Source organism: Xanthocytophaga flava (genome assembly GCF_030068545.1).
GTDB classification, from domain to species: domain Bacteria; phylum Bacteroidota; class Bacteroidia; order Cytophagales; family 172606-1; genus Xanthocytophaga; species Xanthocytophaga flava.
The window spans coordinates 288,356-403,698 of record NZ_JASJOR010000004.1 but is presented as its reverse complement, the minus strand read 5'-3'; the positions used below and the strand labels follow the sequence as shown (position 1 = coordinate 403,698).

General features: G+C 38.7%; 85 protein-coding genes (1 of these 85 cut by a window edge). 47 read left to right on the top strand and 38 right to left on the bottom strand.

Annotated features, from left to right (window positions below):
- The first annotated feature begins 375 nt into the window (after positions 1 to 375).
- Both QNI15_RS08810 and QNI15_RS08805 read left to right on the top strand, forming a co-directional pair.
- Entirely contained in the window at positions 376 to 1,587 is a 1,212-nt protein-coding gene (locus tag QNI15_RS08810) for a hybrid sensor histidine kinase/response regulator (RefSeq protein ID WP_314002344.1), read from the top strand.
- Entirely contained in the window at positions 1,584 to 5,222 is a 3,639-nt protein-coding gene (locus QNI15_RS08805; protein ID WP_314002342.1) for a PAS domain S-box protein, read from the top strand. The genes QNI15_RS08810 and QNI15_RS08805 overlap by 4 nt, the downstream gene beginning before the upstream one ends.
- Before the next feature lie 82 nt (positions 5,223 to 5,304).
- Here the strand turns inward: QNI15_RS08805 and QNI15_RS08800 are convergent, their stop codons facing one another.
- Positions 5,305 to 6,162: an alpha/beta hydrolase gene (locus QNI15_RS08800; RefSeq protein WP_314002340.1), complete on the bottom strand. Its 858-nt coding sequence runs from the start codon at positions 6,160 to 6,162 to the stop codon at positions 5,305 to 5,307.
- A gap of 191 nt (positions 6,163 to 6,353) precedes the next feature.
- Between QNI15_RS08800 and QNI15_RS08795 the strand changes: the two genes are divergently transcribed.
- On the top strand, positions 6,354 to 7,127 hold the full coding sequence (locus QNI15_RS08795) for a pentapeptide repeat-containing protein (protein ID WP_314031418.1): 774 nt from the start codon (positions 6,354 to 6,356) through the stop codon (positions 7,125 to 7,127).
- 170 nt (positions 7,128 to 7,297) lie between these two features.
- Here the strand turns inward: QNI15_RS08795 and QNI15_RS08790 are convergent, their stop codons facing one another.
- From QNI15_RS08790 to QNI15_RS08775, 4 genes are all read right to left on the bottom strand, one after another.
- Positions 7,298 to 8,161, bottom strand: a complete 864-nt coding sequence (locus tag QNI15_RS08790) for a hypothetical protein (RefSeq protein WP_314002336.1) — start codon at positions 8,159 to 8,161, stop codon at positions 7,298 to 7,300.
- A gap of 35 nt (positions 8,162 to 8,196) precedes the next feature.
- The gene (locus tag QNI15_RS08785) at positions 8,197 to 8,646 is read right to left on the bottom strand and encodes a hypothetical protein (protein WP_314031417.1); all 450 of its coding nucleotides are present in this window, start codon (positions 8,644 to 8,646) and stop codon (positions 8,197 to 8,199) included.
- A 136-nt stretch (positions 8,647 to 8,782) separates the two neighbouring features.
- Positions 8,783 to 10,210 (bottom strand): hypothetical protein, encoded by a 1,428-nt coding sequence (locus QNI15_RS08780; RefSeq protein ID WP_314002334.1) that lies wholly within the window; start codon positions 10,208 to 10,210, stop codon positions 8,783 to 8,785.
- Between the two features lie 95 nt (positions 10,211 to 10,305).
- Entirely contained in the window at positions 10,306 to 12,105 is a 1,800-nt protein-coding gene (locus QNI15_RS08775; protein WP_314002332.1) for a tetratricopeptide repeat protein, read from the bottom strand.
- Between the two features lie 410 nt (positions 12,106 to 12,515).
- Here QNI15_RS08775 and QNI15_RS08770 point away from each other — a divergent pair, with 410 nt between their 5' ends.
- The 7 genes from QNI15_RS08770 (at position 12,516) to QNI15_RS08740 (ending at position 15,894) form a co-directional block, all read left to right on the top strand.
- On the top strand, positions 12,516 to 12,959 hold the full coding sequence (locus QNI15_RS08770) for a response regulator (RefSeq protein WP_314002330.1): 444 nt from the start codon (positions 12,516 to 12,518) through the stop codon (positions 12,957 to 12,959).
- 62 nt (positions 12,960 to 13,021) lie between these two features.
- Complete coding sequence (locus QNI15_RS08765) at positions 13,022 to 13,564, top strand: heme NO-binding domain-containing protein (RefSeq protein ID WP_314002328.1); 543 nt, start codon at positions 13,022 to 13,024, stop codon at positions 13,562 to 13,564.
- Between the two features lie 77 nt (positions 13,565 to 13,641).
- Complete coding sequence (locus QNI15_RS08760; protein ID WP_314002326.1) at positions 13,642 to 14,052, top strand: globin domain-containing protein; 411 nt, start codon at positions 13,642 to 13,644, stop codon at positions 14,050 to 14,052.
- Between the two features lie 151 nt (positions 14,053 to 14,203).
- Positions 14,204 to 14,371 (top strand): hypothetical protein, encoded by a 168-nt coding sequence (locus tag QNI15_RS08755; protein ID WP_314002324.1) that lies wholly within the window; start codon positions 14,204 to 14,206, stop codon positions 14,369 to 14,371.
- A 65-nt stretch (positions 14,372 to 14,436) separates the two neighbouring features.
- Positions 14,437 to 14,571, top strand: coding sequence for a hypothetical protein (locus QNI15_RS08750; RefSeq protein ID WP_314002322.1), 135 nt, complete (start codon positions 14,437 to 14,439; stop codon positions 14,569 to 14,571).
- A 38-nt stretch (positions 14,572 to 14,609) separates the two neighbouring features.
- On the top strand, positions 14,610 to 15,176 hold the full coding sequence (locus tag QNI15_RS08745) for a hypothetical protein (protein ID WP_314002320.1): 567 nt from the start codon (positions 14,610 to 14,612) through the stop codon (positions 15,174 to 15,176).
- 286 nt (positions 15,177 to 15,462) lie between these two features.
- Complete coding sequence (locus tag QNI15_RS08740; RefSeq protein ID WP_314002318.1) at positions 15,463 to 15,894, top strand: acyl-CoA thioesterase; 432 nt, start codon at positions 15,463 to 15,465, stop codon at positions 15,892 to 15,894.
- Between the two features lie 76 nt (positions 15,895 to 15,970).
- On the opposite strand, the gene QNI15_RS08735 is transcribed toward QNI15_RS08740, so the two are convergent.
- Positions 15,971 to 17,008, bottom strand: a complete 1,038-nt coding sequence (locus tag QNI15_RS08735; RefSeq protein ID WP_313975918.1) for an aldo/keto reductase — start codon at positions 17,006 to 17,008, stop codon at positions 15,971 to 15,973.
- 65 nt (positions 17,009 to 17,073) lie between these two features.
- The gene (locus QNI15_RS08730) at positions 17,074 to 17,796 is read right to left on the bottom strand and encodes a 3-ketoacyl-ACP reductase (RefSeq protein WP_313975920.1); all 723 of its coding nucleotides are present in this window, start codon (positions 17,794 to 17,796) and stop codon (positions 17,074 to 17,076) included.
- Positions 17,797 to 18,173: 377 nt separating this feature from the next.
- Here QNI15_RS08730 and QNI15_RS08725 point away from each other — a divergent pair, with 377 nt between their 5' ends.
- From QNI15_RS08725 to QNI15_RS08695, 7 genes are all read left to right on the top strand, one after another.
- A complete protein-coding gene (locus QNI15_RS08725; RefSeq protein WP_314002316.1) occupies positions 18,174 to 19,814 on the top strand; it encodes a carboxylesterase/lipase family protein in 1,641 nt (546 codons plus the stop codon).
- Between the two features lie 93 nt (positions 19,815 to 19,907).
- Positions 19,908 to 21,548, top strand: a complete 1,641-nt coding sequence (locus QNI15_RS08720) for an alpha-L-rhamnosidase-related protein (RefSeq protein ID WP_314031416.1) — start codon at positions 19,908 to 19,910, stop codon at positions 21,546 to 21,548.
- A 429-nt stretch (positions 21,549 to 21,977) separates the two neighbouring features.
- The gene (locus tag QNI15_RS08715) at positions 21,978 to 23,369 is read left to right on the top strand and encodes a glycoside hydrolase family 88/105 protein (RefSeq protein ID WP_314031415.1); all 1,392 of its coding nucleotides are present in this window, start codon (positions 21,978 to 21,980) and stop codon (positions 23,367 to 23,369) included.
- 44 nt (positions 23,370 to 23,413) lie between these two features.
- Positions 23,414 to 23,848, top strand: coding sequence for a hypothetical protein (locus tag QNI15_RS08710; protein WP_314031413.1), 435 nt, complete (start codon positions 23,414 to 23,416; stop codon positions 23,846 to 23,848).
- A 44-nt stretch (positions 23,849 to 23,892) separates the two neighbouring features.
- On the top strand, positions 23,893 to 25,026 hold the full coding sequence (locus QNI15_RS08705; RefSeq protein WP_314031412.1) for a glycoside hydrolase family 88/105 protein: 1,134 nt from the start codon (positions 23,893 to 23,895) through the stop codon (positions 25,024 to 25,026).
- Between the two features lie 45 nt (positions 25,027 to 25,071).
- On the top strand, positions 25,072 to 27,945 hold the full coding sequence (locus QNI15_RS08700) for a glycosyl hydrolase (protein ID WP_314031411.1): 2,874 nt from the start codon (positions 25,072 to 25,074) through the stop codon (positions 27,943 to 27,945).
- A gap of 412 nt (positions 27,946 to 28,357) precedes the next feature.
- Positions 28,358 to 28,879, top strand: coding sequence for a hypothetical protein (locus tag QNI15_RS08695; RefSeq protein WP_314002305.1), 522 nt, complete (start codon positions 28,358 to 28,360; stop codon positions 28,877 to 28,879).
- Positions 28,880 to 29,121: 242 nt separating this feature from the next.
- Here the strand turns inward: QNI15_RS08695 and QNI15_RS08690 are convergent, their stop codons facing one another.
- The 3 genes from QNI15_RS08690 to QNI15_RS08680 form a co-directional block, all read right to left on the bottom strand.
- Entirely contained in the window at positions 29,122 to 29,649 is a 528-nt protein-coding gene (locus QNI15_RS08690) for a hypothetical protein (RefSeq protein WP_313990017.1), read from the bottom strand.
- A gap of 556 nt (positions 29,650 to 30,205) precedes the next feature.
- Positions 30,206 to 32,242 carry a DUF4932 domain-containing protein gene (locus QNI15_RS08685; protein WP_314031409.1) on the bottom strand — a complete coding sequence of 679 codons (2,037 nt, stop codon included), beginning with the start codon at positions 32,240 to 32,242 and terminating at the stop codon, positions 30,206 to 30,208.
- Positions 32,243 to 32,323: 81 nt separating this feature from the next.
- A complete protein-coding gene (locus QNI15_RS08680; RefSeq protein ID WP_314031408.1) occupies positions 32,324 to 33,430 on the bottom strand; it encodes a helix-turn-helix domain-containing protein in 1,107 nt (368 codons plus the stop codon).
- Positions 33,431 to 33,659: 229 nt separating this feature from the next.
- Here QNI15_RS08680 and QNI15_RS08675 point away from each other — a divergent pair, with 229 nt between their 5' ends.
- Entirely contained in the window at positions 33,660 to 35,804 is a 2,145-nt protein-coding gene (locus tag QNI15_RS08675) for a hypothetical protein (protein ID WP_314031407.1), read from the top strand.
- Positions 35,805 to 36,459: 655 nt separating this feature from the next.
- Here QNI15_RS08675 and QNI15_RS08670 read toward each other — a convergent pair.
- Positions 36,460 to 38,646, bottom strand: a complete 2,187-nt coding sequence (locus QNI15_RS08670; protein WP_314031406.1) for a TonB-dependent receptor plug domain-containing protein — start codon at positions 38,644 to 38,646, stop codon at positions 36,460 to 36,462.
- A gap of 292 nt (positions 38,647 to 38,938) precedes the next feature.
- On the opposite strand from QNI15_RS08670, the gene QNI15_RS08665 reads away from it, so the two are divergent.
- The 14 genes from QNI15_RS08665 to QNI15_RS08600 all read left to right on the top strand — a co-directional run bounded on the left by QNI15_RS08665 (position 38,939) and on the right by QNI15_RS08600 (position 63,749).
- Complete coding sequence (locus QNI15_RS08665; RefSeq protein ID WP_314031405.1) at positions 38,939 to 39,781, top strand: DUF3667 domain-containing protein; 843 nt, start codon at positions 38,939 to 38,941, stop codon at positions 39,779 to 39,781.
- A gap of 41 nt (positions 39,782 to 39,822) precedes the next feature.
- A complete protein-coding gene (locus tag QNI15_RS08660; RefSeq protein WP_314031403.1) occupies positions 39,823 to 40,422 on the top strand; it encodes a hypothetical protein in 600 nt (199 codons plus the stop codon).
- Between the two features lie 793 nt (positions 40,423 to 41,215).
- Positions 41,216 to 42,259, top strand: coding sequence for a LacI family DNA-binding transcriptional regulator (locus tag QNI15_RS08655; protein ID WP_314031402.1), 1,044 nt, complete (start codon positions 41,216 to 41,218; stop codon positions 42,257 to 42,259).
- A 133-nt stretch (positions 42,260 to 42,392) separates the two neighbouring features.
- Positions 42,393 to 45,422 (top strand): SusC/RagA family TonB-linked outer membrane protein, encoded by a 3,030-nt coding sequence (locus tag QNI15_RS08650; protein ID WP_314031401.1) that lies wholly within the window; start codon positions 42,393 to 42,395, stop codon positions 45,420 to 45,422.
- 32 nt (positions 45,423 to 45,454) lie between these two features.
- Complete coding sequence (locus tag QNI15_RS08645) at positions 45,455 to 47,074, top strand: RagB/SusD family nutrient uptake outer membrane protein (protein WP_314002285.1); 1,620 nt, start codon at positions 45,455 to 45,457, stop codon at positions 47,072 to 47,074.
- A gap of 157 nt (positions 47,075 to 47,231) precedes the next feature.
- Positions 47,232 to 48,110, top strand: a complete 879-nt coding sequence (locus QNI15_RS08640) for an inositol oxygenase family protein (RefSeq protein WP_314002282.1) — start codon at positions 47,232 to 47,234, stop codon at positions 48,108 to 48,110.
- 89 nt (positions 48,111 to 48,199) lie between these two features.
- A complete protein-coding gene (locus QNI15_RS08635; RefSeq protein ID WP_314002280.1) occupies positions 48,200 to 49,342 on the top strand; it encodes an acyltransferase family protein in 1,143 nt (380 codons plus the stop codon).
- A gap of 59 nt (positions 49,343 to 49,401) precedes the next feature.
- The gene (locus tag QNI15_RS08630) at positions 49,402 to 51,609 is read left to right on the top strand and encodes an alpha-N-acetylglucosaminidase (RefSeq protein ID WP_314031399.1); all 2,208 of its coding nucleotides are present in this window, start codon (positions 49,402 to 49,404) and stop codon (positions 51,607 to 51,609) included.
- A 38-nt stretch (positions 51,610 to 51,647) separates the two neighbouring features.
- Positions 51,648 to 53,165 (top strand): glycoside hydrolase family 28 protein, encoded by a 1,518-nt coding sequence (locus QNI15_RS08625; RefSeq protein ID WP_314031398.1) that lies wholly within the window; start codon positions 51,648 to 51,650, stop codon positions 53,163 to 53,165.
- Positions 53,166 to 53,245: 80 nt separating this feature from the next.
- Positions 53,246 to 54,193, top strand: a complete 948-nt coding sequence (locus QNI15_RS08620) for a purple acid phosphatase family protein (RefSeq protein ID WP_314031397.1) — start codon at positions 53,246 to 53,248, stop codon at positions 54,191 to 54,193.
- A gap of 51 nt (positions 54,194 to 54,244) precedes the next feature.
- Positions 54,245 to 55,786, top strand: a complete 1,542-nt coding sequence (locus QNI15_RS08615; protein ID WP_314031396.1) for a glycoside hydrolase family 28 protein — start codon at positions 54,245 to 54,247, stop codon at positions 55,784 to 55,786.
- Between the two features lie 720 nt (positions 55,787 to 56,506).
- Positions 56,507 to 57,319, top strand: a complete 813-nt coding sequence (locus tag QNI15_RS08610; RefSeq protein ID WP_313996733.1) for an alpha/beta fold hydrolase — start codon at positions 56,507 to 56,509, stop codon at positions 57,317 to 57,319.
- Positions 57,320 to 57,324: 5 nt separating this feature from the next.
- A complete protein-coding gene (locus QNI15_RS08605) occupies positions 57,325 to 61,824 on the top strand; it encodes a PAS domain S-box protein (RefSeq protein WP_314031395.1) in 4,500 nt (1,499 codons plus the stop codon).
- Positions 61,825 to 61,874: 50 nt separating this feature from the next.
- Positions 61,875 to 63,749, top strand: a complete 1,875-nt coding sequence (locus QNI15_RS08600; RefSeq protein WP_313996729.1) for a PAS domain S-box protein — start codon at positions 61,875 to 61,877, stop codon at positions 63,747 to 63,749.
- Positions 63,750 to 63,779: 30 nt separating this feature from the next.
- Here the strand turns inward: QNI15_RS08600 and QNI15_RS08595 are convergent, their stop codons facing one another.
- The 12 genes from QNI15_RS08595 to QNI15_RS08540 all read right to left on the bottom strand — a co-directional run bounded on the left by QNI15_RS08595 (position 63,780) and on the right by QNI15_RS08540 (position 72,484).
- Complete coding sequence (locus QNI15_RS08595; protein WP_314031394.1) at positions 63,780 to 64,625, bottom strand: DUF6089 family protein; 846 nt, start codon at positions 64,623 to 64,625, stop codon at positions 63,780 to 63,782.
- A gap of 320 nt (positions 64,626 to 64,945) precedes the next feature.
- Positions 64,946 to 65,935 (bottom strand): GSCFA domain-containing protein, encoded by a 990-nt coding sequence (locus QNI15_RS08590; RefSeq protein ID WP_313996725.1) that lies wholly within the window; start codon positions 65,933 to 65,935, stop codon positions 64,946 to 64,948.
- Positions 65,936 to 66,037: 102 nt separating this feature from the next.
- Positions 66,038 to 66,481: a 50S ribosomal protein L9 gene (rplI, locus tag QNI15_RS08585; protein WP_313996744.1), complete on the bottom strand. Its 444-nt coding sequence runs from the start codon at positions 66,479 to 66,481 to the stop codon at positions 66,038 to 66,040.
- A 95-nt stretch (positions 66,482 to 66,576) separates the two neighbouring features.
- Positions 66,577 to 66,828, bottom strand: a complete 252-nt coding sequence (gene rpsR, locus QNI15_RS08580; RefSeq protein ID WP_313975968.1) for a 30S ribosomal protein S18 — start codon at positions 66,826 to 66,828, stop codon at positions 66,577 to 66,579.
- A 3-nt stretch (positions 66,829 to 66,831) separates the two neighbouring features.
- Complete coding sequence (rpsF, locus tag QNI15_RS08575) at positions 66,832 to 67,215, bottom strand: 30S ribosomal protein S6 (RefSeq protein ID WP_313975970.1); 384 nt, start codon at positions 67,213 to 67,215, stop codon at positions 66,832 to 66,834.
- 198 nt (positions 67,216 to 67,413) lie between these two features.
- Positions 67,414 to 68,334 carry a hypothetical protein gene (locus QNI15_RS08570; RefSeq protein ID WP_313975971.1) on the bottom strand — a complete coding sequence of 307 codons (921 nt, stop codon included), beginning with the start codon at positions 68,332 to 68,334 and terminating at the stop codon, positions 67,414 to 67,416.
- A gap of 357 nt (positions 68,335 to 68,691) precedes the next feature.
- The gene (surE, locus tag QNI15_RS08565; protein WP_313996723.1) at positions 68,692 to 69,480 is read right to left on the bottom strand and encodes a 5'/3'-nucleotidase SurE; all 789 of its coding nucleotides are present in this window, start codon (positions 69,478 to 69,480) and stop codon (positions 68,692 to 68,694) included.
- A gap of 55 nt (positions 69,481 to 69,535) precedes the next feature.
- The gene (locus QNI15_RS08560; RefSeq protein ID WP_314031393.1) at positions 69,536 to 70,174 is read right to left on the bottom strand and encodes a hypothetical protein; all 639 of its coding nucleotides are present in this window, start codon (positions 70,172 to 70,174) and stop codon (positions 69,536 to 69,538) included.
- Between the two features lie 110 nt (positions 70,175 to 70,284).
- Positions 70,285 to 70,506 (bottom strand): hypothetical protein, encoded by a 222-nt coding sequence (locus QNI15_RS08555; RefSeq protein ID WP_313975975.1) that lies wholly within the window; start codon positions 70,504 to 70,506, stop codon positions 70,285 to 70,287.
- 148 nt (positions 70,507 to 70,654) lie between these two features.
- A complete protein-coding gene (locus QNI15_RS08550) occupies positions 70,655 to 71,071 on the bottom strand; it encodes a hypothetical protein (RefSeq protein WP_314031392.1) in 417 nt (138 codons plus the stop codon).
- 18 nt (positions 71,072 to 71,089) lie between these two features.
- Positions 71,090 to 71,854 carry a tetratricopeptide repeat protein gene (locus tag QNI15_RS08545; RefSeq protein WP_449358502.1) on the bottom strand — a complete coding sequence of 255 codons (765 nt, stop codon included), beginning with the start codon at positions 71,852 to 71,854 and terminating at the stop codon, positions 71,090 to 71,092.
- Positions 71,855 to 71,863: 9 nt separating this feature from the next.
- Positions 71,864 to 72,484, bottom strand: a complete 621-nt coding sequence (locus QNI15_RS08540) for an N-(5'-phosphoribosyl)anthranilate isomerase (RefSeq protein ID WP_314031390.1) — start codon at positions 72,482 to 72,484, stop codon at positions 71,864 to 71,866.
- Between the two features lie 304 nt (positions 72,485 to 72,788).
- On the opposite strand from QNI15_RS08540, the gene mnmA reads away from it, so the two are divergent.
- The 3 genes from mnmA (at position 72,789) to QNI15_RS08525 (ending at position 75,667) form a co-directional block, all read left to right on the top strand.
- Entirely contained in the window at positions 72,789 to 73,934 is a 1,146-nt protein-coding gene (gene mnmA, locus QNI15_RS08535) for a tRNA 2-thiouridine(34) synthase MnmA (RefSeq protein ID WP_314031389.1), read from the top strand.
- A 141-nt stretch (positions 73,935 to 74,075) separates the two neighbouring features.
- Positions 74,076 to 74,846 carry a J domain-containing protein gene (locus QNI15_RS08530; protein ID WP_313996711.1) on the top strand — a complete coding sequence of 257 codons (771 nt, stop codon included), beginning with the start codon at positions 74,076 to 74,078 and terminating at the stop codon, positions 74,844 to 74,846.
- 125 nt (positions 74,847 to 74,971) lie between these two features.
- Complete coding sequence (locus QNI15_RS08525; protein ID WP_313996709.1) at positions 74,972 to 75,667, top strand: hypothetical protein; 696 nt, start codon at positions 74,972 to 74,974, stop codon at positions 75,665 to 75,667.
- 83 nt (positions 75,668 to 75,750) lie between these two features.
- Here the strand turns inward: QNI15_RS08525 and QNI15_RS08520 are convergent, their stop codons facing one another.
- The 4 genes from QNI15_RS08520 to QNI15_RS08505 form a co-directional block, all read right to left on the bottom strand.
- Complete coding sequence (locus tag QNI15_RS08520; RefSeq protein ID WP_313996707.1) at positions 75,751 to 76,935, bottom strand: phosphoglycerate kinase; 1,185 nt, start codon at positions 76,933 to 76,935, stop codon at positions 75,751 to 75,753.
- A 211-nt stretch (positions 76,936 to 77,146) separates the two neighbouring features.
- The gene (locus QNI15_RS08515) at positions 77,147 to 78,106 is read right to left on the bottom strand and encodes an L-threonylcarbamoyladenylate synthase (RefSeq protein ID WP_314031469.1); all 960 of its coding nucleotides are present in this window, start codon (positions 78,104 to 78,106) and stop codon (positions 77,147 to 77,149) included.
- Between the two features lie 79 nt (positions 78,107 to 78,185).
- Positions 78,186 to 80,696, bottom strand: a complete 2,511-nt coding sequence (locus QNI15_RS08510) for a DUF5686 and carboxypeptidase-like regulatory domain-containing protein (RefSeq protein ID WP_314031387.1) — start codon at positions 80,694 to 80,696, stop codon at positions 78,186 to 78,188.
- A 208-nt stretch (positions 80,697 to 80,904) separates the two neighbouring features.
- On the bottom strand, positions 80,905 to 81,531 hold the full coding sequence (locus tag QNI15_RS08505) for a SanA/YdcF family protein (protein WP_313996703.1): 627 nt from the start codon (positions 81,529 to 81,531) through the stop codon (positions 80,905 to 80,907).
- A 525-nt stretch (positions 81,532 to 82,056) separates the two neighbouring features.
- On the opposite strand from QNI15_RS08505, the gene QNI15_RS08500 reads away from it, so the two are divergent.
- Positions 82,057 to 83,727 (top strand): family 43 glycosylhydrolase, encoded by a 1,671-nt coding sequence (locus QNI15_RS08500; protein WP_314031386.1) that lies wholly within the window; start codon positions 82,057 to 82,059, stop codon positions 83,725 to 83,727.
- Positions 83,728 to 83,815: 88 nt separating this feature from the next.
- On the opposite strand, the gene QNI15_RS08495 is transcribed toward QNI15_RS08500, so the two are convergent.
- On the bottom strand, positions 83,816 to 84,391 hold the full coding sequence (locus QNI15_RS08495; protein ID WP_313975994.1) for a DUF4142 domain-containing protein: 576 nt from the start codon (positions 84,389 to 84,391) through the stop codon (positions 83,816 to 83,818).
- Between the two features lie 476 nt (positions 84,392 to 84,867).
- Positions 84,868 to 86,571 (bottom strand): GMC family oxidoreductase, encoded by a 1,704-nt coding sequence (locus QNI15_RS08490; protein ID WP_314031384.1) that lies wholly within the window; start codon positions 86,569 to 86,571, stop codon positions 84,868 to 84,870.
- Between the two features lie 213 nt (positions 86,572 to 86,784).
- Between QNI15_RS08490 and QNI15_RS08485 the strand changes: the two genes are divergently transcribed.
- Genes QNI15_RS08485 through QNI15_RS08475 form a run of 3 tightly spaced genes read left to right on the top strand, consistent with a single transcriptional unit; the run spans position 86,785 to position 88,943 of the window.
- Complete coding sequence (locus QNI15_RS08485; RefSeq protein ID WP_313996697.1) at positions 86,785 to 87,369, top strand: hypothetical protein; 585 nt, start codon at positions 86,785 to 86,787, stop codon at positions 87,367 to 87,369.
- Between the two features lie 5 nt (positions 87,370 to 87,374).
- Positions 87,375 to 88,316 carry an outer membrane beta-barrel protein gene (locus QNI15_RS08480; RefSeq protein WP_314031383.1) on the top strand — a complete coding sequence of 314 codons (942 nt, stop codon included), beginning with the start codon at positions 87,375 to 87,377 and terminating at the stop codon, positions 88,314 to 88,316.
- Positions 88,317 to 88,328: 12 nt separating this feature from the next.
- Complete coding sequence (locus tag QNI15_RS08475; protein WP_314031382.1) at positions 88,329 to 88,943, top strand: hypothetical protein; 615 nt, start codon at positions 88,329 to 88,331, stop codon at positions 88,941 to 88,943.
- A gap of 68 nt (positions 88,944 to 89,011) precedes the next feature.
- Here QNI15_RS08475 and QNI15_RS08470 read toward each other — a convergent pair whose 3' ends face one another.
- From QNI15_RS08470 to QNI15_RS08435, 8 genes are all read right to left on the bottom strand, one after another.
- Positions 89,012 to 91,441, bottom strand: a complete 2,430-nt coding sequence (locus QNI15_RS08470) for an ABC transporter permease (RefSeq protein ID WP_314031381.1) — start codon at positions 91,439 to 91,441, stop codon at positions 89,012 to 89,014.
- A 61-nt stretch (positions 91,442 to 91,502) separates the two neighbouring features.
- Positions 91,503 to 93,947: an ABC transporter permease gene (locus QNI15_RS08465; RefSeq protein ID WP_313996689.1), complete on the bottom strand. Its 2,445-nt coding sequence runs from the start codon at positions 93,945 to 93,947 to the stop codon at positions 91,503 to 91,505.
- A gap of 54 nt (positions 93,948 to 94,001) precedes the next feature.
- Entirely contained in the window at positions 94,002 to 96,386 is a 2,385-nt protein-coding gene (locus QNI15_RS08460) for an ABC transporter permease (RefSeq protein ID WP_314031380.1), read from the bottom strand.
- A gap of 247 nt (positions 96,387 to 96,633) precedes the next feature.
- Complete coding sequence (locus QNI15_RS08455) at positions 96,634 to 99,081, bottom strand: ABC transporter permease (RefSeq protein WP_314031378.1); 2,448 nt, start codon at positions 99,079 to 99,081, stop codon at positions 96,634 to 96,636.
- A 131-nt stretch (positions 99,082 to 99,212) separates the two neighbouring features.
- Positions 99,213 to 101,594: an ABC transporter permease gene (locus QNI15_RS08450; protein WP_314031376.1), complete on the bottom strand. Its 2,382-nt coding sequence runs from the start codon at positions 101,592 to 101,594 to the stop codon at positions 99,213 to 99,215.
- A 280-nt stretch (positions 101,595 to 101,874) separates the two neighbouring features.
- Positions 101,875 to 102,699 carry an SDR family oxidoreductase gene (locus QNI15_RS08445; RefSeq protein ID WP_314031375.1) on the bottom strand — a complete coding sequence of 275 codons (825 nt, stop codon included), beginning with the start codon at positions 102,697 to 102,699 and terminating at the stop codon, positions 101,875 to 101,877.
- Positions 102,700 to 103,025: 326 nt separating this feature from the next.
- A complete protein-coding gene (locus QNI15_RS08440; protein ID WP_313976006.1) occupies positions 103,026 to 103,379 on the bottom strand; it encodes a hypothetical protein in 354 nt (117 codons plus the stop codon).
- 217 nt (positions 103,380 to 103,596) lie between these two features.
- Entirely contained in the window at positions 103,597 to 103,818 is a 222-nt protein-coding gene (locus tag QNI15_RS08435; RefSeq protein WP_314031374.1) for a hypothetical protein, read from the bottom strand.
- Between the two features lie 245 nt (positions 103,819 to 104,063).
- Here QNI15_RS08435 and QNI15_RS08430 point away from each other — a divergent pair, with 245 nt between their 5' ends.
- The 7 genes from QNI15_RS08430 to QNI15_RS08400 all read left to right on the top strand — a co-directional run bounded on the left by QNI15_RS08430 (position 104,064) and on the right by QNI15_RS08400 (position 114,488).
- A complete protein-coding gene (locus tag QNI15_RS08430) occupies positions 104,064 to 104,477 on the top strand; it encodes a hypothetical protein (RefSeq protein WP_313996677.1) in 414 nt (137 codons plus the stop codon).
- A 488-nt stretch (positions 104,478 to 104,965) separates the two neighbouring features.
- On the top strand, positions 104,966 to 105,601 hold the full coding sequence (locus QNI15_RS08425; RefSeq protein ID WP_313996675.1) for an RNA polymerase sigma factor: 636 nt from the start codon (positions 104,966 to 104,968) through the stop codon (positions 105,599 to 105,601).
- Positions 105,602 to 105,700: 99 nt separating this feature from the next.
- Complete coding sequence (locus QNI15_RS08420; protein ID WP_313996673.1) at positions 105,701 to 106,711, top strand: FecR family protein; 1,011 nt, start codon at positions 105,701 to 105,703, stop codon at positions 106,709 to 106,711.
- Between the two features lie 83 nt (positions 106,712 to 106,794).
- Complete coding sequence (locus QNI15_RS08415; protein WP_313996671.1) at positions 106,795 to 110,433, top strand: SusC/RagA family TonB-linked outer membrane protein; 3,639 nt, start codon at positions 106,795 to 106,797, stop codon at positions 110,431 to 110,433.
- 61 nt (positions 110,434 to 110,494) lie between these two features.
- Positions 110,495 to 112,318: a RagB/SusD family nutrient uptake outer membrane protein gene (locus tag QNI15_RS08410; RefSeq protein WP_313996669.1), complete on the top strand. Its 1,824-nt coding sequence runs from the start codon at positions 110,495 to 110,497 to the stop codon at positions 112,316 to 112,318.
- Positions 112,319 to 112,488: 170 nt separating this feature from the next.
- Positions 112,489 to 113,397, top strand: coding sequence for a class I SAM-dependent methyltransferase (locus tag QNI15_RS08405; protein WP_314031371.1), 909 nt, complete (start codon positions 112,489 to 112,491; stop codon positions 113,395 to 113,397).
- Between the two features lie 44 nt (positions 113,398 to 113,441).
- Positions 113,442 to 114,488 (top strand): tetratricopeptide repeat protein, encoded by a 1,047-nt coding sequence (locus tag QNI15_RS08400; protein WP_313996665.1) that lies wholly within the window; start codon positions 113,442 to 113,444, stop codon positions 114,486 to 114,488.
- 3 nt (positions 114,489 to 114,491) lie between these two features.
- Here QNI15_RS08400 and QNI15_RS08395 read toward each other — a convergent pair whose 3' ends face one another.
- Complete coding sequence (locus QNI15_RS08395) at positions 114,492 to 114,749, bottom strand: hypothetical protein (protein ID WP_313996663.1); 258 nt, start codon at positions 114,747 to 114,749, stop codon at positions 114,492 to 114,494.
- Positions 114,750 to 114,979: 230 nt separating this feature from the next.
- On the opposite strand from QNI15_RS08395, the gene QNI15_RS08390 reads away from it, so the two are divergent.
- A protein-coding gene (locus QNI15_RS08390) for a hypothetical protein (protein WP_314031370.1) crosses the window boundary here: on the top strand, positions 114,980 to 115,343 show its 5' portion. It continues 305 nt past the right edge of the window; only the first 364 of its 669 coding nucleotides appear in the window; it begins with the start codon at positions 114,980 to 114,982; its stop codon lies beyond the right edge, outside the window.

Below are 115,343 nucleotides of genomic sequence, written 5' to 3'. Positions count from 1 at the left end.
TATAGGTTTTGATCAGACTAGTGTTTTAAATTTATATAATAATTACATAATCGATGGTAAACTTACATACGAAAGGAGATTTACATTCTACAGGCGTGTAGGCATATATGGAAGTTGAAATCTTGTTTTTGTTCAAAAAAAGAAGAAAATGTTTTAATTATTGCATCTATGTTTCTAAGCCAGAAATTATAGCTATTGTATCTTATTGGCTTTTCTAGCTGTTTTTCCCCTTTCCTCTTTCCTTCTTACTATACTAATTGTTTGAGAATCATACCTGTGTTACGTATAAGTTTCTTTTCATTTATATATAGAGAGTGGATAAAGTAATTTTGTGGCAGGTCATTTCTTTTGTTGGTATTCCTCTGTTATTAAGCCATGACTTCATCTAATTCTTATACTGTCCTGTATGTGGACGACGAGCCAAACAATCTTTTAGCCTTTAAAAGTGCTTTCTTTCGCTATTATACTATTCTGACTGCCAATTCGGCCGCAGAAGCTCTCCAGTTATTGGCAGAACATCCGGTTCAGTTGATTGTAACAGATCAGCGAATGCCACAGATGAACGGACTGGAATTACTGAAAACTGTCAAAGAACAATATCCTGATATCATGCGAATGATAGTAACAGGTTACAGTGATTTGTCAGTTGTGATGAGTGCATTCAATGATGTGGGTATTTTCCATTATGTATTGAAACCCTGGAACAATCAGGAGTTGCGTATAATCATGGATAATGCATTGACAAAATATCGTCTTACTCTTGAAAATGAAAGACTTATTCAACAACTGACAGAGTCAAACACTCTTCTGGAAGTTAGAATACAGGAACGCACAAATGAACTTCTGGTAAAAAATCAGGAACTTAAACAACTAAACAAGTTAAAGGATAAGTTGTTTTCAATCATCTCCCATGATTTGCGTTCTCCTATTGCGTCGTTAATGGCATTTACGAAGCTATATATGGAGGAACAGAACTTTACTCCTGAAGAATTTGCAACTATTATTGGGCAAATGAACAATACATTGGGTGATCTTTCATCTATGTTGCACAATATGTTGAGCTGGTCACGGGAACAAATGAACCAGACACCTTCTGTGCTTTCTCATTTCTCTCTGCAGTCTACAATGGAAAGTCATTTGGCTGCCTATAAATTAAGTGCATCCCAGAAACAACTTTCCTTTCAGATTGACTGGCCTTTAGATCCGTTAGTAGTGTATGCAGATGCAGATCGGCTGAGTGTTGTTTTACGTAATCTTATTTCCAATGCTATTAAGTTTACCCCTGTAGATGGTGTAATTACAGTAAAGCTGGAAAATAACGATCATGAAGTAATTGTATCTGTTGAAGATACAGGTGTAGGAATATCACCTGAAAATATTCGTAAGCTCTTAGCAAGACAGGAACTGGTTTCCAGTCGGGGTACAGCCAATGAAAAAGGGACTGGATTAGGGCTAATGCTTTGTCAGGAATATCTGGCAGACCTGGGCAGCTCTCTTCATGTACAGAGTGAACTGAACAAAGGTACCCGCTTTAGTTTTGCACTTCCATTATCTCTTACCTCTCAACTTCAAACTGTAGCAGTGTGATTGGTCAGTTAGAACTTAGTCGCAATATTCGTTTGTCATTTTTTGTGGCAGCCGCAATGTTTGTTCTGGTTGCACTAATTAACATATGGGTAGTAGAGCGTAAAGTGCAAAACAGAATATGTGATCTCAATAGAGTAAGTCTGGTGTCTGGACAAAAATTGTATGTTCAGACAATTGCAAAGGATGCTTTGCTAATACAGGCGGCAACAGACCCGGTAACGCTGGAGAGACATATACTCCAGATACAGGAAGACGTTGGAGAATGGCAGTCCGTTAATAAGAAATTACAGAACCAAGATGTACATTCCAAACGTCTTGGTTTATTGCTTTCTGATCCTGTTAGTATAGAGGTATCGGAACTGTATCAAAAAGCTGAGCCACGTCGTAAAGCTATGATGAAGGCTGTGGCTCAGTTAGTAAGAACAACTCAAACATCAGGTACTAATTACAAAGCGGCAGTAAAGAAAAGTGTAAAGAATATTCTTAAACAAGAAGCCTATCTTCGTAGAGAATACGACCAGATTGGCTTACAAGCTATTAAAGATGCTGAGCATAACCTGTATAATCTGAAGAGATGGATTCTGCAAACTACTTTGGTTACGCTGGTCATTTTGCTGGCACTAGGTTTTTTGTTATTACGGCCATTAAAAAAGATTATTAATAATTTTCTTGCCTATCAGAAGACGCAGATTAAAAGGCTCCGTATTGCTTCTGAAGATTTATCACGAACCAATGCTTTTCAGAAGGCTATACTGGAAAGTGCTATTGTGTCTATTGTTGCCACAGACGAAGATGGTATTATTACACATGTAAATACTACTGCCGGAGCATGGTTGGGTTATTCATCTACTGATCTGATTGGGAAGTGTTCGCCCGATATTTTCCATGATTCGGATGAGTTAAAGCAACGAGCTGGTCAGTTGTCTGTCATATATGGTCGGGAGATCACACCTGGATATGAAGTGTTGATTGCTCCGTTAGAGTATAGTTCGTTTGATACTCGTGAATGGACTTATGTGCGTAAGGATGGCTCAACATTTCCGATCCTTCTGACGGTTTCTCCCATTCGAGATGAAGAAGGGGAAATAACCGGATATCTGGGTGTGGGCTCTGATATGACACAGAAACATAAGGTAGAAGAAAAACTTCGTAAAAGTGAAGAGTTCTATCGTTTGTTATCACAAAATGCGAAAGATGTTGTATGTCTTCATGAACCGGATGGCACGTACATTTATCTTTCTGATGCGATTGTGTCACTTACAGGGTATTTGCCAGATGAATTAGTGGGCAAACATCCGTTAATCGTTGTACATCCGGATGATCACGCACATATAGAAGAAGCCCGCCGAAAGTCAATGGATGATGGACAAGGTCGATTGATTCAGTATCGGTTTAAATGTAAAGACGGAAGCTATGTATGGGTAGAAACTCAGGTGAGTCTATTGAAGGATGAAGATGGAAATCTGGTTCATTTGCAATCCAGTACACGTGATATTAGCGCTCGGAAGAAATTTCAGGAGCAACTTGAACATAGTGAATACAATCTGCAGGAGGCACAGAGAGTGGCTCGTTTGGGTAGTTGGGAAATAGACCTTCGTACAGAGAGAACTTTGTGGTCTCTTGAAATGTACCGTTTACATGGTATGGAACCCCATTCGGTACTTCCCGAAATCAATAAATTTGTACATCTGATCTATCCTGATGACAGGAGACTGTTTTTGATCAACATTCATAGTGCCAGATCTCTGGGAAAAGAATTTGAGTGGGATCTACGGGTTGTACTTCCTGATGGATCTATTCGCTGGCTATATACAATAGTACGGGTGCGCAAAGATGAGACCGGAGCAGTTGTGAAACTATATGGCACAGCTATGGACATTACTGAGTCTAAACGAGCCAGAGAGGAGTTGTCTGAGTCCAATCGGTTGATCAATGCTTTATTTGATCATTCTCCATTGCCAATACAGGTTTTTGATAAGAATGGATTCTCGTTGCGTATGAATGAGGCACGTCGTTCTTTTCTTGGTTTACCTTCTGTAGGATATCGTGTTGGGCAATATAATGTGTTGACGGACGAAGTTTCTAAAGCGACAGGTTTAAAAGCATATTATGAAAGAGCCTACAATGGCGAAGTTGTAATGGTGAGGGATCAGTACATGGATTTGACAAATAAGTTTGGAGATGAATCCGACTTACGACGTGTTTATTATGATCATCTGATATTTCCATTGCAAAATAGTAATGGAGTGGTAGAAGCAGTTGTTTCATTTATTCAGGATATTACAGATAGAATTGATGCTAAACAAAAAGCTCAACATGCATTACGTTTTGTGGAGAGTGTAGCCAATGCTACTCCTGATTTCCTGTTTGTGGTAGATGTAGAACAACAAGCAGTAATCTATGCAAATTATGCTCTACAGACATTTTTGGGTGCAACAAATGAAGAGCTGCATGGTAAAGAAAAATCTTTACTGGAACAATCTGTTTTACCATTGGATCAGCCTCTGGTAAAACAATACCTGAAGGAATTTCCCACAGAAGGAACCCATAGTATAGAATTTCACCTCAGAAATATACAAAATGAATACCGACTGATTTGCACACATGGTGTCCCTTTTCAGTTTGACTCTGATGGTAAGGTAACACAAATTCTGATTAGTGCACAAGATATTACAGATCAGCGTGAATCAGATTTGAGATTGTGGCAAGCCTATCGGGAGCTAAAGGCCTCTGAAGAAGAACTTCGCTCTAATGGAGAAGAACTGCAGGCAATGAATGAAGCTATGGAAGAGACCATTGCAGAATTGCGTTCTACTCAAGCACAGTTGATACAATCTGAGAAAATGGCATCTTTGGGGCAGCTTACTGCCGGAATTGCGCATGAAATCAACAATCCAATCAACTTTGTATATGCAGGAGTTGATAATCTAAAGCAATCACTGTCTGAGATTTATCAAATCCTTGCCCACTATGAGCGTATTGAAGAGGTTCATAATACAGAGCAAATTACATGGGAACTGGCTGCGATGAAAGATATCAAGCAGTCGCTGTTTTATCAGGAGAACAAAGAAACTATTTGGTTAACACTTCAGTCAATAGAACAGGGTGCTTCACGTACAGCTGAAATTGTCAAAGGACTTCGTATGTTTTCCAGGCTGGATGAGGCAGAAAGTAAATTTGCCAATATTAATGAGTGTCTGGATAGTACATTGATCTTGCTGACCGGACAAACCAAGAACCGGATACAGGTAATACGGGAGTATGATAAAACATTACCTGAAATTGAATGCTATCCCGGACAGCTGAATCAGGTATTTATGAATCTACTCACTAATGCGATTCAGGCTATTGATGGCGTAGGCCTGATATGGGTTGAAACAAAAAATGAAGATGACACAATTATCATTTCTGTGCGAGATTCTGGTTTAGGTATGTCTGATGAAACCCGTAACAAGATATTTGATCCATTCTTTACTACTAAGCCAGTTGGACAAGGTACAGGATTAGGATTATCTATCACATATAGCATTATACAGAAACACCAGGGTATTGTTGAGGTAGAAAGTGAATTAGGTCATGGTACTACCTTCGTGGTACGTTTGCCCAAGGTAATGAAACTTCAGGAGGTCCATTAATCCAACATAAGACAAACAATAGTTCTAGAGCTCTTTACCTATAAAGGTAATAGTCTATCATCTGTTTTTTTATTCAGACGCTTTATGGAGTTTTTGTTCTGGTGGTAAAGGCCTGAAGCCCTTTGGTAAACGATAATATACCCACATCCATATGGTCCAAATGATTGTATATGTGGCTTTGGCATACCATCTTGTCTATTTTTTTCTTCTGAAGTACACTAGCTAATTCTTGTACAGGTTTGACATTCCAGACAGAGTCTTCCAACGCACCTGCACTCACGAAAATTTGTAGGCTATCATTGGGCGATCTGTTTTTTAACGCAGCAGGAAGTTTATTCAGATAGAAGTTATTATACCACAGCGTAGGACTTGCTGCAATAAAGGTCTGAAAGCTGTTGGACTTATTTTCTAGTTGATCCAATAAGCTATATAAAGTAAAGTAACCCCCAAATGAATGTCCCAGTAAGGAACGATTATTTTTTTGAGTTCTGAATGACGCATCAATTTTAGTCAGGAGTTCTTTGGTAAGAAACTCTTGAAATCGTTGCCCTCCACCTTCACTCTTGATTTCATCAGAAGTAAGTGGTTTAGGATAGAGATAATCTCGTATACGTAATGAATCCATCATTTTAAAAGAGCTATAACCAATACCCACCAGAATCATAGGATCAAGAAGTCCACCTAGTTCGTACTGATGCAGGGTAGATGCCATCATCGGGAAGTAAAAGTTTCCATCCAATAAATAAACAGTTGGATATCTTTTATCTGGATGAGATAGATACTCTAGTGGAAGCTGTACTTGAATATGAAAGGAGTCCCGAACAAATTCCGAATAATAAACAAACTGAGTTTTTTCTTCAGATTCGACCGATTGGGAAGGTTGAGTACATCTAGAGAATGTAGCAAGTATAAGTAGTAATATAGTAACCAGGATTTTCATTCGGGATGTGGTTTGTTGTGAATGAACAGGATTGTATAAACCACAATGCGTTAGTTGATTGGATGGTTGTCTGGCAAGGGAGAAAAATTTTGTACAAATAAAAAGCTCATGCAACCTGCCTTATTCAAACTGCATCTTATTGGTATTCTCTAAGACTATGTTGACTTTTTACATTTAACCTCTTTCAAACTATGAAGAAGCTACTTATTTTACTATTGACAGTATTGCCAACTTTTGCTTTTGCCCAAAAGAGCATAGACGCTCAGGAAATAATCACCAAAATTAATGAAGGCAAAGCCGTTAACTATGAAAATGTGACCATTACAGGTAAACTGGATCTGACACGATTGAAAAATATGGAATTGCAGACCAAAGGAATGCAAAAGTTTGTACCAGGAGATAACAAACATTATATCAGTACTGTAGAAGTACTTGTTACCTTTCGCAATTGCACATTTACAGGTGATGTGATAGGTTATTATTCAAATAATGAAGAACATGAATTGTATCAGGCAGACTTTACAGAAAATGTAGCATTTGAAAACTGTACATTTGAAGACGCAAGTGCTTTTAAATACTCTCATTTTGAAAAAGGTTTTTCTTTTGCTGGAAGTACTTTTAACCAATTAGCTCTGTTTAAATATACTAAGTTCGGACAATTTGCCAACTTTAGCCGGGCACAGTTTAAAAACGGATCAGATTTTAAATATGTAAAGTTTTCAGAAGGTGTTAGTTTTGAAAATGCTGTTTTTGAAAGAGATGCAGATTTTAAGTATACCTCTTTTTCTGAGAAAAGTAGTTTTCGTAATGCTCAGTTTAAGGGATTTGCCAATATGAAATACACTAAGTTTGATAAGGATACGGAATTAAGTGGTGCTGTATTTAATGGAGGAGAAGATTTTAAGTATGCCAAGATAGGAGGAGATTCTTTTCAAAAGACAATGCACTATGATAAAAAAGACTAAAAATACGATCATTCCTACCTTTATACAGACTCTGGTGGATAGTAGCCAGAGTCTGGTTTTGTGATACTCTGTTTCTGAAAATATTTTTCAGAAACAGACAAACAGGATGGATATAGTCCATCCTGTTACTTAGTAAGAGTGCACAAAATAGATACTATTTCAGAATTGAATTAATGCATATCTGCGTATGTTTTGTTTACGATCAGGTTTGCCAGTACAATGTGGTTGTTCTCATTGACCATATATACAATAAAAGGTTTGTCTCCAGTGGGAGTGATAAGAGTGAGATAGAAGGCAAATCCCTCACTGCCAAAAGCATCATGGGTCATGGTTACTGTTGAAGCTTTGCCTAAACCCTTGGCATTAGCAAAAAATGGCAGCATTTGTGTTTGAAATACTTTTTCAACCTGTTCCATACCTAACTGTTTCATAAAGTTAGGGCTAAACTGCTTGATAACTGATTGAGCATCTCCATGAATCAGCAACTCTACTATATGGTTTGCTGCCTGTTGATAGAGATGTGACTCTTTCTGCATCGTCAGATAATCAGACATAGATGCTTCCGTGTGACCATTAGTCGCTTGTTGGGCTGCTACCTGCTGGGCCAATGTATCATCATTTTCCAACGCCTGAATTACCTGCATTGTCCAGGTTTCCAGAAATGCAGCTTTCTGGTTGCTGTTATAACCTGTATTGTTTAATATCTTGGCTGCCTCCGGAACTTCTTTGTCAAAGTTTTCACCCAATACATAGGAGGTGATAACATAAGTTGCCAGATCTGCTTCATTGTCTAATCCATAATTTACTGCTTTTTTAAGAATAGAATCCATTACCCGATTCATTTCTGCTGTGGATACTTGTTTGGAGTCTTCAAAGGATTCATGCAGAAACTGTATCAGACGTGTTTTGAGTGAAGGTGTAATAAGCATTTTCGTAGAGGTTGATTTGTTTTTGTTGTATGCAATAGTGCTTTTCTGTGCAAGAGCAGATGTGTAAATAGTAATGAAAGCAAATAGGATAATGGCTGTTTTCATAGTTGTAACTGGGGGATAGTTGTAGTAGGAAAGAATCAGAGACTAAGTATAGAAAGCAATGACATTTCATGACGTGCTATCCATAATAAGACCAGATTGATAAATGTAATAAGTGCAAAGCCCAGATAGTACAATATAAAACCAGGATAGGTGGCTCCTGCTATTCCAGCTGTACCTACAAACATCCAAACCAGGATTACCAGCATAAATAATACACTGAAGCCAGCCAGAAAAGCTCGTGAATCTGTTGCCTGACGCATTCCCAGAATAAGATGGATAACAGAGAAGAATAGTACAGGCAGCCCTGACAAACAGATGAGCCCTATATAGGCAGCTCCGGCACCCGGACCACTCTCGCCTTTTTTGGTCATTTGCAATAGTTCTTCAAACCAGGCTACGTTGACCGCTCCGGTAAAAAGGTAGAAGAGAATATACCAGAGTGTCCACCATCCTCCTCCTAACAGAAATCGAAAAATTTGTGACATATGTAAATGGGTTGTTTCATTTTGATAGTCACAAAGGTAGAGGAGGGAAATGTAACTACCTGTTTTTGAGAGTATACAAGAGGTTGACACTCATCTATATACAGGTAGACAAAAGGTGTACAAACTGACCAATGGCTCAGTTTGGATTATTTTGCTCAGTGAAAATTTGTTGAAGTGTTGTGATTGTCTGATAAAATTCAGGGTTGTTGATTTTGTTTTGCCACGAAAGTTGTCCTGACGCAAGTAATTCTGTAAGGCCGGATTTTCCATTCAGACTCCATACAAACAACACATCCAGTGCTTTCTGGAAGAACCGCTCGTTATTACCTTTCAGGCATTCTACAATCCAGTTCCTTGCTGTCTGGCTATCGGGCATCCGGGTGAGAGAAGTCCATGCATAATCATGCCAGTAGGAGTCAATATTTTTCTCTTTCAGAATGTCCAGCAGAATAGTAACTGCATTCTCACTTTTATTTTCCTTCCAGAGTGCCATAAAGATAGCTTGCCGGTTTCGCAGTGATTCTGTAGACGCCCGATTCAGCAAAATAGCTTCTCCATTGGTGACGTTATGATAGGCAAGTGAACGCAACAGACTAGCTAGTAAGGTTTCGTTGGTCTCTTCTTGGAGTCGTTCTGTATACTTCTGTATCAACTCCTGCTTCCATTGTGCTTCATCTGCCTGAGTGGCATGGTATTCATCTCCAAATCCATCCAGATAGATATAATGAATCTGTCCGCCATTGTCCATGTACAGTTGTTTGGACCGCTCATTGGATATAGTAGGTTTAGTTGAGATGATGTTAGCAGAGGTATTGGTTACAGGTTTATTGTCAGGTTGAGTAAGACGATTGATTTCTGAAACGGCTTGCTGTCCTAGTTGTTTGGTCGCTAAATCCATACAGTTCAGACAATGTTCAAACGAAAAGAAACCCAGAAAGAGAAGCCCATCATGAAAATTCTGATCTCCATATTCTATACCATAATCACGGACAATAACAAACGAACTGGCATGATAATCACCTGACGTCCATTGTTTCGTATTGGCAATAACAGGGTACTCAAACAATTGGAAATGCTTATACGAAGCAATACTGCCCACCTGCATGAATGCATTACGGATGGTTGCGACAAGCAGTTTACGTGTATACAGATCTGGAATAGGCCATAAAGGGCCATAGAACCAAAAATCACTGATAAGTTGTGGTAAGAGTTGGTTAGGTTGTTTATATGATCCTGAAATGTCTCTATAATACAATCCTTCCGGACTGATAGTCAGCTCCCACTGTTTGATAGTAGTAGCTACTTGAGTTGTGTAGGTAAATGTTTGTGGGGTAATCCTGTTCAGCTCTATTTGTTTCCAGAAATCATATCGTATACGTGCTGTTTCGGATAAAGTATCATAATATTCTTCAGCAATAGGTATAATTTCTTTAAATAGTCTGTTTTGTGTTTCCAAAGGTTCTTCTCCCAATACGTTATAGGTCTCCAGAAAGGCTGATACTGCCCAGCTTTTCTTTGTTTTACCATTATTTTGATAAATAGTATCTCCTTCAAAATGTATCATAATGTATTGTAAATGGGATTGATTGTATCAGAAGTATGTGGCACTACTCTTTTGGAAAGATTAGTAAGATAGGTAGAGTGTAAACTACAATAAAGTTAGTATGATAAAAGATAGTCCGTCAGATTGGTTTCTTCTTCCAGTTCCAGCTTTTTACGTAACCGGTAGCGGGCTGTTTTCACACTTTCTGGTGAGATACCCAATACAGTGGCAGACTCTTTCAGATTCATATTCAGGCGTACCAGTGCACACAACTTCAATTCACCAGAGCTAAGTTCCGGATGGCTCTCTTTCAGTTTTGAAAAAAACTCATGATGTACCTGTTCAAAATACATTTTGAAATCATCCCAATCCTTGTCCAGGCTAAAACTGTAGTCGACCAGTTTCATCAGGCGACTATAAATAGACGAAGATTCATTTTTTGGTGCAGATTTTAATACTTCACTTACTGTTTCCCGAATCTCTTCCATGATACTATTTTTCTGAATCATATTCAGTGTGTGTGTGGTAAGCGATTTATTACGGAATTCCAGTTGTTCGAGCAGCTGTCCTTCCCGCAACTGACTATTGTTTAATTCTGCCTGTGCCAGAGCCTGCTGGGCTTTGTACAGTTCTTCATTTTTAACAAGCAGTTCTTTTTTCTTGCGAAGGTTACTCTGTTGCTGATAAAGTACCAGTAGGGCAATAACCAATAATGCTCCCATCCCCAACCCAATCAGATTACGGGTAGATTGAGCCAGCTCTTTTTCTTTTTGTAATAGATTAATCTCTATTTGTTTCTTCTCGTTTTCATAATTGACACGCAACTTGGTAAGCTGATTGCCGCTTTCCTGAGAGAATAGAGAGTCTTTGATATTTTCATATTGTTGCAGAAACCGAAATGCATTTTCATAGTTTTTGGTTTGAGCATATACCAGGGCCAAACCGGAACAGGAGTTTTGCAGATCCTGAATCATATTTTTGGTGCTGGATAACTGATACGCCTGCTGATAATGGCCTATAGCTTTTGTATACTGCTTCAATTGTGTATAGGCTGCGCCAAGTCCATTATGTGAAGAAGCAAGCAGGTTTTTTTTCTGATAGGTTGCATTTAACTCCAACGCTGTCTGATACTTCTGAAGAGCTGTTTCCGGGGAATTTTTCTTCAGATAGATTTTTCCCTGATTATTATGACAGATAATTTCTCCATTGGTGTCGTGTAGCTTTTCGAAGATAGCAAGGGCTTCCTGACTGCTTTTAAGTGCCTGGTCATATTGTTTCTGATTGAGATATACCTCTGATAGGTTGCTTAAAATTCCGGCTACAGCCTGTTGCCTGTTAATCTGTTTCCAGAGTGTCAGTGCTTGCTGAAAGAATGAGATCGCTTCTCCATTCTCCTGACGGTTTTTATAGATATTGCCAATATTATTGAGAATGCTCGCTTTGGTATCTTTGTCATCTACATCTTTGAGTAATTCCAGTCCCTGAAAGTACTTATCCAATGCCAACACATCATTGCCTTGCTGTTTATAAACCATCCCCAGGTTTACGATACTTTTAGCTTCTCCCTTCTGATCATGAATTGCCCTGTACAATTGTCTGGCTTTAGTAAAATAGATAATAGCTTCCTTGAACTCACTTTTTTGCCAGTGATAAACGCCAATGAGTTGTTGGCTTCGGGCTTGTCCTGGTTTATAGGATAGCTGATTGGATAATGTCAGAGCTTTTTCTATATAGGAAAGCATTCGTTCCGGATCTGTGCTCCAGTATTCATAGGCAAGTTCATTTAACAGCTTGATTTGTGATGTATCCTGTTTGGAAAGTTGAAGCAGATTTTCAAGACTGTCTTTTTTGCTGGTCTGTGCATTACTTGGCAGAGAAATAATGACTAACAAAAACAATAGCGCAGTGTGCCTCATATATAGACGAGGTATAGAAGGTTAGTGATACGTAACTAAAAAGTAGGTTAATGCTGGTTGGTAGATCTATCTGTAGATCATATAGAATAGGGTTTCGCAGATGGAATCAGGACTGTGATTGAGATAACATCTGATGGTTGGATGGTGTACAGGTTGTAGGTTCATTTTCTTTTGAGAATGGTTTCGTTTTATACTTTGACAGGCAAATAAAGACTCCAAATACCCATTGTTCACCTTTTGTATACCTGGTTTTGCTAGTTGTTCACTTGCTGTATACCCTTAATAATAGGTTGATCTTCAGGAGTGTGATATGTTTGCATTGTCAATATTGATACAGTTAATCATACTTTCTCTTAAAAGTAAACAACCATGCAACCATTTTCAATTATTACCCCAAATCCTTCATCCAGATGATCTTTAAAACGTATACTTCTTTCTGTCAGACTATTATGTTTATTGACGACAATCCGATTGATACTTTTATTCATACTCGGTTATTAAAGCTTTCTGAGTTTCAGGGAAAGCAGTTGGTATATGACAATTGTTTTGCTGCATTAGACTACCTAACCTGTAATCAATATGTAGGTGAGTTATTACCCGAACTGATTTTTGTGGATCTACACCTGCCATTGATGAGTGGACTTGAGTTTATTGAAAAAATAAAGGCTTTACCTGGACTGATAGAAAAGCAATGTCAGGTAGTAGTGCTGTCCAGCACCTATCCTGAACCAGAAATGGCGTTTCAAATGGAGAAATCTGGTGTATGGAAAATTCTGGAAAAACCATTACGACTCGAAGATCTGAAAAATATATATGAAGAAGTAGAAGGTATGCGGTATGCCATTGCTTCCTGAATTACTTCTATACCACCTTTTAGTTTAATCACATACAAAACAATTACCAGACACTCACTCAAATGCACGGAATCATTTTTAATCAGTTACAAAAATACCTTAGAGATCGATCAGGCCCTTCAGCATGGCTGGCTCTTCTGAATACACAAGGATTAGAAAAGAAGATCTATCTGCCAACCCAGATTTATCCGGACCAGGAACTAATCTCGCTGATTTCGGGGATTGCTGGCAATCAGCAAAAGTCGGTAGAGCAGATACTGGAAGATTTTGGGCAGTTTATCGTAGCAGATTTATTCAAAATATATAGTGGAATGATTCGTCCGGAATGGAGAACGCTGGATGTGTTGGAGCATACAGAAAATACCATGCATAAAGCGGTACGTCATAGTGATCGTAATGCTACACCTCCGGAGTTGCTTTGTACACGTGTAAACCAGCGGGAAGTAGTAATTGATTATTCTTCCCGGAGACACCTGAGCAGTCTGGGTGTGGGGATCATCAAGGGGATTAGTGCACACTATGGTGAAAAAACACTGATACAGGTGCGCCATTATCAGGCTGCCAATGGCGAGAAGGCTTGTAAAATTTCGGTGACACTGGTGTAAATCAGAGTTCCATAGTATAAGTTCAGAGAGGAGTGGGAGAAGCAAAATGTAACTATACGATTATTACTTATTGTACGATGATGACAGACAGGCAGATATTGATTATTAAAAATTCGTGGAGTGCTGTGATGGTACAATCACAGGAAGCGGGAGAACTGTTTTATCAGAAACTTTTTGAAGAAGCCCCCTTTCTGCATACATTTTTTCGGAATGATATAGAACTGCAAGCCCGGAAGTTTACCAGCATGATGACACTATTGGTGCGCAGCATTCAGTATAGTGATAAAGTGACACATGAGCTTGAGGAACTGGCTAAACGACATATACGATATGGGGCCAGACCAGAGCACTATGCCATTGTAGGTGATTCGCTAGTATGGATGATGAAGCAACGTCTGGAAGATAGATGGGATATGGAAACCGAACAGGCCTGGAAGGATATGTATCAACTGATAACAAGAACAATGATGTCAGTATATAATGCCTGATATACTTATTGAAAATGGTAAGACAACTATGAAACTATGTAATCTGTAAAGCAGAAGAGCTAGCAGATTACAAAAAAACAAACACGGAAAAACAAAGGCAGGAAACACCTGCATCCTACTTAATCTATTTTACAGCTTACTACTTACATCTATGTCAAACGTAAAAACATTAGTGGATGAATGGTCTGTCAGAGACCTGGAAGATAACTCTTCTTTAAAAATCGTGGTAGAAAGCTGCACAGAGCTGGGAAATAAGTCATTGCCTGAATTCAGGTCTACTGGCTGGGGCATATTCTCAACTATGAACCGCTGGCCGTAGAACGCTGGGCATATCAGGCTTCCAAAGCTGGTGTTACAGATTATTTACTGGAGGATCATTCGTGGATGGTGCATCAGGATCAGTATATTAAGAACTATCTGGTGATAGGCGATATACTGAAAGCACGTGTAGTTGTAAAAACCCGTAGTTCCAAACCTGTTATAAAAGAGTATGACCTTCCTTTTCAGCTGGAAGCATAAATAATAAAATCGAAACATAAACCATTTTTACCCTATCTATGAAAACTGGAGAATATTATTTGCAAGGTGCAATGGAAGTAGGTTCAGGCTTATGGATCAAGCCTGACTTCACATTTGAGTTTTTTTACAGTTATGGCATGATTGACAGAATAGCCAATGGCAAATGGGAACAAAAAGGAGGGCATTTGGTCCTAAATAATACGCCAAAGCCAGAGAAAGACTTTATACTGGTTAGTTCTTCTAAGAAAACACAAAAGCAACTGGTGATTCAGATTAGTGATCCCAATAAAATGGTAGTTCGCAGTGTGTATTGTCAATTACAGACTCGTTCGGGAATGGTACTGGAAGGAAGTAGTGATGCGCATGGGGTTATTGTATTTGATACAGCAGAACCTCTTAGTATAGCACTTATTCATGAGTTCTGGCCGGATCGTTATTCTGTTTTTGAGATAGCCAATCCGGAAGAAAACTATTTTGAGTTTACGATTGAACCCCGGATTGTTGATGTCGAATTTAGTGATCTGACCTTACAGATTGGCGATAATATGTTACAGGGACCACATCCCTTACTGAAAGGCCAAGAGTGGACATATGTAATGAGCTAGGTAGTGTAATGTAAACCAAGAAACATGTTTCCGGTAGTAATGAATACTCTCAGAAGGATTCCTCTGAGAGTATTTTATTTTTTAGCTATTTAGTTGGGGTATAGTTTGTTATAAAAACCAGAGAAAAGCATAGCATCAGGGTAGTAAGTGAACGAAATATCTGTTAATATTGGTTTTGGAAGATAGTAGTCGCGCATACTATCTCTGGCAAGGTCTCTGATACTTTTTATGTTTATTCATACGAATCTTTATTTGTTTACAAACTATTAACCGTCAGTTAGTTAACGTGGAAAATATTTTTAAGAGTAATGTGTTATGGTCGCAGATTGATGCGAACATGCATTTACGTCATTCTGCCTATGCTGATTTTGCAGCTCAGGCAAGGGTAGAGTTACTGAATCAATGTGGACTGGATTATAAAACATTTTCTTCTCTGAAAATTGGTCCCATTCTGTTCAGAGAAGAACTAATCTACTTCCGGGAAGTAGGTCTGAATGAATCCATTTCCATAGAGACTTTTGTCACAAAGTCCAATGCAGATATGTCCCGGTGGTCATTTACACAGCATATGTATCGTTCGGACGGAGTAAAAGCAGCCACTATACATGTAGATGGAGCCTGGATGGATGTAGTAAAACGAAAGTTAACCGTGTTGCCTGAAGAGTTTATACAAAGGTTGAGCGAATTGCCTAAAAGCGAAGATTTTCAGCAGGTATAAAGTTTTCTGGTTGGTGTTGGAAATAGAAAAGCCCTGACGATTTGTGTTGTCAGGGCTTTTGATTGCAATCGGTGATTTATTTTTTATAAAAGTCAGGTACAGGTCTGAGATACGGGAAATCACGCTGATGCCAGTAAGGATAAATCGGATCTCTGTCACTGGCAGCATCCAGCTTCTTCACTTGTTCAGTAGTCAGATTCCAGCCTACTGCACCAAAGTTCTGTTTGAGTTGTTCTTCATTTCTGGCTCCAATGATGATGTTGCTGATTGTTGGACGTTGCAACAACCAGTTCAGCGCTACCTGGGCTACAGTCTTCCCGGTTTCTTGAGCTACCTCATCCAGGGCATCCACAATTTTATACAATAGTTCTTCAGACGGAAGTGGACCCTGGTCACCACCCTGTGCTACCCGGCTATCGGCTGGTAGTGGATTGTTACGACGGTATTTACCACCTAACCGACCAAATGACAACGGGCTCCATACAATAGTCCCTACATTTTGATCCAAGCCCAATGGCAGGAGCTCCCATTCAAACTCACGGCTTAACAGCGAATAATGCGCCTGATGGGCTACATAGCGTGCCCATCCATAACGTTCAGAAATAGAAAGAGCTTTCATCAGTTGCCATCCGGAAAAGTTGGAACAGGCAATATATCTGATCTTACCACTTTGCACCAGAGTATTGAGAGCACTCAACGATTCTTCTATAGGCGTTGTATTGTCAAAGCCATGCAGATGGTAAATATCTATGTAGTCAGTTTGTAACCGTTTCAGACTATCTTCACATGCTTTTATCAGATGATGTCTTGATGACCCACGATCATTGGGGTTATTGCTCATCTGAAAGGTAGCTTTTGTCGAGATTAACACCTGATTTCTACGTCCTTCAATAGCTTTGCCCAAAATTTCCTCCGCCATACCTGCAGAGTAAACATTAGCGGTATCAAACATTGTTAACCCAGCATCCAGGCAAAGGTCTACCATGCGGGATGCTTCGGCTACCTGTGTGCTGCCCCAGGCCTTAAAAAAATCATTGCCACCACCAAAGGTTGCGGTTCCCAAACTAAGGACTGGAACTTTTAATCCGGATGCTCCGAGTGATCTGTATTCCATAGAGTAGATTGTAGTAAAAAATTGATTGACAATGTATATCTGAAAAATAATGATTACTGGCTTTGCTAAGGGTTGGTTGACCACAAACCTACATCTTTTACCAACGCCCGGCGATTAAGTTTTAAATGAGCTACCAGTAGTTCAGCAAAGTCTTCCGGTTGTAATACTTTTTCCGGATTGCCATCTGTCAGATTCAGGCTCATTGCCATGTCTGTTGCAATCGTACTGGGAGTCATAGTAAACACCCGGATATTGGATTTACGAACTTCCTGCATCAGAGACTCTGATAAGCCTATCAGGCCAAATTTGGAGGCACTATAGGCACTTGTCTGTGCTGCTCCCCGCTGACCAGCTGTAGAAGAGATATTTACTATGTCACCACTCTGACGTTGCTGCATTTCAGGCAGTACATTCCGGATGGCATAATAAGCTCCCAATAAGTTTACTTTAATTATATTTTCCCATTGATCCACATCCAGATCCATAAACTTGCCAAATTTACCTACTCCTGCATTGTTAATCAGAATGTCAATAGAACCAACTTCTTCTTTTAATCTGGTAATGGCTGCACTGATAGCTGCATAATCTGATACATCAGCAGTGGTAGTGGCAATCTTGATAGAACTATCTACATGTGCAGCTTTTAACGCTACTTCCTGCAAATCAGATTCTGTACGAGCCAGCAAAGCCAGATTGACACCTTCATGCGCAAGGGCTAATGCTACAGCTCTGCCCAGACCTTTGCCTGCTCCGGTAATTAATGCGGTTTTTCCTTTAAGAGATTCCATAAAATAAAAAAGTATGTGATTAAGGTTGATGGAATAAGTGTTTCAGAAGTATACCTGATTCTATTGTCTTTTACACAACCAGCGCCAGAATAATTCCCTTTTGGAAAGTTTCTTCTTCGTTGTACTTACAAAATTCTGGTAATTTTGAATTTTTACTATATTTTCTGAGGAAAGATAGTGTCTTATTCATGGGTAATGTAAAGGGTACATAAAAATAGAATCATTAATAAATTCTATTTATACTGTAAGTAATCCAAAAATTTGGTGTTTTATCTCCTGTTTAGTATTATTGTCTCATTGTGTGACAATAATAGCCAATATATTCATAATTGGTTTCTGTACCTGTAATCCTTCCTATAACCCCTAACTAGTTTGTTATGAAAAGACCATTTACTCTGCTACTCTGTATATTTTTACAGAGCATGTATATGTATAGTGTAGCGCAAAAGCCTGCACCTTCACCAGATCCTATTACTTCAGGAGCTAAAATTGCTGTTGCACAAACAGAATATGGAAAAGTACGGGGATATATTCACAACGGTATATTTACGTACAAAGGAATTCCCTATGCACAGGCTGCCCGCTTTATGCCTCCTGTAAAACCTGCATCCTGGGAAGGTGTACGCAGTTCTATGACGTATGGTCCTGTTTGTCCACTGATAGATCCTACAACAGCAGTAAACGACGAAAGCGAATTCCTGTTTCATCACGACTGGGGATATACCAATGAAGATTGTCTGCGATTAAACATATGGTCGCAGGGTATCAATGACACCAAAAAACGCCCGGTTATGGTTTGGCTACATGGGGGAGGGTATTCGGCGGGTTCTTCTCAGGAACTACCTTCCTATGATGGAGAAAATCTTAGTAAGAAAGGGGATGTTGTAGTAGTGTCTGTAAACCATCGCCTGAATATCCTGGGATTTCTGGACCTGTCTGCCTATGGCGAAAAGTACAAATCTTCTGCCAATGTAGGCATGATGGATCTGGTAGCAGCACTGCAATGGGTAAAAGGCAATATTGCTCGTTTTGGTGGAGATCCTGACAATGTTACCATATTTGGTCAATCAGGAGGCGGTGGAAAGGTGAGTACACTTATGAATGCTCCTTCTGCAAAAGGATTATTTCACAAAGCTATTATTCAGAGTGGTGGGGGTGGATTAAACTTTAAGGAAAAGTCTATTTCAGGACGCATTAGTGCAGCAGTTCTTGAAGAACTGGGATTAAAATCTACACAGATTGACTCTATACAGAAAGTACCCTATGATAAGCTGGCCGCTGCTGGCAAAAAGGCATTGCGTAAAGTGCAGGAACAGCTAAAAGCAGAAGGCAAAGAAATTCCTGGCTTTGGTTTGGGGTGGGGGCCTACTCAGGATGGAACATTCTTGCCTTATCAGCCTACTGCACCTGAAGCAATAGCTCTCTCAAGTGATATTCCGCTGATGGTGGGATCTACCAAAAACGAATTTATGGCTTCATTAAGAGACCCTTCTTTACGAACAGCTTCACAGGATGAAATCAAAGACCGTTTACAGAAGCAATATGGAGAAAAAACAGATGCCTACCTGTCTGCTGTAAAAAAAGCCTATCCAGCAGACACTCATCCAACAGACTTGATTGATATAGATGATATGTTCAGACGAGGTGCTATCAAGCAGGCTGATTTGAAATCAACAGGTAAAGCTCCTGTGTTTATGTATTTGTTTACCTGGCAATCGCCTGTGCAGGATGGAGAGTATAAGGCTGTACATTGTATGGAAATCGCTTTTGCCTTTAATAATATCAGCCGTTGTGAGGAAATGACCGGAGGAGGCAAAGAGGCTATAGCTCTGGCACAAAAGGTAAGTCAGGCCTGGATCAACTTTGCTAAGACAGGCAATCCCAATCACAAGGGCCTACCTGTATGGCAAAAATACACACCAGCCAATGGTGCTACTATGATCTTTGATAATCAGTGTGTGGAAAAATACCATCATGACAAAGAGTTTCTGGAAATCACTCCAAGCCGGATGCTTTAAGGATACAAATTAACATGTACCCCCTTCCTTATCTTATATCACATGAGATAAGGAAGGGATTAGTGTATATGAACCTTCTATCTGATTCTCACGATGAAACAATATTTTTATCTCTTTGGCTTTATACTGAGTAGTTTTTGTGGGAATGCACAAATTGCTTTTCAGGCAGAACGGCAGAGTTGGTTGCAAAAGGCGGAACTGTACAAACCCAAACTTGTTGAATCTGAAAAGCATCCTCTTTACCTGGTTAATCTGGTTCAGGATGCAACTGCATTTCAGGGATGGAAAGCTGTTAAAAGTGCTCCGTTAGATACACTCTATCAAACTTCTATCAAGAAACGGTCAGGTGTTGTTGCCGACTTTGGTGAACACCTGACTGGATATGTAAGCTTTTCTCTGCAGGCAATCTGGGGGACGTCTGATGCTCCGGCTCGTCTCAAACTAACTTTTGGCGAAGTTCCAGCAGAATTAGCTACTCCCTTTGATCCATATCCTGGAGGCTTGAGTCGGGCATGGCTACAGGATGAAGTTATAACTGTAATGGAAGTTCCTGCTACCATTACTATTCCCAGAAGAATGGCTTTTCGTTATGTGAAAATAGAATTGTTGGGAGCCTCCAGTTATTTTGACTTTCGTATCAGCGATTTGGTTTGTAAAGCCACAACATCTGTTCCTGCAATGCCTTCCGCTCTGGCTTCTGGTACTTCTGAACAGATTGCGGCTATTGATAAAGTAGGGTTGCTTACGTTAAAGGAATGTATGCAAACAGTATATGAAGATGGTCCTAAACGAGATCGGCGGTTATGGATTGGTGATTTGTATCTGGAGTCACTAGCCAATGAATACTCTTTTCGGAACTTTGACCTGACCAAACGTTGCCTGTATCTGCTGGCTGGTCTGGCTCAGAATGATGGGTATCTGCATTCCAACGTTTTTGAAACACCTGAGCCCCATCCACAAGCTGGCGCTCCTTTTCTGTTTGATTACTCACTGCTTTATAATGTGACACTCAAAGAATACCTGAGGGCTACTAATGATAAAGAAACGGCCTTGGATTTGTGGCCGATAGCAAAGAAACAGATGGAGAACCCTAAAAAATACATGGATCCGTATGGTGTATTTGATGCTGCAACTGCTGCAAAAAACAGATGGTGGTTATTTGTGGACTGGAAAAATGATCTGGACAGAACTGCTGCCATTCAGGGTATTATCATTTATTCTATGAAGAATACCTATGAACTGGCAAAACAACTAGGTAAAGAGTCTGAAGTAGCTGAACTACCCGAAATGATCAAAAAAATGACAGATGGTGCCAGAAAACGAATGTATGATAAGAAGATGGGAGTATTTGTAAGCGGACCAAACAGACAGATATCTTATGCCTCGCAAATCTGGATGATTCTGAGCGGGGTCGCTACAAAATCCGAAGCCCGGAATGCCTTGAAGAAATTACAGACCGAAAAAGATGTAGTTCGACCTGGAGGACCTTACCTGTATCACTACTATATAGAAGCCCTGATTCAAAGCGGTCTGTCAGATATGGCTAAACAAGCCTTGCTTACTTACTGGGGTGGTATGATCCGGAAAGGCGCTGATACATTCTGGGAAGTTTATGACCCTTCTGACGACAAAATCTCCCCTTATGGCTTTTATCCTATAAATAGCTACTGCCATGCCTGGAGTTGCACTCCCGTCTACTTTATCCGAAAATACGCAGATATATTTCAGAAGTAGATAGCAAAATACCAACGTGCTATTTATATATTGTACAGAATTCACGTCAAAACGAAAAACGCATACAATTATGCTTATGAAGTTTCAAAAGACTGGCACAAACATTTCACAATAAGTATGTTATAAAGAGAGTTTTGGTTACTTCAATCGTAGATGGTGGTGTAGGTGCGTTGGCAATATTTTCTCCGCGAGGTTGGCCTTTGGCCTTACAGGTGGGAGGATCGGAGAAAGGTGTCTTTTTCTTTTCCTACTTTTCTTTTGCTTGTCCAAAAGAAAAGTAGAAGTTTAGGAAGAGTGATGTTTAGAGAAAAAACAATATTAGCAATCAAAAAATATTCCACATTTTTGTAAATACTCTCAATTCTCTTGGTAAATAATCCATAATGCAGTCTAATAAAGAGTAGAAAGAATGTTAGACCTCTACTCCGAATGAAAAGTCTGAACCCTACTCACCCGATGCTTCGGGTATTAAAAAATGGATTTGTGCTCTCAGTTTTTCTGGGAACTGTTTATACCACCTCCGCACAGAATAATCCACCCAAAGGAAACGATTCCAACACGCCTTTGCATCTGTTAAAACCAGATTATCCGGTTCCCTATGGCTCACCTACCATTGAAAGCATCACAACTGTATTGAATAGAGTGCATGGATACCTGGAAGGATCAACCCCAATCCAACTGGTTACGAAAAATACCAATGAGGTAGTTACAGAGTATAAAAAGATCAATACAGAAACTATCTTAAAACCAGGTGATTTCAGGCTGCTTAGTTATGAATGGGGTGTCACCTATGCGGGTATGTTACTGGCTACAGAAGCTACTGGTGACCCAAGATACGCCGACTATACCAATAAACGACTGAAATTCATTGCTGACATAACCCCACATTTTCGTGAGTTAGCTAAAAAGAATCCACAAGCCCAAAGTCCATTGCGGTCTGTACTGACCCCTCATGCACTGGATGATGCAGGCGCTATGTGTGCCTCTCTGATCAAGTCTGTAAGAGCAGGCAATAAAGCAGAACTGCGCTCATTGATAGACAATTACATAGATTACATCAGTACCAAAGAACTTCGTTTAGCGGATGGAACACTAGCCCGAAACAGACCTCAGATGCATACACTCTGGCTGGACGATCTGTTTATGAGTGTTCCCGCTCTGGCGCAAATGGGTAAGCTGACTGGTGACAAAAAATATTACGATGATGCAGTAAAGCAGGTATTGCAGTTTTCTCAGCGAATGTTCAATAAGGAAAAGGGATTATACATGCATGGTTGGGTAGAAGGCATGACTGTACATCCTGAATTTCACTGGGCTCGTGCCAATGGCTGGGCTATTATGACCAAAGTAGAGCTACTGGATGTATTACCGGAAGATCATCCGGGGCGAGGCCCTATTTTAGAATTGCTGAAGGCACATGCCAAAGGTCTGGCTGCCTATCAGTCGGGAGTGGGCTTCTGGCACCAGTTGCTGGACCGGGAAGATTCTTATCTGGAAACTTCTGCAACTGCTATCTATGCCTATTCGATTGCCAGAGCTATAAACAGGGGATGGCTGGATTCTCTGGCCTATGCACCTATGGCCTTGCTTGCCTGGAATGCAGTCTCTACAAAGGTAAATGAGAAAGGTCAGGTGGAAGGAACCTGTGTGGGAACCGGAATGGGGTTTGATCCTGCTTTCTACTACTATCGTCCCATCAACGTATATGCAGCGCATGGATATGGACCTGTTTTATTGGCAGGTGCAGAGATTATTCATTTGTTGAAGAAGAATACATTTGAAATTAATGATAGCTCGGTGCAGTTAAAAGCTGCCAGATGAGCCACCATACCATTTTGAGTGTGTCCATACAACAAATTACTTTTATGAAAATACAAAGAGACTCTTTGTGGGTAGGGCTATTTCTGTGCATAAGTGTAGCGGCTAACGCACAGAATGTCGCTGGGTCTGGTAAAGATTCATATCATGTACGGTTTGATTTTGGTTCGGGTAAAGTTGAAAAAGGATTCTTGCCGGTTACTCCGGTTACACTTTACTCGAAAGTATTGGGATATGGATTTTTGCCAGAGGCCAGTGTACATGTCACACTAGGTGATAGTGATAGTGAATCTCTTCAGTACACATGGAGTCTACGAAATAGCAAAGTATATTGTGTAGGAATAAAGGCCGCCAAACTACCAGTCGCTCAGTATTTGAAAGAGGATATACCTGCATTTGATCCGGCAAAACCAGATGCGATTGAAATACAGAGTTTACCAGTAAGCCCGCTGGTGCAGGTAATCAAGCCTGATAGCAATTGACTATTCCTAAATGACTTACAATCTATTAATCAATACATCTCTTTATGAATACGAGAGTTCAAATTGCTATTTTTTTATTTCTGGCTGTTAGTATACATTCTTTTGGACAGGATCTGCCTAAAAAGAAAAAGATACTCAAATCCATGACAGTGGCCAATGCCTACTTCATGAAAAAATGGCCGGATACGGGTAAGCCTATTGTAAGTCCGGATCGTACCCGTCCAAGCAATATATGGACACGAGGGGTATATTATGAAGGACTAATGGCTTTGTATCAGATTGCTCCTAAAAAAGACTATTACAACTATGCTGTTTCCTGGGGTGAAAGTCACAAATGGGGATTACGGGATGGTATCAAAACCCGAAATGCGGATAACCAGTGCTGTGGCCAGACGTACATTGATTTATATCTGATTGATAAAAAGGAAGAACGTATACGGGATATTAAGGCTTCAATAGATAGTCTGGTAAATAGTAGTAAGTTTGACGACTGGACCTGGGTTGATGCCTTGCAGATGGCTATGCCGGTAATGGCAAAGCTCGGTGTGATCTATAATGATACCCGCTATTATGAAAAAATGTACCAGATGTATGACCATTCCAAAAATATACAGGGTGACAAAGGGCTATACAATCCTGCTGATGGTTTGTGGTGGCGGGACAAGGATTTTGATCCTCCGTATACAGAACCTAACGGACAGGATTGTTACTGGTCACGAGGTAATGGCTGGGCAGTGGCAGCTTTGGTACGGGTATTGGATGTCATGCCTGCCAATGCTCCTCATCGGGAAGAATACCAGAAAACGTATCTGGAAATGATGAAAGCATTGGTGCCTATTCAGCGAAAGGATGGATTCTGGAATGTGAGTCTGCATGATTCTACCAACTATGGAGGCAAAGAACTGACAGGAACAGCTTTGTTTACGTATGGAATGGCATGGGGTCTTCGCAAAGGATTGCTGGATGAGAAAACCTACAAACCTATTATTACAAAAGCCTGGAATGCGCTGGCAACAGATTGTGTGCACGACAATGGTTTTCTGGGCTATGTACAGGGTACAGGCAAAGAACCCAAAGACGGACAGCCACTGAGTTATGAAAAAGAACCCAACTTTGAAGATTTTGGCTTAGGGTGTTTTCTTTTGGCAGGAAGTGAAGTATATAAGTTAAGCAAATAGTACGTTTATTAACGTATGATACCTCAAACCATACAATCAACTCGTATGAATTTTTTAGCATATCGATACTATTTGCCCGACAAACTGTTGAGAGTAGTTGCACTTGCATTCCTTATTTCTACAAATGTAAGTGCCCAACTTGCCTGGCCTGCTGCTACCTATGAACAAAAACCCTGGTCCCGGTGGTGGTGGATGGGAAGTGCAGTCAATAAGAAGGACTTGACTGCATTGATGGAGCAGTATCAGAAGGCAGGATTAGGAGGATTAGAGATAACACCTATCTATGGGGTAAAAGGATACGAAGATCAGTTTATTGAGTTTCTATCGCCCAAATGGATGGAAATGCTCGAACATACATTGCAGGAGGCCAAAAGACTGAATATGGGTATTGATATGGCGCAGGCATCCGGATGGCCGTTTGGCGGTCCGTGGGTAACAGACGAAGACGCATGTAAATACATTGCCTACCAGACCTATACAGTAAAAGGGGGCGAAGGTTTAAAAGATTCTGTCCAGTATATACAGAAACCTATTGTGAGAGCCGTAGGACATACTGTAAAGATGACAGAGCTGGTAGAACCGGTTTATAAAAATAAAAATTTACAGGCACTGGCATTGGATCAGGTTCGATTTGAAAAACCGTTGCCTTTGCAGGCCCTGATGGCATATTCCGATAAGGGAGACGCACTGAACCTGACAGATAAAGTTGGGGCTAATGGCCAGCTAAACTGGAAAGCTCCTGCTGGTAACTGGACTTTGTATGCCCTTTTTCAGGGATGGCATGGAAAGATGGTAGAACGCGCCGGACCTGGAGGAGAGGGCAATGTGATTGATCATTTCTCAGGAACTGCTACCAAAAACTATCTTCAGCAATTTGACAAAGCATTTCAGTCTCATAATCTGACAGGATTGCGGGCGTTTTTCAATGATTCCTATGAGGTAGATGATGCGCAGGGTGAAGCCAACTGGACACCTTTGTTTTTGCAGGAATTTCAGAACCGCAGAGGCTATGACCTGCGCCAATACCTGCCAGCCTTGTTTGGAAAAGATTCGGAAGAGCAAAACCAACGGGTACGAAGCGACTACCGGGAGACATTAGGAGAGTTATTGCTGGAAAAATATAGTATGGAATGGCATACATGGGCAAAAGATCACGGACGTATCAACCGAAATCAGGCACATGGATCACCTGCCAATATTCTGGATTTGTATGCTGTCAGTGATATTCCTGAGATTGAAGGTGTTGACATACTACGTATCAAATTTGCTTCGTCAGCAGCCCATGTGATGGGTAAAAAACTGACTTCATCGGAATCTGCTACCTGGTTGAATGAACACTTCCTGTCCTCTCTGGGGGATGTAAAGCAGGCACTGGATCTCTTTATGCTGGGTGGGGTAAACCATATCTTTTACCATGGTACTAACTATTCGCCTGCAAATGAGTCATGGCCCGGATGGTTATTTTATGCTGCAGTTCATTTTCATCCTTCCAATCCGTTCTGGAAAGATTTTAGTACACTGAACACCTATGTTACCAGATGTCAGTCTTTCTTACAGGATGGAAAATCAGACAACGATGTGCTGGTCTATTTTCCAATCTATGATATGTATGCAGAGGCTGGCAAACGAACGGTACAACATTTCGATGGATTAGGGGCAGAGTTTAACGGTACTACCCTGAAAGCCGATGCGCAACTGATGGTGGACAGAGGATATAGTTACGACTTTATTTCAGATCGCCAGATTGCTAATCTGTCTTCGTCTTCTAATCTGTTACAGACAGGAAATGTCGCCTATCAGACATTGCTGATTCCGGAAGCGCAACGTATGCCTATAGCCACTCTGGAAAAACTAATCGAACTGGCGCGGAATGGAGCAACAATTGCTTTTCATAACAAACTGCCAGTGGATGTTCCAGGATTAGGCAATATTTCTCAACGACAAAAAGCATTGAAAGATCTTCTACAACAGATATCGTTTAAAACTACAGAATCTACCGGGTTACAGATTGCAAAAGTGGGTAAGGGAATGATTCTGCTAGGTGATCATCTGGATCAGCTACTTACGGCTGCACATGTTCGCAGAGAAACAATTACAGATGCCGGTTTGCAGTATATCCGCCGGAAAATAGGAGATCGTACCGTTTATTTTGTTGCTAACCGGACACGGAAGCCATTTGCCGGATGGACTACTCTCCAAAGTCCGGCACAGTCTGCAGGGATATACAATCCAATGACAGGAAAGCTGGGACTAGCAACGCTTCGCAAAACTACCCCAACCAGTATAGAAGTTTATTTGCAACTGGCACCCGGAGAGTCTTGCCTGCTGGAAGAGTATGCTAATCTGGTTTCCGGAAAATCCTACGACTATTACCAACCTGCCGGAAGTGCTAAACCTTTGGCTGGAGAATGGACAATTCATTTTGTAGAAGGTGGTCCTTCCTTACCAAAAGATATCAAAACAACCACCCTGAAATCATGGACTGAATTTCCAGCAGAAGGAGTGAAGGCATTCTCCGGAACAGCTACGTATTCTATCTCATTTGCAAAGCCAGATGGAAAAGCAGATGGATACCTGCTATCACTGGATAGCGTGTATACACATGCCCGGATTGAGGTAAACGGACAGCCAGTGGGTACACTGCTTGGCCCTTCCTACGAGATTGTAATTCCAGCGACATTACTCAAGGCTCAGAACCAATTACAGATCTCTGTTACCAACCTGATGGCAAACCGCATTGCTGATAAGGATCAAAAAGGGGAACGGTGGCAGAAGTTTTACAATATCAATGTCTCTGCCCGCAGGAAAGAGAATGTCGGCACAGATGGTGTATTTACAGCTGCACACTGGCAGCCTCAGAAGTCAGGTATTGTGGGACAGGTATCTCTGACTCCTGTACAATTAACCATTCCTAAATAACCTGGTGTTGATTGATTGTGGCAGAAGCATTGGTACAACTGAAGAAAATCTATTGAAGAAATCCTTTTTGTTCTTCTGAAAGAACCTTCCCGCCCACGCTGATGCGTGGCAGGCAGTTGTCGGGACAGATGTGACAAATAAAGCTAATTTTGGTATCTGAGAAAATCTGCTCCAAAGATCGCCGATCTTGTCCTGACTATCCCGAAAATGCGGGAGATTCTTTCAGGAGGACAGAGAGAAGAGAACCTGCTATACAAAAGAAAGAGGTATGACCCTTTCAAAAAGGCAAAAAGTGAGGGTTTCTTACAGGAGGACAGGATGTGGAGAGATCATTTCCTGAGGAAAAATGAGGAAAAACGTTTAAATTAAAAGCATTGACATTCCGGTGTGTTAAAATGAGAGAATAATCTTTATGAAGAAGATCTTATTTATGACTTTAGGTGTTCTAGGCATATTCGGTCTGGTAATTTTACTGGCAATCATGGCTTCTTTTTATAGTACTAAAAGAGGTTTATATTACTCTAATATTAGCCCTACCATAGAGGACGCAAAAGAAAAAGGAGTATTTTATAAAACACTGCTTTTTCTAAATAAAGATACATTAAAGGTCGATTCTTTAGAACTATTTCCTTATGATGCTTGGTTAGAAAGAGAATTTTTAGATATTGAAACAAGAGAATTAGACTCATCAAAAATTATAGCAGTTATTAGTTTTAAACTATATAAGAAAGGGGAAGGATTTTACCCAAAAGATGCCAATCACTTGCCTCTTTTGGAAAGTAATTATTTATCGGATTATATATCTGAACATATCCAAGAGAACACTAATATTATGTATACTGGTTTTGATTTCGTTAGAAAAGACTTATCAGATACGCTCATAATTAAAAACCCAAAGTCAAGTCAATTCATTAAACTAGTTACAACTAAATAAAACTGAAAGGTTTAAAAGGCTATAAACCAGTAAGTGCTACTTTTGGAAGTAAGGGCAGAAACCTATTTTTAGATCCCTCAATTACATTTGTTCTATTAATTGATAACAGAAATTGTAACTAGTTTTTTTGACCCATTTATCAAATCGATTCAAACAACATCCGTTTGAACCGATTTGATATTATTAGCATTCAAGTTGATTTGAAATAATCTATTTTGTCGTTTCAATCAATAAATTATACTTTATTTTCCACTAAGCGTGTCTTTGGGCTGCCAAGGCACTTGAGCTCCCTGACTAAGGGCATTTGACAAGGAATCTATATTATGCCATTGTGGAATAGGATAATGGTTTTCTTTGATATACATTTCAAACTCTTCTTTACTCGGAAAACCTTTTTCAATCTTTTTTCTTGTATCAATTATATACCAACCTGTAGGTACATTTATTAAGTTTACTAATGTACTATCACTATCATTTTTCTCATCAACCTTTCCGCTTAGTACAAATATAATACTATCCTTTACATCCACTTGCTTGACATTATAAGTTCCTAATGATGTATAAAATTTTATAGTCCATGAATTAGCTTCAATTTCCGGATCTGTTTTTCGTACATCATAGGGTTTAAGTAGGGGGACTCGTATCCAGTCCCAACCCCCTGTAGTGGTATAAAAATCATCTTGCTTTTTTTCTTTGTTCTGTTTGCTAGTATTCCAGCATCCACAAACTACTATTAACAATGAAACTACTATTATTTGTCGCTTGTCCATGTGGCATTTATTTTCATTTTGTCATTATCTCCTACTATATCATGGTAAGGAACCCCTAAAACAGAGCAGGCAGAATTGTAACTTGTACTTGTAAGTTTATAGTTACACTATGAATAGACCAAGTTAAGGGATTAAAACCAACTTTCCGTATTTTATGCTCTCAAGGTGATTTGATGAAAGTTAATCTATTAGCGTTTATTCTTATTATAATCAGAATCCTCTGTAACTGGAGTTCCTGTTATAGAGAGAGGCAACCGGAACTCCAGTTAAACCAACAAGTGAACAGAATACCAGTCACTCTGAAAATTGACCGGAATTCCGGTCAAAGGTGAAATTGACCATTATTCGAATATTTCTTCAACGTGACTGGAATACCAGTCAAAACAAAAAGCGACCGGAACTATGGTCAAATGCAAAACTGATTCGATTTCTGTTCACTTTTTATTTTTATCAACAAGCCTGCGTGTCTATTTTTTCTTATAGGCTTGACCATAATTCGAATATTTTTTACATGTGAACAGAGTTCAGATATGTATATCTTGATAAGGGTTTTGTTTTAAGGGTTGACAAATAGCTCAGTACATTTACTTTTTTCAAGAAAGCCTGTAAAGTCTTGAATAGTGAGTATGTCTTTTATTGCCTGTGACTTATCAGTAGCATGCTGGTAATAGGATTGGGTGATCTTGTAACCCATCCAGTAGCCCAGATCTTTAGGGCGTGAAGTGTCTTTTGAATAATATAGCCATCCCTGCCAGTTGTTGTCATCTTTACGGGCGAGAAACTCCTTCCATAGTTCCTGTTTGTGTTGTTCTGCATAGTGATACATTTCCTGATTGCCGTGTGCCCCACTGATAAGTTCACCGAGAAAGTCGGCTGCCCCTTCGCGTATACATTGAGCAAGCAATGAGTTGTTTTTGCTATATTTCTGTTGGAAATGAATGAGTTCATGAGAAATCAGTTCATCCAGATAGTCAATAGGAATGCGTGGGGTAAAGGTAGCTGTGGGTTGTCCAAACATTTCTGCTCCAATAAGTAAACCTCCCTTGAAGATAGTGCCGCCTGTATTCTTTCTGCCAATCACAAAATAAACATCCGGAAACTGAGCTTCGGGATAAAGTTGTTTCAGATTGTGAAAGCATGTATAAAACTGTTCTTTGCGTGAGGCAATAGAGAGTGAACTGGCTCGTATCGCTTGGTAGTAATCCAACTCTTTCCGAATTGTTTTGGCAAGTTTGTTACCACTTTCGATACGGTTTTTAATAAAGTTTTGCAAGCCTGCACTTCCGGCCTCTATGTATTCTTTCTGAAGGGTACTGCCCTGAATACGAGGATACATCTTGTCAAATACCTTCCAGAATAGATCTATGTCTTCTGTATGAAACTGTATCTGTTCCGGAGAATTCCACAATCCATTTGTATCTGCACGATCTGATAATGCATTGCTTTGCTTCTGTAGTTTTTCCAATGCCTTTTGTACAGTGGAAGCATAGGTAACATAAGGATTTTGGTTGTATACTTTCAGTTCCTGAATAATGACAGGCAAGTAAATGAATTTACGACCTGTAATGTAATACTGAAGCAGATCCTCTGCTTCCTGGGAATAACCCAGATTATGTGAAATCATAACTTCGCCAGCCCGTACAAAATGTTCATCCAGACAGGTTTTCCAGTTTTGATAGGCTTGATCTTCCATGTCCGTTTTGATCGTATCAAATAAAGATTTAGTACTTTCTGTCAATTCTGCAGGCAAATCGGCAATAATTGGATTAACAAACGAATGACCAAACTCATGAATGCTTAATTCACGCAAACGTTTGGGATTGGCAAACCCCATATCCGGTAGGGAATCTTTGGCAAACCGCTGAGGGCCAAATGATCCAAAGGCGTTGAGGATAGTTGTTTTTCCAGCTGTTGTTAGCTGTAGACCAAACCCCATTCCGGCAGGAATAGTAAGACTGGGAAGCAGCTGGTAGCCATCAAATTGCCTTCTATAAAATTGCTCCATCGCATCAATGAATCCTTCCGGAGGCATATTCTTCCTGATCTGTTCCATGGAGTGATCATATAGCCGTTGATTTTCCTGGAAATACTTTTCAAAGTGCACCTCTTTGTAAAACCGATTGGCTGCCTGCAAAAATTCCTGTGCATGGGAATAAGCTTCCAGCGAATCATTTGTGGAAGAGAAAAACAGTACTTCTTCTTTTGGCATAGAAGCTGGCAGTGTGGCATGAGGAAATTCCGCTACCTGAATCAGCAACCGGATCAGACTACTACCTCCCAGTGATTCAATACATCGGGCTACTGTTTGTAAATCCTTATTGGCTTGATAGGATTTATATTTTCGATAGAGACTAAGATTAAAAGCATGCCATTCTTTCTTTTTGATTCCATCGAAATAGGTGTCTTCGGTTTGTTCGTATTGAGGGCCTAAAGAACCCAGAAAGAAGACAAAGCCCAGAAACTCGACATTATGATTAAACTCAATCGCAATACGTTTTTGGGAGATACCCTGGGTTAAGGATTGACTCATACCTGTATACGACATGAGCCAGCCAGACAGAACTAAACAAAGGCAGTAAGATGCTTTTTTCATGGGTTTTTTATGTGCAAAAAAAGCCATCCGACACAAGGGTGTCGCTTAAGAGCATCTTTTCGGACGTCCAAAAACGTGTTTTCAGACCTTTTCCCTGATTTTGGGAAGATAGGTAGAGGGTGTTTGTCCAGTGTGGAGTTTGAAAACCTGATTGAAAGAAGATTTTGAATTGAAGCCTGATTCCAGAGCCAGAGCTAATAAAGTTTTATGCTGCTCTGCCGGATCATTTATTTTGCGTAGTACTTCCTCTACCCGATACGTATTGATAAACGAATGAAAGTTGGTAGCATAGTACGTATTGATCAGATAGGAGACATAACGGGAGGGGAGGTGCAGGGCATTTGCCATATCTTCGAGTGAAAGTTTGGGTTGTGTATATAGTTTTGTCTCTTTCAACAAGTTTTCCATTCTGGCTAGCTCTGTTCTGTCATTATAATTCGGAAATAATGGGGATTCAGATTGGGTTTCGGATTCTGTTAACGGAACATCCGAAGTTTGTGGAGTATCAAAGAATGTAAAGCTAGAATATCCTGTATAGGCTAATGTAAACAGGAATACAATCATAATTCCTTCCTCAAAAGGAAACACAGGCAATAGAAATACTGCATCCGCTATCCAGAAAATGCTTAGCAGCAGAAAGGTGGCAAAGAAGCTATAGAGTTTTATCAGAGACTGACGTGTCTGAGAAGAGGCTTTTTGGTTTTTTAAAAGAAGACGTAGCTGTTTGCCAAAGAAGATGAGAACAGCTATTATTCCAATAACAGGTAGTATCTCTGTAAATAAGAACCAGGCAGGAATACTAAAGAGATCTGTTACTTGTCTTGTGAGCCGGAATCGAATGATGGCTGCTGTTTCCATTATAATTTCAATTGCAGCAGGTAGATAAAAAAGCAAATGTCTGGTTCTGAATCGAAACGCAGGATTGGTACTAACAAGAATAAAGAAATAAAGAGAAGGTGGCAATATCAGATAGGATTCCAATACCCAGAATGGTAAAGCATCTTTGGAATGGTGGTAGTGTGTGGTTATCCCCCATGCATTTAGCAGTTCCAGTGAGAGGATCAGAATAATCAGCCCTAAAAAAGGAGCTGATCTGGCTTTTCTGGGAAATGGTGTTAATAACGCCATACTTAACAGAATACCCTGGCTGGCAACAAGCAGCAGAATAATTGTTTTCCAGTTTTCCATAGTTTTGAGGATACAGGCAGATACGTTTGTATGAAAGTAAAAATATAGAAAGATAGTAAAATGCCTTCTTAAAAATAAATATGCATTTCTATTGTATTGCAGACAAGGTAAGATAAGAATAGAAAACCGGAAAATTGAACAGCATTCTGGTAAAAAGAAAGCAGAATGGACTAATACAAACAGAGAAGTATTCTATACTACTTTATACAATGGATTGATCTTTTAGTATATGTATACATACTATTTTGTTAAGTTTTATTTTCTGCTGGTTCTGCTATGGCATGTTACCACTGTTTCTTCCCAGACTCCTATTAACAGGAAGGCATTAGTCGAAAGACACAAGGTAATCAATACAAAAGCAGATACATTAGCTTCGCTGTCTGTAGGCAATGGAAAGTTTGCGTTTACAGTCGATGTAACAGGCCTGCAAACCTTTCCGGAGTTTTATGCCAAAGGAGTGCCACTGGGTACGCAGTCTGAGTGGGGATGGCATAGTTTTCGGGATACAGTCGGTTATCAGTTTAACGAATCGCTGAAAGAATATACCCTGAATGGACGAAAAGTTACCTATAGTGTGCAATGGTCTCAACCGGAACGCAACAAGCAGGCATCTAACTGGTTTCGACAAAATCCGCACCGGCTGCAACTAGGCAATCTGGGACTGGAGATCTACAAAAAGAATGGTACACTAGTCTCTGTTCAGGATATTAAAAATACCCGCCAGGAACTGAATCCCTGGACAGGAGAGATTAAAAGTCAGTTTTCAGTAGAAGGAGAACCCGTTGTGGTCTGGACATATGGACATGCACAACAGGATGAGGTTAGTATAAAAATACAATCCAAACTGATCGCTCAGGGACGACTCAAGGTAAACCTGCGTTTTCCCTATCCTACAGGTGAATGGACTGATGTCGGGACGAACTATAAACAAGTTGACAAGCATATATCCAATGTAGAAACTACAAAGCCACAATTTGCTTCTATTCTACATCAGTTAGATACCACAACGTATTATACACTGTTGAAATGGAAAGGAAATGCCAGGGTTGCTCAGGCACAAAAACATTATTTTGTAGTCTCACCTGCCGACAAGGCAGATGTATTTGAGTTATCCTGTTTGTTTTCTCCTGCTTCTATAAGTAATGTCCCCTCTTTTACAGAAACACAGGCCAGTAGTGTACAGGGATGGAATGCCTTCTGGAGAAGGGGAGGGGCTGTTGATTTTGCCGGAAGTACAGAGCCCCGTGCCCATGAACTGGAACGACGGATCATTTTGTCTCAATACTTGACAAAGATACAATGTGTAAACTCACAACCCCCACAGGAAACAGGGTTAACATACAATAGCTGGTTTGGCAAGCCACATCTGGAAATGCATTGGTGGCATGCAATCCATTTTGCACTCTGGAATCGGCTTGACCTGTTGGAACATAGCCTCAACTGGTATCAGCAGGTGTATCAGGAAGCACAAAATCTGGCAAAGCGTCAGGGATATACAGGAGCCCGCTGGCAGAAGATGACCGATCCGGAAGGAAAGGAAAGTCCGTCCTCTGTAGGAGCTTTTCTGATCTGGCAACAACCACACTTTATTTATTTTGCAGAACTGTGTTACCGGGATAAACAGGATCGGGCAAAGCTGGAGAAATACAAAGATCTCGTATTTGCGACAGCCGATTTTATGGCCTCTTATGCCTGGTTGGATCCGGCAAAGGGAAAGTATGTTTTAGGAAAAGGAGTGATTCCGGCACAGGAACGTTACAAACCGGAAGAGACTTTTAACCCCACCTATGAACTGGCCTACTGGCACTGGGGTTTATCGGTGGCTCAGCAGTGGCGGGAACGCTTGGGAATGCCCCGAAAAGCCGAATGGGATGAAGTATTAACTAAGCTGTCACCTTTGCCAGAAGCTAATGGGGTGTATCTGGCTGCAGAAAGTGCCCCTGATTCATATACTAACCCTATATATAAAACCGATCACCCTTCGGTATTAGGCACATGGGGAATGCTGCCTGTTACACCTCTTCTGGATAAAGCAGCTATGCGGCGTACTTTTGACCTGATCTGGAACACCTGGACCTGGCAGGATACATGGGGATGGGACTTCCCGATGACGGCCATGACTGCCACCCGGCTTGGACTGCCAGACAAAGCCGTTGATGCCCTGCTAATGCCGATCCGAACCAACACCTATTTACCAAACGGACATAACTTTCAGGATGAACGCCTGCGATTGTATCTTCCTGGAAATGGAGGGTTCCTGGCGGCTATTGCTATGATGTGTGCCGGGTATGATGGCGCAGCAACGAACAATCCTGGTTTTCCCAAAGATGGAAAATGGAAAGTGAAATGGGAAGGACTGCAAAAAATGCCCTGATGAAAATGTTTTGATGAGTAATGGATTACATGAGTTATCCTGAATTTTAAGGATATCATTCTATTTAAAAAAGCCCAAAAAAGGAGCTACAAAGAGAGTAAAGATACCTTCAATCGCGAAAGGAAGTGTAGGTGCGTTGGCCTTCTTTCCGCCACGAGGTTGGCTTTGGGCCTTGCGGGCAGGAGGATCGGCGGAAAGTGCCTTTTTTTGCTAAAGCACAAATCTGGCTCACCAAACTCTCGTTTGGTGCCCCTCTTTTGGGCAAGCAAAAAAGTAACATGATAGGAAGAGTGAAGAAAGAGATAATAAACCAATGTAGGAAAAGACAAGCAAAAAATGAAGAGTCCTGTGGAAGAAAGAAGAAAGGAACTATAAATAAACTCAGGAAGGGGAATTTCTCAAAAGTTAACCAGTGTCTATACTCTTTTCAAAAACATAGACAGCAGTTGCATAACACAAACTCACAGCAAAATCCCGGATAAGCCATATAATGAAATTTTCTGACAGATAGTAGATTACGACTCTTTCGGAAAGAATCCGGAAATACCTCCTTACAGCATTGGACTGGCAAGTTAAAAGTTTGGACGGACTATAAAAAGAAAGATGCTGATAGTGATAACTACCAGCATCCTCTGTACTCAGCCCAGAGCAGAACTTACAACGATCCGAGGTTGAGATTGATACCACCCAGATACATACTGCCAATAGCATCTGTATGAAAATATTCAGCAGATCGTTTGTTGAGAAGGTTTCTGCCTGTTACAAAGATCGTAATGACCTTGCTGGGTGAGTAAGAGAATTTTGCATTGACAAACACTTTTGCATCTACTTTGTAGGTATCAACAGCTGTAGATTTAACAGTGTAGCTTGCATTTTGATGAGACAGTGTCTGGTTAGTAAAGAAATACGGATTTATGTTCAGATTAAATTTCGTATTAAACTGGTAGTTTATGAAGGCACCACCATACACAGAAGGAGTTGCTTTATGAGTTTTGGTTGTTCCTATTCCTGAGTTGATGTTATTTGTGGCAGGATCAGATCCATCAGAGGTTTGTGCTCCATCGGCTGTGTTGTTGTAATAAGAATAGTCATACAACAATGTTTTCTGCCAGGATACAAACGGTTTTATCTGAAGCTGTTTGTGTACATAATTCAAAGAAAGTGTGGTTCCCCATTGGTTAACTGTAAGAGGGATGTTTTGTACATTAATATAGGTTGTAACCTGTACGGGAGTGCCAGCTTGTATCTGTCTCTGCCCTACAATCAGGTTTGTATAGTTGCTGGTCTGGATATAGTATGTTTCCAGATCCAGTTGAAGGTTACTGGCCAGTTTGCTCCGGTAGCCTAGCTCAACCATATCCGATTGCAACTGCTGAAGGTTCTTATTTCCTGTAACCAGCGTAGTAGAATGTACCTGCTCACTGTTAGCCTGAAGAGCCAGATTAATGTAGTTATCATAGATAAACGGAGAACGGAATGCCCGTGAATACACTACACGAAACAGATGGCTATCGGATGGTTTAAAGGTTCCTGCCAGTTGATATGACAGATACCATTTGTCAGGATAGTTGAACTTATCCATCCGGAGAGCTCCTGCCAGCCGTACTTTATCCTGAAACAGATTGTATTCAGTTCTTACCGAAGCTGCATGCGTAGTAATGTAATACCGGCCACTTAATACCCCTTCTGAATTTTCCGCACTCCAGAATTTAGTATCGTCGTATAACGCTTTGCGGTAACTATAACCTGGTTTGATAGAGAGGTGTTTAAGTTTTACTTCATATTCAAAGGCTGCATCCAGTGCACTGAAGGCGTATTTGCTACCTCTCTGACCGATGATAGGGTCTTGTTCGCCTGATATATACGAAACCTGACTGGTTAACCCGTAAATTACTCCTTTCAGATCTGCATAGGTAGAGTTGGAACGCATAACAGACATAGGTGTTACTGTATTTTCTGCACTTACTTTCTGAACCTCCGAACCCTGTAACCCTGCTGCCAGATCAAATCGTATGTTATTGTTTTCCTTGTAGTTAATAAATGCGTTTGCTCCATACTTCTCCATTGACCGGTCTGGTTTGGCAAACAGTGGGGTTATCGTATTGTGAGTTAACTTACTGGGTGAATCAACTGTCTGGTTTGTTTTCAAATCATAATAGGAAACATCCCGTCCTCTGGACTGATAATTTCCGCTGACAGTTGCAGACAGCTTATTGGTAAACTGATGTCCTATAGAGGAATTGGCAATCAGGGTATTCAGACTTCCATACTGTGCATTGGCTACTGCCTGAACATTTTTGATGTTGCCAGCATTTTTCTGTGTAATAATATTGATAACACCAGATACTGCGTTGGGTCCATACATAGCTGCTGCAGGGCCACGCACTACTTCTATTTTCTCTACATCATTCAGGTCAATGGGGAGTGTTTCCCAGTAGGTACCACCCTGCAGGTAATTGTATACAGGGCGATTATCTATCATAACCAGTGTAGTGGAGTTAATCGAATTCATAAAGAAAGAACTGGGGGGCACATTGTCCAGACCTCTCAGGTGAATGTCATAGTTGCCATTGCTTTGTTCCCTGACAATCACACCTGGAACCAGACGTAGAGCTTCCATAATGCTGGTTGCTCCTGCTTTTCGGATTTCTTCTTTGGTAAGAACTGAGGCTGAAAATGGGGTATCAAACAAGTTTTCTGATTTCTTGGAAGCTGATTCAACCTGTACGTTCATCAGTTCTTCCAGACTCATATTTATATATTGATTGGATGCAGCATTATCCTGCGCCCAGGCAGAGAAGGATATACTAAGCAATAAAGCTGAGTAGAAGATTTTTTTCATAGAAGGTTTTAATGTGTGCATTGGTGTTTTGTATAGGTATATTCCTCTAAAATCATTTTAGTGACTTGCTGATTTTGAGTTGTTCGATGAACGAATGGGATTTGCCAATGTATACAGTAATTGGGGGTATCAGTTTTGCTGGCACATCTTTAAAAGTGTACTTATCCGGGAATTGGATTGAGAAGAAAACGAGTATTTGTTAGACAGAGTCAAAGGAAAAACAGGAGCCTATCTGAAGTTATGAGAATAGTTGTTAGATTGCGATGCAAGTATACTAGCCTTCTCAAATAAAATGATACATTCTGAACACGCACAAACCGCTGTTTTAAAAGAAGTCCAGCCTGCTGACTGTAAGAATTGTGGCAATCCGGTAACCGAAACATTTTGTGGACATTGCGGACAACGACAGCTGCAACCCCGGTTAACAATAAAAGAATTGCTCTCACTGGCTTATGAGTCACTGGTTGATTTTGACAGAGGATTTCTTTTTACAACAACGAAGATGTTTACCCGGCCTCAGGGAGTAATAGCTGATTACATTACCGGAAAAAGGATCATATACACCAACCCCGTTAAATATCTGCTGCTTTGGTTGGGTATCAGTACATTTATAGGATTTTCCATACTGGATATGGATGCATTTACTCAGAAGATAACAGAACAGGTACAAACGCAAAAACCCGTTTTTAAAAATAAAAAACAGCAGGAAAAATATCAGACTGCCAATGCAAGAGTTCAGCAGTTTCAGCAATTTATTACTCAGAATCCTCAATTCATGTATGCTATTCTGATTCCAATTCTGGCCTTAGGTTCCAGTGTGTTTTTTAGAAAGCAGAGATACACCTATGCAGAGCATTTGCTAATGAATACCTATACAATGGCACAGAGCGCACTATTTTCTATTCCGGGTTATTTGTTATACCGATATTTCCCTACACACTTTATCATAGATAGCATACTATCTACATCCATTGCTGCTATATATTATTCAGTTGTAGGCGTATTGTTTTTTTATCGAAAAAGCTATTTTACTGCTGCTGTTAAATCTCTAATGAACTATGTAATAGCTTATATGCTATTCTTTCTATTAGCGGGAATTGTAGGATTTATATATGGGGCTCTACTTATGCAATAATTGGTCTTCAATGAATTTATATATACATTCTGTTTTCCAAAATGAGCAATAAGCTGCTTTTGAGTATTCTTCTCATTCTATACTCTCCAAAGATTTTTTCTCAGATTTATCAGGATATTTTCAAAAGTTGCTCGCAGGTAAAGTCACTGGATACGGTTTCATTAGTGAAGAGGACCTGTAAAATTGTGGTGATTAGTTTTGTGGATAGGGTGAAGGTAATACCTAAAAATAAGATAGATATAGAAATATATAAACATACAGGGAAGATAAAACCAACATATGTAAGAATATGGGCTTGGAAAGCCGACAGCTTGTTAGTTAGTTTGGATAGTTCTGTTGTTCAGGAACGAAAGGCGTTAACGGGTAAGGAAATGAACTCCTTTCTGAATCTTTTCTATAAACGAATAACTCCGAAGGACGGAACGCTACCGGAACAAGCAATCTGTTATGAACCTCATCATGGAATCATATTCTATGATGAGTCTGATACACCATTTGCCTATTTTGAAATGTGTTTTTCTTGTAGACAGGTGTATGCCAGTAAGGGTTTTTATTTTGGCGAGTTTTGCTATGAGCGGCTTAAAAGTGTTAATGCTTATTTTAAAGAATGGGGTTGGAAATATATGCTGGGCAATCCTTGATACCAGGGTAAGAATGCTACTAGTTTGATAATGATTTTGTTTCTGTAATTAGGTTTTGTGAAAACTATTTTTTAGTATTAAGTTAAGCCCAATTGATGAACGCCTGTCAATGTATAGGTAGTTAAAGTTTTCTCTTGTTGTATTATATACTTTGCTACGCAAGAGATAGTCGGCAATGCACATACAGGCTGAGTACCTTAGTAATTCAGAAACTTGAAAAGAACTAAGGACAGGATGTTAAACAGTCTGATTATACTTAGTTTAAGTAGCACAAACTTATTTTACTTGAATAAGCAATACAAAGGACTTTTCAAAATAGCAATTATAAAAACAGAATACTTTTAACCACAGAAAGATTTTTCCAATACACTATACATAGCTATAGGTGTAAGATCCTTCAGGTATTGTCTGTGAAATGCGTGCTATCTTATTCTTTAGATAGAATATATGCTTCTCTCCATGATTCATTATTTTTTAACTAGTTACACACTTCTGTTACTAACACTCGTTTGCCTTCTGGTAATCAATGTTATCTTAATCAATAGTAGCTTACTATAGTAGCAAAATTTGTTATCTGAATAAAATACAATTTCTATCTAAATATGTTATTTTGGATAAATTGTATTTATTGTAATAAATTCCCGAAAAAAGAAGTTGATTGTCCAATCGGGTATTTTTTTGTGATTGAGAATGAATAGCCTTTATATGATCTGGTGATTTGTTTTAACTGTTGCCATGATACAAATATTCTTAAGAGGGATTAAGCCTAACAAGTATTACTTCATTAAAAAGTATGTCATTGGATTCAACGCCAAAAATAATTACGATTAAAGATATTGCTCAAAAGTTTAAGTGTTCTCCCTCTACTGTATCGAGAGCATTAAATAATCATCCGTTGATCAATATTGAAACAAGAAACACTATACAGGAATATGCTCGGCGGATGGGATATCAAAAAAACTCCGTTTCATTGAGCCTTTTAAATAAATCAACCAAAATAATAGGGGTGATCCTGCCTAATATCAGCCATTTTCATGAAGCTGCTATGGTAAATGGCTTGCAGTCTGTGTTGCAGCCATTAGGATACTTGGTAAATATATGTATTACCAATGAGAGTCAGATACTGGAGAAAGAGTATGTGGAACGGCTTCTGTCTAATCGGGTAGATGCCATTTTTATGTCTGTATCACAAGAAACCTACGATTCCAAAGATCATTCCCACCTGGAACAAATACTTAAACGGAATATTCCGCTGATATTCATAGATCGTGAGTATGATCATTTTCCAGCTTTTGGTGTTACAATAAATGATTATCAAGGTGCTTATAGAGCTACTCAACACTTGATTGAAGTAGGTTGTAAGCGAATTGCTCACTTACGAGGTCCGAAAGGGCTTACAGTAGCAGAACAGCGTTATAAAGGCTATATCGATTGTTTGATTGATCATCGATTACCTGTCAATGAGACATTGATAGCAGAGGCCAATTTCAATATAGAGAGTGGGTTAATGCCTACACAATACCTTCTGAATCTGAAAGATAGACCAGATGGCATATTTGGTGTCAATGATCAGGTTTGTTTTGGCGCATTAAAAATCATTAAGGAATATGCATTGAATGTGCCAACAGATATTGCTTTGGTTGGATTTGATAATAGTCCTATAGCAGAATATTTTCAGCCATCACTCACTTCTGTGAAACGTCAGAGCAAGCAAATTGGAACAGAAGCGGCCCGTCTGTTTATCGAGTCCCTGACATCAGGTTCTTCCTCTGTCTCTCCTCAAAACTGTGTCCTAGATTCGGAATTAATTGTGCGGGATTCGTCCCGGAGATCATGATAATTTCTTTTCGGAGTTGGACAAAAACGATTTCAAACGTTTGCATAGAAATTAGTTATTCTAAAATTTTTATTTAAAAAGTACTATATTGATATTCGGTAGTTGATTTGAATTAAACCCATTTTAACTGCCAATGAAAAAACATCTACATTTCAAATCTCTTCTCTTTCTGCTTCTGTTTCTGTCACTTGCAATGCCTTCGCAATTGTTTGGACAGTCTGAAGTAACTGTATCAGGGAAGGTTACATCAGCCAGTAATGGAGAAACTCTACCTGGAGTCTCTATTTTAGTAGAAGGTACCACTACCGGAACCGTTACAGATGTGAATGGTGTGTACACATTAAAGGCTGGAGCCAATGCTCAATTGATTTTCACTTTTGTAGGGTATGTACAGGAGAAAATAGCTGTTAACAATCAAACAACTATTGATGTGGCCCTGGTACCAGATATTCAAACATTAGGTGAAGTAGTAGTAGTAGGATATGGAACCCAATCACGTAAGAACCTGACTAGTGCCATTACTAATGTTAAGCCAGAAGAACTTAACAGAGGGGCTATTACAGACGTAGGCCAGTTACTACAAGGAAAGGTTCCCGGTTTAAATATTACTGCCAGTGGTGATCCAAACAGAACCGCTGCCGTTATTTTACGTGGTGCCTCTACACTAAACAGTTCGCAATCTCCTCTATATGTTATTGATGGTGTGATTGGTGCTGATATTTCCATTATAGCTCCAGATGATATTGCTTCTATTGATGTATTGAAAGATGGATCTGCTACTGCTATCTATGGTAACAGGGCTGCCAATGGAGTTATTATGGTTACTACTAAGAAAGGAAAAAAAGGACAAATGCAAGTTGGCTACAATGGATATATAGGTATGGAAAAGGTTTCGAACCAGCTTGATCTGATGAATGGAAACCAACTGAGAACGTTCTGGCAAAAGAATAGTATACCTGTACCTTCAGATGATGAGGGAGCCAATACAAATTGGCAGAGTGCAATACAAAAATCTTCTGCTTTTTCCACAAACCATAATTTGTCCTTTAGTGGCGGTACAGAACATAGTAGTTATAATGCAAGTATCAATTATGCCCGTAAAGAAGGTATTTTACTGAAAAGTGCGCAGGAACGTGTGATTGCACGTTTAAATATAGAACACTCGGCTTTGAATGATAAGGTGAAGTTTGGTTTGAATGTATCTAATTCAAATACAAAAGCTTCAAATACACCAATGCGTAATGTAGTATTACAGCAAGTGGTAAAATATTTACCTGTTTCACCAATTAGGAATGCAGATGGAAGCTTCTATGAAAATTTTGATAAACCAGGAGCATATTACAATCCTGTAGCAATGATTGAACATGGACAGGATGATACAAAAACAAATGCATTAGTGGCTGCTTTTACAACACATGTAAATCTTCCATTAGGACTTACTTATGATTTGAATGTATCGTATCAGAATACTACCTATCTGCATGGTGAGTTTTATGATAGTTATTATTCTAAGAATTATAATGCTACATTCTATAGCAATCCTGAGCCTCCCGGAGTACGACAACCTGTTACATTTGGTACTAATGGGTTTGCATTACGCAGTAGCTATCAGGATACACGAAAAGTGGTAGAGAGTTTTGTAACATGGGCTAAACAGTTTGGAAGTCATGATATTAACCTGGTTTTGGGTTATTCCTGGCAGGATAATGAGTTTGGAGATGGTATTCAGGCTACTACAACCAACTTACCTGTAGATAATATAGGATATAATAATTTTGCTTTGAGCAATCCTTATGCTGTGTCGTCCTTTAGAATAGGTTTTGGATCTGATGAAGTATATCAGCATTATCGGATGATTTCTGACTTTGCCCGTTTGAATTATAGCTTTAAGGATAAATACTTGTTGCAGGGATCTATAAGAAGAGATGGAAGCTCTGTATTTGGAGCTAATAACCGTTGGGGTTACTTTCCTTCTATCGGTGTAGCCTGGCGAATTGCAGATGAAGCATTTATGAAATCTCAATCTTTTGTAAATGACTTGAAGTTGCGTGCTAGTTATGGAGTAACAGGTAATGCTTCAGGATTCAATCCCTATACAGCTCAATTTATTTCTGGTAGTCTTGGTACATTCTACTATAATGGTGTACAGTTAGGCGCTTATGGTCCTACACAGTTAAGTAATCCTGATTTGAAGTGGGAAAAAACAGCTACTGCCAATATAGGCTTAGACTTTACTATACTAAGTGGTAAACTTTCAGGTACGGTGGAAGTCTATGACAAGAAGACTACAGGGATGATTACTACCTATGCTGTAGATCCTGCACGCGGACCTTCCGGACAGATTGTAGCAAACGGTGGAAGTATGGATAATAGAGGGATTGAAGTATCTTTAAGTGCTACACCTGTAAAAGCAAATAATGGATTCACCTGGAATACCAGTATAAATTTTGCTCATAATACGAATAAAATACTAAGTTTAACTAATCCTCTATTTACAGGTGGGGATTCTACGCGTATTACTCAACCTGATGGAGGTGGACAAACGGGAAGTACTTTACAAATACTGAAATCAGGTAAGCCATTGGGTGAGTTCTTTTCGCTACAATATGCAGGAAAAGATAGTGCCGGCACCTCACAGTATATAAATAGAGAAGGTATTGCTTCTACATCTCCTGCCATTGGAAGAGACTATCATTATCTGGGTAGTCCACAACCTAAATTATTGGTAGGGTGGAGTAATACGTTGACCTATAAAAATTTCGATTTGAACCTATTCTTCAGAGGTTCATTTGGTGGGAAAATATTTAATGCTACAAGGGCGGAATTATTCAGACTTGAGACCGCAACAAGTGCTAACATTTTGAATGATGCTGCAAATGAACCTGTATCAGATCGTAATGTGTATAAATATTCATCCCGATTCATTGAAAGTGGAACATATGTACGTCTTGATAATGCTACGTTGGGATATAGCTTTAAAAATCTGGGGCAGTCTATTCGAAGCCTTCGTGTGTATACTTCTGTGAATAATGCCTTTATTATAACAAAGTATACTGGTGTTGATCCTGAAATTAATCAGGGTGGCACTGCTCCAGGAGTGGATTCCAATAACTTTTATCCTAAAACCCGTACATTCTTATTGGGTGTGAATTTATCATTCTAACAAAGACCGGTTTCTATTTATAAAGAAGATATATGAAAAGAAAGATATATTATTTTTCATTGTGTATTTTGATGGTGTCTTTTCTGGAAGCATGTCATATGATTGATGTTCCAGTAACCACTAAGCTTACACCAGATGTATTTCCTCAGGATTCATTACAGTTTATCCAGTCAGCGGGAACTTCTTATGCCGCATTGAGAGGGAATTATGCGTTGGATTATTGGTTCATGCAGACATTAAGTACAGACGAAGCGATTTTGCCTGCCAGAGGTGGGAACTGGTATGATAATCAGAACTATCTGATGTTACATTATCACAGCTGGACACCTGATCATCCATGGACGGCTTCCTGTTGGTCCTGGTTATCAAGAATAATTGGTACAACAAATCAGGCACTTGCTATCTTAAAAGAATCTATTCCTGCAAATGCGAGTTATAAGAACTCAACAATTGCTGAGTTGCGAATGGTAAGAGCACTCTCTTACTTTATGATGATGGATCTTTATGGTAATATTCCCTTAGATACATTGTATGGTGACTTTACACCTCATCCAACTACTCCACGTGCACAGGTGTTCAACTTTATTGAGTCTGAGATAAATACAGTGTTGCCCTATCTGAGTGAGGATACGGGACCTGTTATGTATGGCAGATGCAATAAATATATGGCTTATGCACTGTTGGCTAAAATGTATCTGAATGCAGAAGTATATACAGGGACAGCCCGTACCAATGATTGTATTGCTGCTTGCGATAAAATTATCAGCTCTAATAAATATTTTATAGAACCTATGAGTTCTTATTTGCGAATGTTTTATCCGGAAAATGGCCCTCAGATGAAAGAATTCATTTTTGCCATTCCTTTTGATCCAGCTGCAACACCTCTATCAGGGACAAATGGATATATGTATCGGGCCAGATACGAGATTCCCCGATCAGAGAGAGCTAAGTTTGGTATGCCGTACAATCCTGCTGGCGCTGAAAGTACTCTTCCTGAATTTTACGCACACTTTGATGACCCAAATGATGTGAGAAATAAACAGTGGCTTACAGGACCTCAGTATATGAATGATGGGGTTACTCCTATTCTTAGTACTCCTTTAACTCCAAAAGAATATGATGAGAAGTCTACAGATACATCTTCTGTAAAGCGTACCTATCAGGTTGTTCTTACACCGGAGGTAATTTTGAGAAGAAGTGTCGCTGCTTTTGATTGCGGGAATGATGAAATTTCTTGGAATATGGGATATCGGAACACTAAGTTTTATCCAGATGCTTCTTCTGTAACCCGGAATCAAAATAATGATATGCCTGTATTTCGCTATTCAGATATCATTCTTATGAAGGCTGAAGCCATCTTACGTGGAGGCTCACCAACACTTGGACATACTGCTCCTTCTCTGGTGAAGATGGTTCGTGATAATCGCTCAACATCTGCTTCCTGGGATGATGTATCCTTGGAACAATTGTATGAAGAGAGATGTCGTGAATTTGTTGCAGAGACATGGCATCGTAATGATATGATTCGTTTTGGAAAATATGAAGGTCAGTGGGGATACAAAACTAATGCAGAGACCTATCGTCGTATATTCCCTGTTCCAACCAATGCGAAAGTATTAAATACCACATTGACACAAAATCCAGGTTATTAATATATATAAATAGCACTTTCTGATAAAACAGTAAAAATGTTTGTCAGAAGTGCTTATAAAGCTGATATTGGGTTGATTATTTGGTTTCTGAGTAATTAACCTCTAAATCCTCTTAAGAGTTTGTACAAATCCCTTAACGCTCAATTATTATAACCCTATGAACCAGAAATTCACAGAAAAAGAAGTATCTCCATTATCCAGTATGGAAGATTGGGAAGACGACTTGTTAAAGCGTTATCCTGATCCGGAAGAGTCTGTAAAGACTAAAGAAGAGTATCGCAATTATGTTGATTCTGAGCGGGTAGATACGGTGCGTGAGTTTTACCGACTTAATCATACTTATCAAACCTATGATTTTGTAAAGGAGAAGAGAGCAGATTTTCTGAAATTTGATAAACGGGAAATGTCATTATGGGAAGCGGTAGATTTTCTGAATACACTGGTAGATGACTCTGACCCGGATACAAGCCTGGATCAGTTACAACACTTACTCCAAACTTCAGAAGCCATCCGGGCTGATGGCCATCCAGACTGGTTTGTATTGACTGGATTTATGCATGATATGGGTAAAGTGTTGTGTCTGTTTGGAGAGCCTCAGTGGGCAGTAGTAGGAGATACCTTCCCTGTTGGATGTCAACATTCGGATAAGATCGTTTATCCTGAATTTTTTGCTGCAAATCCCGATTCTACCGATGAACGCTATAATACAAAATATGGCATTTATGAACCTAACTGTGGATTAGATAATGTACGTATGTCATGGGGGCACGATGAATACCTGTATCAGATGATGAAGGACTATTTGCCAGAGCCTGCCTTGTATATGATTCGGTATCACTCATTCTACTCACAACATCGGGAAAATGCCTATTCACATCTGATGACAGAACATGACCATAAAATGTTTGAATGGGTAAATAAATTCAATCCCTACGATCTGTACTCAAAAGTTCCTGTACCTCCTGATGCCAAAGCACTCAGACCTTACTATGAAGATTTGGTAGCTAAGTACTTGCCATCTACATTGAAATTCTAAAAGTTAATTAAAGCAACCTGGTACAACTCTCTGGCAGAAGTTCTTATTTGTCAGAGAGTTTTTTATAGATAGGCGATCCACCTGCCAACATGCATACAAATCAGAAAACCCACCTAAAACGATTACAGTCTCTGGATGCTCTCAGAGGATTTGATATGTTCTGGATTATCAGTGGTGAAGGATTAATTCATTCCTGGGCTGCTGCATCTGACAATTCATTGATTGACTGGATGTCCGACCAACTACATCATTCAGACTGGAATGGATTTACATTTTATGATCTGATATTTCCTCTTTTTATTTTTATAGCTGGGGTTTCTATGCCTTATTCCATGGGAAAACAGCTGGAAGGAAGTACTGCTGAGAACAAATCAGCGGTTAGACAAAAGATTTTGTGGCATCTTCTAAAGCGTACACTCATCCTGATCATTTTGGGAATGGTTGTCAACGGATTGCTGAAGTGGCAAGGATATGATAACACCCGATTTGCCAGTGTATTAGGACGTATCGCTTTATCTTGCCTTTTTGCCGGACTTATTTTTCTTTATTGCGATCTCAGAGGACAACTGCTGTGGTTTGCAGGATTATTGATTGGGTATTGGGTTGTTATGAAATTTGTTCCTGTTCCAGAATTTGGTGCAGGTGTTCTTACCCCCGAAGGAAATATGGAGGCCTATATAGATCGTATATTGTTGCCGGGTAAACTGCATCGGAAAGTTTACGATCCTGAAGGACTTCTATCTACCATTCCTGCTATTGCCAATGCCTTGATGGGCATTTTTACAGGTCAATTTCTACGCTGGTCATCTACTAGATGGACACCCCTCAAAAAAGGATTTTTTATGATTCCGGTAGGGCTTTTACTTATTGCTATTGCCTGGATCTGGCATTTGGATTTTCCCATTAATAAAAATATGTGGACCAGTTCATTTGTGTTACTAACCTGTGGCTGGAGCCTATTGTTTCTTTCTGCTTTTTACCTGATTATTGATGTTGCCGGATTTAAGAAATGGTCTATGCCTTTGGTATGGATAGGAATGAATTCAATTACTATATATATGGCCTCACATGGGGTTATTGATTTTGAGCATACTACTGTTTTTCTCTTTGGAGGGTTGATCAAGTTTGCTGAAGCAGCCTGGCAGCCGGTATGGCTGGCCGCCGGAATTGTCGCTGTACAACTAGGGTTCCTATACTTTTTGTATCAGCAAAAGTGGTTCTTAAAGGTATAAAAAGAACCACTAAGTATCAGATTGAACAAAGAATATTCTACATAAATTTTTGCGTATACATGTATTTTAAGCGAATTCTACTAGTAGGAGCTATCCATCTGTTTTGTACATCCTATGTGATGGCTCAGCTCAATGTACAAGCCTCTGAAGCTTTTGTAAAAAGAATATTACCCAAAGAATCTCATTACTTTCAGGTGGAGTCATTAGCTGCTGAAAAAGGAAATGATGTATTTGAAATAGAAAGTAAGAATGGTAAAATCATTCTGAGAGGAAGTACTGGAGTGGCAATCGGATCTGCTTTATACTACTACCTGACAGAATATACCCATTGCCAGATTACATGGAATGGAACAAATTTAAAACTACCTGCTTCTTTGCCTGTTGTACCTGAAAAGATTCACAAGAACACATCCTATCATTACCGCTATTATCTGAACTACTGTACCTTCAACTACAGCATGAGTTGGTGGAACTGGGAGCGTTGGCAAAAAGAAATAGATTGGATGGCATTGCATGGGATCAATATGCCTCTGGCAATTACCGGAGAAGAATATACCTGGTATGAAGTATACAGGGAAATGGGATTTACGGATCAGGATTTACAGGCATTCTTTAGTGGCCCGTCGTATTTCTCCTGGTTCTGGATGGGAAACCTGGATGCATGGGGTGGTCCACTTCCTGTAAGCTGGATGCAAAGTCACAAAGAATTACAACAAAAGATTGTTGCTCGTGAACGTGAATTGGGAATGAAACCTGTACTGCCTGCATTCACAGGACATGTTCCTGCTGCCTTTCGTCATCGCTTTCCTAATGCTAAACTGAAAGCCACCAACTGGACCAATGGCTTTGCGGATACCTATATATTGGACTCGGAAGATCCTATGTTCGCTGAGATTGGCAAGAAGTTTCTACAGAAGCAAACTGCTTTATTTGGTACGGATCACTTGTATTCGGCAGATACCTTCAATGAAAACGAGCCACCATCTGACGAACCGGAATTTTTGTCTAAACTGAGTGCGCGTGTATATGAAGGGATGAGACAAGCAGATCCACAAGCTATATGGGTTATGCAGGGATGGTTATTCTACAGTGATCGCAAATTCTGGAAAGCTCCACAAATCAAAGCTTTACTGGATGCCGTCCCCAATGACCATATGATTGTACTGGATCTGGCCACAGAAATAGAACCTGTATGGAAAAGTACTGAGGCATTTTATGGCAAACCCTGGATCTGGAATATGCTAAATAATTTTGGGGGTAATGTCAATCTGTTTGGACGGATAGAAGGGGCTGCTAAAGGTCCGGCTGAGGCATTGCATGACCCGAAAAGTGGAAATTTGAAAGGAATTGGACTCACTATGGAAGCTATTGAGCAGAATCCTGTTTTATATGAACTGATGATGGCCAACACCTGGAGAGATCAACCTATTGATCTGGATAAATGGTTGTCTGATTACATCCGAAATCGTTATGGGAATACCAATGAACATACGTTAGCCGCCTGGCAGATTCTGAAAACAACTGTCTACAATGGCAAAGCCATTCGGGATGGAGCTGAATCAATTGTAACAGGACGACCTACCTTTGATTCAACCACAGTATGGACGCGTACCAAACTAAATTATCCTCCTGCTGAACTTTTACCTGCCTGGCAACATCTGGTTCAGGCAATCAACACATGCAAGTCCAGTGATGGCTTCCAGTATGATCTGGTGGATGTTACACGACAAGTACTGGCTAACTATGCTCTGCCTCTACAGAAGAAATGGGTGCAAGCTTATCGACAAAAGAATCAGGCGGATTTTCAGAAGTATAGCAAAGAGTTTATAGAGTTGATTGATGATATGGATAAGTTGCTGGGAACACGAAAAGATTTTCTGTTGGGAAAATGGATTGCGGAAGCACGTAGTTGTGGTACTACAGCTGAAGAAAAAGCTTTGTATGAACAGAATGCCCGTGATCTTGTAACTCTATGGGGAGATGAAAACAGTCCATTACATGAATATTCTAATCGTCAGTGGAATGGGTTGCTAAGTGATTTTTATAAACCCAGATGGCAACAGTTTTTCCAACGAGTGAATGATGGACTAGTTTCTGGAAAGGATATTGATTTAGCTGCTTTTGACAAGGACATTAAAAAATGGGAATGGAAGTGGGTTACAGAGCAAAAATCCTTTACTGATAAACCTGTTGGTGTGTCAGTGGATGTGACCCGGCAACTATATAAGAAGTATTGGAAGAAGGTACAAGCTGCCTATGCGATTTAAAATAAGTTAGATTTTAGTTGATTTTTAATTGAGCAGCCATGAGAAAAGCAATTCTGCTTTGTATTTTCATTATACATAGTATCATAGGTATGTGTCAGCAGACAGTAATTACTATTACTGCCTATGGAGCTAAACCGGATGGTAGGAGCAATAATACTTCTGCAATTCAGAAAGCTATTGATGATATCTCTAAAAAAGGAGGGAAGGTGATCATTCCTGCTGGGTATTTCCTGACAGGAGGACTGTATCTGCGTTCTAATGTAGAGCTTTATCTGGAAGAAGGGGCAGTTTTGTTAGGAAGTACTAATTGGTTGGATTATACCAAAGGAGATGGAAAACTGGCCTTACTAACAGGCTATAATCTTACTAATGTGGCAATCACTGGCAAAGGAACCATAGATGGGCAGGGGAGAGAACTGGTGGTAAATCTATACGAATTACTGAATAAGAATCTGATACAGGACCCGGAGTGGAGAATCAAGCGCCCTACAGAAGCTAATCGTCCGATGATACTTGGGTTGGAGAAATCAAAAAATATCCGTGTTTCAGGTATTACTTTTAAAGACGCCTCTGGATGGGTACAGAACTACCAGAATTGTGAAGATGTATCTATTGACCATATTCGGGTAGAAAGTGTTGCTTACTGGAATAATGATGGGATTGACATTGTTGATACAAAGAATGTTAGCATTACAAATTGCTTTATTAATTCAGCCGATGATGGTATTTGTTTAAAATCAGAAGATAAAGCAGGTTCATGTGAAAATATAACAGTCAAGAATTGTACAATTCGTTCCAGTGCTAATGCATTTAAGATTGGAACTGGTTCAATGGGTGTTTTTCGAAATATTATAGTTGAGAACCTGACAGTATATGATACATATCGTTCGGCTATTGCCTTGGAGACAGTAGATGGCGCAATCATTGAAAAGGTGAAGATTAAACAGGTTCAGGCTACTCACACAGGCAATGCGATTTTTCTTCGTCTGGGGCATAGGAATACAGATAATCGATATGGAATTTTAAGGGATGTGCTTATTCAGGATGTAAGGGCTGAAATTCCTGCCAGCAAACCTGATGCAGGCTACCCTGTAGAAGGACCTCTTCCGAAAGTGCCTCCACATAATCTGATCCCCTCTTCCATTACCGGATTACCAGGACATCTTGTTCAAAATGTACGACTGGAAAATATTATGATTGTCTATGGAGGAGGAGCCTCTAAAACCAAAGCGTTTGTTTCAACAGATTCACTTCATCTGGTTCCGGAGCAAATACCTAATTATCCGGAGTTCTCTATGTTTGGAGAACTTCCTGCCTGGGGTTTTTATGTGCGACATGCTGAAGGGATTGAATTTTCAAATGTAAAACTATCATTGGTAAAAGAAGATTTTCGGCCTGCTTGTGTCTTTGATGATATCAAAGGGTTAAAACTTTCTGGAGTAGAGTCTGGCAATGCTACAACAAAACCGGTTTGGATTTTGAATAAAGTTACCAGGCCAGTACTAACCGAAGTTAAATCTTCCTTTTCAGAGCCCGAATCTCTAAAGATTCAATAGTTCTCTGTTTTTGTAGTAGTCCATCTTCTGGGCTTATTATTATGTTTTTTCTGATTTATATATAACAAGCCATCCAATTTATGAAAAAAGTAATTAGTGCCTTATTCATCTCCCTCCTGAGCTTTCAACTTGTACAGGCACAAAAAAAAGAATTAACCAAACATCCAGATGCACTTAACTTTCTGGTTATGGGCGACTGGGGCCGTAATGGAGAGGATCATCAAAAGCCTGTTGCCACACAAATGGGAAAAGTCGCCAAAACACTCTCAACAGACTTCATTATAGCAACAGGAGATAATTTTTATCCCAGTGGAGTCATTAGTGAGCATGATCCCCTATGGAAATATTCCTTTGAAGATATCTATACTGATTTTTCGCTACAATGGGACTGGTATCCTGTATTAGGTAATCATGATTATAAGTCTAATCCAGATGCACAGGTTGCCTATTCAAAAATCAGCCGTCGCTGGAAGATGCCCGCCCGCTATTATTCCAAGATCTTTTCCATACATGGTGACACAACCAAACAAGTATTAATTGCTTTTATTGATACCAATCCATTGATACCACAGTTTTACAAAGGAGAATACAGCAATGCTACCATTGGACAGGATAGTACAGCACAGAAACGTTGGCTGGAAGGTGTGCTAGCCAATAACTCTCCTACTATCAAGTGGAAGGTTGTGGTAGGACACCATCCCTTATTTACAGCCACCCAAAAACGTAGAGAAAGCTATGATACACGAGCTGTAAGAGCATCTCTAAAGTCTGTTTTGGATAAATACAAAGTAGATGCCTACTTGTGTGGGCATGATCATGATCTGCAACATTTATTGCCAGAAGGCAAGACTCATTATTTTGTATCAGGATCTGCATCCGAAAAGACAGAAATCGGGACTCTGCCTATCAGCAAGTTGGCGCTGTCTGAGTATGGCTTTATGGCCTTCTCTGTTACAGATAAAAAGCTATATGTGCAGGTCATTAACCATGAAGGGAACATTGTGTATACTACAGAATTAACAAAATAGAAATCAAGCTATCTGAAGAAATTTAGCTTCCGTATTTAACTCTTCAAGTTCATGAAAAATGCTATTCTTTTTATTGGTTGTCTGATAAGTACCTTTTCTGTTATTGGTCAACAGAAAGTCTTTACTATTACTACCTATGGTGCAAAGCCAGATGGCGAAACTCATAATACACAAGCTATTCAGAAAGCAATTGATGAGGCAAATGCAGCAGGTGGAGGCAGAGTATTGATTCCTGCTGGCCGTTTCGTAACGGGAGTATTACATATGAAATCCAATGTGGGATTGTATCTGGCTGAAAATGCTGTTTTGTTGGGAACATCCCGTCGTAGTGAGTATGGTCCTAAAAAAGCCTCAGCATTGCTGGTTGCTGATGGTCAGAAAAATATATCCATTACAGGCAAAGGAACTATTGATGGGCAGTCTGACAAACTGATTGAAGATATTTATCGTATGTTGAAAGCTGGTACACTAGAAGATAATGAATGGCAAACCGAGAATCCCTGGCATCAGATACGTCCAGCTGAAGAGAATCGCCCGAAGCTATTGGAATGGCGGAATTGTGATGGTGTACAGATAAAAGGCATTACGTTTCGGGATGGTACCGACTGGATACAAAAGTATGTAAATTGTACAAACCTGATTATAGATAGTATCAGAGTAGAAAGTACTACGTTTCTGAACAATGATGGCATTGATGTGGTAGATTGTCGACATGTGAAAATCACGAACAGCTTTATCAATGCAGCAGATGATGGTATTTGTCTCAAGTCAGAAGATCGGAATCGTAAAAACATCTGTGAGGATATTTACATTGCAAATTGTAAAGTACGTTCCAGTGCCAGTGCTTTAAAATTTGGAACAGCATCCTGGAGTGGTTTCAAAGACATTACCGTGCGGGATCTGGTAATTTATGATACATATCGTTCTGCCATTGCACTGGAAGTAGTGGATGGTGGCTTTATGGAAAACATAGACATTCGAAACATTAAGGCAACTAATACAGGCAATGCTATTTTTATTCGTATTGGACATCGGAATAAAGATACTGTTCAAAGTCGTTTACGTCATATTTACATTGGCAATGTAACAGTAGATGTACCCAAAGGTAAACCTGATAAAGGGTATCGCGAAGAAGGACCTATTGTAAGAGAGCCCCATAATGTATACCCATCTTCCATTGTAGGTTTACCAGATTATCCGATAGAAGATGTTGTACTAGAGAACATAGAAGTAAAATATGAAGGTGGAGCCAGTAAGGAAGTTGCCTATGTAAGTCCAGATGCATTGACACAGATTCCTGAAAAAGTCGCAGATTATCCGGAGTTTTCTATGTTTGGGGAACTTCCTGCCTGGGGTTTTTATGTACGACATGCAAAGGGTGTCACTATGAAGAATGTGAAGATAAGTTACAAAGATGAAGACTTCCGGACTCCTATGATATTTGATGATGTGAAAGCTTTAAAGCTTGTAGATATTTCTATTCCCACAGTGAAAAGTGCACCAGCTATTCTGCTTCACAAAACAGACAATGCTACTGTTAAAAAAGTAGTATCACCATTGAGTAAGACAGAAACAGTGAAAATTCAGAAGTAAATTTATAGATGTATCCAATGTGTATCTATAATCTAACAAATATAGATACACGTTTTTCATAAAATTAACTAGTAGAAAAAATATATTCTTTTTTATCTTATAAACTTTTTCATCTACAGCGTTGGTTTAGCTGAGTCTTTAATTCCACGTTTTAGATAATGTACTATGTGAAATTAAACAAACCGCTAGCACTTTTGTTAAGCATTTCTGACTTGACAAATATAAGAATTGTTTCTATATATTGATTTTAAGGCAAATTTCGATTGAAATAGATGGTATTAATGGTAAAAAAGATAATTTTATAACCTTCTGTAAAGTAATTTGATAATCAAACATTTATTGGTATACTATTTTTTGTCATTTACCAGCATAAAAAGTATATTTTTAAATTTTCTATATCATACTATAAATTATTGATTTGAGATTTTTATTTATGGAGATATTATTCTACTGGTGTTACTGGATTTGGTATTGTTACTTGATTCCTGTATTTTTTTTTATATATTAGAAACCTCAATCAAACCTCAAAACATTGTTCTTATAAAGAAGCTGTTTCCATTTAGTTTTTTAAACTTGAAATCTTTAAACATCGGAAAAGAGCAGGAGCAAATTCATTAATAAATCATAATAACATCGGGCAAATTGTATGATTATATTATACAGGTATTTTGTCTACATGGTATTAGATCTATCTTATCTCATATTTTATTCTAGAGAGATATGTCTGTTACTACATCTAATTTTTTGGTTCAGCACAATGTTTCCGTTTTAGGAGAATCGAGTAAACCCACTATCGTTTTTGCTCACGGTTTCGGTACAGACCAGTCCGCATGGCGTTTTGTGAAAGATGCTTTCGGGGATAAATACCGCCTTGTTTTGTTTGATAATGCAGGATCAGGTAAGGTAGATCCAGCTTTATACAGCCCTCTTCTATATAATTCTTTACATAGCTATGTAGGAGACTTGTTACAAATTTGCTCAGATCTTTCGTTGAGAGATGTGACTCTGATAGGCCATTCTGTAAGTGGAATGCTGGGATTATTAGCATCTATTCAATCTCCTCATTTCTTTTCGAAGCTGGTATGTCTGAGTTCTTCTCCCAGATATCTGAATGATAGTGATTCTGGTTATATAGGAGGTTTCGAACAGGCAGACTTGGATCAACTGTATGATAACATGCAACAAAACTACTTTACATGGGTAAGTGGATTTGCTCCATTGGCAATGAATGTGCCTCATCGACCTGGATTGGGGAATGAATTTGCCAGGACATTAGGAGAAATCCGTCCTGATATTGCATTGAGTGTCTCCAGAACTATTTTTCAATCTGATCATCGAAAAGATTTACCTGCTGTACAAAAGCCTGTACTGCTTATTCATGCTCATGAAGATATTGCTGTCCCTCATCAGGTAGGAGCCTATTTAAATGCTAGTATTCGAGAAAGTAATTTGTTGTATATAAATGCAACAGGACATTTTCCACATATGTCTGCTCCGGAGGAAGTAATACAGGCAATAGGTACTTTTTTATAAAATACATGAAAATAATGGATCGATCTAAATTGCCGGGATATGAAGATTTATCGAAGTGGCTTGAAAAGATGTATGTATTTCTTTCTGGTTTACAAAACATTGATAAGAGTGTAAATGGTTTGGAGCGGATAAATCTGGTTTTGTCTCTTATCAAAGAGTCAGCAACCGCCGATTCTTTAGTACTTGTAAAGGCAGCAGATAGTCTGACTGCCCAGATTATCTTAGCTCAACCACCAATAGAGAAGACCTACAGTTTTAGATCACAAATTTATAAATCCTTGTTGGGTAGCAATGAATCAGAACCTTTACTAGTCGAAGATCCTACTCTCTTAAAAAGTCTGGAAAGTATAACAGGTGCAGACATACAATTTATTGTGTTAATTCCTGTTCACAGATCTAATTTTGATGGGGTGGTTATGCTTACATGGAAGAGTATGGTTCATGTAGATGATTTTTTTCGGTTATTCCTGAATTGTTGTCAGGTTCATTTGTGTGAAATACTGGAAGCGTTCTATCAAAAACGTAGCTTTGAAGGGCAATTAACACAGTTTTATGAATTAACCAGACACATGTCTCAAGGATGTCTGTTTATAAATGATAATTCACCTACTACTTATGTGAATGAGGCTGCATCCAAATGGTTAGATATCGCTCCCGGTGAACATCCTGCTGAACAGGTTTCTAATTGTATGTACAAACTTCGGATGAAAGCTGTTAACCAGGATGAGATTTTAGGACAGGCTGTAAAAGTTTTTTCACAATCTGTTATAAAAGATTGGTTTTGGAAATATGATAGCCCGGTTTCCCTAGTCCTGAAAGTTTCCTGTATTCCAATGAATGGAGATTTGCTGAATGGTAAACTTTGGTTATTTGATGACTTGACTCCTGAGATCCAGTTACAAGAGCAATTACACATACTGAATCAAAGTCTGACAATCTCCAACGAAAAGCTTGCCGTACAGAATCGGTTTGTAGAACTCATTAATATAACCATTCCACATAAAGTAGCCGTAATTGATGTAAGAACACTTGTTACTATTTATTCAAACAGACCGGTTGATGTACCAGTAACAGCTGATATATTACCTCCTGATGACTATGCTCAATATACTCAGTATTTCTACGATTTTGTAACAGCAAAAGATCATGAAGTTCGTATTCTTCATTATAGGATCATACAGGAAGATAATCAGTATGCTTTTATGAGAATGAATGGAGTAGTTTTTCAGCGGAGACAGGATAGCATTCCGGAACAGGTATTGGTGATTGTTGAAGATATCACCCAGTTGAAAAAGACTGAATTAGAATTAATGGAAACAGTTGCTTCATTAAAACAGCATCAGAAAGAGCTGAGTGTACTTAATGAAGAGATGTTAACCACAAATGAAAAGCTTCATACATCACATATACATTTGTTGGAACAAAAAACATTTGTAGAACAGATTATTTCCACTACTCCCAGTACTATCTATATTCTCGATCTGGCCTCCCGACAGACTATTTACATGAGCAGAGAAGATATGGCAGAGTTTATGGTTGAATTGTATCCAGATCCTAAACGATCTGATTTTGTCATTCATCCGGATGATTTTCATGAATACCTGAAATTTTTTGAGGAATGTCAGCATGCACTGGATAATGAGATTTGCAAAACGGAAGTACGTATCAAATATCATAAGGGTACATATCATTATTTGTTGATTAGACAGACTGTTTTCCGTCGCAGTGTAGACGGTATGCCAGATCAGTTTATCGGAACTACACAGGATATTACTTATCTGAAAGACACAGAAAATACGTTGCAGGATGCTATTTATGCCTTGGAAGCAAAACATAGTGAGATGGAGACACTCAATGAAGAATTAATAGCTGCCAATGAAGAATTAACATCTACAAACGAAGAACTGCTGATACTCACAGAACAGATGAAATCCGCGACATTAGAGATTCAACGTCTGGCTGCTGAAAAGTTAGAGCTCAGTGAGCAGAAATATATGGATCTTACAGAGAACATGCGTGAGATATTTGTTGTGTTTGATCAGGAATTGCGTTACGTCTATGTAAACAAAGCCGCTGAACTGAATGCAGGTCTGGATCGGAAGTATATACTTGGTAAAAAATCACATGAGCTTTTTGATGATGAAATGAGTCAGGCTATAGAGTTTCATGTACAAAAAGTTATTGATACAGGCACTTCTTCCAACTCAACTACTACCTTTCAATATAAAAGTCAATGGGTATATCTGGTAATAAATCTTTATCCTACCACTACCAAAGGTGCTTTTGCTATTATACAGAATGTGACAGAAGAGGTAATGGCCGAGTTTCGTTTTAAAGATTTGGCTGAGAGCATTACAGAACCTATTGTTATGTTGGACCAAGACTTTAGATATATCTATTGGAACAAAGCCACCGAAAGAAGTACTGGAAAACTTCTGAAGAATATTTTAGGGAAGACACCTCTCGAAGCACTTGGAGAGGAGTACTACAATCAGTACAGAGATCGGTTTGATACATATCAAAGAGTAATGAAAACCGGAATACAAGAGGTAGTTTCCACAACTGTAATACGAGACGAAAGACTTACTTATCTGGAAATTGCTGTCTATCCAACTCAACAGAAAGGTGTTTTGGCAATTACACGAAATATAACTGCCAGAATTGAAGCAGAGAAAAATTATCATGAGTTAGGTGAGAGTATAACGGATTCTATTTTATTACTGGATAAAGAACTTCGTTATCAGTATATGAATGCTATAGCTGAAGAATATGCAGGCTTCCGGTTGGCTGAGGTGAAGGGGCGAACACTGGAAGACGTATTGCAGGGACAACTAAGCTCAGACCATCTGGAAATAGCTAAAGATCGTGTGAATGTATACAAGCAGGTAATGGAAACAGGAGTCTCTACAGAGCTAGACGATGTTGAGTATTACAGAAATGAGGAAAGGCGAGTTCATATTTATGTGTATCCCTCCATAAGAGGTGGAGTATTGGTTATTTCCAGAGATGTATCCAAGTTGTACCAGGCTGAGCAAAATTATCGGGATCTGGCAGATAGTATTACTGATATATTTTTCTCTTTGGACAAAGATCTACGATATACATATTATAACCGGGCCAGCGAAAAATTTACAGGACGATCATCTGAACAAGTAATAGGTAAAAATGTATATGACATATTAACCGGATTAAAAGGCTCACCTATAGAAGAAAAGATACTCGAAGCTTTAAATACCAAAAGCCCTCAGATCTTTACCAATGAAATATGGCATCAGGGACAACATTACTACCACCGGATGTATTTCTATCCTACCCGATCAGGAGTTTCTGTTCTTGCCAGAGATATTACAGAACGCATGCAGCTTACCAAAAAACTTGAAGAGGATAAACAACAGCTTGAACTAGCCTTACGAAGTGGAGAGCTTGGTTTATGGGACTGGAATATAGAGACAGGAGATATAGATTATAATGATCAGTGGCTGGAAATACTGGGATATAAACGGGGAGAACTTGTGCAGCGAATTGAGAGCTGGATAGATCTTATTCATCCGGAGGATCTGGAATCTGTAACAGACATAATGGACAGACATTTGAAAAATAGAACCTCTCACTACCAAGCAGAACTTAGACTTCTAACTAAGTCTGGCACATGGAAGTGGATTTATGATATGGGAAAAGTAATAGTTCGTGATGAGAATGGAAAGCCTATACGGGCAACAGGTATCATTATGGATATTACCCAAAAGAAACAATATGAGTTAAAAATAGAGCAGCTAAACGAAGAACTTGAACAAAAAGTTAAAGAGCGGACAGTGCAGCTCATCGCAGCTAATAAGGAATTAGAAGCATTTTCATATTCTGTCTCTCACGATCTTCGCATTCCATTACGGAGCATTGATGGTTTTAGCAGAGCCTTACAGGAAGATTATGCTGAGAAGCTGGATAGTGAAGGTGTTGAATATTTGAATACTATTCGTAGTGCTACCCAGAAAATGGGGCAGTTGATAGAAGATCTGATGAAATTAGCCAAGGTAACTAAATCAGAAGTCAACAAAGAAACTGTTGATCTAAGTACAATTGCTTATTCAATATTGAAAGACTTACAGAAGGAGAGTCCCAGACGCAAAGTTGTCACTCACATTTCAGATGATCTGATAGTGATGGGAGATGAGAAACTCCTCGGTATTGCATTGCAGAATTTACTGAGCAATGCCTGGAAATATACAGGCAAGAGAGAAGAAACAGTTATCGAGTTGGGTAAAATAACAGAAAGTGAAACCCCTATATATTATATCAAAGATAATGGGGTTGGCTTTGATATGAAGTATGCTGATAAATTATTCCAGCCTTTTCAGCGTTTGCACTCCAAACGAGATTTTGAAGGAACAGGAGTTGGATTGGCCACTGTACAACGTATTATCGCAAAACATGGAGGACATATCTGGACTGAAGCAGTTCCTGATAAGGGAGCTACCTTCTTTTTCACATTATGGGAAATATTTTAACCATAGAGCTGAAGTAATAAAAAGGTTTTGGGTCTGAAAAAAATAGGATTATGTTGCGTCTCTTACTAATAGAAGATTCGGAGCTGGATGAGAGAATCCTGATCCGGCATTTGAATAAAGCTCTTCTTCCATTTTCATATGTGACAGTTGATACCATGCCCGCTCTTTCTTCATTGTTAGAGCAGGAAGAGTGGGATATTATCATATCCGATTATAATCTACCCGATTTTACCGGAATCAATGTAATAGAGACAGTAAAACAATCAGAGAAAGATATCCCTATTATTATCGTTTCAGGCAATATAGGGGAAGAGACCGCTGTAGAGGCGATGCATGCCGGTGCAGATGATTATCTGATGAAAGACAACCTGACACGATTAGCCCCTGCCATAGAGCGGGCTATCCGGGAAGCTGAAAACAGAAGACAAAAGCGGCAGGCTGATAAAGAAATAATTGATGCAAAGGCTCAGTTGGAAGCCTACTTCAATAGTAGTATTCAGGCAATCTATCTGTTAGATTCTTCATACAGCATTCAACGTCTGAATACAATGGCCCGGACGAGTACATTTCATCTGCTGGATAAAGAGCCTCAAATCGGTGACTCCATGCTCAAGTATATACCTGAAGAACTGCATACTCCATTTAAGCGAAACATCTTGCTCTGTTTACAGGGAGAGATGGTTACTGAGGAACGATTAATGAAGTTGGCCAATCAAAAAGAACGTTGGTTTCAAATACGCTATTCGCCTGTATATGATGAACAGGAAAGAATTACAAGAATTGCCGTGAGCCTTCTGGATATTACTACTCGTATTAAAGCTGAAGCAGAGGCAAAAGAGTTCCAGTCAAGACTGGAAGGGATTATCCATTCTGCTATGGATGCTATTATTACTATAGATAATCATCAGAAGATTGTAATGATCAATGAGGCAGGAGAAAAAATGTTTGGTTATAGTGCAAATACCTTATTGGATCAGGCGATTGATGTATTGATTCCAGTACGTTATCGGAGCAGACATGCTGATTTTATCTGGCAATTTGGGGAGTCTAAAAAAACAACACGTTTAATGGGGTCTGAATCAGATGTATTGTATGGTCTTAATGCCAGTGGAAAAGAATTTCCTATTGAAGCTTCTATCTCACAGGTAACTGTGGCGCAGAATAGATATTATACCGTAATTATTCGGGATATAACAATAAGAGTAGAAGCACAGGAACAGGAACGTCGTTTAAATCGGGAGTTAATCCGTCAGAACGAACAGCTACAACAGTTTGGATATATCACATCTCATAACATTCGTGGACCAGTAGCAACATTATTGGGACTGATGAACCTTTTGCAGGATGATGAAGTAAGTGAGGTTGTAAACAAAGAGATTGTGCATCATATTAAATCTACCCTTGTGAAACTGGATACTGTTATCCGGGACTTAAATACGATTCTGGAATACCATAAGCCTGTAAGCCGTATCAAAGAAGTAATAGTATTGGAGGATTTATGCCAGGATGTGTGTGGACTTATTATTCCAGTACGAAAAGATGTCGATCACTATATGGAAACATTTTTTGACGAGGTCCCTACTATCTTCTCTGTAAGAAGTTACATCCATAGTATCTTTTATAACATGATCTCCAACGCTTTTAAATTCAGATCAACAGAAAGGAGACTATGTTTGAAGATAAAGTCATATACAGACGGAAATTCTGTTTTTATTTCGTTTGAAGATAATGGCTTGGGAATTGATCTTGCCACCTATCAGGACAGTATATTTGGAATGCATAAGCGCTTCCACATAGAAATTGAAGGGAAGGGACTAGGATTGTATTTGATCAAAACTCAGGTAAATGCTTTGAATGGAGAGATTACTGTACAAAGCGAAATCAACAAAGGAACAACGTTTATTGTAAGCTTACCCAAAGTATAAAGATTGTTCCTCTACTGATTTGTGAGATGCCTATCGTTTGATGACAGGCTTACGTGTAAATTTAATGGATGTTGGACATTCTGGCTTACCATATTTGTTAAATGGCCAGATTAGATATTCGAACTTGATCATTAATGTAGCATAGCCATCTTTACGATTTGGGTTTCCGCGTTGGGCACCTGCTTCCCGAAAAGGCTGATTAACTTCAGGACCTCTATCTGCCAGTTGTGCCCTAATATTGTCGGTTATATTGGCACTTCCTACATAGGTAGTACTTACATCATCCAGATAATCTGAGAATGTAAACCGATAGGCGCCTTCCAGACTAAGTCCAACCCGACGGCTTATTTCGAATCGTACACCCATACCAAAAGGAATTACTGCTGCGGCTCCACTATAAGATACATCTTCGGTCTTAAAGCGCCTTAAGTAATAGGTAGTATTGTTCAAATTAGTATAAGGATTCACAGTGGTAAAACCTAATCCTGCCCATACATACGGATTGACAATCAGGCCCTGACCGCGCATAGGATTTTCTACATCAAATAATTCATACATCAGTCCGGCATATCCTTCAAAATTTCGGGATTGAAAAGAAAGATTCCTTTGCCAGTTTTTGCCTCCAACGTCTGTCCCTGAAAGCTGATAAAAACTGAATTCTGTTTTAAGGCTAAGGTGAGGCGCAAATTTATACAATATTCCTCCACTGAAGATAGTGTTAACCCGTTCTCCCACATCGTTTAAATCTCCTGAATAGGAAGTAATACCACCACCTATGGTGAATTTCAGGGAGCGATCTATGTTTGAGCCAAATTGCTTGTTCTGAAAATAGCCACTTTTTTTGGTTTGAGCGTTCAGACAGATAGGGCTTAGCATCCCTATGCACCAGCAAGAAAAAAGTAGTAGATATTTCATTGAAACAGAAGAATTGTACATATAGATAACGAAAAATGTATGAGTAGCGTACATAGGTCCTATACGCATAAATACCTTTTTTTATAAAATAGTAAACGTATGTAAGAAATTACTTGTAAAATGATAGTTCTTTGATCTGTTAATTTGTTGATTTTTAGTTGTATATAGTTTTTCTAGTCAGAGAGCTAATTTGAAAGAGCATACTTTTCATGTAAGCCTGAACCAAGGAATAGAAATAAAACCAGAAATAACGGCAAAAGATAGTAAAAACTTGCTTGTTTTTAAACGGTAAGTTTTTTAATCCGGTTACTTATCTCATTTAATTCTTCTGATACATCTGTTTCAGATTCCCATTTGCGTATTTTTTCTTCTGTATTGAGTAAGAATTGCCTGTAAGATTCTGACTGTTCTCTCATCGGACGATGTGATAAAGCCTGAGTGATTTTTGCCCATTCCTGTAAAAAATGAAGCATAGACTTGTCTATATACGTGTTTATAAAAAGCTGCCATATATACTCTTCTGCCACTTCGGAAGGATGGATCATATCTGCTTTATAGAAACGATAGTCTCGTAAATCATCCATCATGATTTCATAGGCTGGAAAATAGCTGATATTCGAAAATCGTTCTATCAGATGATGGCACACAACCCGTAACAGAGATTTACTGGCGCTATTGAGTATAAGTGTATCCTTGATATGGCGAACCGGGCTAACGGTCAAAATTATCTTCAGATTTGGATTGTTTACTACTAATTTGGAGAATGCATTTTCCAATGCAGACAGAATTTCTGTTTCTGACAACATTCGTTTGGTGAATATATTCTGACCTGATACCTTATGGCAGTTATTTACTACTTGCTGATCACTGATAAGTTGATAGATAATGGAAGTGCCTAAAGTAAGGATCAGAAAATCTGCTTTTTTTAAAAATGAAGACGTCTGTTGAATGGCATTTTCAAGCTTTGTTGTTAATTCCTCTTGTGTAGATGCACTCAGACGGGAGTGAAAATCATAATGGTACCAATAATCCTGTACCTGCACGAATCTGTCAGGATTTATGGTTTGTTGGTTTAATGACAATTCTAGCAACTGGGCTAGTGAGATGGGATTGAAAACCGTACCATAGGGGTTGACAAGCACCTTTAATTTATTGTGGTATAAGCGAGTTCCCATTACATCTGCAAAGCAGGAACCTATAGTTACCACATAAGATTGCAGAGAGAGGCGAAAAGGAGAGGAGAGGGGCGAAATATTGGTTCGAAACTCCATGTCGACAAGTTTTGATTATATGAATTGCCTATAAAACAAAAAGCGTTTCGATATCGAAACGCTTTTCATATAACAGTTTGTATTAAAAGACTCTATTTTATATTAGTCTCCTATTACATTAAATTTAATTTTATGTTTTACCTCTTTGTGAAGATCAAGAGTAGCTGTATAGTTACCAACTGATTTTACTTCACTATCCAAAGAGATTTTCTTTCTGTCAACTTCAAATCCTTTAGAACGTAGAGCATCAGAAATTTGTGTAGTAGTTACTTTTCCGAAGATTTTACCACTTTCACCTACTTTAGCTGCAATTTCAAGTGTGATATCACCAATATTTGCTGCTAGTTCTTCTGCATCTTTACGAAGTTTCTCAGCTTTGTGAGCAACTTGTTTCACATTTTCTGCCTGGATCTTTTTAGCTGACTCGGTAGCCACAATTGCATATCCCTTTGGAATCAGGAAATTGCGAGCATATCCGGGACGAACCTGTACCAGGTCGTTTTTATAGCCTAATCCCGCTATGTCTTCTTTTAAGATAATTTCAATCATATGAATATAAATCTTTAGTCGTTAGTTGAAAATAGTTAGTCATTAGTAGAAAAGAACAATTGACTTGTTACTAACAACTAACCGATAACATATTATTTCAGACCATCCGCTACATACGGTAACAGAGCCAGGTGTCTGGCACGTTTGATCGCTAATGTAACTTTGCGCTGATACTTCAAGCTTGTTCCTGTAATACGGCGAGGTAAAATTTTACCTTGTTCGTTAATGAACTTCAACAGGAAGTTTGCGTCTTTGTAGTCGATATATTTGATACCGTTTTTCTTAAAGCGACAATACTTTTTGCGGGTATCGGTTTTGTGCAAAGGCTCGTTTTGTAATGTCATGATTTAGTTCTCCTTTTCTGTAGTTGAAACTTCTTTTTGCTCTTTCTTTCTACCAACCAGACCTTTCCGGCGACGTTCGTTGTAGTCGATTGCATACTTATCAAGAACGGTTGTCAGGAAGCGTATGATCTTTTCATCGCGGCGGTACTCGATTTCAAGAGTACTAACTTTCAGAGGATCTGCTTTGAACTCAATCAAATAATAGAAGCCATTGCTTTTGTGCTGAATCGGATAGGCTAGTTTACGTAGTCCCCAGTTTTCTTCGTGGATAATCTCAGCTCCGATAGATTCCTGAAGCACTTTTTTGAATTTTTCGACCGCATCCTTCATCTGAACTTCAGATAAAACGGGAGTTAAAATGAATACGGTCTCATAATTTTTCGTCATGGTAAAATGAACTTTTTGTTATGAGATAAATTTTTCGAGGCGCAAAGGTAGAAATATTATTATTCCTATCCAAATAGATACAATGTATTTTACACCAGAAAGCAGCGTTTATTTAACTAAGACAGAAATAATACAAAAAAGACGATCAGTTTTGCTGATCGTCTTTCGCTGAGAGTTATATATTAGTGTTTTCTCTTATTATTTTACTACAAAAGAACCAGAACCAATCTGGAATTCATCTGCATATAATTCTACTGTATGCTTTCCAGCTTTGTAAGGACTACCTTTCGCAAATACGAAATCTACTTTCTGACGAGTTTTGTCATATAAGATATCTTTTTTAGCAGTATAGAAAGCTTCTTTTCCATCAACAGTAAAAGTTCCACCACCAGTTGCCATATCAAATACAGCTGCACCATCAGGTTCTACTAAACGCATATATACAGTATGAGTACCTGCTTCTGAAATTTTGTTTTCGGCTATATCAAACATGATTTTTATGCGATCGATTTTTTTGCTTTTGTATTCACCGCCATCACGTTCTTTACCTTTTTCATTTAGTACATTTATTACTAAGTTTTCGGCTTTCAACGCTCCACCAACACGTACTTTTTCTGCCAGGTCACGTTTCTGTGCATCTATTGTACTGATAGAGTCTGTCAAACGTACTTGTTTACCTTTCAGATCTGTATTTTCACCATATAAAGTTTCATTTTGTTTTTTGAGCACTACAAGTTCCTCATCTTTAGCTACCAGCATCTCTTCGTACTTCTTGATTTGTGCTATGTATTTTTTGCGTTCAGAAACTGTAGAGTTTTTCAGGTATACTTTATCTTTTTCCAGTTGTTCTTTTACTTTTTGAAGCGATTCTACATCTCCACCTAGTTTTTGAACTTCTGCAATACGTTTGTCATATTCCTGCTCCAGAGAATCTAGTTTGGCTAGTGTAGCATCTTTTTCTGCTTCTACTGTTTGATTGGTTTGAGTAAGCGCTTTGTTTTTATCACGCTCTTTTAAATTTAAATAGAATAAGACACCATTAAGAGCAACTAAAATAGCGATAAGAGCCGTCAGCAAAATTTTTCTGCTGTTTGATTTTTCAGGCGTTTGTTCAGTCATAAGATTTGTTAAGTGAAATTAGTTAACGAAAGAATTTTACGTAATATTATTTTTTTTGTTACAGAGTCTGTTAATCTATATCAGATTGCTTGTCTTAAGACAAAGGAATCCAAAGGGTATGAGCACTATTGTGCCTTTACTAAAATTATTACAGAGTTGTTTTTTATAGTTTGAATCTAAATACGAAATTTTTGGAAAAAAGTTTAAACAAAGATGTTAAAAATAGTAAATCAAGAATTTATCTCAGTTTTTTAATAAAAATGTTTTAACAGCCATACATCGTTCTATAATCATTTACTCGATCCCTTTGCAAATACTTGTTTGGTAGAGTATAAAAAAAACTGTAAAAATTCATGCCTACTTGGTTGAGATCTCCCATTGATTAAGATGAGGGATTGTATGATAGGCTGTCATATCAAAGCCACAGGGTACAATAGAGATATATCCATTATTGAGTGCCCACATATCTGTATCCTCACCTTTATCCAGATCAACAAATTCTCCATTCATCCAGAAGTAAGGTCTACCATGAGGGTCTGTGCGTTTTTCAAAGTTTTCTGTATATTTCGCCTGAGCTTGCCGACATATCTTAACACCTTTAATAGGTCCCTCTGTCTGGGAAGGAATATTGACATTTAATGCAACATGTGAAGGTAATCCTGACGTCAATACTTGCAGCGCAATTTGTTTGATATATTCCAGACAATGAGAGAAATGTGCTGTTAGAGAATAATCACATAGTGAAAATCCAATAGCAGGCAATCCTTCAATCGCTGCTTCTATGGCAGCAGACATTGTACCCGAGTATAATACACTAATAGAAGAGTTGCTACCATGATTGATACCACTTACTACCAGATCCGGGCGACGGTTTTTCAATACATGGTGTTTGGCAAGTTTAACACAATCTGCAGGAGTGCCAGAACATTCGTAAGCTTCTATTCCCTCTGTTTCAAATGCAATAGAACTATCCAGTCGTAACGTATTACCTATGGTGATAGCATGCCCCATGCCTGATTGAGGGCTGTTTGGAGCAACTACTACAACTTCTCCAATCTGATGCATGGTTTCTACCAAAGCTCTGATACCACGGGAGGTAATACCATCGTCATTGGATACTAATATAAGCGGCTTTCGTTTAGTCATATAAAAAAGATAGATAGAAAAATAGCGGACAAATATAAATAGATAAGTATGTTAACTATTCATACTTACTGACTTTGTCCTTATAATTTGAATAGTTGTATTGGTTGATAATTCGGATCAGGTCGTCTTTGTCATTGTAACGTAAATCTGAGTCTTCTATGAATGTTCGGATATAACCAGATTTATCTTTGAGCAGGTATTCAAAATCTTTTCTTGTGCCCCGATAGACCCGTATTTTACCATCTGCAAAACCAAAATAAAAATCGAACGATAGTTGTGCCTGGGTAAATCTGCTTCCAGCCCATGTATTCTGAACGATAACAATTTTTTCACGTCCTAGCAATGAGACGGTGCCTTCTGTCAGCATCTCAAATATGGTAGGTGAAACATATCTGTTGTTTAATGCATACGGGAATACATAAAAGTTTCTATCTCTTTTGCTTGCAGGATCATAGGCTTGTATCCATTTGATCTGGCGGGAAGTGTAGGTTTTGACTGTATTGTTTGCAAGATAAATCTGCACAAGGTTATTATCCAGTTCAAAACGGAGTGTACACTGTATCGTATCGCCTTCACTGTCCTGTAGAAGAAGTTTTCCTTTTACCCAGTCTGCGCCAAATACATTGACCTGGCCTTGTACTGATGGTATAAGTAAAACACTGAAGGCCAAAAAGAAATAAATAGTTATCCGCATGCGGGCAAAGGTAAGTAGTGCGGAAACAAAAGGCAATGGGAAGAAGAAATTGCTAAATATAGAGAAGAAAAGGCGGTGTAAGCTTTAGACTATAGACCGCCTTTTGGTCTTCAGTCATCAATACGCTGAATCAGTTGAATCATTATCTGATGCTGATCTCCATCCGGGTCCTGAAGGGTAAAAATCAGACGGGGATTATCTAGCTTGACATTATTATCTACTTTAGTGATTGTATAATCGGAAAGTTGTTTCTGTATTTCTTCCTTTAAGTTTGCGATAACATTTGCAAATTCTACCTCAAGAGTACTGGGATTATAAAAAACTGTTTTCATAATAAGAATAAGGTTAATGCTTCTTTTGCAAGTTGTATATTTTTGCGGTTTTAAAAAATACAAATAATTGCAAGAAAAACCATAGTGTAATATTCAAGACATAAACGATAAGGAGAGTTAAAATGATATGCCCGTACTATGATATTTTTTAAAGCGAAGTACCTTGTTCATATATAATTTCAAATGCCCGATCTACAGAGTTAAAACGGACGACAATTGTTTTTGCATCAGCTTTTCCTGTTGTACAAGTACTAGCTGGCTCCAGAAAGTAGAGATATGATTTCATATGACGATCTTCAAGGCGTTGAAAATCAGGCTTTCCCAATACATCAATAATTTCCATCTGATCTAAGCCCTTGAGCTTGGATTTTATCTGCTCAAAATCTTTTTTCATTGCCAATCGTTGGCCTGAACATGCTTTGTAGTCTTTTTTCCAGGCTATTGAATCAAATTCTTTGAACTGATTCTGATCAGCAGAACATGAGAAAAAAAATAATGTTAGTATGGATACATAACTAAATCGCATTAGCAGAACACAAACAGGGATTATAGGTATATGTTTCATAAAAGCAGTATTACGCTATTAATTTTTGCAGTACATTTCAATGGCTTGTTTGGCCTCTGGATAGCCTAGTTCATCTGAGCGATGTAAATGCTCGCACCCATCTTCCTTATTCTTACTAAGTAATTCTTCCAGGCCAAGTGTATAGTAGCCTTTGGCAAATCTGGGATTGACCTGAATGCTATGTTGAAAATCATCCAGAGCACCCTGCACATCCTGAATCCGTAATTTGGTCGTACCCCGATTATAGTAGTAATCATGATTTTGAGGATTTAATAAAATAGCTTTGCTGAAATCCTGCAATGCTTCCGGAAATTGATTTAGTTGAAAATAAATGACTCCCCGATTAAAATAAATATCGGCTGTATCTGGTGCCATTTGAACCGCCTTACTAAAGTCTTCCAATGCTGGCTGCCATTTTTGTTGTGCGGCCTGATTACGTCCTCTGTTATAGTAAGGCTTGTATGTATTGGAATTTAGCTTAATTGCCTGATCAAAATCCAGTTGTGCTGCCGCATATTGTTTCAGTTCCAGATTGGCGACACCCCTGGCATTTAGTGCATCTACATTTTCAGGATCTTTTTCGATAGCTTTATTTAAAAAATCCAGTGCTCCTTTAAAGTCTCCTTGCTGCATCATTTGTCTGCCTTTTTCAAGAAATGCCTCAGATGAACTAGAACAGGATATTGCAGAGATGAAACAAATGATACAAAACGTATACAAATGCAATTTTTTGAAACCGGATAGTCTAAATCCGGATTTTATAGTAAAAAGGTATGTATTCATCAATTTGAATTATTCTGTTTCTAATACTTCCAATATTTCTGCCAGATCATCAAAGTCTTTATAACCTGGACGTATTTCCTGTCCGCCTTTGAGTGCTATTCCTTTGAATGGTATAGAAGAAAGGGTTTGTAAAATACTGTTTTGCTGAATTCCAAATCCTAATATTATTGGATAATGTTCTGCAATTTGAGTTAAGTGATATCCAATTTCTGGAGTGATGCTATCTTCTTCTGATTCTATAAGAAAATAAGAGACATATGGCTTAATAGAATCATATTTGGTCTGGAAGTTTTGTAAAGATAAATCTTCAGTCCATGATATTTTACAGAGTAGAGTAAGGCCAGTTGCTTGCAAACCTTTCCAATCTGAAGAATTTCCAATCTGTAACCCGTCTATTGGATAATTTTTAACTAGTTCCTGAAGTGCATCTGGTTCAATAGATTCTACTTCCCCAATAAGTTGTACACCTGCTACCCATTCTGTTATTGATTGAAAAGTGATTGGATCAACAAATGTTTCAGCAGATGGGTCTAATGAGAATCCCAGCATATCTACTCCCATACCCGCACAGTAACGGGCATCACTCAAATTGGTAACTGCACTGATTTTAACAAATGTTTGAAGAGACATAATGGAAAATTTCTGATTTCTGTAAACCTTTCATTCAAGGTTATATAGGATCTTCGAACGGGATGCTCCTCTTCTACAGATGCTATTAACTTTGAAGATGCAAGATTACACAGCAAAGATCGGATTTCCATTTTTCTGAAAGATTTTGTGATTGGAATTTATTAACCAAAATTTGCGTTTACTGTCCATAATCAGTTTTGAGGCAATTTATACACAAGTATTGTGTTTTGATTTATACAGAAGCTACAGATAGCTGAAGATTTTTGGCCTAGCGGTATAAGACAAACGTAAAACAAATGAAATTATGAGTAAAAAAGGACGCGTATTGGTCGCCATGAGTGGTGGTATTGATAGTTCACTGGCTGCTGTATTACTGCACGAACAGGGATATGAAGTGATAGGCATGACCATGAAAACATGGGATTATGCTTCTTCAGGTGGCTCCAAAAAGGAAACAGGATGCTGTAGTCTGGAATCTATCAATGATGCTCGTGAGGTTGCTGTACAATTAGGCTTTCCACATTATATATTGGATATACGGGAAGAGTTTGGAGACTTTGTGATTGATAATTTCACAGATGAATATCTTGCTGGCCGAACCCCTAATCCATGTGTGTTATGTAATACCCATATAAAATGGGATTCATTGTTGCGCCGTGCTGATAAACTGGATTGTGAGTTTATTGCAACAGGACATTATGCGAATTTACGTTACGAAAGCGAACGATATATTATCTCTAAAGGGCTGGATGTGAATAAAGATCAGTCTTATGCTTTATGGGGAGTTTCACAACAAAGTCTAAGTCGTACTTTATTTCCTCTCGGACATTTACGGAAAACCGAAATACGACAAATGGCAACAGAACGTGGATTTATGGCTTTGGTGAATAAGTCAGAATCTTATGAGATCTGTTTTGTCCCTGATAATGACTATCGGGGATTCTTAAAGCGTAGAGTTGAAGGGTTGGAAGAGAAAGTGTCAGGTGGAGAGTTTATATTGGAAGATGGGACCGTAGTTGGTAAACATGAAGGCTATCCGTTTTATACAATTGGTCAACGTAAAGGTTTAGGCATTGCCTTAGGCTATCCGGTTTTTGTAACAGAAATACGGGCAGAGACCAATCAGGTAGTTTTGGGCCAATATGAAGAACTAGCACGCAATGGAATGTGGGTAGGAAAGCTGAATATGATGAAATACCCTGACTTGGTAGGAAAATCTACTGAGACTATCACTAAAGTCCGTTACAAAGATAATGGTTCACCCGCCACAATTGAACAAGCAGCGAATGGGCAAATGAAAGTGTTGTTTCATGCACCTGTCAATGCAATCGCTCCTGGACAGGCGGCCGTTTTTTATGAAGGAAACGATGTTATAGGTGGAGGATGGATTTTGAAAAGCTTTAAAGTTGGTACAGAGAACTCTGTATTTTCAGTTGCTGGTCAGGAATAGTTTGATTCTTCTATACTTATATAAACCTCTGTAGTTGTTACAGAGGTTTTTTTTACGTCAATTAAAAAGTTGTTTTATAAAGGCAAGTCCAAAGTTTGATAATAAATGATTATTTTATGCGTTGAATAACAAAAATCTTTCATGAAAGATTATTACGATATCCTGCAGGTCTCCCCTGATGCAGATACTGCTGAGATTAAGAAGTCATTTCGTCGGTTGGCTACATTGTATCATCCGGATAAAAATCCAGACCCGTCTGCGCATTATCTGTTCCAGGAAATCAACGAGGCTTATCAGATTATTGGAGATAATCAACAACGACAATGGTATGATCTCAAACGGATGTATGCGGTTGCAGAGCCTGTACCTGTGTCTTATACTCCTCCCGTACAACCTCGTCGTCCGCCTCCTGCTTACAAACCCCGTCAGCGTGTACATATAGATTTACGTCCTTATTTAGTTTTTACCAGGAGTATGTCTTGGATCTGTCTGATATTTTGTGTTTTGTTGGGGGTAGATTACTTACTTCCCAAGCCATTCAGTGAAGAGCCTGTACTGGGGGTAAGAATTATGCATCAAACTGGAAAGATTGTCGTCACTACTCCGCATCGGGTGATGACTATGTCTATGATAGGAAATTTTACGATAGATCTCAGCAAATACACTCCTGTTTCTATTTATCGAACTCCTTTATTTGGGTCAGTAGTGAAGGCAGAACTTAAAGGTATGGAGGCTCCAACCGAAAATAATATTTATGGTAGTCTTGTCTTTTTTCCTATTTTACTTTTTATACTTTCACTATTAGGAGTTGGTATTCGGAATAACACCGAATTGATCGTCAATTTTGGTATTGCGTCTTCTATCATTTTGATCATTACTTTATTCCTCATATTTGTAGTTTTCCGTTTATAAAAGAAGGGTTGTGCAAGATTCAAATCAAAATCGTTTTTTTCTTCTATGATTTCTTCTGTAACTATGTGATTGATTCAGAGTTATTCAAAATTCTGAATAATTATTTTCAAAAAAGACAGAGACGCATGTGTAAAAAAATACTGTTTATTGTGGGTGTACTTATGATTTTCTGGGGATGTAATTCATCTGAAGAGACACCTAGTCCAACTCGTTTGGGATATGATTTTTATCCACTTGAAGTAGGCCAATATGCTATCTACGATGTTTTTGAAGTAAAGTACCAGATTTATACAAAGCCTGATACCCATACTTATCAGATTAAAGAACTGGTCTATGATACCATCACTGATCTCACCCATGAGCCAGCATTTATCTTGTATCGATATTCCAGAGCTAATTCTTCAAGTACTTGGTCATTAGATTCTGCCTGGCTTACAAAACGTACTTCTTATATTGCATTGCGCAAAGAAAATAATGTTGATTATGTTCGCTTATCTTTTCCGCTAAAAGAAGGATTGAAATGGAATGGAAATCAATACAATACTTATGGTGAGGAAATGTATGAGGCAAGCGATTTTGACCAACCTTATCAGGTGCTGGATAGCACCTATGATAAGACAGTGACTATTCTACAACGTGATGAAGTAAATGCTGTTTTAAAAGATCGGAGGATGGATGTATATGCAAGAAATATGGGCTTAATTTACAAAGAACGTATTCAGCTTACTTATTTACAGGATGGAGGAACCGTTGGCAATGGAGATATTGATCACGGAACCTACTATATTCAAAAGATCCGGGAATTTGGTAACGAGAGATAACTATAATACGTTACCTACTAAATAAAAAGTCCTCATTATATAGATAGTGAGGACTTTTCATTTATATAATGAGGCTGAGTTAGTTAATCCAGTGCTTTTACACCCGGTAAAACTTTACCTTCCATATACTCAAGCAGTGCACCACCACCTGTAGATACATAAGATACACGATCTCCAAATCCAAGATTATTCACAGCTGCTGCTGAATCTCCACCTCCAATTAAGGAGAAACCACCATTTTCTGTTGCTTTCACTACTGCTTCTGCTACACGGATTGTTCCTTTAGCGAAGTTACTGAACTCGAATACACCCATTGGTCCGTTCCATAGGATTGTTTTTGAGTGTTCAATTACTTTGGCAAATTCTTCGCTTGCATCCGGACCAATATCAAGACCCATCCAACCATCAGGAATTTGTTTGTTATCTGCTATCTGAGAGTTAGCATCATTACTAAAGCCATCTGCAATAATGGAATCAGTTGGTAATATAAGACTAACGCCTTTTTCTTTTGCTTTGGCAATCAGTTCTGATGCTAGATCCAGTTTATCTGCTTCCAGTAAAGATGATCCGATAGAACCTCCCATGGCTTTAAAGAATGTATAAGCCATACCTCCACCAATCAACAGATTATCTACTTTATCAAGAAGACGTTCAATAATCAAAATCTTATCAGAGATTTTAGCTCCACCCATAATAGCAGTGAATGGACGTGCTGCATTTTCCAATACTTTTTGGGCATTGTCAAGCTCTGCCTGCATTACATAACCACATACTCTGTCTTTGAAAAACTGACCAATTACAGCTGTAGATGCGTGTGCACGGTGGGCCGTACCAAATGCATCATTTACCCATACATCTCCCAGTTTGGAAAGCTTTTCCGCAAAAGCTACATCACCTTTCTCTTCTTCTTTGTAGAAACGCAGGTTTTCAAGCAACAATATCTCACCTGGTTTTAGGGCTGCTGCTTTTTGAGTAGCTTCTTCTCCAATGCAGTCATCTGCAAACTGCACACTGGTCTGAAAAATATCGTTCAGATATTTTACCAAGTGTTTTAGTGAGTATTTTTCTGTTGGACCATCCTTAGGGCGTCCCAAGTGTGACATCAGAATAACAGATCCACCATCTTTACGAATCTTATTGATAGTAGGGATAGTAGCCTGAATGCGTGTATCGTCAGTTACTTCGTAAGCGCTGTTTAATGGAACGTTGAAGTCAACCCGTATCAGGGCTTTCTTGCCTGCAAAATTGTACTGGTCAAGGGTGATCATAAATCAGATTGTTTTATTTGGTAGATTGTAAAAGTATTGAGAACCTCTTAATTACTGATAGTTTTAAATGGCTGAGGCTCTTTTTTTCTCAATTGCCGTACAGTTGCTGATGAAAGTGCTGCAAATCAAAAGTAAAGCCAATAAAATCGCAAATAAAATCGTGAAGAATGTGTGTTGTTAGAATATTGGCAGATCCTGATAGCTCAGGATCTTATCGAGCCGCTGCTCTTCTGATACGATCATTAATAGCTCTGCCTAGATCTTCTTCTGGTAGAAGTTCTGCAACAATTATTTCCAGATGAGGAAACGTATCCAGCATACGCATAGCTGCAAATAACTTCTGCGCTGCTTCAGCATAGTTTCTGGACTGAGAAAGTACAAGTTGGTTTTTCTCTGGGAGGTCTTTTCTAAAATCAGAGAATCCCATATAGCCTATTTTTTCAGGTGCATATTGTTTTAGAACCTGATCAATAGAATCTAGGACCAATGGCTTTCGTGGGGCATAGTGACTTTTTAACATTCCGGGGGCTTGTGGATTTGAGCTGGAATGTGGCATCAATGAAACCGGACCTATAACTGATTCAATGGCTTCTATTGAAAGTCCTCCTAATCTGTAAACAATAGGAGTTGTATCTTCAAAGCCAATAATAGTCGATTCAATTCCTACATGACTGGGACCTCCATCAAGAATATAAGGAATCTTATTACCTAGTTGTGCCTGTACATGTTCAGCCTGAGTAGGGGAGATGTAACCAAATGGATTAGCACTAGGGGCTGCTAACGGAAATTCCAATAATTCCAAGAGATCCAGAATCAACGGGTGAGACGGCATCCGTACAGCTACAGTCTCCAGTCCGGAAGTGACCAGATCAGGAATGTTAGGTTTTTTTTGTAATAACAGAGTCAAAGGACCAGGCCAGAAATGTGTAGCCAGCTTTTGTGCTAAGGGGGGAATAGTCTCGACAAACTGAATGATCTTGGCCAGACTACTACTATGTACGATCAGAGGATCAAATGTGGGACGATTTTTAGTCTGAAAGATTTTAGTTACAGCCTGAACATTAAATGCATTTCCTGCCAGGCCATATACGGTTTCAGTGGGTATGCCTATGACTTCACCTGCTTCTAAAAGTGATTTTGCTTTATAAATATCTTTGTCAATAAGTGCCATTAGATGATTGCGCATTTATTGACAAAGATAGAGGGTTTTGCTTATAGTATGGATTATTTTCCTTAACAGAGCAAATAGATTATAATTTGAACTGGAAAGATATTTTAACTCCAAATCGGTTAGTGCCAGAATTATTCAGATAGGTTAGGCGATGAATAGCATCAATACGCATAAACCGGAATATGTTTTCAATACCATATCCCAGTTCTATGTAAGGAACGTCACCCAGACGTCCGATAGGGCGTGATGCATTTCCCTTGTCATCATATTCAAGAGGAACCAGATTATAGTTTTTATCACTTAACCCTCCATATAATACATTCGCATTGGCAACCAAACGCCATTTTAGCTTGCGTATCAAAGGAATACGATTAAACAATAATCCCTCAAAATTATGTTGTAACTGAACAGAGGCATACCGATCACTAACAAATTCAAAGAAATTCATCAGATTGTATGCATTGTTGATGTAAAAAAAGGTCTGATTGCCTTGATGAGATTGTAAAATAGGATAAGGAACTGTAGAGGGTATATAACCCGCACTTATGGAGTAGGAGGCGCGACCTAAGGATCCGACGTTTATACTTTGCGAGAGATTCAGCGCTATTTTGTGGTAATTAAAGCCTCCACCCACTATGCCTTTTAAGCCCAATGTATAACTAAGAGTAAGCACAGGTTTAGTTGTGCCTAAACTAATTCGTGTATTATCATTTATCAGGAATTGTTCATTTTGTGCAAAACGAGATTCAAATGTAATCTCTGTACTCTGAAAGTTGTCATCGGTAGCCAACTGAGTATCAGTTGGATTTGTATAGTATGTAAAATTATACAGCGGATCAAACTGCCACTGACGTAGTTTGATCTTTTGAGTAAAGCCTCTGACAAAGTCTGTCTGGAATGCAATCTGGTTGTTTCGTAACATAAATGGCCGCCTGAATGTACCAAAACGAGATGATACCAGAAAGAGGGTGTTGTCCCATACATCCTGTGAGAGAAGTCCCACGCGTTCAAGGTCATAACTATGTCTTACACTTAATGTAGTCCAGTGTTTCTTGGAGAAAATGCGTTGAATTTCCGCTCCATATTTAAACCGGTGATCACCAAATCCATACCCTCCATATCCTTTCAAAACCCATTTATCACTAAAGTCAATATTAGTTTTAAAGCCAAGGCGAGCATAGCTCCCCTCTACAGTATTATAACTGTAAGCCAGAATATAAGGCCCTATGTCGATAGGACCAGCTTTCTTGTACCCGTTTACAACAATATTGGCAATCTCTATATAAGACCGAATCAGTGGAATATTTTTGATTGAGTCAATCATAGCATATACATTCTTCTCAGATTCTGTCAGAGGTTCATGACGATGCTCATCCCAAAATGCCTCATCTTTGATTTGAGCAGTGGGCTCCATTTCTATTCCTACATCGTAGAACTTTGTGCTATGTGGCTGATTAACTACTACCCGTTCGTTAGATGTATAAAACTTGGCCAGCATACCGGCTGACTGGTTTGTTATTTCTGCAACATCAATTAACACACGGGTTTTTACAGGTATCCAGGGCCCTGCTTCTGTTGGAGCAAGTTCCTGTTGAAGTTTGATCTTTTCTATAAAGTTCAGGTTGGCTGTTTTGCTCATAGTTGCATCTACCTGTACCAAAGCAAATGTTGCCTTATCTATCCACATTGTGCCTGTAAAAGCAAGATCCTGAGGTCTTTTGGGTTCAAAATCAATCCGATAGCTGTAATGCCCGTTTACTTCTGCACTATCTACCAGAAAATATTCATAGTAGAGCTTCCAACCATCGGCGATGGGTGAAACAAAATCTTTATTAAGGATGTTGAGCCAGTTACGATAAAAGTTATATTCCTGAAACGAAGATCCGGCCATTTGAGAAATCAGTGTGCCATCCTGAATGCCTACTCCCGTTACCCGTGTTTTCAGAATATGTTCGCGTTTCTTTTCAGGTGATTTCCTATAATAGACATTCGAAAATGATTCCGAAATAAACAAAGGAAGAATTGGTTTTCCATCTTCGCCCGCAAGTACTTCTACACTATCTATAACCTGTTGTATTTTCTTAATCGCTTTGCGTTTCTTGAGCTTCTCGGAAATATTATCTACATCAATTTCAATCTTATTATAACTTTCATATTCAAAATAATCTAGTGAACGCTTATCATTTTTTTCTTTATTCCGTACAATCTTTCGCAGAATAGCATAGGCGGGATTTTCTCCTGCATAAATTTTTATCTCATTCAGACTGATGGAAGCTGGAACAAGTTGAAAATCTATTGCTTGTGTAGTGGCTTTCCGATTGACAAGTTTCGATTTTTCTGTATAGCTGATGGCTGTAGCTGTGAGAGAGTCCTGTAGGGTATGTGTGACCAACTTATAATTACCATTAAAGTCAGTTGTAGTACCAATAGTCGTTCCTTTAAAAGCCACTGCGACAAAAGGCATTCCTTCACCTGTTTCGCTATCGGTGACTTTTCCTGTAATAACATAGCTTGTTTGTGCATAACTTACAGAGGTAATATACAAAAACAAGGAAATGTAGAAAAGATATGTTGTTATCTGTTTAAACAAAGATTTATGTATGGTTGATTTCAATATATATTAAAAGTGCTCTACTATAAGCTAAAAAATATTGTGATGGTTCAGTTCTTCAAATATATTAAATAATCCTGTGCTTAGAATGAGGTCAGTCTTCTGCAATAGGATTTAATTACTTGAATCTAATGTAATATATAGATTCTTTACTAGTAAATATTTTTACCTGTTAATCGTATGCCAATCATTCACTTTCATTGTCAAATACAGTTTCTTCTTTTTGTAAAAGATATATATCCAGAATAGCTTTTGGACGTGCCAGATACTCCCGAAAACGTGTTTGTATGGATGCCTGCCATGGAACATCCTGTGCTGCATAAGCTATAAATGGAAATTTATAATGTCTGGCAATAAACACAGCCCGAGCCCCATGAAATGCCTGCGAAATAACAATAACACTATCCCGATTGTATAATTGATGACATCGTACCACAGATTGAAAAGTGTTCTGTCCTGCATAATCCAAGGTCATAGCATTTTCTGGTATTCCTAATAACATCAGCGCATTTTTCATATCAGATGGCTCATTGTAATATCGGGAAGAATTATCTCCACTCAGAATCAGATGTTTTATTTTTCCTTCCTGAAATAACTGTGCTGCTGCTGCAATTCTATATTTGAAAAAGAGATTCTCGTTTCCATCCCTTACCCGCTTGCTTGTACCTAGCACTAGCCCTGTAGGACGGGATGTAACAGTTTGGCTGTTTGTGAAAATATATTCTTCTGTTTCCTGTGAAACCCAAACATTACAAACGATAATTAATCCTATCGCAATGGAAAATAAAATGAAAAAAGCCTTTAGGTATTTCATTGCAGACAGATATCAAAAAAATATACTAAATATATAATGAATATACTAAAATACAAGGGGAAATGCATTGAAAAATACTAGTTTTGTCATAAAAGGAACTATCCTCAGTATGTTTATTTTCTGCAAATATATCTACCATTTTATTTCTGCAAACTGTTGCTCAAATTCCTGCCTTTGCATTGTACCTGTTAACGGGAATCCCAGCAATATATTTTATAAACAGAATTATAGACTCGAAGAATGACTCTTAGTTGGTTCTTTGCTCTCAAAACAGAACATTTCTCTATCAGTTTGATCCAGGTAATACTTCAGCAGCAGTAATGTGCTGAATTCCAGAGTATAATAAAGGTTCTGTACTATTGGGAATTTTAAGAAAAGAAAATATTTTGCATAAAATAAAGGTGTAGTAGAATCTTAATAATATATGCAATGAAATTTTCTTTTTATTTCTACTTATTCCTGACTTTTCTGTCTGTGACTCTTCTATCAGCTCAACATCCTGGACAGCTTACATATTGCAATCCTATGGATATAGATTACAAATACAATTTTGAGCAGCTGAATGAGCAGATTTCCTACAGATCTGGTGCTGATCCTGTTATTATTAATCACAAAGGAGAATATTATCTATTTGTAACTATATCTGGTGGATGGTGGCATTCGACGGATTTAATCAACTGGAAGTATACAATACCAGATAAGTGGCCTATGGAAGATATGTGTGCTCCTACTGCTTTATCTGTGCGGGATACATTGTATCTGTTTCAATCGACTTTTGAACAACGACCTATATTTATTAGTCTGGAGCCAGAGAAGGGAAAACTGATTTTTTATAATCGCTGGCTTCCGCGACTTCCGCAATATATTGGTCCTTGGGATCCTGCTTTGTTTTATGATGAGCAGCTGGATAAGTGGTATATGTACTGGGGTTCTTCAAATGTGTATCCCATTTTTGGTGCAGAACTGGATAAACGAAGAAATCTAACCTACAAGGAGAAAAATAATTACAAAGAATTGATTTATCTGCATCCTGAACTTCATGGATGGGAACGTTTTGGGCGTAATCACCGGGATACAATACGCCCCTTTACAGAAGGTGCCTGGATGACAAAACATAACGGCAAATATTTCTTGCAATACGGTGCACCTGGGACAGAGTTCAATGTATATGCAAATGGTACTTATATAGGAGATAATCCATTGGGCCCTTTTTCCTATGCACCTTACAATCCAATATCCTATCGTCCGGGAGGATTTATGAATGGGGCAGGGCATGGCAATACATTTCAGGATAACTATGGTAATTATTGGAATACCGGCACACCATGGATTGCTGTAAACTGGAATTTTGAACGACGCATTGCTATGTTTCCTGCTGGTTTTGATAAAGATAATCAATTATTTGTCAACACCCGTTTTGGAGACTTCCCTCATTATCTACCTAAGAGGAAATGGCAGAGTAAAGATGAATTGTTTACTAACTGGATGCTTTTGTCTTATAAGAAACCGTGTGTTGCTTCCTCTACATTGGATACACTATTTGCCAGTAAGGTTACAGATGAAGATCCTCGTAGCTTCTGGGTCGCTAAACAAAATCAGCCTGGTGAGTGGATTACAATTGATCTGAAGAATATAAGTGAAATCAGAGCCGTTCAAATTAATTACACAGATTATAAGTCAGATATTTTTGATAACGACTCGGCTAAAACATATACCCAATACAAACTATATACATCCAAAGATGGCAAGGATTGGAACCTGGCTTACGATGTAACAAAAGAGCCCAAACGTGACCGAGCCTGTTCGTATATTGAATTACCAAATCCTATACAGGCACGATATGTCAAATACGAACATGTGTATGTCAGATCTCCCAATCTGGCTATCAGTGATATTCGTGTGTTTGGCAATGCTGCAGGAAAATTGCCTACAACTCCAGATCACCTGGTAATACGTCGTGATAAAGATCCACGTAATGCTTTTATTTCATGGAACAAGGTAAAGAATGCAGTTGGATATAACATTCTTTGGGGTATAGCACCCGACAAACTATATCAGGCATACCAAATATGGCATGACCAACCCAACCAATTGGAATTAAGAGCTTTATCTATGGGGGTGAAATATTATTTTGCTATTGAGGCATTTAATGAAACAGGGGCTTCCACTATTGGAAAAGTTTTGGGGCCCTACTAATTATTGGTACTGGGTATCCATACTACACTAAAAGAAATCAGACCTTCTCACATGTAGAAGGTCTGATAAAAACTAACAGTTTAAAAAATTACTGAACATATCCTCTCTGTGATATAATAGTATCTGCCTCAGTTTGGTGACTAATAACTACAGGAAGAGTTTTCGATACATACGCTTTTACATCGCTGTTCTGACCAGTACCATTCTGATACGCTTCCAGTTTACTGCGAACCTGTGTATGTGCATCCAGCTGGCCTAATATATATTTTCTACTAAAAACAGAATCTACTGTGATAGCCGTAAGACTATCTTTCATTTTCTGACTTGTAGAATCTAATCCGGTTGGCAATGAATACGAATACTTATCTGCAACAGAATCTAAAGAGGCTTGGGCTGAAGTATGATGTGTTATCATCATTTGTGCAAAATTACGAATTACAGAATCTGTAGATTTAGTCAGTGCCAGTTGACCCATTTCTATCTCAGACCGGTTGGCGTATGCTACCTGGTCTATTATGCCTTTGTCTGCTGTGTTTAATGTGGTTGGCGTAACTACTGAACCATCATCGTCGTCGTTATTACAGGCACTAAAGCTTGTTACACATGCTGTTAAAAGAAGTCCCCAGATAAAACTTCCAGCTTTGGTTGCAAATGGATTTGTCATAATGGTTGCTTTTTGGTGAAATTGAACTATGCCACCTTTGGGAAAAAATGATACCACCCATTTGTTAGTATAACTGACTGTAAATCATTTATGAATCGTTGTGTGGCTGGACTGTATATTGTGTGTTATTATTGTATTTTTCTCTGTCTTATGGATTTGAAGCTCTATTGTGTTTAACTATATCCGGATTTTTGTATGATGATATAAGAGAGAATAAAAGCTTGTTTGGATACTCGTTCATAAGCTCCAAAGTATAAGATTCTATGGAAAAACAGACTACTTGATGAGATTCGGAAAGTTGAAAGTTTTCTACGGTTTGAAGAAATTTATTCCCGTTATCTTTTGCGCATGATTTTTTAGGAGAACTTAGTAAGGAGATAAATGAACGGATGCTAGATACATAATAACAAGGAAGTTTCTGCTATGCCATCATTGTAAGGCACTTTATAGAAAGAACAGAAACTTTGTGTAGGGTACTATATTGTTTTCTGAGTAGACACAGCATGATTTACAGCTCTGGCAGTAAGGGCCATAAATGTAAGAGATGGATTCTGATTGCCAACAGAAGTCATGCAAGCTCCATCGGTAACATATACATTTTTGCAATGATGTAATTGGTTCCACTGATTCAGCAAGGATGTCTTTGGATCTTTACCCATACGTACACCTCCCATTTCATGAATATCTAGCCCAGGTGCTTGTCCAGAATCATAAGGACTGATGTTTTTGCAACCACTTTTCTCAAGTATTTCAGTACCCTGCATTAGAAAATCCTGAAGAAGTTTTTCATCATTCTGGTCATATTCTATGGAAGTAATAAGTTGTGGAATACCCCATGCATCTTTTTGATCTTTGCTCAATCGTACGTGATTTTGTTCTTTCGGTACAGTCTCTCCCTGCATCATCATGTAGATTTCCCAGTCACCTGGTTGAGTAATGTTTTCCTTATACTCTGCTCCAAAACCTTCCTGACCTCCTTGGTGCCATCCTGCCCGACTGGCAGAGAAAGCAACCATATAACCCCGTAGAAAGTCTGTATCCTGTTTGAATACATTGCGAAAGGATGGAATAAATGCAGTAGTAGGACGTCGGCCATAATAGTATTTGTCCTTATATCCTTCAAAGCTAGCAGTAAGGCTACCTCGATAATTATGGAAGGCTACATATTTTCCCAAAAGGCCAGAATCATTACCTAACCCATTGGGAAATCGACTGGATGTAGAATTTAATAGAATCAGATTGGTGTTCAGGCAGGCTGCATTTACGAAGATTACTTCTGCGAAAAACTCAAGCATTTCTTTACTGTTTGTATCTACTACTTGGACTCCTGTTGCTTTTTGTTTCTGTTCATCATAGATAATAGAATGAACAACTGAGTGAGGTCTTAGCGTTAAATTACCAGTTTTGGCAGCCCAGGGAATGGTTGAAGAGTTACTGCTGAAATAACCTCCATATGGGCATCCCCGATAACACAAATGCCTTGCCTGGCATTGTCCCCGACCTTGTTGTGTATGAATTTCATTGGGTTGGGTAAGATGGGCACAACGACCAATAATTACCTGACGGTCCTGATAGTATTCTTTTACTTTTTCCTGAATGTGTTTTTCTACACAATTCAATTCAAAAGGAGGTAAAACCTCACTATCTGGTAGATTAGCGATACCATCTCTGTTACCACTAATACCTGTAAATTTTTCTACATAGCTGTACCAGGGAGCCAGATCTTTGTAACGGATAGGCCAGTCTACTGCAAAGCCATCACGGGAAGGTGCTTCAAATTCAAAGTCACTCCACCGTTGTGTTTGACGAGCCCAGATCAAAGACTTTCCTCCTACCTGATAGCCTCGTATCCAATCAAACGGCTTTTCCTGTATATAGGGATGTTCATTGTCTTTAACAAAAAAATGCTCAGTAGCTTCTTCAAATGCATAACACTTATTGACAATTGGATTTATCGTTTCTGAAATAACTGTGGAACGGCCTCTATGTGGAAAATCCCAGGGATTGCTCATGGCTGTTGGGTAGTCTGTAATATGCCTGACATCACGACCGCGTTCCAGCACAAGGGTTTTTAATCCTTTCTCACAGAATTCTTTTGCAGCCCAGCCACCACTTATTCCTGATCCTATAACAATTACATCATAGGAGTTCTTCTTTTTACTGTTGATAGAGAGATTCATAGATTTGAAATAGACTGAATTATTAAAAATAAAGATAATTGCCGAACAATGCTGGCTTGTAACTATTTCTTTAGCTAAAAGCCTCTTACTGTAGTGTGTATTCTACACTTTGTGCTCAATAGACCACTGTATGGGAAACATTTTCGAATCTAAGTACAAAACGAATAACGGCATGAAATTTTGCCCGTCTGCAGTAATTATTCTCTGATTTACATGAAAAAAAAACTTATACAGGCATTAATTCTAGGCCTGGCATTAACAACAATAGCCTGTAATCATTCTGTTGATGACATAGGTATTGTGAGAGATCCTGAAATTTCTGTGGATATCAATGGCAAAGCCTGGCAATCCCGAAATACGTTCGTAGTGGGCCTGGAGAAAGCAATAGTTTATAAAAGTGAGACTGATACTGCTGGACTATTGTATTATACCTATCGCATGATATTGAATGGGCAAAATGAAGCAGGATTAAACCGAAAGCTTACTATCCGGTTTGCTGTTCAACAACCGGATCAGCTAAAAGGACACTACTCAACCCAATTCTCGGAGTATGGAAAAATAATAGAGGCAGAGGTGCTAGATCAGGTTTCCAAGGATGAGTATACTTCCTACCAATTGATAACCCCTGATTCTACTACTTTTCTGCAGATTGATCGACAAAGTACTGATAAAAATCTGATTGCAGGGACATTTGCTTTTCATTTGGTAAATACACAAGACTCAACACAGGTATTAGAAGGAACAAATGGCATATTCAAAGATATCACCTACCAGAAATGGCAAAACAGTAATTTATGAGAAGCATGAAAAATACAATTCTAAAAAGTGTGCTGGTAAGTCTGATGTTTCTATGTATTATGACAAGCTATGCACAAAGTCAACCTGTTTCCAATTCTTTTGATGTGATTATCAAGAAAAATGGTGATATAGTTTATGGCCTGGTTACCGAAGTTGATTTACAATATGTCAAATACAAACGGACAGATATTCCGGATGGGCCAATTTATACTATGCCCAGAACAGATGTGTATGCTATAAGCTATCGAAATCAGGTGAAAGATATACTGGCTCCAACAGATAGTAGTTTGTTCAAACGATCGGTCTCGCCTCCTCCAGCAGCTGTTTCTGTTGACACAGCAAGAGTTGATACAGTTTCTAAGGAAGGCCAGAAAGAGTCTCCAGATAAGAAAGTAGATAAGTTTTTTGCCCGTGAAAACTTTTCTCAGCCTGAAATTCATTTTCATCTGGGATTTATCAGAGGATTTACGAAAGTTAGTAATATAAGTCAATATACTTCTGCTCTCAGATTTCCTGGAATAGGATTCAGCTATGATGCTCAGTTTAAAGAGAATTTTCGCTTGGGAGTTACATTTGGTGTTGCAGGATTTCGGTTTACACAGAATGAGTATGATTCGTATGACAGCCTGCAGATAGACCGGAAGTTAAATGAGACACTCCTTTTGTTGAATGTATATGCAAAACGACGTTTTGGTACAGGACGTGCAAAACCTTATATCCTGGTAGGAATTGGGATCAATGGCTCGTTCCTGAAATCAGAATCAATTTTGGCTGTAGATAATAACAATGATCGCATGTTGCAGGTACGGTCCAATAGTCGTGCATTTAGTCTGGGCATCCAGGCACGAATAGGAGTGGATTATGAAGCTCAGCCAGGTTTGATGGTATTTGGTGATATTGGTGCAGGTCTGACTATACTGCAGTTTGGGATTGGGTATAAACTATAACATATTACAACTATGAAAACATTTGTTTTTACATTATATACATTAATTCTATTTCTGGGATTTTCAACGCTGGTGATGGCACAAAAAGAGGGTGGAGGGATTAAAGTACAATTGGGAGGTGCTGTGAACTACTACCTGGGACCCGGTAATCAGAGCTTTGATAAATTCGAAGAGAATCACCTGAACTGGCAACTGGATGGATTGGTTGGAATAAAGCTGGCAGAGAGTAAAGATCATAAGAAAACATATCTTGGTGTGTACGGTAGTGCAGGAAGTTTGAATCGAACTACAATAACCTCTATGATTCAGGATCAAAAGTTTACGATTGTCAACGAGACCGAGCAGAATCGTTACAATCTGCATTATCAATGGGAGGTCGGATTCCTTATTGCGGAGGTATTACGAGTCAGTACTGGTTCGGGGACTCAATATTTTGGTAATCAGTTACTGGCAAATAGCAACGGTACTTCTTTACAAAGAGATCATTTCGATTATTATTCCTCTACAGCAGGAGTCCAGCTTAAACTGGGTTCTGTTGCCTGGACAATTAACTGTAATCTGTTATATGGAAAAGATCTGGATCGTACTATTGTCAGACCTTCAACTGGTTTAGCACTTACATTCTAAAAAATAAACTCTCCAGAAGTTAGCCTTTGTTGATAGTTTCTGGAGAGTGAAGAACTCAGATTCTTACATTATTCAGATCGCAAAGATTTAACAGGATTGATCAATGCAGCCTTAATAGCCTGAAAGCTTACAGTTAACAAAGCAATCAGTAAAGCTGCTATGCCTGCTATCAAAAATACCCACCACTGAATATTGACCTTAAAAGCAAAATCCTGTAACCAGGTACTCATAGCCCAGTAGGCTAATGGGAAGGCTATACCATTGGCAATCAGTATAAGTTTCAGAAAATCTTTGGATAACAGAGCCACAATATTGGATATACTGGCTCCGAGCACTTTGCGAATCCCAATTTCCTTGGTACGTTGTTCTGCTGAATAAGCTGATAATCCAAATAACCCTAGGCAAGCTATAAAAATAGCCAGTAGAGCAAATGTGATAAATAGCTTACCCACTTTTTGTTCACTCTGATATACATTAGTAAATGCTTCATCCATAAACTGATAGTTGAATGGCTGCCCCGGAGCAATAGTTTTCCACTTAGCTTCAATTTTTGAAATAGTAGCAGGCATATTCTCTGTATTCAGTCGGAAACTAACATTGCCAGGTGCATTTCCAAGTGTGAAGCATACAGCACCAATATTTTGTCTCAGAGATTCAAAATTGAAGTTTTTAACAACTCCAACAATTGTATAGGCACGTGTTTGCTGAGTTTTAAAATCAGTCAAAGCAGAAATACGTCTTCCAATTGGATTGGAATAGCCAAATAGTTTCGCAGCGGTTTCATTGATAATAATACCAGAAGAGTCTGTCTGTAACTGTTTATCAAAATCTCTGCCTTTAATAATCTGCATTCCCATTGTTTGAATGTAATCATAATCTACATTCCAGCTTTGTATAGAGACTGCTTTATCCTGTCTTATTTCTCCTTCCGGAAAATAAAGATTGTCGCTGCGCCAGGAGGGTACAGGAAGATATCCGGTAATAGTTCCATTTTTCACTTCTTCCAAACGCAAGACTTCATTTTTGAAGCTTTCTGTGCTGTTTCCTAATGCACTGGCATCATTGATAATAAGTACCTGTTCTTTATTGAACCCTAATTGTTTATTTTGTATGAAGGTGAGTTGCTGATAGATAACAACTGTACATATAATCAAAAATACAGAGGCCAGAAACTGAAATACAACCAGTGAACTTCGTAAGCTACTGCTTTTAGCCCCCTGACTTAGCTTACCCTTTAATACCTGTATAGGCTCAAATGCAGATAAAAAGAATGCCGGATAACTTCCTGCCAATAAACCTGTAAATAGCGTGAATAATAATAGTACAGGTATAATCAGGGGGTGTTCAATGACAGACATAGTCATTTGCTTGCCTGCTAAATCATTAAACAAAGGAAGTAACATTACTCCTATACCCAATGCAAGAACAAATGCAATACCTGTTAACAAAATAGATTCTGTAAGAAACTGATAGATTAAACTACTACGGTAAGATCCAAGAACTTTTCGTACACCTACTTCTTTTGCTCGATTAGCTGAACGGGCTGTTGCCAGGTTCATAAAGTTGATACAGGCAATAAGCAGTATGAAAAAGGCTACAGCAGAGAAAATATAAACATACTGAACATTACTATTAGGAGATACTTCAGCCACGCGGTCTGAATACAGATGGATATCAGAAACAGGCATCAGGCTATAATTAAGATAGCTTCCTGACTTTTTTAAGTCATTCAGTGTAGAGCCAAATGCCTGTTTTATTTGGGGGCCTACATATTTTAAAAGTAGATTATCAAATACTGCTTCTACCTGAGCTGGTTTTACTCCTTCTTTCAACAATAAATAGGTAGTGTAATTGTGACTTACCCAATTATCAATCTTACTATCTTCATGGTCAAGCATAGTAAGAAAGAAATCAATTTTTAGATGTGAATTGGTTGGAATGTTTTGTATAACACCTGCTATTTTGTAGGGTTGTTTATCATCCAGAATCATCGTTTTGCCTACAACATCGGATTCACCAAAGTATTTTTGGGCTATTCGTTCAGAAATAACCAGTGTATGAGGTTCTGTTAGCGCTTTATCCGGATTACCATACAGCATTGGAAAAGAGAAAACTTTAAAAATAGTAGAGTCTGCATAGCCTACATTTTGTCCATCTTCCTTGATGTTTTCATTTCCTTTTTTTACCAGTATACTTCCTGTTTGTCGTATACGTGCAGCAGCTTCTACCAATGGGTAATCACGCACCAAGGCAGCACCAGTTGGGGCGGGCATTACGGCCAGTCTCATCTGGTTGCCTCCAAATTTAATATCCGAATTAAGTCTGTATATACGATCTGCGTTGGAGTAAAAACGATCATAGCTGATCTCATCCAGAACATATAACATAATTAACAGACAGGTGGCAATACCAATAGATAAACCAAAGATGTTTGTTGCTGAAAAACCTTTGTTACGCCAGAGATTCCGCATTGCAATCTTAAAGTAGTTTCTTAGCATAGTTGTTTGATTCGTTAGGTGAGTTAGATTCTGGAAAATTTATTTTATCGGACGGTGATCTTTATTCAGATCTAAGGGATTTGACAGGATTAGCTCTTGCTGCCCGAATGGCCTGATAGCTGACTGTGGCCTGAGCTACAATCATTGCCAGAATACCTGCCAGTAAAAATATCCACCACGAAATATCAATCCGAAAGGCAAATCCTTGTAGCCATTTATTCATAAAGTACCACGCAACAGGGGCCGCAATAACAAATGAGATAAGGACAAGTTTGATAAAATCTTTTGACAGAAGGATTACTATCTGACTGATCGAAGCTCCCAATACTTTGCGGATACCTATTTCCTTTACTTTTTGTTGTGCTACCAGAGAAATAAGACCATACAGACCCAGGCAGGAAATAAGAACAACCAACCCGGCGAAGTAGCTGATGATATTTCCCAGACGCTGATCGCTTTCGTATTGACGGGCAATGGATGTATCCAAAAAGTCATATTCAAATGCCTTTTCCGGGAAATACTCAGACCATTTCTTCTCCAGGAAACTGAGTGTCTGAGGTACATTGCTTGAACTGATCTTTATTGAGAATAAGTTCAGTTGAGGAATATCAACATCTATAAGAACACCTTCCAATGGTTGAGACAATGTTTCTGCATGAAAATCCTGTATTACTCCAATAATCTTTCCTTGTTTTCCTTCTCTGTCAATAGTTTTTCCCAAGGCTTTAGCCGGAGTAGTCCATCCGAACGATTTAGCTCCGGTTTCAGTGATAAGAAAGGCGGCCTCTTTATCTGTTTCAAAATTTTCCGAAAAATCCCTCCCTGCCAGTAATTTCATGTTATAGGTTTTCAGAAAGTTGTAATCTACTGCCAGACAGGCGATAAATTTGTTGTCTTCTTTTGTAAAGCCTTCTGGTACAATTCCTCTTCGTGTGCTTCCCTGCCCCAATGCCTGGCTGGATAATGTTACTTCCTCAATAGAAGGGTTCTGTTTTAGTACATTTCTAAACGTTTTGATCTTTTGATACAGACTATCATTTGATGGAAGGAATATATTGTTCAGGTTCTGACTAAACAGAGGTGCCGTAATAATGTAGTCTTTCTCAAATCCTAAAGGTTGATTACGCATAAAATGCAACTGATTGAAGGCGATGCTTGCCGCAATGATTAGCCCTATAGATGCTGCAAACTGTACAACCACCAATGCTTGCCGCAAAATTCCTCCCTTCGCTTTTTCACTGGTATAGCTTCCTTTTAATGTAGTAATAGGCTGGAAGGCTGATACGAAAAATGCCGGATAGCTACCTGCCAGCAAACTGGTTATGAGAAATATTCCAATAAAGGAAGGTATGAGAATAGGATCATTTAGTAAAGTAGAGAATGACAAGTGTTTTCCTGTTAGTGTATTCATTACAGGTAAGAATAACTGAATCAGGATAAACGAACATAGAAAGGCAATCGACGCCAGTAAAAAGGATTCACCTAGAAACTGCTGAATAAGGTGTTTTCTCTCTGCCCCCAGTACTTTACGCATGCCTACTTCTTTAGCACGTTTCAGTGAACGAGCTGTAGAAAGGTTGACAAAGTTGATACAAGCAATCAGTAATGTAATAAAAGCAACACCTGTAAACACATATAAATAAGTGATATTTCCAGGAGCCTCAGCTTCTCCTCCCAGATTAGATCTGAGGTGAAAATCACGCATCGGTTGTAACTGATATTCTATGTCTTTGCTGAATTGTTTGGGAGCATGATCCAGTAAAAACTGAGGGAATCGGGCATTTACTGATGCAGGATTCTGATTTGGTTTTAATAATACATAGGTGAATGAATGGCTGATGATCCAGTTGCGAGGCAGGTTTTCTCGTGCTTCAGGATTCTCCAGCGCGAACATAGTTTGATAGTTGGAGATGAAGTTAAAATGAATGTGTGAGTTGTCTGGAAATTCTTTAACAACACCTGTCACTTTCATTGGATGCAAACCTCCAAACAGAATTGTTTGTCCTAATGCCGATTGGCTACCAAAATATTTCTTCTCCATCTGCTCTGTTAGAATCACAGTAAACGTCTCATTAAGAGCCGTTTTAGGGTCTCCCTTCAGGAATGCGAAGGAGAATATTTGCAGGATAGAAGAATCCGCAAAGAAGAAGTTTTCTTCCTCAAAACTCTTTTTTATATCGCCCTGATTGACAGCCATACTGGCATTACGGCGATACATACGGGCAGCAGTTTCCATCTGAGGAAAATAGCCAGGCAATAAAGGGGCTACAGGGGGTGGAAGCACAGCCAGTGCCGTGGGTAACTCCGCAAATTTTGGATTGTATGTGATACGATATATTCTGTCAAACTTTTCGTGAAAGGTATCAAAGCTTAATTCATTACGCACAAACAACAAAATCATAAAACAACAGGTCATACCCATTGTCAAACCAATAATGTTAATGAACGCAAAGCTTCTGAAGCGATTTAAATTGCGAAGAGCGATTTTAAGATAATTCTGTATCATACAAGAAAAGTTTAAAAGCAAGCCCATAAGTATAGGTATGGGCTTTGTTTGGACTTATTCAGATCGTAATGCGTTAACAGGATTTGATAAAGCTGCCCTGATTGTATGGTAGCTTACTGTTAAGAGCGTGATAAGTAGAATCACCAGGCTTGAAATAATAAAGGTTTCAGGCTTTAAAGGTGTACGATATGGGAAAGTACTCAACCATTGATGCATAAAATAATACGAGACAGGAAAGGATATAATACAGGCTACCCCTATCAGAAGCAGAAAATTCTTATTGATGAGAAGGAATAAGTTTCCTGTTTCAGCTCCCAGTATTTTCCGGATGCTGATTTCCTTTTGTCGTTGCTGGGTTGTGAATGCTACCAATCCCAATAGGCCCAGACAGGCTATTAATATAGTCAGAGATGAAAAAGCGGTAAATATCTGGCCTCTCCGCTGATCGGCTGCAAACTGAGTGGTAAAGTCCTGATCCAGGAAGGTGTATTGAAATGGTTCATCCGGAAATATGGATTTGACTTGTTTTTCTACATAACCGACTGTGGCAGGAATATTCTGATTGCTGACTTTAACCTGAATGGTATTGTTATTTTGCCGATATACAAGAATGAGAGGCTCTATAGGATTATAAAGAGATCTTTGGTGGAAGTCTTTTACCACACCAATTACTTCCATAGTATTGGCTGTATCACCTGCAAAGCGGATCTTTTTACCTAAAGCTTCCTGCCAGCCCATTTGCTTCAGCATTGCTTCATTGACAATGGCTCTTCGTAAGGTATCAGACTGATCTGTCTCGGTAAAGTTTCTTCCTTCAACGAGTTTAATACCCAATGTTTTTAAATAGAATGGATCTATACCATAAATATCAGAAGCGTAATTGGTAAAACCATTTTTCGATTCTATCTCAAATAAGATTTTGCTGGCATCAGACCCCGGTGTAGCATTGGATGTACTTACATCAATTATCTGTGAATTTTTACGTAATTCATTTTGAAGCAAACGTAATTTGCTCTTTACATCACCTTGTTGGTTTACATTAATAACCATTACCTGTTCCTTGTCATACCCCAGATCTTTGGTGCGTAAAAACTGCAACTGGTCATATACTATCCAGGTGCAGATCAACATAATCATAGAAATGGAAAACTGCATTACAACCAACACTCTCCGTAAGGCTATGTTACTGGACCCTTTCGCCAGACTGCCCTTTAATACAGATACAGGATTAAATTTAGCCAGATAAAACGCTGGATAGCTACCTCCAATCAGACCGACCAGTACTATAATGCCAATCAGCGAAAGAAATGTAAACGGATGAAAAAGAGTACTAAATTGAAATAGCTTGCCTGATAATGTATTAAATACCGGAATCAGGAAAAAAATAAATACTATGCTTACTATAAAGGAGACAAATGTTAACACAATGGATTCTGTCAGAAACTGCAAAATCAGTTGAAATTGTGTCGAACCTGCTACTTTTCGAATACCTATTTCCTTTGCTCTGCGTGCAGATCGGGCTGTTGTTAAATTCATGTAGTTGATACTGGCAATAAGCAACATGAATACTGCTACAATCGAAAATGTATAAATGTATGACATACTACCCACCTCTTCAGGTTCACCATTTAGTGTAGAGTGAAGATGGATATCTGTAATAGGCTGGACACCATAATGCATCTTGACATTAAAAGGGGCAAAAATACTTGCCATGTATTTGTCATACATAGGCAATAGCTTTTTTTCAAATGCGGATGGGTTTACAGCAGGATTAAGTAATACATAGGTAAAAAATCCAAAATTACCCCAGTTATTGCCAAAGTCTTTTGGAAGTGTGCTTACAGATAGGAGTGCATTGAATCGGATATGTGAATTAAGTGGCACATCCTGTAGAATTCCTGTTATTTTATATACTGTTCCGTTGGATGTTTGTAAGGATTTACCAGTTAGATCTTTAGTTGTTGAAAAAAGTTTTTTCGCCAGTGTTTCTGTTAATAGAATAGAATTAGGTGCTAACAAGGCTGTTTTCGGATCTCCTTCAAAAAAGGGATAGGTAAATACCTCAAATAGATTACTGTCTGCAAAGAATATTTTGTCTTCAAAAAGATGCTGCTCTCCGTTTTTTAACAGCGTTCGCCCTTTTCCGACAAAGCGGACTGCTTGCTCTACTTCCGGATATTCTTTTTTCAATGCCGGAGCAAGTACAAATTGGGTAATAGCTACATGATCAGTTCGTTCTGGTTCCTGCAGGTGGGTGATAATGCGATAAATATGGTCTGCTTTTGTATGGTAACGATCAAAGTTTAGCTCATCCCTTACATAAAACAATAAAAATAAGCTAAAGGTAATTCCAATGGTTAGTCCAAGAATATTTAACAGACTAAAACCTTTGTCTTTGGTTAAGTTTCGAAAAGCGACTTGTAGTAAATTCTTAAGCATAGTTGTAGTGAGTAGGTGGAGTTACAGCATACTTAGCCTGAGTATCTTTATGGTACCAGATTACAGAAATAAGAAATGCTGAATTCCTATCGAGGATCAAGCTATATGCCAAAATAAAAAATGCCCTTTATCTGCAAATAAAGGGCATGCATAACGCGAATATTGTCCATTATCGGACAATACTGCACGTTTGCGAACAGTACAAAGTTTAATTAGTTACGATATAAGAGATTAGAATGCAAATAATCTATTCTGTACGAAGAGCTTTTACCGGATTGGTAAGAGCCGCTTTAACGGCTTGATAACTAATGGTTAGCAAAGCTATGCCTGTAGCAGCAATTCCCGCTACAACGAAAATCCACCAGCTTAGTCCGGTTCGGTAAGCAAAGTTCTCCAGCCATCGACTCATTACCCACCAGGCTATGGGTGAGGCAAGCACAAAAGAAATGCCTACCAGTCTGATAAAATCTCTGGATAGTAATACGATAATCTGCTGTACTGAAGCGCCTAACACCTTGCGTACTCCAATCTCTTTGGTGCGTTGCTGAGTAGTATAGGCAGCTAGGCCCAGTAACCCCATACAGGCTATAAAAATAGCTAGTATGGAAAATACACCAAATACTCGCTGAGAGGTTTGCTCGGCATGATACAATGCTGCCAGATCCTGATCCAGAAAGGAATAGTGAAACGGCTGCTGTGGAAGAAACTGATGCCACAGAGATTCAATGGTAGTAAGTGTATGCTGGAACTTATCAGACTGAATGCGTAGGCTGGTTAAGGGTGATACTTCTCCAAACTTGCTTGTGTTAAGCAGAATAAGGGGTGTGATTTTTTGGTGCAGTGATTGAAAATGAAAGTCTTTCAGAATTCCTACAACTGTGTAGTAGGTTTGACCAGGCTTGCCGGGCTGATTCAGAAAAGGGTCCGGACTGGTAAGCCGTGCACCAATAGGATTGGCTAGTCCTAGTTCTGCTACCGCTTTTTCATTCAGCATAACAGCCAATGAATCAGACGGAAATTTATCGGAAAAGCTGCGACCTTTGACTATTTCCAGTTTGAGTGTAGAGGCAAAATCATTATCTACAACTAATCCTCTTCCTGTGAGTGGTTCTTTTACTCCTTCTGCTTTCATTGTCATACCAAAAAAGTTTTGACCACCAGGCATAGACGATGCACCTGAGACCTCTTCGACTCCAGCAATTTTTTTGAGTTCAGTTTTGAACGCTTTTGTTTTTGTAGTTAACAGATCTGTTCGCTGTAAGGTAATGATATGATCTTTCTGAAAGCCCAGGCGATCTCCTTGCATAAACTGCATCTGTTTAAAAACAACAATTGTGCAGATGATAAGAATAATGGAAATACTAAACTGAAAGATCACCAACCCGTTGCGTAGTTCAATCCCCTTCTGATTGTGTTTAAACTTTCCTCGAAGCACTGCCAGTGGCTGAAATGAGGACAATATAAGTGCTGGGTAACCTCCAGCCAAAAGACCAATCAGAACAGAAAAAAGTAAAAATCCTGGCATGAATACAGGATTCAATAAAAAGCCTAATGATAGCTCTTTTCCAGAAATTTTATTGAAAAAAGGTAGAAGAATAAGTAATAGGAGACAGGACGTAGTAAAGCTAAATACACTGATCACAACCGCCTCAGTTAGAAATTGCATGACCAGCATTTTTCGCTCAGAGCCAAAGGTTTTTCGAATACCTACTTCTTTAGCTCGTTCTACAGAGCGGGCTGTAGCCAGATTTACAAAGTTCACACAGGCAATCAACAAAATAAAGCCGGCAATGACTGAGAATATATAAATGGTAGAGATGCTCCCATTTGGTTTGAGTTCTGCTTCCAGATCTGAATGCAGATGAATATCCAGTAAGGGTTGTAGAGAATAATTGTATCCATTACCAGCTGCCTGAAACTGCTCGTAAGAGGTATCAAATGTACGGGCTATTTCTCCTGCTACATACTTTTCAATGATCTTGGGAAACTTTGCCTCCAGTGACTTAGCAGAAGCATTGGGTTGTAGCAGAAAATATGTATACGCATCAAAGCCTGTGTAGTTTATTTGTTTGGTGAAATCTATACCGGATGAAGCTGCCAGCAGATTAAATGTGAAATGAGAATTTTCGGGTACCTTAGAGCATACACCCGTTACAATCAAATCATTGCCCCCTGCATCAAGTTTTATTGTTTTATTCAGAACATTTAACGTTCCAAAATACTTTAAGGCGGTTTCTTCTGTCAGAACAACAGCATTGGGTTTATTAAGTGCTGTTTGTGGATTACCTTGAGTTAATGGAATTGTAAAGACCTGAAAAAAGTTTGAGTCAGCAAAGATGACATGATTCTCTTCAAATACCTGATTACCTATCCGAATAAAAATTGTATTACCACCATCCGCATACATCCGCATACATTGCTGAACTTCTGAATATTCTTTCTGAACTGCTTCTCCTATGGAATGAGGAATGATAGAGTAGGAGGTTGAGCGTCCCGGATACCGACGTTCCAGAACCATCCGATATATACGATCTGCTTTTTCATTGAACCGATCATAACCAAGTTCACTCTGAATATAGACCACAATCAGTAGACAAATGGATATTCCTACTGCCAACCCAATAATATTGATTAGAGAAAAACCTTTGTTCTTCCATAAATTTCGTAGTGCAATCTTGATATAGTTATGAAGCATAGGAGTGTATGTTAGATGAATGGGAAAGATAGCAGAATGAATACTTACTTTATAAACAGCTATTCTTCTACTTTTTCAGGTAAAAGAATAGCTGTTCCAGCTGATTGCAGAAAACTATATGTTTGAACACCCTATTCGGAACGTAACGATTTTACCGGATTGGCTAGCGCTGCTTTGATGGCCTGGAAGCTTACCGTTAACAGTGTAATTACCATAGCTCCCACTCCTGACAAAACAAATACCCACCAACTGATTTCAGAACGATATTCGTATTTTTCGAGCCATTGACTCATCGTAAAGTAGGCAATCGGCGCAGCGATAAGGAATGAAATAATAACTAAGGTAACAAAGTCTTTCGATAGCAATTGCCATAAGTTAACAACAGAAGCCCCAAGTACTTTCCGAATACCAATCTCTTTGGTACGTTGCTCTGCCATAAAGGATGCTAAACCAAACAGTCCTAAACAGCTAATGAATATAGCCAGTGAGGCAAAGAAGCTGGCTAGTGTTCCAATGCGTTCCTCTGCACGAAACTTTTGTTCATATTCTTTGTCGACAAATTTGAAATCAAAAGGGCTACCCGGATTGTGTTTTTTGAAAACAGATTCAACCTTTGCCAGAGCTTCTTTTGAGTTTACACCTGTTTTCATTTTAACAGTAATGACATTCGCCCATCCATAATCTAATAGGAATATGGTGGGTTTAATCGGATCAAAAGGGGATTCCATTACCATATCTTTAATGATCCCAATGATTGTATATTTTTTGTCATTAAATCTAACTGTCTTTCCTACAGGATCTTTTATTCCTGCATACTTAACAGCTGCCTCATTGAATACAAAACCAACACTATCTGTAGCGTATTCCCGTGAAAAATCCCGGCCTTCTTTAAATTGCCAGCCTACTGTTTTGCCATAATCATGAGTAACTGCGATAGTACCAAACAAGGCTAGCATGTTTGGGTCTTTGCCTTCCCAGTCAAAGCCAATCTGGTTAGACCATACACCTGTTGTCGGACTGGAAGACTCACTCATGTTTTCTACAGCTCCTGTTTTAATCAAGTCACTGCGAAGAACATCATAGTGTCCATACAACTCTGGTGTATTCATCATAACTGTGATAAGCCCTTCCCGATCATAACCAATCGGACGGTTTTTCGCGTACTGGATCTGACGAAAGACAATAATAGTTCCAATGATGAGACTGACAGACACTGTAAATTGTACCACTACCAATACTTTACGTGGTAAGGAGGCCAATCGACCAGCTTTGAAGGTGCCTTTCAATACTTTAACAGGTTGGAAAGAAGATAAATAAAAGGCTGGATAGCTGCCTGAGATCAGACCTGTAAAAGCTGTAAAGGTAAGACAGGCTATCCAGAAAACAGGATTTGTCCAGAGGATACTCATCTCTTTATCTGCCAGTGTATTAAACCAGGGTAGTGTACAAAGTACTAGAAATACCCCAACCAGAAATGCAATTCCTGCAATAACAAGTGATTCGCTGAGAAATTGTCCAATCAATTGTTGTCTGACTGACCCAATTGCTTTACGAATACCTACTTCTTTAGCTCGTTTTTCACTACGGGCGGTACTTAAGTTCATAAAGTTGATACAGGCCAGTAATAATACAAATGTTCCGATAATACCAAACAACCATACAAACTGAATGCGTCCGCCTATATTTATGCCATTTTTAAACTCAGAATACAAATGCCATTGACTCATAGGATGCAGGAATGCAACAGGCTTATCATCTTCACCTTTGGCACGATGTGACTGAACTACATTTTTAATTTTGGAATTGATCTTTCTAAAATCCGCTTTATCAGCAATCTGGACAAATAACTGGAAGGAATTGTTGTTCCATTGGGTTTGTGACTCTTTTACCCAGTTTTGCAGAGTAAGGTATTTTTCCCAGGGAATTAAAAATGAGGTACTGTGTAAGGTAGAGTTATAAGTAAGGTCTTCATAGACACCCGTTACTTTTAAGGTCGTCTTATTATCTAATTTTATGATTTTATTAATAGGGTCTGTATCTCCAAAAAGTGTTTCAGCTAGCGATTTGGTAATAAGTATAGAAGAGGGATCCTTCAATCCATCTAATGTCCCTTGTATCATTTTTAATGAAAGCATTTGCGGGAGTTCAGGTTCTGTAAACATTCCCTCTTTGGTAAACTTCTTGTCCTCAAAAGCTAAGATATGTTCAAAGTTCCAGGAAGCTAAAGCCAAAGATTTGAAATCTGCCGCATACTTAGTGCGTAACTCTCCTGCCAGCGGAACAGGAATTGCAGCACTGGTACTTGTAGTTCCACTAAAGGTTTGATTCTGATAGACCTGTGCTAAACGATCATAGTTCGTATGAAACTTGTCATAAGAAAGTTCATCATAGATCCATAACCCTATCAGAATGGCTACTGCCATGCCTACAGATAATCCCAGAATGTTAATGGATGAATACGCTTTATTCTTTAAAAGATTTCGAAAGGCAATTTTGATGTAGTTTCGAATCATAGTTTTAATTCGGGTATTGTTTGTGTTCAGAAAGTAGTTTGTCTTTCTGAACACAAACAATGCACCAAATCTCAGCGAAAGCCTTTGTGAGCTAATTTAGCGGTTTTCAGGAATTGTTTCCTTATGATACTGTCCGTTTGTGAACAGCTACTGTTCGACGGTGAACAGATTCAAAACTGGAGCTGATAGGAGAAATAAACGTTGATTAGGCTGGACTGTATCATCTTCTGTCTTTTGTTGTCGATGCAAAAGACAGAAGATAAAAAATTATCACAGAGGATTAAATAAAGAAATCTTTCGTAAGTTCTTCCGGTTTTAAACCTGGAGTCACATTATAAGATGACAGATCTGTAATTCCTTCAGAAGCTAGAATTTCATCATCAATAAAGAAATTACCTGTGGTTGTTTTATGCTCTCTCCTTAGTATATAATAAGCAGCATCTGCCAGAATTTCCGGTGTACGACTATGTTTAATCATCTCATCTCCTCCCAGAATATTGGCTACAGCTGCCGTCGCGATGGCTGTTCGAGGCCATAAGGCATTGAAAGCCACTTTTCCTTTAAATTCGCCTGCCATACCTAGTACACACATACTCATGCCAAATTTAGCCATTGTATAAGCTACATGATGGGCAAACCAACGGGTTTCCATACTTAATGGTGGTGATAAATTCAGTACGTGCGGGTTCTCTGCCTTAAGAAGATGTGGTAGACACATTTGAGAACAGAGAAATGTGCCACGCGTATTAATCTGATGCATCAGATCATATCGCTTCATATCTGTTTGCAGAGTACCTGTCAGATTAATGGCACTGGCATTATTAATCAGTATATCGATACCTCCAAATGTTTCCACTGCTTTTTCTACTGCCGTACGTACCTGATCTTCATAACGAATGTCTACTACAAGTGGCAATGCTTTCCCACCTGCTTTTTCCATATCTTCAGCGGCTGTATAAATGGTGCCTGGAAGTTTGGGATGAGGCTCTGTTGTTTTGGCTGCTATTACAATATTAGCACCTTCCTTTGCCAAACGTATTCCAATCGCATGGCCAATACCTCTGCTGGCACCAGTAATGAAAACGGTTTTTCCTTGAAAAGACATAAGCTTCCTTAAATAAGTTAGATCAATGAAGTATAGGATCATGTACATCATGGACATGGTATACATGCCATTGGTATACACAAGAAGAGAATAAAAATTAATATAAGGAAGAAGAAGTTGGATTTTTGTGTGATTGTATGGAGGTGAATTTTGTAGATAAGGCCTGTTGCAACCTATCAAGTTGTTAAGTGAAATATTGGGGATAGTTGGCTTAAATAAAATGGGAGTGAAAGTGAATCTGAGATAAACATCCCATAAACGCCAGTGCCTACACTTTTTTTAAAATGTAGGCACTGGTCAGTATAATAAATAACGTATGGTGTATTCTAAGGATTTAATTCCTCACTTTGTATAGATGGCAATAAGCCGAGTGACTGATAGGTAGTAGATAGTCGGTTTAACGTTTGTTCAAAAGAGCTGAAATACAAACGTGAACTGTGTGAATATCCTGTATGGCAAATTAGTTGCCAGGTACTTTCGTCTGTTTCAGATTGTGGTGTACAAATTATCCAGAACGGATGTTGAAATAGGGTTAATGAACCTATCTTCTCACAACTGCTTCCTCCTCGGATAGCCCAGGAGCCCTGTGCTTCCGGATCACGCTGAGCGACCAGACCTGCATTGGCAATAAGTTGAAGACAATAGTTTATCTCTAAAATTTGCTCATTCTCTGTATCCATAAATATAAGCTTGTTATTATATATTGATGCCGGTCAAGCCCAATAGGTAAACGATTTTTATCAAGATAAAAAAAGAGAATGACAGTTACAAATGACTTTTACAAATTTGTGTCATGTAATTATCATACTGTGTTTTGAAATTATCCATTTATGCCTACCAGATACAGCAGAGGCCTATCTAAGTATTTTCTGAATAAAATTGTGTTAAAAAATATTTTCAATTCGGATAGTAATTGCTGGGTTGAGGAACCGGCGGTGGTACTGGAGGAGGCATAGGTGGTGTAACAGGCGGAATTAACGGTGTAGGAATTTCTTGAGGTGGAGTTGTTACTGGAGGCAGGGGTGGTTCAGTAGGTATCGGTGGTTCTGGTTTTTCTGTTACCAAATAACTTGTAGTAAGTTCCAGACTATCTATTGAATGTGAAAAGAAATATTTCATAAGAAAAAAGGATGAATCTATGAGAAGGTGTAACAATATTGTTAAACTGGGTAAAAAAATATGCCAAATTGGAAATAGATAGAGAATGTAGTAAGATGATCAAAAGAATTAGAAAAATGTTGGTAATGTATTCTTTTAAAAAGTAATTTCATGTAACAATATCTACTACTCAAATCTTATCTACCTCTATTGTATGGGCATACTATTCTGAAAGTGTATCAGATCAGAAATTTTATTTTTTTATTATGTCAGAAAACAGGATTTCATCTAAGCAAATACAGGTCATTATCATCATTGGATTGGTATATTTGTGTGGCCTCTGTTTTTATGATTCTATTACAGAAAAACTGGATTGGTTTTCTCTGTCTGTAAACGGTAATCGTGAACAAACCATTAATGATCATATTTCTCAGGTGATCTCCCGAAAGATTCCTGAACGTATTTCCCTTCCTTCATCAAAAGGAAAGTTTATATACACTAACCTCCTGATTCAGGAAGAATCTCAGAACAGATACAGAGTAGTCGTTCCTGTAACTTTTTATACGAATGGTGATACTTTACAAAGAGATTGTGTAGTGAAGTTAGCATATAAAGGTGGAGAGCCTGATGAGGATGAGTCCTGGGATATAGTTGCTTTTACACTTTTGCGGGATAAGTAGTTTTACATATTTTTTTCTTTCTCAAACGCAAAAAAAGTATATCCTTCGCTATAAGTTATCTACAATATAGTGTATTTTTTGTCTCTCTGTACAATTTTCTATAGGTCTGATTATTGTAAAATCTACCTTTTGTAAAGTAATGTCAATATGAATATTTATAGTTCATACAGGACTTACAGGAGACTACAGGAAAGTAAACTCTACGAAAATAATTACCTTTACTTCAAGTAATTATTTATATTACTACTAAGTAGTTCATACATCTTTGTAATTCATCTATACAGATACTGCATCCTGTTTTTTATCCACAATATGGATAGTTTATTACCTCAGACAAGATCTGTTATAGGTATACAATATATCTGTTCTTAAGCCTGGTGTTTTGATTGATACAAAATTAATTATAGAACCAGCATTTTTATGCCCTTTTTTATTTTGGATTATTTGAATGTATTTGTGGATTTTAATAATTAAATAAAGACTGTAAAATGATGTGGAAAACTACCAATGCAGAATGCGGGCATGTTTCTGAAATGAGCGAAATGGAACGCTCCAGATATTATTGGACAGCATTTAAACAGGGCGATCAGAATGCCTATGCTATGCTGTATAATATACATGCTGCCTTACTATTACGTTATGGAAGAAAAATCATTCATGACCGGGAAGTTGTAAAAGATTGTTTACACGATTTATTTATTGAATTATGGCGTAATCGGCAGACAATTGGAAATCCTGAATCTGTTAAAAACTATCTGCTTAAATCTTTGCGGACAAAACTATACAAAAAGCTAAAGGGCGATAAGTGGGTGGTGTCAGATGAATGGGAGGAGAGTGATAACAGATTACATGAAATTTCTCCGGAATATGCTATTATCCAAAGCCAATGGGCGCTTGAACAAAAGCACTCTATCGATAATGCATTGAAAAAGCTTTCGAAAAGGCAACGAGAGATCATCTTTCTGTTATTCTATGAAGATATGAGTCCTACCGAAGTGGCAACAGTGATGTCATTAACTATACGTACAATTTATAATACTACTTATAATGCGATTCAGGTTTTAAAGAAAAACATTTCAGTAGTAGAAGTCGCCTATATAACCATTCTTACCCTGTTTATATAATCCGTAAAATGGAATTAGATATGAAATGAAATTTTTTTAATTTTTTTTGGTAAAATATGAAGGTGTAAGGCTAATACCTGAAAACAAAACATCTTCCTGATGCCTAAGCCTTACTCCAACTATACATTAGAAGATCTGATTGATAATCAATCTTTTCGGAAATGGGTGAAAGACCCGGATTCGGATCAGTCTGATTTTTGGCAGGAGTGGTTATATCAATATCCGGAAAAAGCAGATCTGGTTGCTCAGGCAAGACTGATTCTGACAAATATGGATGAAGATATAGAGGATGACGATATAATAGATGTATGGGATCGAATTACCAAAACAAATAATGACTATGAGCAGGAACTACAACAGATCAATACACCTGTTACCAATACATTCCCTATTTATTTTCAGTGGGCAGCTGTTATACTCGGAGTTATACTGACCAGTGCTTTGGTATGGTTTGGTTTGCAGGAAGAACAGATCAGCTATACAACTCATTATGGTGAAATGAAGACAGTTATACTGCCTGATGGCTCAACTGTTCAGCTAAATTCAAATTCTTCAATTCGATATACAAAGGGGTGGAATAGTACTCAGATTAGAGAAATATGGCTTGAAGGAGAGGCCTTCTTTTCTGTTACGCACACTGTAACACATCAGCGCTTCCTGGTACATACTCCACAAGTAATAGTAGAAGTATTAGGAACCCAGTTTGATGTAAATACCCGGCGTTCTACTGCCCGGATTGTCCTGAGTGAGGGAAAAATACAACTAAATGATATTCAAAAACACCATGGTTCATTAGAGATGGTTCCGGGAGAGTTAGTGGAAGTAAATAAAACCATTGACACATTGATCCGCAGACGAGTTGACCCTGATAACTATACTTCCTGGAAGCAAAATAAGCTAATTTTTGAAGATATGGTTCTGAGTGAAGTTGCCACTATGCTAGAAGATAACTATGGATTTGAGTTCTATTTTAAGGATCAGGAGATTGCCAATTTTACATTTACTGGTTCTGTGAGCCGGGATAAAGTGCCTCTGCTTTTTACTATTCTGGAAAAGACATTTCGCATTCACATCAATCAAAACGGAAATAAAGTGACAGTCAGTAAATGACCAGTTATATCAGTAAGACCTTGATACCTTCAGATAAATAGTCAATTAGTCTCTCATTTAATTAATTAAAAAAACAGACGCTTATGCAACACCTGTTACGACAATCCAGTGTGTGGCTCCTATTGGTACTGACAAGTGCCTCTTTTCTGGAAGTCACTGCTCAGTCATTTTTACTGGCTAGCAATAGCCAGTACCCAATTGCACTACAACAGAAGGAGGAAATGAGACCTCTTGCTAATGTATTGAAAGAATTAGAAGAGAAATATCATGTAACATTTAACTACAGTAGTCAGATTGTCAAAGATCGGCAGGTTCGTGTAAAACCTAACGATGTTAGTGTTCAGGAACTAGATAAAGTATTGGTTCAGTTACTGAAACCTTTGCATTTGGATTTTGAAAAAGTAAAAGACACCAACTATATTCTTTTTGAGAAAAAAGAAACTGTTGGTGATGGACATAACAGATCTGTAACTAATCTGGATGGTAAGGCATTGCTTACCAACACTCCTACGGAAGTGTTGCATATCAGAGAATCCTTATCTGCCTCTATTCGTCCTGTAAGCGTAGAGTTTACCATTTCGGGTAAAATTACCTCAGATGAAGGAGAAGCTTTACCCGGAGTAAGTGTTTCCTTAAAAGGAACAAAAATAGGTACTACTTCCAATGCAGAAGGCCGCTATTCACTTATCGCTCCGGATGCCAATGGAACACTGGTATTTTCATTTATTGGTTATACAACAGAAGAAGTTGCTGTGGGTGGTCGATCTGTGGTAGATGTAAACCTAATACCAGATATCGAATCATTGAGTGAAGTGGTTGTGGTAGGATATGGAACGGTGAAAAAGAGTGATGTAACAGGTGCCTTATCTTCTGTTTCTGCAAAGCAACTAGAGGCCGTCCCTGTACAGAATTTATCACAGGCATTACAGGGACGTGCTGCAGGGGTAGATGTTGCTGCTGGTAGTTTCCGTCCTGGAGAGGCTCCTACTATTCGTATTCGGGGTAATCGATCTTTGAAAGCCTCTAATAATCCACTGTATGTGGTAGATGGTATACCTTTAGCAGAAGGCTCTGGGATCAATGATTTTAACCCTTCAGATATCGAATCGGTAGAAGTGTTGAAAGATGCGTCCGCAACAGCTATCTATGGTTCACGAGGAGCTAATGGGGTTATTCTGGTTACAACCAAGAAAGGAAAAGCTGGAAAAGCAAAAGTGATATATGATGGTTATATTGGATTTTCAAGTCCTTTAGCCAGAATAAAGCCAATGAGTGGTTCTCAACATGCAGAGATGAAACGGGAAGCTTATCGAAATAACAGTACAAAAGGTTATATGACTCCATATGCCGATCCGGCTGGAGATTACTCCTTATTTCAGCAGGATCCTAATATGTGGGCATCTGTTGCTCAGGCCTATGACTGGGTAGATGAGGCAAATCGTGTTCCTGTGATGAGACCTGTTACTGCTGAGGAGCGAGCTATGTATCAGCAATATTACGAACAGGATTTGATCCGTTATGCCAATGCTCCTGCTGTTCTGTCAAAACTGGTTGATCCGTCTACTATTACAGAAGTACCTTCCTATCATCCGGAGAGAGTACGCAATACAGATTGGGCTTCTTTGGTATTACGCACAGGTATTAAACAAAATCATGCTATCAATATTTCTGGTGGTTCAGAAAATTTGACTGTCAAATTTACAGGTGGATATTATAAAGAAGATGGTATTCAGAAGAATCAGGGATATATCCGGTATTCAGCTGGATTAGGATTAGATTACAAAGCAACCAGTTTTCTACATATAGGGGGTACTATGATGGCTAACCTGGCTGAGCAGCAATTCGGTGGGGGAACCTCATTATATACACGGGCTATTGGACAGATCCCATTAGCTATACCTTATGATGAAGCTGGAAATTTAATTAAGCAACCAGGCGCAGATCCATTATTATTTAATCCTCTTTACGATATTCCAAATGCCATTGACGATCGTCGTATCACACGCCTCTTTGGCAGCTATTATGCAGATATTACTCTAATGAAGGGCCTTCGTTTCAGAATGAACTTTGGGCCTGATTTCCGTCATAACAGACGCGGTCGTTATTTCGGGTCTTTAACCACAGAACGTAATCAAGGAACATCTCAGGCATTTTATGATCAGGATCAACGTTTTACTTTTGTGCTTGAGAATTTATTATTCTATGACAAACAAATTGGCGACAAGCATACATTAGGTATAACATTGCTTCAAAGTATTCAAAATGAGCGATTTGAATCTTCTGGTATTCAGGTTTCTGATTTGCCATTTTATTCAAAATATTACAGTGTTGGTTCTTCAAACGCTTCCAGTCCGGATGCTTACAGTTCTGATTTGGTCAGGTCAAAAATAGTGTCCTGGATGGGTCGTGTAAATTATGCTTTTCTCAATAAATACCTGCTTACTGCTTCTGCACGATATGATGGTGCTTCTGCTCTGGCAGAAGGCAACTTCTGGCATCTTTTCCCATCTTTTGCCTTAGCATGGAAAGCCCATGAAGAGGCCTTCTTAAAAAATGTGACATTTCTAGACGAATTGAAAGTGAGAGCAGGATATGGAAGAACTGGTAACGCTGCAGTTAGGCCTTATAGTCCATTAGGTGATCTAGAAAAAAGGCCTTATGTGTGGGGAAATACAGCAGCTTGGGGATATAGACCCAATTCATTAAGAAACAAAGATCTGACATGGGAAGGTACTGCTCAGATAGATGTTGGAATAGATTTTAGCTTCTTAAATAGTAGGATTAGTGGTACAATTGATTTCTATCGTGCAAATACTTCAGAGTTGATAATGGACCGACAAATACCTACGGCATCAGGATTTGGACAGATACAGGCGAATGTAGGAAAAACGCGAAATACTGGTGTCGAAGTTTCTTTATCCACTGTCAATGTGCAGACTGCTAGTGGCTTTAAGTGGTCTACAGATTATGTTTTTGCAAAAAATAAAGAAGAAATTGTTTCACTATATGGTGGCAAAAATGATGATTTAGGAAGTCGTTGGTTTATTGGTCAGCCAGTTAATGCATTTTATGATTGGAAACCAATTGGAGTGTGGCAGTCAAACGAAGTCGATGCCGCCAAAGAATATGGACGTATACCGGGTCAAGGAAAGATTGAAGATGTTAATAACGATAAAAAGATTAACTCCGATGATAGACAGATTATTGGTTCTACTGTACCTAAATGGACAGGAAGTTTAGTTAACCATTTCTCTTACAAGGGATTTGATCTTTCTATATTCTTGTATGGTCGTTTTGGACAAATGGTAGCCAGCGGATACTATCGTCCTGCATTAGCAGGTCGGTATCCCGAACCCGATTTTATCAACTACTGGACACCTAGTAATCCAACAAATGAATATCCAAGACCTACTCAGGATCAGGAGCGAATCGATTATCCTGAATCATACCTTTATCGGGATGGCTCATTTCTGAAAATACGTCAGGCTACGTTGTCTTATACATTTTCTTCTGGTTTGATATCACGTTTGAAATTAGATAATCTAAATGTGTATGTCACAGCCTATAATCCATTCTTATTTACTAAATACAAAGCAGGTGATCCTGAATTCTCTACACCTGCTACCGATTCGAATGGAAATAGATTAGGAATCAATGATCAATTATCTGGTAATAATCTGAGTGAAAAAAGCTTGGTATTTGGTATACGGGTTGGATTCTAATTGATTACAACTAGAAATTGGGACAATGCATTTGTAAAATGTTAAAATAAACGCACTGACAATGAAAAAGATAATAATATGTTTATTGGGGATTAGTCTCAGTACGATATCCTGTAAAGACTATCTTGTTGAAAAACCCTTATCACGACTTTCATATGAATACTATGAAACGGAAGCTGGATTAGAAGACTTAGTCGATGCGACATATAGTGAACTTCGCTTCTTGTTTAATGGAGAAGTAAGTTTTACCATGACTAATTATGGAGTAGATGAATACCGTGAAGCTTCAGATGGACAGTTTAAACACTGGGATAATTATGGTGCTCAACTAAATCCTTCTTCTGCTGGTCACATTCATGATATGTGGACTTCTTATTATCGGGGGATTAATATGTGTAATCTGGGAATCAAATGGATTAAAGATTTTCAGGGTGGTACAGGTATTCTCAAAGATGATGCAGGTAAAGCGCAGCGAATTGCCGAGCTAACATTTTTAAGGGGATTTTATTATTTTATGCTAGTGCAGCAATTTGGCGAAATTCCTCTGGTATTGGATGGATCAGTTGAAGTCCGGCTAGAGTTTACAAAATCTCCTGTAGCTGACATTTATAAATCAATTATTGCAGATATGCGTGCAGCTGAAGCTGTACTACCTGTAAGCCAAACTCAGATTGGTAGGATTACCAAAGGTGCTGCTCAACACTTTCTATCTAAAGTTTATCTTACCCGTGGCAGTGCCGTTAGTGACCAAAGAGGACAGCAGGGGACAGATATGGATAGTGTTATTTACTACGCTGAGGAGGTAATTAACTCGGGAACCTATCAGCTACAACCTAATTATGCTGATCTTTGGAAAATCGAGAATGAGGCAAACAGAGAAGTGATCTTTGCTGCTCAATTCAATAATAATGCATTATTATTGAATGGTTCAGGAAACAGGACACATCTTTACTTTCAGATGGTGTATGATACAAAACCTGGTATGTTACGTGATATTGCTAATGGTCGTCCGTTCAGACGCTTAATGCCTACTGATTATGCAATGGATATCTTTGATCGGAAAAATGACTCTAGGTTCTATAAGAGTTTCCGTACTACCTATTTTAGTAATAATGCCAATAGTATTCCCAAATGGACTGCCGCCAATGCTCCTTCTCCTGATCTAGTTGGAAAAGCAAAGTTTAGTGTAGGGGATACAGCTATATTTTTGACCATGAATAACAATGTATCAGATGCAGATATTGCCAAGAAGCCTTATCTGTGGATACCACGTAATAAGTTTACCCGCCAGGAGTTTCTTACATTAATTAAACATCTGGATCCTACTCGTTTGGATGTTACTACCGAAACTGCAGGAAGAGATGGTGTCTATGCACGGTTAGGAGAAACTTATCTGATTGCCGCAGAAGCCTATGGGCGAAAAGAAAATTATAGCAAAGCGGTTGAGTATATAAATGTACTACGAAGCCGGGCTGCTTATAAAGCAGGTGAAGCAAAGCCTGCTCATTTCTGGATTGCTGAAGGAGGAACCAAAGGGGATGTAAGTAGTACAGAAAGTGAAGTACTAATTACAGAAGATGTATTTTCAACAAACACTCCTTTTGAAAAATACCCGGTTTCTGCTACTACAACTAAGCAACGATTTATCCATTTTATCCTGAATGAAAGAACCCGTGAGTTACTGGGAGAATTTCATCGCTGGATGGATCTGGTACGTACTGAAACGTTTTACGAGCGTGTAAAGCTATTCAATCCGGATGCAACTGGCCTACAGGAGTTTCATAAGTTACGTCCTATTCCACAGGAGCACATTGACCGGTTACAAAAAGATGGAACGCCTTTGAATGCTGAACAACGTCGCGCTGAACAGAATACAGGCTATTAGTATCTACATAAAATCGAATTGCAGAAAACGGGTGGACATTGTTCACCCGTTTTCTTTTTGTTAGATATTTACAGCGAATAGTTAACGAATCATCCATTTATGCCATAGAAAACACTATTTTTGCGGACTGAAAAGCATTATACCTGATTTGGACATCTATTACACGCCGAATGACAAGCCATACATCACACATTCAATTACTGACACCTGAACTATGGAAAGAATATGAATTGCTGGATAGCGGAGGTTTTGAAAAACTGGAACGTTTTGGCAATTATATATTATCTCGTCCGGAACCACAGGCAGTATGGGATAAATCACTGACAACTGAAGAATGGGAGAAACGAGCTCATGCTTTTTTTCGGAAAGAAAAGAATAATCCTGAAAAAGGGCAGTGGGAATTGAAGCGGGGCATGATAGAACGCTGGTGGATGAATTACCAGACCCACGATCTCAAGTTGACCTTTAAGATGGCATTATCTTCCTTTAAGCATGTGGGTATATTTCCAGAGCAGGCTGTTAACTGGGATTATATTGCAGCAAAAGTAAAAGCCTTAAAAAATACCAACTCTCAGGTATCTGTCCTCAACTTGTTTGCATACACTGGTGGCGCGTCACTGGCTGCCAGGCAGGCAGGAGCTGATGTAACTCATGTAGATTCTGTAAAACAGGTAATTAGCTGGTCCAGAGAGAATATGGAAGGTAGCAGCCTGGACAATATTCGCTGGATTGTAGAAGATGCCATGAAGTTCGTGAAACGAGAAGTGCGACGAGGCAATCAGTATCAGGGCATTATTCTGGACCCACCAGCCTATGGACGAGGAGCCGATGGCGAAAAGTGGATACTGGAAGAACAAATCAATGAAATGCTTAAACTTTGCCAGCAGTTAGTAGACCCTGAAAAACATTTTTTGATCCTCAATGTATATTCCCTGGGATTTTCCTCTCTCATTGTTGATAATCTGATCCGAAGTAATTTTGGCATAGTACAAAATCCGGAAATGGGCGAGTTGTATCTGAATGACTCTTTTGATAAAAAGTTGCCTCTGGGCGTTTTTTATCGATTTGCTACTATATAATATCTATTTTCGTTATAGATGACTCTATCTAGCTATACCATACAATGAAACATACTCTACATATAAATTTAGTAAACTATTTTTTATGGGTGGTTATCTACATAACTACTATTGCCTGTAGTTCAACACGAGATGATGAAACACTCCGTTTTTTTCGTCTGGGCAACATTGAGATGAAGAAGGGAAATGATGTGGAAGCTATACGATATTACAATGAAGCTGTTCGTCTAGATCCTACCTATCCGGATGCATATAATAACAGAGGTATTGCTTATATTAAATATGGTGACTATCAAAAAGCTATAGCTGACTTTTCCAATGCTCTCCGCTTTGCACCTGATTACCATGAAGCCTTATTTAACCGTGCACAGGCATATGATAAAGCAGGTCAACTAGATAATAGTCTCGCAGATCTGAATAAGCTGAGTGAGGTATATAAAGATTCTGCAAAAGTTTTTTTGAGCAGGGGAGGTGTATGGGCAGCCAAGAATGATTTTGTAAAGGCCATGCCTGATTATAACCGGGCTATTCAGCTATCACCCAACTTAACAGAAGCATATGTAAACAGAGGCGTTGTGAACTATAATCTTCAGTATTTTGCAGAAGCTGAATCTGATTTTAAGAAAGCTATAGAACTGGATAATAAACAAGATTTTGCTTACAACAATCTGGCTCAGATATATATACGTAAACAAGACTATAAACAGGCGAATGAGTTGCTGGAAAAAGCTATCACTCTCAGCCCGCACCAACCTTATTATCTGAATAATATAGGATTTGTGAAAATGCAGACAGGCCATATTGAAGAAGGTCTGACCGATATAAAAAAATCAATCCAGACAGATCCCAATAATGGATGGGCTTACCGTAATCTGGGAGTATATTATCTCCTGACAAAAAAGTATGCAGATGCTCTTATCAATCTTCAGAAAGCCCAAAAGCTAGCTGGTGGTGTTGAACTGATTCATTTTTATATAGGACAGGCATATAACGGACTCGGAAATAAAGAAGAAGCCTGTAAAGAGTGGAAGTTATCTAAGGATCTGGGAGATAAAGAATCTGAGTCCGTCTTAAAGGAGTATTGTATCTAGCAATTACTGCTTTCGACCTGTTATATAATCAATTACCTCGGCTACTTCTCTTAGTAGTCCGATCTCAATTTCTTTGGAATTTTTTAACAGGTCAGGATCAATCAACGCTCGGTAACATTCTTCTTCGTCCAGTTCAAATATAACAGGATAGCCTGCTATTTCTACCTCAAATTTGTGGCCATAGCCTGCTTTAAGCAGTTTTGCTGGGAAAGAAAAGTCTTCACCTTTGTAGGTAACAGGTAACTCAAAAATTTCGTCCATAGTGGTCTGTATACTATTGGGTTGTCAAACAAATTATATTTCAGGTCTGCAAGATTACACAAAAACCAGAATATGTAACAGGTTTCCATTCCTGTTGGAAAATATTTCTGTAGGTATCGTGCGAAAAAACCGTAAGTATTTGGAAATGAGTTCTGAGCGTTGTTTTGATATTTTTGGTGGTAGCTTGCGATTTTTGTATTTTTACGATATAGAAACCTAGTCAAGCTATTATGAAAACTATTTCAGAAACCATTGAAAAGCATCGTCATCTTTACTATGACCTGATTGATTCTGATATTCGTCTGGATAAGGAAATCTACCTAATGAAGAAGCGTATCGCCAAAATTGCTATTGACGAAGTTAAATACCAGGCCCGTCAACAGTTTCTGGATATGTATCTGGCTGAATTAAAGGAAATAAAAGCTCAGTTTCAGACATCAGATCAACCCGAAAAATACAAAAAACGTAAACTGAAACAGTTACAAAAAGAAATAGATAAAACGCAGGGACGTTGGTATGCCAATCGTTGGCGTCTGAGTGTAGTCTATAAACGCCAGAGGAAGGACAATGTTGTTAAACTACTTCTCAAAGAAA

What these genes read in the sequence shown, in the direction of transcription:
- QNI15_RS08630 (WP_314031399.1), top strand. Translation starts at nt 49,402, where the DNA reads ATGTATTTTAAGCGAATTCTACTAGTAGGAGCTATCCATCTGTTTTGT.
- rpsF (WP_313975970.1), bottom strand. Translation starts at nt 67,215, where the DNA reads ATGACGAAAAATTATGAGACCGTATTCATTTTAACTCCCGTTTTATCT.
- QNI15_RS08795 (WP_314031418.1), top strand. Translation starts at nt 6,354, where the DNA reads ATGAAGAAGCTACTTATTTTACTATTGACAGTATTGCCAACTTTTGCT.
- QNI15_RS08470 (WP_314031381.1), bottom strand. Translation starts at nt 91,441, where the DNA reads ATGCTAAGAAACTACTTTAAGATTGCAATGCGGAATCTCTGGCGTAAC.
- QNI15_RS08780 (WP_314002334.1), bottom strand. Translation starts at nt 10,210, where the DNA reads ATGATACATTTTGAAGGAGATACTATTTATCAAAATAATGGTAAAACA.
- QNI15_RS08800 (WP_314002340.1), bottom strand. Translation starts at nt 6,162, where the DNA reads ATGAAAATCCTGGTTACTATATTACTACTTATACTTGCTACATTCTCT.
- QNI15_RS08550 (WP_314031392.1), bottom strand. Translation starts at nt 71,071, where the DNA reads ATGAAACATATACCTATAATCCCTGTTTGTGTTCTGCTAATGCGATTT.
- QNI15_RS08410 (WP_313996669.1), top strand. Translation starts at nt 110,495, where the DNA reads ATGAAAAAGATAATAATATGTTTATTGGGGATTAGTCTCAGTACGATA.
- QNI15_RS08710 (WP_314031413.1), top strand. Translation starts at nt 23,414, where the DNA reads ATGAAAATACAAAGAGACTCTTTGTGGGTAGGGCTATTTCTGTGCATA.
- QNI15_RS08600 (WP_313996729.1), top strand. Translation starts at nt 61,875, where the DNA reads ATGTTGCGTCTCTTACTAATAGAAGATTCGGAGCTGGATGAGAGAATC.
- QNI15_RS08440 (WP_313976006.1), bottom strand. Translation starts at nt 103,379, where the DNA reads ATGGATACAGAGAATGAGCAAATTTTAGAGATAAACTATTGTCTTCAA.
- QNI15_RS08540 (WP_314031390.1), bottom strand. Translation starts at nt 72,484, where the DNA reads ATGTCTCTTCAAACATTTGTTAAAATCAGTGCAGTTACCAATTTGAGT.
- QNI15_RS08720 (WP_314031416.1), top strand. Translation starts at nt 19,908, where the DNA reads ATGAAACAATATTTTTATCTCTTTGGCTTTATACTGAGTAGTTTTTGT.
- QNI15_RS08670 (WP_314031406.1), bottom strand. Translation starts at nt 38,646, where the DNA reads ATGAAAAAAATCTTCTACTCAGCTTTATTGCTTAGTATATCCTTCTCT.
- QNI15_RS08625 (WP_314031398.1), top strand. Translation starts at nt 51,648, where the DNA reads ATGAGAAAAGCAATTCTGCTTTGTATTTTCATTATACATAGTATCATA.
- QNI15_RS08560 (WP_314031393.1), bottom strand. Translation starts at nt 70,174, where the DNA reads ATGCGGATAACTATTTATTTCTTTTTGGCCTTCAGTGTTTTACTTATA.
- QNI15_RS08675 (WP_314031407.1), top strand. Translation starts at nt 33,660, where the DNA reads ATGTATACATACTATTTTGTTAAGTTTTATTTTCTGCTGGTTCTGCTA.
- QNI15_RS08395 (WP_313996663.1), bottom strand. Translation starts at nt 114,749, where the DNA reads ATGGACGAAATTTTTGAGTTACCTGTTACCTACAAAGGTGAAGACTTT.
- QNI15_RS08745 (WP_314002320.1), top strand. Translation starts at nt 14,610, where the DNA reads ATGAAAACTGGAGAATATTATTTGCAAGGTGCAATGGAAGTAGGTTCA.
- QNI15_RS08515 (WP_314031469.1), bottom strand. Translation starts at nt 78,106, where the DNA reads ATGGCACTTATTGACAAAGATATTTATAAAGCAAAATCACTTTTAGAA.
- QNI15_RS08685 (WP_314031409.1), bottom strand. Translation starts at nt 32,242, where the DNA reads ATGAAAAAAGCATCTTACTGCCTTTGTTTAGTTCTGTCTGGCTGGCTC.
- rpsR (WP_313975968.1), bottom strand. Translation starts at nt 66,828, where the DNA reads ATGACATTACAAAACGAGCCTTTGCACAAAACCGATACCCGCAAAAAG.
- QNI15_RS08760 (WP_314002326.1), top strand. Translation starts at nt 13,642, where the DNA reads ATGATGACAGACAGGCAGATATTGATTATTAAAAATTCGTGGAGTGCT.
- QNI15_RS08530 (WP_313996711.1), top strand. Translation starts at nt 74,076, where the DNA reads ATGAAAGATTATTACGATATCCTGCAGGTCTCCCCTGATGCAGATACT.
- surE (WP_313996723.1), bottom strand. Translation starts at nt 69,480, where the DNA reads ATGACTAAACGAAAGCCGCTTATATTAGTATCCAATGACGATGGTATT.
- QNI15_RS08420 (WP_313996673.1), top strand. Translation starts at nt 105,701, where the DNA reads ATGCCTAAGCCTTACTCCAACTATACATTAGAAGATCTGATTGATAAT.
- QNI15_RS08465 (WP_313996689.1), bottom strand. Translation starts at nt 93,947, where the DNA reads ATGATACAGAATTATCTTAAAATCGCTCTTCGCAATTTAAATCGCTTC.
- QNI15_RS08430 (WP_313996677.1), top strand. Translation starts at nt 104,064, where the DNA reads ATGTCAGAAAACAGGATTTCATCTAAGCAAATACAGGTCATTATCATC.
- QNI15_RS08400 (WP_313996665.1), top strand. Translation starts at nt 113,442, where the DNA reads ATGAAACATACTCTACATATAAATTTAGTAAACTATTTTTTATGGGTG.
- QNI15_RS08735 (WP_313975918.1), bottom strand. Translation starts at nt 17,008, where the DNA reads ATGGAATACAGATCACTCGGAGCATCCGGATTAAAAGTTCCAGTCCTT.
- QNI15_RS08610 (WP_313996733.1), top strand. Translation starts at nt 56,507, where the DNA reads ATGTCTGTTACTACATCTAATTTTTTGGTTCAGCACAATGTTTCCGTT.
- QNI15_RS08520 (WP_313996707.1), bottom strand. Translation starts at nt 76,935, where the DNA reads ATGATCACCCTTGACCAGTACAATTTTGCAGGCAAGAAAGCCCTGATA.
- QNI15_RS08690 (WP_313990017.1), bottom strand. Translation starts at nt 29,649, where the DNA reads ATGGACAAGCGACAAATAATAGTAGTTTCATTGTTAATAGTAGTTTGT.
- QNI15_RS08695 (WP_314002305.1), top strand. Translation starts at nt 28,358, where the DNA reads ATGAAGAAGATCTTATTTATGACTTTAGGTGTTCTAGGCATATTCGGT.
- QNI15_RS08700 (WP_314031411.1), top strand. Translation starts at nt 25,072, where the DNA reads ATGAATTTTTTAGCATATCGATACTATTTGCCCGACAAACTGTTGAGA.
- QNI15_RS08725 (WP_314002316.1), top strand. Translation starts at nt 18,174, where the DNA reads ATGAAAAGACCATTTACTCTGCTACTCTGTATATTTTTACAGAGCATG.
- QNI15_RS08405 (WP_314031371.1), top strand. Translation starts at nt 112,489, where the DNA reads ATGACAAGCCATACATCACACATTCAATTACTGACACCTGAACTATGG.
- QNI15_RS08460 (WP_314031380.1), bottom strand. Translation starts at nt 96,386, where the DNA reads ATGCTTAAGAATTTACTACAAGTCGCTTTTCGAAACTTAACCAAAGAC.
- QNI15_RS08415 (WP_313996671.1), top strand. Translation starts at nt 106,795, where the DNA reads ATGCAACACCTGTTACGACAATCCAGTGTGTGGCTCCTATTGGTACTG.
- QNI15_RS08445 (WP_314031375.1), bottom strand. Translation starts at nt 102,699, where the DNA reads ATGTCTTTTCAAGGAAAAACCGTTTTCATTACTGGTGCCAGCAGAGGT.
- QNI15_RS08660 (WP_314031403.1), top strand. Translation starts at nt 39,823, where the DNA reads ATGAGCAATAAGCTGCTTTTGAGTATTCTTCTCATTCTATACTCTCCA.
- QNI15_RS08645 (WP_314002285.1), top strand. Translation starts at nt 45,455, where the DNA reads ATGAAAAGAAAGATATATTATTTTTCATTGTGTATTTTGATGGTGTCT.
- QNI15_RS08495 (WP_313975994.1), bottom strand. Translation starts at nt 84,391, where the DNA reads ATGACAAATCCATTTGCAACCAAAGCTGGAAGTTTTATCTGGGGACTT.
- QNI15_RS08755 (WP_314002324.1), top strand. Translation starts at nt 14,204, where the DNA reads ATGTCAAACGTAAAAACATTAGTGGATGAATGGTCTGTCAGAGACCTG.
- QNI15_RS08750 (WP_314002322.1), top strand. Translation starts at nt 14,437, where the DNA reads ATGGTGCATCAGGATCAGTATATTAAGAACTATCTGGTGATAGGCGAT.
- QNI15_RS08650 (WP_314031401.1), top strand. Translation starts at nt 42,393, where the DNA reads ATGAAAAAACATCTACATTTCAAATCTCTTCTCTTTCTGCTTCTGTTT.
- QNI15_RS08680 (WP_314031408.1), bottom strand. Translation starts at nt 33,430, where the DNA reads ATGGAAAACTGGAAAACAATTATTCTGCTGCTTGTTGCCAGCCAGGGT.
- QNI15_RS08450 (WP_314031376.1), bottom strand. Translation starts at nt 101,594, where the DNA reads ATGATTCGAAACTACATCAAAATTGCCTTTCGAAATCTTTTAAAGAAT.
- QNI15_RS08770 (WP_314002330.1), top strand. Translation starts at nt 12,516, where the DNA reads ATGATCTTTAAAACGTATACTTCTTTCTGTCAGACTATTATGTTTATT.
- QNI15_RS08555 (WP_313975975.1), bottom strand. Translation starts at nt 70,506, where the DNA reads ATGAAAACAGTTTTTTATAATCCCAGTACTCTTGAGGTAGAATTTGCA.
- QNI15_RS08570 (WP_313975971.1), bottom strand. Translation starts at nt 68,334, where the DNA reads ATGACTGAACAAACGCCTGAAAAATCAAACAGCAGAAAAATTTTGCTG.
- QNI15_RS08640 (WP_314002282.1), top strand. Translation starts at nt 47,232, where the DNA reads ATGAACCAGAAATTCACAGAAAAAGAAGTATCTCCATTATCCAGTATG.
- QNI15_RS08500 (WP_314031386.1), top strand. Translation starts at nt 82,057, where the DNA reads ATGGATATAGATTACAAATACAATTTTGAGCAGCTGAATGAGCAGATT.
- QNI15_RS08590 (WP_313996725.1), bottom strand. Translation starts at nt 65,935, where the DNA reads ATGGAGTTTCGAACCAATATTTCGCCCCTCTCCTCTCCTTTTCGCCTC.
- QNI15_RS08605 (WP_314031395.1), top strand. Translation starts at nt 57,325, where the DNA reads ATGAAAATAATGGATCGATCTAAATTGCCGGGATATGAAGATTTATCG.
- QNI15_RS08705 (WP_314031412.1), top strand. Translation starts at nt 23,893, where the DNA reads ATGAATACGAGAGTTCAAATTGCTATTTTTTTATTTCTGGCTGTTAGT.
- QNI15_RS08475 (WP_314031382.1), top strand. Translation starts at nt 88,329, where the DNA reads ATGAAAACATTTGTTTTTACATTATATACATTAATTCTATTTCTGGGA.
- QNI15_RS08455 (WP_314031378.1), bottom strand. Translation starts at nt 99,081, where the DNA reads ATGCTTCATAACTATATCAAGATTGCACTACGAAATTTATGGAAGAAC.
- QNI15_RS08485 (WP_313996697.1), top strand. Translation starts at nt 86,785, where the DNA reads ATGAAAAAAAAACTTATACAGGCATTAATTCTAGGCCTGGCATTAACA.
- QNI15_RS08620 (WP_314031397.1), top strand. Translation starts at nt 53,246, where the DNA reads ATGAAAAAAGTAATTAGTGCCTTATTCATCTCCCTCCTGAGCTTTCAA.
- QNI15_RS08665 (WP_314031405.1), top strand. Translation starts at nt 38,939, where the DNA reads ATGATACATTCTGAACACGCACAAACCGCTGTTTTAAAAGAAGTCCAG.
- QNI15_RS08810 (WP_314002344.1), top strand. Translation starts at nt 376, where the DNA reads ATGACTTCATCTAATTCTTATACTGTCCTGTATGTGGACGACGAGCCA.
- QNI15_RS08790 (WP_314002336.1), bottom strand. Translation starts at nt 8,161, where the DNA reads ATGAAAACAGCCATTATCCTATTTGCTTTCATTACTATTTACACATCT.
- QNI15_RS08730 (WP_313975920.1), bottom strand. Translation starts at nt 17,796, where the DNA reads ATGGAATCTCTTAAAGGAAAAACCGCATTAATTACCGGAGCAGGCAAA.
- QNI15_RS08425 (WP_313996675.1), top strand. Translation starts at nt 104,966, where the DNA reads ATGATGTGGAAAACTACCAATGCAGAATGCGGGCATGTTTCTGAAATG.
- QNI15_RS08525 (WP_313996709.1), top strand. Translation starts at nt 74,972, where the DNA reads ATGTGTAAAAAAATACTGTTTATTGTGGGTGTACTTATGATTTTCTGG.
- QNI15_RS08785 (WP_314031417.1), bottom strand. Translation starts at nt 8,646, where the DNA reads ATGTCACAAATTTTTCGATTTCTGTTAGGAGGAGGATGGTGGACACTC.
- QNI15_RS08595 (WP_314031394.1), bottom strand. Translation starts at nt 64,625, where the DNA reads ATGCTAAGCCCTATCTGTCTGAACGCTCAAACCAAAAAAAGTGGCTAT.
- QNI15_RS08435 (WP_314031374.1), bottom strand. Translation starts at nt 103,818, where the DNA reads ATGAAATATTTCTTTTCACATTCAATAGATAGTCTGGAACTTACTACA.
- QNI15_RS08490 (WP_314031384.1), bottom strand. Translation starts at nt 86,571, where the DNA reads ATGAATCTCTCTATCAACAGTAAAAAGAAGAACTCCTATGATGTAATT.
- QNI15_RS08505 (WP_313996703.1), bottom strand. Translation starts at nt 81,531, where the DNA reads ATGAAATACCTAAAGGCTTTTTTCATTTTATTTTCCATTGCGATAGGA.
- mnmA (WP_314031389.1), top strand. Translation starts at nt 72,789, where the DNA reads ATGAGTAAAAAAGGACGCGTATTGGTCGCCATGAGTGGTGGTATTGAT.
- QNI15_RS08635 (WP_314002280.1), top strand. Translation starts at nt 48,200, where the DNA reads ATGCATACAAATCAGAAAACCCACCTAAAACGATTACAGTCTCTGGAT.
- QNI15_RS08545 (WP_449358502.1), bottom strand. Translation starts at nt 71,854, where the DNA reads ATGAATACATACCTTTTTACTATAAAATCCGGATTTAGACTATCCGGT.
- QNI15_RS08775 (WP_314002332.1), bottom strand. Translation starts at nt 12,105, where the DNA reads ATGAGGCACACTGCGCTATTGTTTTTGTTAGTCATTATTTCTCTGCCA.
- QNI15_RS08615 (WP_314031396.1), top strand. Translation starts at nt 54,245, where the DNA reads ATGAAAAATGCTATTCTTTTTATTGGTTGTCTGATAAGTACCTTTTCT.
- QNI15_RS08655 (WP_314031402.1), top strand. Translation starts at nt 41,216, where the DNA reads ATGTCATTGGATTCAACGCCAAAAATAATTACGATTAAAGATATTGCT.
- QNI15_RS08480 (WP_314031383.1), top strand. Translation starts at nt 87,375, where the DNA reads ATGAAAAATACAATTCTAAAAAGTGTGCTGGTAAGTCTGATGTTTCTA.
- QNI15_RS08765 (WP_314002328.1), top strand. Translation starts at nt 13,022, where the DNA reads ATGCACGGAATCATTTTTAATCAGTTACAAAAATACCTTAGAGATCGA.
- QNI15_RS08715 (WP_314031415.1), top strand. Translation starts at nt 21,978, where the DNA reads ATGAAAAGTCTGAACCCTACTCACCCGATGCTTCGGGTATTAAAAAAT.